Source organism: Pseudomonas sp. KK4 (assembly GCF_001984065.1).
GTDB lineage: Bacteria > Pseudomonadota > Gammaproteobacteria > Pseudomonadales > Pseudomonadaceae > Aquipseudomonas.
The window spans coordinates 1-112586 of sequence record NZ_LYVP01000006.1 but is presented as its reverse complement, the minus strand read 5'-3'; the positions used below and the strand labels follow the sequence as shown (position 1 = coordinate 112586).

At 61.4% G+C, this 112586-nt stretch carries 105 protein-coding genes, 1 other RNA gene and 2 pseudogenes (1 of these 108 running past the window's edge); 67 read left to right on the top strand and 41 right to left on the bottom strand.

Features of this window, described 5'->3' with window-relative positions; genetic code table 11:
• Positions 1-616 carry the start of an FAD-binding oxidoreductase gene (locus tag B0W55_RS04295; RefSeq protein WP_077044782.1) on the bottom strand. It extends 677 nt beyond the left edge of the window, so the window shows 616 of its 1293 coding nt (coding positions 1-616); its start codon is at positions 614-616; the stop codon falls past the left edge of the window.
• Between the two features lie 147 nt (positions 617-763).
• On the opposite strand from B0W55_RS04295, the gene B0W55_RS04290 reads away from it, so the two are divergent.
• A complete protein-coding gene (locus B0W55_RS04290; protein WP_077044781.1) occupies positions 764-1117 on the top strand; it encodes a YkgJ family cysteine cluster protein in 354 nt (117 codons plus the stop codon).
• A 7-nt stretch (positions 1118-1124) separates the two neighbouring features.
• Here B0W55_RS04290 and B0W55_RS04285 read toward each other — a convergent pair whose 3' ends face one another.
• Entirely contained in the window at positions 1125-1613 is a 489-nt protein-coding gene (locus tag B0W55_RS04285; RefSeq protein ID WP_077044780.1) for an Lrp/AsnC ligand binding domain-containing protein, read from the bottom strand.
• Between the two features lie 156 nt (positions 1614-1769).
• Between B0W55_RS04285 and dadA the strand changes: the two genes are divergently transcribed.
• The 5 genes from dadA (at position 1770) to B0W55_RS04260 (ending at position 7744) form a co-directional block, all read left to right on the top strand.
• Positions 1770-3074, top strand: a complete 1305-nt coding sequence (dadA, locus tag B0W55_RS04280; protein ID WP_077044779.1) for a D-amino acid dehydrogenase — start codon at positions 1770-1772, stop codon at positions 3072-3074.
• A 120-nt stretch (positions 3075-3194) separates the two neighbouring features.
• Positions 3195-4268, top strand: coding sequence for an alanine racemase (gene alr, locus B0W55_RS04275; RefSeq protein WP_077044778.1), 1074 nt, complete (start codon positions 3195-3197; stop codon positions 4266-4268).
• A gap of 128 nt (positions 4269-4396) precedes the next feature.
• Positions 4397-4945 carry a cupin domain-containing protein gene (locus B0W55_RS04270; RefSeq protein ID WP_008150195.1) on the top strand — a complete coding sequence of 183 codons (549 nt, stop codon included), beginning with the start codon at positions 4397-4399 and terminating at the stop codon, positions 4943-4945.
• 181 nt (positions 4946-5126) lie between these two features.
• Positions 5127-5543 (top strand): cytochrome c5 family protein, encoded by a 417-nt coding sequence (locus B0W55_RS04265; RefSeq protein WP_077044777.1) that lies wholly within the window; start codon positions 5127-5129, stop codon positions 5541-5543.
• A 278-nt stretch (positions 5544-5821) separates the two neighbouring features.
• On the top strand, positions 5822-7744 hold the full coding sequence (locus tag B0W55_RS04260; protein WP_077044776.1) for an acetyl-CoA hydrolase/transferase C-terminal domain-containing protein: 1923 nt from the start codon (positions 5822-5824) through the stop codon (positions 7742-7744).
• A gap of 129 nt (positions 7745-7873) precedes the next feature.
• Here B0W55_RS04260 and B0W55_RS04255 read toward each other — a convergent pair whose 3' ends face one another.
• Positions 7874-8446: a xanthine phosphoribosyltransferase gene (locus B0W55_RS04255; RefSeq protein ID WP_077044775.1), complete on the bottom strand. Its 573-nt coding sequence runs from the start codon at positions 8444-8446 to the stop codon at positions 7874-7876.
• Between the two features lie 57 nt (positions 8447-8503).
• Entirely contained in the window at positions 8504-10513 is a 2010-nt protein-coding gene (gene rep / locus B0W55_RS04250) for a DNA helicase Rep (RefSeq protein ID WP_077044774.1), read from the bottom strand.
• A gap of 265 nt (positions 10514-10778) precedes the next feature.
• Here rep and B0W55_RS04245 point away from each other — a divergent pair, with 265 nt between their 5' ends.
• Positions 10779-12452: a bifunctional diguanylate cyclase/phosphodiesterase gene (locus B0W55_RS04245; RefSeq protein WP_077044773.1), complete on the top strand. Its 1674-nt coding sequence runs from the start codon at positions 10779-10781 to the stop codon at positions 12450-12452.
• A 108-nt stretch (positions 12453-12560) separates the two neighbouring features.
• Here the strand turns inward: B0W55_RS04245 and B0W55_RS04240 are convergent, their stop codons facing one another.
• Entirely contained in the window at positions 12561-13955 is a 1395-nt protein-coding gene (locus B0W55_RS04240) for a NorM family multidrug efflux MATE transporter (protein ID WP_077044772.1), read from the bottom strand.
• A gap of 158 nt (positions 13956-14113) precedes the next feature.
• On the opposite strand from B0W55_RS04240, the gene B0W55_RS04235 reads away from it, so the two are divergent.
• A complete protein-coding gene (locus B0W55_RS04235) occupies positions 14114-15034 on the top strand; it encodes a LysR substrate-binding domain-containing protein (RefSeq protein WP_077044771.1) in 921 nt (306 codons plus the stop codon).
• A 184-nt stretch (positions 15035-15218) separates the two neighbouring features.
• Positions 15219-17195, top strand: coding sequence for a methyl-accepting chemotaxis protein (locus B0W55_RS04225; protein WP_077044770.1), 1977 nt, complete (start codon positions 15219-15221; stop codon positions 17193-17195).
• 211 nt (positions 17196-17406) lie between these two features.
• On the opposite strand, the gene B0W55_RS04220 is transcribed toward B0W55_RS04225, so the two are convergent.
• The 3 genes from B0W55_RS04220 to B0W55_RS04215 all read right to left on the bottom strand — a co-directional run bounded on the left by B0W55_RS04220 (position 17407) and on the right by B0W55_RS04215 (position 19751).
• Positions 17407-18900 (bottom strand): YifB family Mg chelatase-like AAA ATPase, encoded by a 1494-nt coding sequence (locus tag B0W55_RS04220; protein WP_077044769.1) that lies wholly within the window; start codon positions 18898-18900, stop codon positions 17407-17409.
• Positions 18901-19073: 173 nt separating this feature from the next.
• Positions 19074-19244 (bottom strand): hypothetical protein, encoded by a 171-nt coding sequence (locus tag B0W55_RS30715; RefSeq protein ID WP_175645464.1) that lies wholly within the window; start codon positions 19242-19244, stop codon positions 19074-19076.
• A gap of 246 nt (positions 19245-19490) precedes the next feature.
• Positions 19491-19751 (bottom strand): accessory factor UbiK family protein, encoded by a 261-nt coding sequence (locus tag B0W55_RS04215; RefSeq protein WP_077044768.1) that lies wholly within the window; start codon positions 19749-19751, stop codon positions 19491-19493.
• A 419-nt stretch (positions 19752-20170) separates the two neighbouring features.
• On the opposite strand from B0W55_RS04215, the gene glnK reads away from it, so the two are divergent.
• The 4 genes and pseudogenes from glnK (at position 20171) to sutA (ending at position 22946) form a co-directional block, all read left to right on the top strand.
• On the top strand, positions 20171-20509 hold the full coding sequence (glnK, locus tag B0W55_RS04210) for a P-II family nitrogen regulator (RefSeq protein WP_002555808.1): 339 nt from the start codon (positions 20171-20173) through the stop codon (positions 20507-20509).
• A gap of 35 nt (positions 20510-20544) precedes the next feature.
• Complete coding sequence (locus tag B0W55_RS04205; protein ID WP_077044767.1) at positions 20545-21882, top strand: ammonium transporter; 1338 nt, start codon at positions 20545-20547, stop codon at positions 21880-21882.
• Positions 21883-22096: 214 nt separating this feature from the next.
• Positions 22097-22521 (top strand): annotated as a pseudogene (locus tag B0W55_RS04200) (secondary thiamine-phosphate synthase enzyme YjbQ).
• Positions 22522-22622: 101 nt separating this feature from the next.
• Entirely contained in the window at positions 22623-22946 is a 324-nt protein-coding gene (gene sutA, locus B0W55_RS04195) for a transcriptional regulator SutA (RefSeq protein WP_077044766.1), read from the top strand.
• Positions 22947-23146: 200 nt separating this feature from the next.
• On the opposite strand, the gene B0W55_RS04190 is transcribed toward sutA, so the two are convergent.
• The 6 genes from B0W55_RS04190 to B0W55_RS04165 are packed head-to-tail and all read right to left on the bottom strand — an operon-like array spanning position 23147 to position 27754.
• The gene (locus B0W55_RS04190) at positions 23147-23851 is read right to left on the bottom strand and encodes an HAD family hydrolase (RefSeq protein WP_077044765.1); all 705 of its coding nucleotides are present in this window, start codon (positions 23849-23851) and stop codon (positions 23147-23149) included.
• Positions 23848-24747 carry a tyrosine recombinase XerC gene (gene xerC / locus B0W55_RS04185; RefSeq protein WP_077044764.1) on the bottom strand — a complete coding sequence of 300 codons (900 nt, stop codon included), beginning with the start codon at positions 24745-24747 and terminating at the stop codon, positions 23848-23850. Before xerC ends, B0W55_RS04190 begins: the two co-directional genes overlap by 4 nt.
• 2 nt (positions 24748-24749) lie before the next feature.
• Positions 24750-25475, bottom strand: a complete 726-nt coding sequence (locus B0W55_RS04180) for a DUF484 family protein (RefSeq protein WP_077044763.1) — start codon at positions 25473-25475, stop codon at positions 24750-24752.
• A 13-nt stretch (positions 25476-25488) separates the two neighbouring features.
• Entirely contained in the window at positions 25489-26319 is an 831-nt protein-coding gene (gene dapF, locus B0W55_RS04175) for a diaminopimelate epimerase (RefSeq protein ID WP_077044762.1), read from the bottom strand.
• Between the two features lie 4 nt (positions 26320-26323).
• The gene (lysA, locus tag B0W55_RS04170; RefSeq protein WP_077044761.1) at positions 26324-27571 is read right to left on the bottom strand and encodes a diaminopimelate decarboxylase; all 1248 of its coding nucleotides are present in this window, start codon (positions 27569-27571) and stop codon (positions 26324-26326) included.
• A 9-nt stretch (positions 27572-27580) separates the two neighbouring features.
• Positions 27581-27754 carry a lipoprotein gene (locus B0W55_RS04165; protein ID WP_077044760.1) on the bottom strand — a complete coding sequence of 58 codons (174 nt, stop codon included), beginning with the start codon at positions 27752-27754 and terminating at the stop codon, positions 27581-27583.
• A gap of 345 nt (positions 27755-28099) precedes the next feature.
• On the opposite strand from B0W55_RS04165, the gene cyaY reads away from it, so the two are divergent.
• The 3 genes from cyaY (at position 28100) to rnk (ending at position 29225) form a co-directional block, all read left to right on the top strand.
• Positions 28100-28432, top strand: a complete 333-nt coding sequence (gene cyaY / locus B0W55_RS04160) for an iron donor protein CyaY (RefSeq protein ID WP_077044759.1) — start codon at positions 28100-28102, stop codon at positions 28430-28432.
• Positions 28433-28436: 4 nt separating this feature from the next.
• Positions 28437-28688 (top strand): DUF1289 domain-containing protein, encoded by a 252-nt coding sequence (locus B0W55_RS04155; RefSeq protein ID WP_077044758.1) that lies wholly within the window; start codon positions 28437-28439, stop codon positions 28686-28688.
• 126 nt (positions 28689-28814) lie between these two features.
• Entirely contained in the window at positions 28815-29225 is a 411-nt protein-coding gene (gene rnk, locus B0W55_RS04150; protein ID WP_077044757.1) for a nucleoside diphosphate kinase regulator, read from the top strand.
• A gap of 7 nt (positions 29226-29232) precedes the next feature.
• Here the strand turns inward: rnk and B0W55_RS04145 are convergent, their stop codons facing one another.
• From B0W55_RS04145 to B0W55_RS04135, 3 genes are all read right to left on the bottom strand, one after another.
• Positions 29233-32076 carry a class I adenylate cyclase gene (locus B0W55_RS04145; protein ID WP_077044756.1) on the bottom strand — a complete coding sequence of 948 codons (2844 nt, stop codon included), beginning with the start codon at positions 32074-32076 and terminating at the stop codon, positions 29233-29235.
• Between the two features lie 193 nt (positions 32077-32269).
• Positions 32270-32515: a TIGR02647 family protein gene (locus tag B0W55_RS04140; protein WP_077044755.1), complete on the bottom strand. Its 246-nt coding sequence runs from the start codon at positions 32513-32515 to the stop codon at positions 32270-32272.
• A gap of 253 nt (positions 32516-32768) precedes the next feature.
• On the bottom strand, positions 32769-33053 hold the full coding sequence (locus B0W55_RS04135; protein WP_077044754.1) for a hypothetical protein: 285 nt from the start codon (positions 33051-33053) through the stop codon (positions 32769-32771).
• A 126-nt stretch (positions 33054-33179) separates the two neighbouring features.
• On the opposite strand from B0W55_RS04135, the gene B0W55_RS04130 reads away from it, so the two are divergent.
• Positions 33180-33839, top strand: coding sequence for a glutathione S-transferase family protein (locus B0W55_RS04130; protein ID WP_077044753.1), 660 nt, complete (start codon positions 33180-33182; stop codon positions 33837-33839).
• 130 nt (positions 33840-33969) lie between these two features.
• Here the strand turns inward: B0W55_RS04130 and argH are convergent, their stop codons facing one another.
• Positions 33970-35364: an argininosuccinate lyase gene (gene argH, locus B0W55_RS04125; protein WP_077044752.1), complete on the bottom strand. Its 1395-nt coding sequence runs from the start codon at positions 35362-35364 to the stop codon at positions 33970-33972.
• Positions 35365-35701: 337 nt separating this feature from the next.
• Between argH and B0W55_RS31460 the strand changes: the two are divergent.
• The 8 genes and pseudogenes from B0W55_RS31460 to B0W55_RS04090 all read left to right on the top strand — a co-directional run.
• A pseudogene (locus B0W55_RS31460) lies at positions 35702-35824 on the top strand (sensor histidine kinase); the annotation flags it as partial.
• Positions 35821-36567 (top strand): LytTR family DNA-binding domain-containing protein, encoded by a 747-nt coding sequence (locus B0W55_RS04120; protein WP_077044751.1) that lies wholly within the window; start codon positions 35821-35823, stop codon positions 36565-36567. The pseudogene B0W55_RS31460 and the gene B0W55_RS04120, both read left to right, overlap by 4 nt.
• A gap of 137 nt (positions 36568-36704) precedes the next feature.
• On the top strand, positions 36705-37646 hold the full coding sequence (gene hemC, locus B0W55_RS04115) for a hydroxymethylbilane synthase (protein ID WP_077044750.1): 942 nt from the start codon (positions 36705-36707) through the stop codon (positions 37644-37646).
• Positions 37643-38410 (top strand): uroporphyrinogen-III synthase, encoded by a 768-nt coding sequence (locus B0W55_RS04110; protein ID WP_077044749.1) that lies wholly within the window; start codon positions 37643-37645, stop codon positions 38408-38410. The genes hemC and B0W55_RS04110 overlap by 4 nt, the downstream gene beginning before the upstream one ends.
• A gap of 16 nt (positions 38411-38426) precedes the next feature.
• The gene (locus B0W55_RS04105) at positions 38427-39584 is read left to right on the top strand and encodes a uroporphyrinogen-III C-methyltransferase (protein ID WP_077044748.1); all 1158 of its coding nucleotides are present in this window, start codon (positions 38427-38429) and stop codon (positions 39582-39584) included.
• Positions 39581-40819, top strand: a complete 1239-nt coding sequence (locus B0W55_RS04100; RefSeq protein ID WP_077044747.1) for a heme biosynthesis protein HemY — start codon at positions 39581-39583, stop codon at positions 40817-40819. The genes B0W55_RS04105 and B0W55_RS04100 overlap by 4 nt, the downstream gene beginning before the upstream one ends.
• Before the next feature lie 252 nt (positions 40820-41071).
• A complete protein-coding gene (locus B0W55_RS04095) occupies positions 41072-41623 on the top strand; it encodes a disulfide bond formation protein B (protein WP_077044746.1) in 552 nt (183 codons plus the stop codon).
• Between the two features lie 173 nt (positions 41624-41796).
• Positions 41797-42255: an Rsd/AlgQ family anti-sigma factor gene (locus B0W55_RS04090; protein WP_077044745.1), complete on the top strand. Its 459-nt coding sequence runs from the start codon at positions 41797-41799 to the stop codon at positions 42253-42255.
• 59 nt (positions 42256-42314) lie between these two features.
• Here B0W55_RS04090 and B0W55_RS04085 read toward each other — a convergent pair whose 3' ends face one another.
• On the bottom strand, positions 42315-42980 hold the full coding sequence (locus B0W55_RS04085) for an FKBP-type peptidyl-prolyl cis-trans isomerase (RefSeq protein ID WP_077044744.1): 666 nt from the start codon (positions 42978-42980) through the stop codon (positions 42315-42317).
• Between the two features lie 193 nt (positions 42981-43173).
• Here B0W55_RS04085 and B0W55_RS04080 point away from each other — a divergent pair, with 193 nt between their 5' ends.
• The gene (locus B0W55_RS04080) at positions 43174-44382 is read left to right on the top strand and encodes an AlgP family protein (protein ID WP_077044743.1); all 1209 of its coding nucleotides are present in this window, start codon (positions 43174-43176) and stop codon (positions 44380-44382) included.
• On the opposite strand, the gene B0W55_RS04075 is transcribed toward B0W55_RS04080, so the two are convergent.
• Positions 44379-44843, bottom strand: coding sequence for a TIGR02444 family protein (locus B0W55_RS04075; RefSeq protein WP_077044742.1), 465 nt, complete (start codon positions 44841-44843; stop codon positions 44379-44381). The two genes, B0W55_RS04080 and B0W55_RS04075, sit on opposite strands and share 4 nt — an antisense overlap.
• Positions 44844-44893: 50 nt before the next feature.
• Here B0W55_RS04075 and B0W55_RS04070 point away from each other — a divergent pair, with 50 nt between their 5' ends.
• From B0W55_RS04070 to B0W55_RS04050, 5 genes are all read left to right on the top strand, one after another.
• Entirely contained in the window at positions 44894-46804 is a 1911-nt protein-coding gene (locus B0W55_RS04070) for an ATP-binding cassette domain-containing protein (RefSeq protein ID WP_077044741.1), read from the top strand.
• The gene (locus B0W55_RS04065; protein WP_077044740.1) at positions 46804-47385 is read left to right on the top strand and encodes a mechanosensitive ion channel family protein; all 582 of its coding nucleotides are present in this window, start codon (positions 46804-46806) and stop codon (positions 47383-47385) included. The genes B0W55_RS04070 and B0W55_RS04065 overlap by 1 nt, the downstream gene beginning before the upstream one ends.
• 190 nt (positions 47386-47575) lie before the next feature.
• A complete protein-coding gene (rhtB, locus tag B0W55_RS04060; protein ID WP_077044739.1) occupies positions 47576-48208 on the top strand; it encodes a homoserine/homoserine lactone efflux protein in 633 nt (210 codons plus the stop codon).
• A gap of 266 nt (positions 48209-48474) precedes the next feature.
• Positions 48475-50370 carry an FTR1 family protein gene (locus B0W55_RS04055; protein ID WP_077044738.1) on the top strand — a complete coding sequence of 632 codons (1896 nt, stop codon included), beginning with the start codon at positions 48475-48477 and terminating at the stop codon, positions 50368-50370.
• Positions 50371-50479: 109 nt separating this feature from the next.
• The gene (locus B0W55_RS04050) at positions 50480-50938 is read left to right on the top strand and encodes a YaiI/YqxD family protein (RefSeq protein WP_077044737.1); all 459 of its coding nucleotides are present in this window, start codon (positions 50480-50482) and stop codon (positions 50936-50938) included.
• Between the two features lie 165 nt (positions 50939-51103).
• Here the strand turns inward: B0W55_RS04050 and elbB are convergent, their stop codons facing one another.
• Complete coding sequence (gene elbB / locus B0W55_RS04045; RefSeq protein WP_077044736.1) at positions 51104-51772, bottom strand: isoprenoid biosynthesis glyoxalase ElbB; 669 nt, start codon at positions 51770-51772, stop codon at positions 51104-51106.
• Between the two features lie 115 nt (positions 51773-51887).
• On the opposite strand from elbB, the gene B0W55_RS04040 reads away from it, so the two are divergent.
• The gene (locus B0W55_RS04040) at positions 51888-53123 is read left to right on the top strand and encodes a sterol desaturase family protein (RefSeq protein ID WP_077044735.1); all 1236 of its coding nucleotides are present in this window, start codon (positions 51888-51890) and stop codon (positions 53121-53123) included.
• Here B0W55_RS04040 and B0W55_RS04035 read toward each other — a convergent pair.
• Complete coding sequence (locus tag B0W55_RS04035; RefSeq protein ID WP_077044734.1) at positions 53104-53736, bottom strand: DedA family protein; 633 nt, start codon at positions 53734-53736, stop codon at positions 53104-53106. The genes B0W55_RS04040 and B0W55_RS04035 overlap by 20 nt on opposite strands.
• Before the next feature lie 207 nt (positions 53737-53943).
• Here B0W55_RS04035 and hemB point away from each other — a divergent pair, with 207 nt between their 5' ends.
• Together hemB and ppk1 are read left to right on the top strand one after the other, a co-directional pair.
• Complete coding sequence (gene hemB / locus B0W55_RS04030; protein ID WP_077044733.1) at positions 53944-54957, top strand: porphobilinogen synthase; 1014 nt, start codon at positions 53944-53946, stop codon at positions 54955-54957.
• An 18-nt stretch (positions 54958-54975) separates the two neighbouring features.
• A complete protein-coding gene (ppk1, locus tag B0W55_RS04025; protein WP_077044732.1) occupies positions 54976-57201 on the top strand; it encodes a polyphosphate kinase 1 in 2226 nt (741 codons plus the stop codon).
• Positions 57202-57417: 216 nt separating this feature from the next.
• Here ppk1 and ppx read toward each other — a convergent pair whose 3' ends face one another.
• The 5 genes from ppx to B0W55_RS04000 all read right to left on the bottom strand — a co-directional run bounded on the left by ppx (position 57418) and on the right by B0W55_RS04000 (position 61976).
• Positions 57418-58920, bottom strand: coding sequence for an exopolyphosphatase (gene ppx / locus B0W55_RS04020; RefSeq protein ID WP_077044731.1), 1503 nt, complete (start codon positions 58918-58920; stop codon positions 57418-57420).
• Between the two features lie 208 nt (positions 58921-59128).
• On the bottom strand, positions 59129-59866 hold the full coding sequence (locus B0W55_RS04015) for an amino acid ABC transporter ATP-binding protein (RefSeq protein WP_077044730.1): 738 nt from the start codon (positions 59864-59866) through the stop codon (positions 59129-59131).
• Entirely contained in the window at positions 59853-60503 is a 651-nt protein-coding gene (locus B0W55_RS04010; protein ID WP_077044729.1) for an amino acid ABC transporter permease, read from the bottom strand. Before B0W55_RS04010 ends, B0W55_RS04015 begins: the two co-directional genes overlap by 14 nt.
• Positions 60500-61168 (bottom strand): amino acid ABC transporter permease, encoded by a 669-nt coding sequence (locus tag B0W55_RS04005; protein ID WP_077044728.1) that lies wholly within the window; start codon positions 61166-61168, stop codon positions 60500-60502. The genes B0W55_RS04010 and B0W55_RS04005 overlap by 4 nt, the downstream gene beginning before the upstream one ends.
• A 22-nt stretch (positions 61169-61190) precedes the next feature.
• Complete coding sequence (locus tag B0W55_RS04000) at positions 61191-61976, bottom strand: transporter substrate-binding domain-containing protein (RefSeq protein ID WP_077044727.1); 786 nt, start codon at positions 61974-61976, stop codon at positions 61191-61193.
• A gap of 255 nt (positions 61977-62231) precedes the next feature.
• Here B0W55_RS04000 and B0W55_RS03995 point away from each other — a divergent pair, with 255 nt between their 5' ends.
• The 6 genes from B0W55_RS03995 (at position 62232) to B0W55_RS03970 (ending at position 68455) form a co-directional block, all read left to right on the top strand.
• A complete protein-coding gene (locus tag B0W55_RS03995; protein WP_077044726.1) occupies positions 62232-62939 on the top strand; it encodes a FadR/GntR family transcriptional regulator in 708 nt (235 codons plus the stop codon).
• Between the two features lie 121 nt (positions 62940-63060).
• The gene (gene trxA, locus B0W55_RS03990) at positions 63061-63390 is read left to right on the top strand and encodes a thioredoxin TrxA (RefSeq protein ID WP_003206727.1); all 330 of its coding nucleotides are present in this window, start codon (positions 63061-63063) and stop codon (positions 63388-63390) included.
• Positions 63391-63638: 248 nt separating this feature from the next.
• The gene (gene rho / locus B0W55_RS03985; RefSeq protein ID WP_003206716.1) at positions 63639-64898 is read left to right on the top strand and encodes a transcription termination factor Rho; all 1260 of its coding nucleotides are present in this window, start codon (positions 63639-63641) and stop codon (positions 64896-64898) included.
• 141 nt (positions 64899-65039) lie between these two features.
• The gene (gene ubiD / locus B0W55_RS03980) at positions 65040-66506 is read left to right on the top strand and encodes a 4-hydroxy-3-polyprenylbenzoate decarboxylase (protein WP_077044725.1); all 1467 of its coding nucleotides are present in this window, start codon (positions 65040-65042) and stop codon (positions 66504-66506) included.
• Positions 66506-67474, top strand: a complete 969-nt coding sequence (locus B0W55_RS03975; protein WP_077044724.1) for a CDP-6-deoxy-delta-3,4-glucoseen reductase — start codon at positions 66506-66508, stop codon at positions 67472-67474. Before ubiD ends, B0W55_RS03975 begins: the two co-directional genes overlap by 1 nt.
• A gap of 312 nt (positions 67475-67786) precedes the next feature.
• Entirely contained in the window at positions 67787-68455 is a 669-nt protein-coding gene (locus B0W55_RS03970) for a gamma-glutamylcyclotransferase (protein ID WP_077044723.1), read from the top strand.
• On the opposite strand, the gene glpT is transcribed toward B0W55_RS03970, so the two are convergent.
• On the bottom strand, positions 68431-69780 hold the full coding sequence (gene glpT / locus B0W55_RS03965) for a glycerol-3-phosphate transporter (protein ID WP_077044722.1): 1350 nt from the start codon (positions 69778-69780) through the stop codon (positions 68431-68433). The genes B0W55_RS03970 and glpT overlap by 25 nt on opposite strands.
• A 364-nt stretch (positions 69781-70144) precedes the next feature.
• The gene (locus tag B0W55_RS03960) at positions 70145-71122 is read right to left on the bottom strand and encodes an NADPH:quinone oxidoreductase family protein (protein WP_077044721.1); all 978 of its coding nucleotides are present in this window, start codon (positions 71120-71122) and stop codon (positions 70145-70147) included.
• Positions 71123-71272: 150 nt separating this feature from the next.
• On the opposite strand from B0W55_RS03960, the gene B0W55_RS03955 reads away from it, so the two are divergent.
• Positions 71273-71680, top strand: coding sequence for a flagellar basal body-associated protein FliL (locus tag B0W55_RS03955; protein WP_077044720.1), 408 nt, complete (start codon positions 71273-71275; stop codon positions 71678-71680).
• A 143-nt stretch (positions 71681-71823) separates the two neighbouring features.
• On the opposite strand, the gene B0W55_RS03950 is transcribed toward B0W55_RS03955, so the two are convergent.
• A complete protein-coding gene (locus B0W55_RS03950) occupies positions 71824-72276 on the bottom strand; it encodes an EVE domain-containing protein (RefSeq protein WP_077044719.1) in 453 nt (150 codons plus the stop codon).
• A 195-nt stretch (positions 72277-72471) separates the two neighbouring features.
• On the opposite strand from B0W55_RS03950, the gene B0W55_RS30710 reads away from it, so the two are divergent.
• Positions 72472-72627, top strand: coding sequence for a hypothetical protein (locus B0W55_RS30710; RefSeq protein ID WP_008048702.1), 156 nt, complete (start codon positions 72472-72474; stop codon positions 72625-72627).
• A 24-nt stretch (positions 72628-72651) separates the two neighbouring features.
• Here the strand turns inward: B0W55_RS30710 and B0W55_RS03945 are convergent, their stop codons facing one another.
• The 4 genes from B0W55_RS03945 to B0W55_RS03930 all read right to left on the bottom strand — a co-directional run bounded on the left by B0W55_RS03945 (position 72652) and on the right by B0W55_RS03930 (position 74087).
• Positions 72652-73269, bottom strand: coding sequence for a 5-formyltetrahydrofolate cyclo-ligase (locus B0W55_RS03945; protein ID WP_077044718.1), 618 nt, complete (start codon positions 73267-73269; stop codon positions 72652-72654).
• Positions 73270-73354: 85 nt separating this feature from the next.
• Positions 73355-73533: non-coding RNA, 6S RNA (gene ssrS, locus B0W55_RS03940), on the bottom strand.
• Between the two features lie 30 nt (positions 73534-73563).
• Positions 73564-73881 carry a cell division protein ZapA gene (locus B0W55_RS03935; protein ID WP_077044717.1) on the bottom strand — a complete coding sequence of 106 codons (318 nt, stop codon included), beginning with the start codon at positions 73879-73881 and terminating at the stop codon, positions 73564-73566.
• Positions 73878-74087 (bottom strand): TIGR02449 family protein, encoded by a 210-nt coding sequence (locus tag B0W55_RS03930; RefSeq protein ID WP_007982902.1) that lies wholly within the window; start codon positions 74085-74087, stop codon positions 73878-73880. The genes B0W55_RS03935 and B0W55_RS03930 overlap by 4 nt, the downstream gene beginning before the upstream one ends.
• Positions 74088-74279: 192 nt before the next feature.
• On the opposite strand from B0W55_RS03930, the gene B0W55_RS03925 reads away from it, so the two are divergent.
• From B0W55_RS03925 to gcvP, 10 genes are all read left to right on the top strand, one after another.
• The gene (locus tag B0W55_RS03925; protein WP_077044716.1) at positions 74280-74840 is read left to right on the top strand and encodes a YecA family protein; all 561 of its coding nucleotides are present in this window, start codon (positions 74280-74282) and stop codon (positions 74838-74840) included.
• Positions 74841-74866: 26 nt separating this feature from the next.
• Complete coding sequence (gene pepP, locus B0W55_RS03920) at positions 74867-76201, top strand: Xaa-Pro aminopeptidase (protein WP_077044715.1); 1335 nt, start codon at positions 74867-74869, stop codon at positions 76199-76201.
• The gene (gene ubiH, locus B0W55_RS03915) at positions 76198-77385 is read left to right on the top strand and encodes a 2-octaprenyl-6-methoxyphenyl hydroxylase (RefSeq protein ID WP_077044714.1); all 1188 of its coding nucleotides are present in this window, start codon (positions 76198-76200) and stop codon (positions 77383-77385) included. The genes pepP and ubiH overlap by 4 nt, the downstream gene beginning before the upstream one ends.
• Positions 77378-77863 carry a DUF4442 domain-containing protein gene (locus tag B0W55_RS03910; protein ID WP_077044713.1) on the top strand — a complete coding sequence of 162 codons (486 nt, stop codon included), beginning with the start codon at positions 77378-77380 and terminating at the stop codon, positions 77861-77863. Before ubiH ends, B0W55_RS03910 begins: the two co-directional genes overlap by 8 nt.
• Before the next feature lie 9 nt (positions 77864-77872).
• On the top strand, positions 77873-79090 hold the full coding sequence (locus tag B0W55_RS03905; RefSeq protein ID WP_175645466.1) for a 2-octaprenyl-3-methyl-6-methoxy-1,4-benzoquinol hydroxylase: 1218 nt from the start codon (positions 77873-77875) through the stop codon (positions 79088-79090).
• Positions 79091-79309: 219 nt separating this feature from the next.
• Positions 79310-80314, top strand: coding sequence for an extracellular solute-binding protein (locus tag B0W55_RS03900; protein ID WP_077044711.1), 1005 nt, complete (start codon positions 79310-79312; stop codon positions 80312-80314).
• Between the two features lie 197 nt (positions 80315-80511).
• Positions 80512-82128 carry an iron ABC transporter permease gene (locus B0W55_RS03895; protein ID WP_077044710.1) on the top strand — a complete coding sequence of 539 codons (1617 nt, stop codon included), beginning with the start codon at positions 80512-80514 and terminating at the stop codon, positions 82126-82128.
• A 156-nt stretch (positions 82129-82284) separates the two neighbouring features.
• Positions 82285-83367 (top strand): glycine cleavage system aminomethyltransferase GcvT, encoded by a 1083-nt coding sequence (gcvT, locus tag B0W55_RS03890; RefSeq protein WP_077044709.1) that lies wholly within the window; start codon positions 82285-82287, stop codon positions 83365-83367.
• Positions 83368-83415: 48 nt separating this feature from the next.
• A complete protein-coding gene (gene gcvH / locus B0W55_RS03885) occupies positions 83416-83799 on the top strand; it encodes a glycine cleavage system protein GcvH (RefSeq protein WP_077044708.1) in 384 nt (127 codons plus the stop codon).
• A 253-nt stretch (positions 83800-84052) separates the two neighbouring features.
• Positions 84053-86926, top strand: a complete 2874-nt coding sequence (gcvP, locus tag B0W55_RS03880) for an aminomethyl-transferring glycine dehydrogenase (protein WP_077044707.1) — start codon at positions 84053-84055, stop codon at positions 86924-86926.
• A 165-nt stretch (positions 86927-87091) separates the two neighbouring features.
• Here the strand turns inward: gcvP and B0W55_RS03875 are convergent, their stop codons facing one another.
• From B0W55_RS03875 to B0W55_RS03865, 3 genes are all read right to left on the bottom strand, one after another.
• On the bottom strand, positions 87092-87412 hold the full coding sequence (locus B0W55_RS03875; protein WP_175645465.1) for a DUF2388 domain-containing protein: 321 nt from the start codon (positions 87410-87412) through the stop codon (positions 87092-87094).
• 61 nt (positions 87413-87473) lie between these two features.
• A complete protein-coding gene (locus B0W55_RS03870) occupies positions 87474-89258 on the bottom strand; it encodes a GspE/PulE family protein (protein ID WP_077044705.1) in 1785 nt (594 codons plus the stop codon).
• A gap of 90 nt (positions 89259-89348) precedes the next feature.
• Positions 89349-89687, bottom strand: a complete 339-nt coding sequence (locus B0W55_RS03865; protein ID WP_077044704.1) for a hypothetical protein — start codon at positions 89685-89687, stop codon at positions 89349-89351.
• A 125-nt stretch (positions 89688-89812) separates the two neighbouring features.
• Between B0W55_RS03865 and B0W55_RS03860 the strand changes: the two genes are divergently transcribed.
• A complete protein-coding gene (locus B0W55_RS03860) occupies positions 89813-90277 on the top strand; it encodes an Lrp/AsnC family transcriptional regulator (protein WP_077044703.1) in 465 nt (154 codons plus the stop codon).
• A gap of 126 nt (positions 90278-90403) precedes the next feature.
• Here the strand turns inward: B0W55_RS03860 and B0W55_RS03855 are convergent, their stop codons facing one another.
• Complete coding sequence (locus B0W55_RS03855) at positions 90404-91771, bottom strand: inorganic triphosphatase (protein ID WP_077044702.1); 1368 nt, start codon at positions 91769-91771, stop codon at positions 90404-90406.
• A gap of 156 nt (positions 91772-91927) precedes the next feature.
• Here B0W55_RS03855 and argE point away from each other — a divergent pair, with 156 nt between their 5' ends.
• Together argE and argA are read left to right on the top strand one after the other, a co-directional pair.
• Positions 91928-93085, top strand: a complete 1158-nt coding sequence (argE, locus tag B0W55_RS03850) for an acetylornithine deacetylase (protein ID WP_077044701.1) — start codon at positions 91928-91930, stop codon at positions 93083-93085.
• Positions 93086-93356: 271 nt separating this feature from the next.
• Positions 93357-94655, top strand: coding sequence for an amino-acid N-acetyltransferase (argA, locus tag B0W55_RS03845; RefSeq protein ID WP_077044700.1), 1299 nt, complete (start codon positions 93357-93359; stop codon positions 94653-94655).
• Between the two features lie 111 nt (positions 94656-94766).
• Here the strand turns inward: argA and tauA are convergent, their stop codons facing one another.
• A complete protein-coding gene (tauA, locus tag B0W55_RS03840; RefSeq protein ID WP_077044699.1) occupies positions 94767-95756 on the bottom strand; it encodes a taurine ABC transporter substrate-binding protein in 990 nt (329 codons plus the stop codon).
• 354 nt (positions 95757-96110) lie between these two features.
• Between tauA and B0W55_RS03835 the strand changes: the two genes are divergently transcribed.
• The 9 genes from B0W55_RS03835 to B0W55_RS03795 all read left to right on the top strand — a co-directional run bounded on the left by B0W55_RS03835 (position 96111) and on the right by B0W55_RS03795 (position 105212).
• A complete protein-coding gene (locus tag B0W55_RS03835; RefSeq protein WP_077044698.1) occupies positions 96111-97463 on the top strand; it encodes an OprD family outer membrane porin in 1353 nt (450 codons plus the stop codon).
• Positions 97464-97890: 427 nt separating this feature from the next.
• On the top strand, positions 97891-99243 hold the full coding sequence (locus tag B0W55_RS03830) for an OprD family porin (protein WP_077044697.1): 1353 nt from the start codon (positions 97891-97893) through the stop codon (positions 99241-99243).
• Between the two features lie 377 nt (positions 99244-99620).
• Positions 99621-100259 carry a peroxiredoxin gene (locus B0W55_RS03825; protein ID WP_077044696.1) on the top strand — a complete coding sequence of 213 codons (639 nt, stop codon included), beginning with the start codon at positions 99621-99623 and terminating at the stop codon, positions 100257-100259.
• 287 nt (positions 100260-100546) lie between these two features.
• Entirely contained in the window at positions 100547-101140 is a 594-nt protein-coding gene (gene ssuE, locus B0W55_RS03820; RefSeq protein ID WP_077044695.1) for an NADPH-dependent FMN reductase, read from the top strand.
• An 89-nt stretch (positions 101141-101229) separates the two neighbouring features.
• Positions 101230-102195 (top strand): sulfonate ABC transporter substrate-binding protein, encoded by a 966-nt coding sequence (locus B0W55_RS03815; protein ID WP_077044694.1) that lies wholly within the window; start codon positions 101230-101232, stop codon positions 102193-102195.
• Between the two features lie 25 nt (positions 102196-102220).
• On the top strand, positions 102221-103369 hold the full coding sequence (gene ssuD / locus B0W55_RS03810; protein ID WP_077044693.1) for an FMNH2-dependent alkanesulfonate monooxygenase: 1149 nt from the start codon (positions 102221-102223) through the stop codon (positions 103367-103369).
• An 8-nt stretch (positions 103370-103377) separates the two neighbouring features.
• Positions 103378-104160, top strand: coding sequence for an aliphatic sulfonate ABC transporter permease SsuC (gene ssuC / locus B0W55_RS03805; protein ID WP_056854057.1), 783 nt, complete (start codon positions 103378-103380; stop codon positions 104158-104160).
• On the top strand, positions 104157-104963 hold the full coding sequence (ssuB, locus tag B0W55_RS03800; protein ID WP_077044692.1) for an aliphatic sulfonates ABC transporter ATP-binding protein: 807 nt from the start codon (positions 104157-104159) through the stop codon (positions 104961-104963). Before ssuC ends, ssuB begins: the two co-directional genes overlap by 4 nt.
• 33 nt (positions 104964-104996) lie before the next feature.
• Positions 104997-105212: a molybdopterin-binding protein gene (locus tag B0W55_RS03795; RefSeq protein ID WP_007967989.1), complete on the top strand. Its 216-nt coding sequence runs from the start codon at positions 104997-104999 to the stop codon at positions 105210-105212.
• Between the two features lie 269 nt (positions 105213-105481).
• Here the strand turns inward: B0W55_RS03795 and B0W55_RS03790 are convergent, their stop codons facing one another.
• Together B0W55_RS03790 and B0W55_RS03785 are read right to left on the bottom strand one after the other, a co-directional pair.
• Positions 105482-106120, bottom strand: coding sequence for a TetR/AcrR family transcriptional regulator (locus tag B0W55_RS03790; protein WP_077044691.1), 639 nt, complete (start codon positions 106118-106120; stop codon positions 105482-105484).
• Positions 106121-106348: 228 nt separating this feature from the next.
• A complete protein-coding gene (locus B0W55_RS03785; protein ID WP_077044690.1) occupies positions 106349-107725 on the bottom strand; it encodes a glutamine synthetase family protein in 1377 nt (458 codons plus the stop codon).
• Positions 107726-108404: 679 nt separating this feature from the next.
• On the opposite strand from B0W55_RS03785, the gene B0W55_RS03775 reads away from it, so the two are divergent.
• From B0W55_RS03775 to B0W55_RS03765, 3 genes are all read left to right on the top strand, one after another.
• Entirely contained in the window at positions 108405-109763 is a 1359-nt protein-coding gene (locus tag B0W55_RS03775) for a glutamine synthetase family protein (RefSeq protein WP_077044688.1), read from the top strand.
• A 60-nt stretch (positions 109764-109823) separates the two neighbouring features.
• Positions 109824-111188, top strand: a complete 1365-nt coding sequence (locus B0W55_RS03770; RefSeq protein ID WP_077044687.1) for an aspartate aminotransferase family protein — start codon at positions 109824-109826, stop codon at positions 111186-111188.
• A gap of 171 nt (positions 111189-111359) precedes the next feature.
• On the top strand, positions 111360-112472 hold the full coding sequence (locus tag B0W55_RS03765; protein ID WP_077044686.1) for a polyamine ABC transporter substrate-binding protein: 1113 nt from the start codon (positions 111360-111362) through the stop codon (positions 112470-112472).
• Positions 112473-112586 lie beyond the last annotated feature (114 nt).

Below are 112586 nucleotides of genomic sequence, written 5' to 3'. Positions count from 1 at the left end.
ACAACTTCACGCCCAATTGCTGTGCGGCGGCCGCTTCGCCCAACGCCAGGTTCAGCGGATGCAAATGCCCGGAACCCATGTCGATCAAGCCACCCACATAACGATCGGACCCGACCACGGTGCGCATTTCGTGGGGTTGCAACAGGCGGGTTTCGTAGCGGTAGCCGAGGCTGCGCAGTTCTTCGGCGTCTTGGGCAAAGCCTTCGAGGTCGCGGGGCTTGTTGGCCAGGTCGCAGTAACCCCAGGTCAGGTCGCATTCGATTTGAAAACGCTCGACGCGTCGCCGGACGATTTCCACGGCTTCCAGGCCCATGAGTTTCATCTGGCGCACACCGTCGGCGCCGATCACGTTGGTGAACTGATCCAGGCCGTGGCCGACGCCGCGAATCAATTGCCCGCCATTGCGTCCGCTGGCGCCCCAGCCGATTTTCCGGGCCTCCAGCAGCACCACGCTGAGCCCGCGTTCGGCCAGTTCCAGCGCCGTGTTCAGCCCCGAGAACCCGCCGCCGACCACGCACACATCGGCCACCAGATCGCCGATGAGCGCCGGGTAGTCCGGCTGCAGCAGGCTGCTGGCGGCGTAATAGGAGGCAGCGTGCTGGGCACTGGCGTTCATGCGCATCGTCCTGATGGTTGTGTCTGGAAAATTTGACGGAGCATAAGCCCCACCTTCGCGCACGGGCAACATTGGTCGGTTGCCGCTGTCTGGATCACGGCTTTTACCGCACAATTGCGCTCTATTCCGATACCGGCCAGCCCCTCGATGAGCTGCAACAGTCAGAAAATCCGCACATTGCGTCAGCAGATCCCCTCGTTCGAGTGTGTGCCCGGCTGCCACGACTGCTGTGGCCCGGTCACCACGTCACCCGAAGAAATGTCGCGCCTGCCGCGCAAGACCCGGGCCGAGCAGGAGGCGGCGATGGACGAGTACAGCTGTGTGCACCTGGGGCCCGGTGGCTGCACGGTGTATGACGAGCGGCCGCTGATCTGTCGGTTGTTCGGCACCACCAAAACGCTGCCGTGCCCCAACGGGCGCGGGCCGGTGGAGCTGATTCACCCGCGGGTCGAAAAGCAGATTTTCGAGTACATGGCCGCGAATCGGCAGGTGCTGGTTTAAAAGACCGTCAATCCGGAATCGGCAGGCTCAAGCTCTCCTTCACTTCTTCCATCACGATGTAACTCTTGGATTCGCGCACATGGGGCAGCTTGAGCAGGATGTCCCCCAACAGCTTGCGATACGAAGCCATCTCCGAAATCCGCGCCTTCACCAGGTAGTCGAAATCCCCTGACACCAGATGGCACTCCAGCACATGGGGCAATTTCAGTACCGCGCGTCGGAACTCTTCGAAAGTATCGCCGGACTTGTAGTCCAGGCTGATCTCGACGAACACCAGCAGGCTACCCTTGAGGTGTTGCGGGTTGAGCCGTGCGTTGTAGCCCATGATGATTCCTTCGCGCTCCAGGCGCCGGACCCGCTCGGTGCAGGGCGTGGTCGACAACCCGACCTTTTCCCCAAGCTCCGTGAATGAGATGCGCCCGTCCGCTTGCAGGATCCGCAAGATGGCGCGGTCGATCTTGTCCAGCTCACGTTTGGTTTGAGTGTTGGTTCGCATAGGGGATGCGCCTCCGTAAAAAGGGTTTTTGCCGAGAATTGTCGCCAAATATAGGCGCTTATATAGTGAAAATCACTGGTCATTCTTTTTTACACTGCGCACATCTGAAGCTCTGAACAACAAACGTCAGCGGTTCGCCGCGATGAGGGAATGAAAATGCGCGTCATGGTCTTGGGTAGCGGCGTCATCGGTACCACCAGTGCTTATTATCTGGCCCGTGCCGGGTTTGAAGTGGTGGTGGTCGACCGGCAGCCAGCTGCTGCCATGGAGACCAGTTTCGCCAACGCGGGCCAAGTGTCGCCGGGCTACGCCTCGCCGTGGGCTGCACCGGGCGTGCCGCTCAAAGCCATCAAGTGGCTGTTGCAGCGCCACGCACCGCTGGCCATCAAGGCCACGGGCGACATCGACCAGTACCTGTGGATGGCGCAGATGCTGCGCAACTGCACCGCCAGCCGTTACGCGGTGAACAAGGAGCGCATGGTGCGCCTGTCCGAGTACAGCCGTGACTGCCTCGACGAACTGCGCGCGGAAACCGGCATTGCCTACGAAGGCCGTAGCCTCGGTACTACTCAACTGTTCCGCACCCAGGCTCAGCTCGACGGCGCCGCGAAAGACATCGCCGTGCTGAAAGAATCCGGCGTGCCATTCGAACTGCTCGACCGCGAAGGCATTGCCCGCGTCGAGCCGGCCCTGGCCAGCGTCACCGATATCCTCTCCGGTGCCCTGCGCCTGCCGAACGACCAGACTGGCGACTGCCAGATGTTCACCACCAAGCTCGCAGAAATGGCCGCGCAACTGGGCGTGCAATTCCGTTTCGGTCAGGACATTCAGCGCCTGGACTTCGCCGGTGATCGCATCAACGGCGTGTGGATCGACGGCAAGCTGGAAACCGCTGACCGCTACGTCCTGGCGCTGGGCAGCTACTCACCGCAATTGCTCAAGCCGCTGGGCATCAAGGCGCCGGTGTATCCGCTCAAGGGTTACTCGATGACCGTGCCGATCACCAACCCGGCAATGGCCCCGACCTCGACCATTCTCGACGAGACCTACAAGGTCGCGATCACCCGTTTCGACAACCGCATCCGCGTCGGCGGCATGGCGGAGATCGCCGGTTTTGACCTGTCGCTCAACCCGCGCCGGCGCGAAACCCTGGAGATGATCGTCAACGACCTTTATCCTCAGGGCGGCAATCTGGCCGAGGCCAGTTTCTGGACCGGCCTGCGTCCGACCACGCCCGATGGCACGCCGATTGTGGGTGCCACGCCGTTCAAGAACCTGTTCCTGAACACCGGTCACGGCACGCTCGGCTGGACCATGGCCTGTGGTTCGGGTCGTCTGCTGGCGGACCTGATGGCCAAGAGAAAGCCGCAGATCAGCGCCGAAGGCCTGGATATTTCCCGTTACGGCAACAAGCGTCAGGAGTCCGCAAAACATGTCAGTCCAGCCCCCGCTCACCAATGACGGCATGAGTGTTCGGCCATAGTCGCTTAGCTACAGATCCCTCTCCCGGCGCTATTGGCGGTTCACGCCGTCAGCCAGCGCCGGTTTTTCTTCCAAACGACCGACCAGAAGTCTGCCGCCATGCGCCCTGCCCGTGCCCTGATCGACCTTCAAGCCCTGCGTCACAACTACCAAGTCGCCCGTGAAGTCACCGGTGCCCGTGCCCTCGCCGTGATCAAGGCCGATGCCTATGGGCATGGCGCGGTGCGTTGCGCCCAGGCGCTCGAGGCTGAAGCGGATGGCTTTGCCGTGGCCTGCATTGAAGAAGCCTTGGAACTGCGCGCCGCCGGCATACGCGCACCGGTGTTGCTGCTGGAGGGCTTTTTCGAAGCCGATGAGCTGTCGCTGATCGTCGAGCATGATTTCTGGTGCGTGGTGCATTCGCTGTGGCAGCTGGAAGCCATTGAGAGAGCGGCGCTGAGCCAACCGATCACGGTCTGGCTCAAGCTCGATTCGGGCATGCACCGGGTCGGCCTGCATCCGAAGGATTACCAGGCGGGCTACCAGCGGCTGCTGGCCAGCGGTAACGTCGCAAAAATCGTGCTGATGAGCCACTTCGCCCGTGCCGATGAATTGCACAGCCAGGCCAGTGCCGAGCAGGTCGCGGTGTTCGAGGCGGCGCGTCAGGGCTTGTCCGCCGAGGTCAGCCTGCGCAATTCGCCGGCGGTGCTGGGCTGGCCGCAGATCCCGAGCGATTGGGTCCGTCCCGGCATCATGCTCTACGGCGCTACGCCCTTCGAAGAAGCCAATGCCGTGGCCTCGCGCCTGCAACCGGTGATGACCCTGGAATCGAAAGTGATCAGCGTGCGTGAACTGCCGGCCGGCGAGCCGATCGGTTACGGCGCCAAATTCATCACCCCCAAACCGATGCGCGTTGGCGTGGTGGCCATGGGGTACGCCGATGGCTATCCGCGCCTGGCACCGACCGGCACGCCGGTGCTGGTGGCCGGGCAACGCAGCCAACTGATCGGCCGGGTGTCGATGGACATGCTGTGCGTGGACCTGACCGATATCCCGCAGGCCGGTCTGGGTTCGACCGTCGAGTTGTGGGGCAAAAACATCCTTGCCAGCGATGTGGCCATCGCGGCCGGTACCATTCCTTACCAGATATTCTGCAACCTGCGTCGCGTGCCAATGCTCTATTCCGGGGCCTGACGCCAGGCACCCCGGACCGAAAGTCGCCTTGCTGACCAGGATTCAGGTCCAAGTGTTGTAAATACTGAACGCTGTCGCCATGATAACGATCAATATTCCAACAACCTGAATCCTTGGAGGCGCAAGCTTTGGACGTCGGTGAACGACTGCAATCGATCCGTAAGCTCAAAGGTCTTTCCCAGCGTGAGCTCGCCAAACGCGCGGGCGTCACCAACAGCACCATTTCGATGATCGAAAAGAACAGTGTCAGCCCCTCGATCAGTTCGCTGAGGAAAGTGCTGGGCGGGATTCCCATGTCCATGGTCGAGTTCTTTTCCGAAGAAATCCTGCAGGAAAAACCGACCCAGATCGTCTACAAGGCCAACGAGCTGATCGACATTTCCGATGGCGCAGTGACCATGAAACTGGTCGGCCGGGCTCACCCGAGCCGGGCTATCGCATTCCTCAACGAAATTTACCCGCCAGGCGCCGACACCGGTGACGAGATGCTCACCCACGAAGGCGAAGAAACCGGGATCCTGCTCGAAGGACGTCTGGAGTTGGTGGTCGGGCTTGAAACTTTTGTGCTCGAAGCTGGCGATAGCTACTACTTTGAAAGTACCAAGCCGCATCGTTTCCGTAATCCGTTCGATGCGCCGGCGCGACTAATCAGCGCAGCTACACCCGCGAATTTTTAAAGAGAGAGGCGCCCTGCCAGTGTGGCCGAGGCACCGAGCTGTTTTTCCGTTGCGCAACAAGACCCCTCTGACTTTGGGGTTGTTTCAGTGTCGCGGGCTAACCGCTATACTTGCGCCCGCCTGCGAACCGTGGCCGCAGGCGTGACTAGCCACCATTGAGGGTGAACGCGTGAACCTAATTATGAAAATGCTGGCCGCACCAGCAACCGTATTGGCCCTCTGGGCTGTCAGCGCTCAAGCTGCGACCACCGACGATATCGCCAAGCGCCTTGAGCCAGTCGGCCAGGTCTGCGTTCAGGGTAAAGAGTGCAAAGGCATGGAAGTGGCCGCTTCTGCCGGCGGTGGTGGCGGTGCCAAGACCCCTGACGAAGTCATTGCAAAACATTGCAACGCTTGCCACGGCACCGGCCTGCTGGGTGCACCGAAAATCGGTGATGCCGCGGCCTGGAAAGACCGTGCCGACCACCAGGGCGGCCTCGACGGCATCCTGGCCAAAGCCATTACCGGTATCAACTCGATGCCGCCAAAAGGCACCTGCGCCGACTGCTCCGATGAAGAACTCAAAGGCGCGATCCAGAAGATGTCCGGCCTGAAATAAGCCCCGTATCTTCGCGCTGAAAAGCCGCTTTCGAGCGGCTTTTTCGTGCCCGCCGTTTCGATAACACCGCCGCCCCCTGTAGGAGCGAGCATGCTCGCGATGTCCTCACAGACGCCGCGGGGTGTCAGGCGCCCAGCGTCATCGTTGACGACCATCGCGAGCATGCTCGCTCCTACAGGGGAGGTGTATGGTTCGAATGCTTTGACAGGCTGTTCAATGCAGCAAAGACCCGGCAAGCTCGGTCCAACCCCACATCATGGAATGGCAGGGAGAATCGGATGGTGCAGTTGTGTTCTATCGAGCAATCGGTCGATGAAGTGTTGGCGCGGTTGCCGGCGCATATCCACATGGGCCTGCCTCTGGGTTTGGGCAAACCCAATCACTTCGTCAATGCGTTGTATCAGCGGGTTGCGCAATTGCCCAAGCGGCGGCTGACGATCTACACCGCGCTTTGCCTGGGGCGCCCTGCCTTGGGCGATGGATTGCAGAAGCGTTTCCTCGAGCCCTTCTGCGAGCGGGTTTTCGGCGACTATCCTGAGCTGGATTTCCTGGCTGAACTCAAGCGCGACAGCCTGCCTCCCAATATCCACGTTCAGCAATTCTTCATGCAGCCCGGCAGCCTGCTTCACAGCGAAGCGGCGCAGCAGGATTACGTGAGCAGCAACTACAGCCACGCCGCCCGGGACATCAACGCCGCCGGTTTGAACCTGGTGGCGCAACTGGTTGCCAGCCACGCTGACCACCCCGACCGCCTGAGCCTCAGTTGCAACCCGGACATCACCCTCGACCTGCTGCCCATGATCGGCAGGCGCCGGGAAGCCGGGGAGACGATCCTCATGGTCGGCCAGGTACACAGCGACCTGCCCTACATGCCTGGCGATGCCGAGGTTGGCATCGACACCTTCGATTTGCTGATCGACGAAAAGGACAACACCACACTGTTCTCCACGCCAAACATGCCAGTGGGCTTTCAAGATCATTTCATCGGCCTGCACGCCAGTACGTTGGTGCGCGATGGCGGTACCTTGCAGATCGGCATCGGCGCCATGGGCGATGCGCTGACGGCGGCCTTGCTGGCGCGCCAGGCGGACAACGCTGGCTACAAGGCGCTGCTGGCGGATGTGAACCTCAGCCCGTGGGCGCAACTGATCGATCGGGAAGGCGGTCTCGACCCCTTCGCCAAGGGCTTGTACGGTTGCAGCGAAATGTTCGTCAACGGCCTGCTGGTGCTGGCCGATGCCGGTATCGTGCGGCGCAAGGTGTACCCGGACGTGCAGACTCAACAGCAGGCGAATGACGGCACGTTGGATGAAGCCGCGCAGAACGATGGCCTCTCGGTGCACGGTGGTTTCTTCCTCGGGCCGCGCAGCTTCTACGAGCGCCTGCGCGAGTTGCCGCAAAGCAAGCGGCTCGAATTCAACATGACCCGCATCAGCTACATCAACGAGCTGTATGGCCAGGAAGAACTCAAGCGCTTGCAGCGTATCGATGCGCGCTTCATAAACACCGTATTCACCATGACCCTGCTCGGCGCCGGCGTGGCCGATCAGTTGGAAAACGGGCGGGTGCTCAGCGGTGTCGGTGGCCAATACAACTTCGTCGCCCAAGGCCATGCGCTGCACGATGCTCGTTCGATTCTGCTATTGCGCAGTTGGCGCGAGGCAGGCGGGGAGGTCAGTTCCAACATCGTCTGGGAGTACGGCCACTGCACCATCCCACGGCACTTGCGGGACGTCGTGGTCACCGAATACGGCATTGCCGATTTGCGTGGCAAGACCGACGCGGCAGTGATCGAGGCGCTGCTCAATATCAGCGACTCACGCTTTCAGACAGGGTTGATCGAGCAGGCGCAGAAGGCCGGCAAACTCCCCAAGGATTTCCGCCTCGATCCGCGTTTCACCGACAACAGCCCGCAGCGTTTGCAGGCAATCCAGGCCAACCATGCGCATTTGTTCCCGGAGTATCCGCTGGGTTGTGATTTCACCGAGGTGGAAAAGGATTTGTTGCGGGCGCTGAACTGGTTGAAGAGCAAGTTCAAGCTGAGCGAGATTCTTGAGTTGGGCAAGGCGGCGCTGGATGCGCCATCACCTGAGACCTTCCCCGAGCATTTGCAGCGAATGCAGCTGAGCGAGCCGGATGGCCTGAAAGAAGATTTATATCAGCGGCTGCTGCTCACAGGCCTCAAGGCCACCACGCAATAAAGGCTGGCGCAGATCAAATGTGGGAGCGGGCTTGCTCGCGAAAACGGTGTGTCAGTCAACGAAAATGTTGACGGATGAATCGCTTTCGCGAGCAAGCCCGCTCCCACATTGGGTACGAGGTGGGTCGGCTTATTCGATGAAAGTCACGACGCCATCTTTGAGCGACTTCACCCGAGCCAGCGACTCCACGCGATAACCCTGTGCATCCAGCTCTGCACGGCCGCCCTGGAACGACTTCTCGATCACGATACCCAGGCCCGCCACGGTGGCGCCGGCCTGCTTGATGATCGAGATCAGCGCCTGGGACGCCTTACCGTTGGCCAGGAAGTCATCGATGATCAGCACGCGGTCGCTGCTGGTCAGGTGGCGCGGAGAAATCGCCACGGTGCTTTCGGTCTGCTTGGTAAACGAGTACACGGTCGCCGACAACAGGTTTTCGGTCAGGGTCAGGGACTGGTGCTTGCGGGCGAAAATCACCGGCACGCCCAGGTTCAGGCCGGTCATGATCGCCGGCGCAATGCCCGAGGCTTCAATGGTGACGATCTTGGTGATGCCCGAATCCTTGAACAGCGTGGCGAATTCGTCGCCGATCAGCTTCATCAGGGCCGGGTCGATCTGGTGGTTCAGAAAGGCGTCGACTTTCAGGACCTGGTCGGAAAGCACGATGCCTTGTTCACGAATTTTCTGGTGCAGTGCTTCCATGAAGCTGTCCTCTGTTGGCGCCTTGTGCGCCGAAGGTGTAAGTAAAAGTGGTCAATTCTAGCGCTTTAACATCGCGCGTATATCCGCCAATGCGTTATTGCCGCGAACGGCTTTCACTTCAGTCGGCGTGTCGTCGTTGCCTTCCCAGGCCAGGTCGTCCGGTGGCAGCTCATCGAGAAAGCGGCTGGGCGCGCAGTCGATGATCTCGCCGTACTGCTTGCGCTTGGCGGCGAAAGTGAAGGCCAGGGTCTGACGGGCGCGGGTGATGCCCACGTAGGCCAGGCGCCGTTCTTCTTCGATGGTGTCGGCCTCGATGCTGGAGCGGTGCGGGAGGATTTCCTCTTCCATGCCCATGATGAACACGTAAGGGAATTCCAGGCCCTTGGAGGCGTGCAGGGTCATCATTTGCACGCCTTCGGCGCCGTCTTCCTCTTCCTGCTGACGCTCGAGCATGTCGCGCAGCACCAGTTTGCCGATGGCGTCCTCGACGGTCATTTCACCGTCTTCGTCTTTTTCCAGGGTGTTCTTCAAGGCCTCGATCAGGAACCAGACGTTACCCATGCGGTAGTCGGCGGCCTTGTCGCTGGAGCTGTTGGTGCGCAGCCAGTTCTCGTAGTCGATGTCCATGACCATGCTGCGCAGGGCCGCGATCGGGTCTTCGCCGGCGCACTGCTCGCGCACCTTGTCCATGAAGCGTTTGAAGCGCGACAGGCGATCGGTGAAACGACTGTCCAGGTGCTCGCCCAGGCCGATTTCGTCGGTGGCGGCGTACATCGAGATCTTGCGTTCGGTGGCGTAGTTGCCCAGTTTCTCCAGCGTCGTCGAGCCGATTTCCCGGCGCGGCACGTTGATCACCCGCAGGAAGGCGTTGTCGTCGTCCGGGTTCACGATCAGGCGGAAGTAGGCCATCAGGTCCTTCACTTCCTGACGGCCGAAGAAGCTGTTGCCGCCGGACAGGCGATATGGCACCTGGTGATGCTGCAGTTTCAGCTCGATCAGCTTGGCCTGGTAGTTGCCGCGATAGAGGATCGCGAAATCGCTGTAGGGCCGGTCGGTGCGCAAATGCAGGCTGAGGATTTCCATGGCCACGCGCTCGGCTTCGGCGTCTTCGTTGCGGCAGCGGATCACACGGATCTCGTCGCCGTGGCCCATCTCACTCCACAACTGCTTTTCGAATTCGTGGGGATTGTTGGAGATCAGCACGTTGGCGCAGCGCAGGATGCGGCTGGTGGAGCGATAGTTCTGCTCCAGCATCACCACTTTCAACGACGGGTAGTCGTCCTTGAGCAGCATCAGGTTTTCCGGCCGCGCGCCGCGCCAGGCGTAGATCGACTGGTCGTCGTCGCCCACCACGGTGAACTGGTTGCGCTTGCCGATGAGCATTTTCACCAGCAGGTACTGGCTGGCGTTGGTGTCCTGGTATTCATCCACCAGCAGATAGCGCACCTTGTTCTGCCACTTTTCCAGGATGTCGGCGTGTTCTTCGAACAGCTTCACCGGCAGCAGGATCAGGTCGTCGAAGTCCACCGCGTTGAACGCCTTGAGCGTGCGCTGGTAGTGGGTATAGACGATGGCGGCGGTCTGTTCCTTGGGGTTGCGCGCGTTTTCCAGGGCCTGTGCTGGCAGGATCAGGTCGTTTTTCCAGGCGCCGATCATGTTCTTGATCTCGTCGACGCCATCGTCGCCCGAGTATTCCTTCTGCATGATGTCGGTCATCAGGGCCTTGACGTCGGTTTCGTCGAAGATCGAGAAGCCCGGTTTGTAACCCAGTCGCGCGTGCTCCTTGCGGATGATGTTCAGGCCCAGGTTGTGGAAAGTGCACACCGTCAGGCCACGGCCTTCGCCGGCGCGCAACAGGGTCCCGACCCGTTCTTTCATCTCGCGTGCGGCCTTGTTGGTGAAGGTCATGGCGACGATGTACTGGGCGCGGATGCCGCAGTTCTGGATCAGGTGTGCGATCTTGCGGGTGATCACGCTGGTCTTGCCGGAGCCAGCACCGGCGAGCACCAAAAGAGGGCCGCCGACGTAGCTCACGGCTTCTTGCTGCCGGGGATTGAGTCGGGACATAGGTAAATTCAGGAGTCAGTCACGAAATGGGCCGGCATTTTAACAGGCTCTGAGAATTGTGCTGCTCTGTCCGACTTGTGACGCACAACGCGATCTCTAATTGCCGGTTTTGTTACTTTCACGCAGGATGCGCAACGAATTACCGGCTAATGTTCGTAATTCCGGATACAAAGGCCTCGTTTGATAACTGATGTCATTTGGTCATTGCTTATCAGCACGGCATAATGCCCGTCGCCTACATCTTTGCAGAGTCTAGGGAGCTAGCTTGTCTACGCCTGTCGAACCCTTGCGTTTGCTGCTACTGGCCGAAGAGCCAGCGTGGGCAGCGTTGTTGCGCGAGTGTCTGGCTCCGATGGGGAGCTCGACCGTGCTCATCAGCGCTCCGAGTTGGGAGTCGGTCAGCAGTCTGTTCGATGACAACCGCAGCGCGGTGTTGTTGACGATCCCGGCCCTTCAGCCTGCGCCGGGCCGTTGCTGCCTGCCGACGGTGCTGCTGCTCGAACATGAGCCGCAGCTCCCGCCCGACGGTGTGAGCGACTGGCTGGTACGCGACCACCTCGACGCCGGCATGCTGCGTCGCTGCCTGCGCCATGTGCGCGAGCGCGGCGTGCTGGAAACCACTCTGCAACGCCTGGCCGAACAGGACCCGCTGACCGGAATCGCCAATCGCCAGGGCTTCCAGACCTTACTGACCGCACGCCTGGCGGAAAACGACGGGCGTGGCCTGGCCTTGGGTCATCTCGATCTCGACAACTTCCGTTACGCCAACGACGCCCTCGGCCATCAGGCCGGCGACCGGCTGATCCTGCAGGTGGTGGCGCGGCTCAAGAGCCAGCTCGAGGCTGGCGATCAACTGGCCCGCCTGGGCAGCGACGAATTCGCCTTGCTCATCGACACCCGCCGCGCACCGCAGCGCGCCGAGTGGATGGCCGAACGCATCACCGAAGCGCTGGCCGAGCCCTATTGGGTCGATGGCGAGAGCCTGCTGATCGGCTCCAGCCTGGGCATCGCCCACGCTCGCGCCCAGGCCGGCGCCGACCCGCTGATGTGGCATGCCCACATCGCCATGCAGCAGGCCAAGAGCACCCAGGGCTGTACCTTCCACATCTTCAACGAACGCATCAACCGCAACGCGCGCAGCATCGCCGACCTCGAAACCGAGCTGCGCCGGGCGCTGCGCCGTGATGAGCTGGAGCTGCACTACCAGCCACGGTTGAACCTTGAGGACGGCCAGATCGTCGGCCTCGAAGCTCTGGTGCGCTGGCGTCATGCCGAGCGTGGCCTGCTGCCGCCGAGCGAGTTCGTGCCCCTGGCCGAACAGAGCGGCCTGATCGTGCCGCTGGGCTACTGGGTGATTTCCCGGGCCCTGCGCGACATGCAGGCGCTGTTGGAGCTGGGCTTGCCGCCATTGCACATGGCGATCAACCTGTCGTTCCGACAGTTCCAGGACAGCCAACTGCTGTCGACCCTGAGTCGGCTGATTGCCGAACGCGGGGTCGAGGCGCAATGGCTGGAATTCGAACTGACCGAAACCGCAGTCATGCGCCGCAGCGATCTGGTCAAGCAGACCATGGATGCCTTGGGGCGCCTGGGCGTGCGCTTTTCCCTCGACGATTTCGGCACCGGTTTCTCATCCTTCGTGCACCTCAACAGCCTGCCGATCACCTTGCTGAAAATCGACAAGAGTTTTGTCGGCGGCATGGAGCAGCGCGAAGAGAACCGCAAGCTGGTTCACGCGATGATCAACCTGGCGCACAACCTCAATCTGGAAGTGGTGGCTGAAGGTGTGGAAACACCGGAGCAACTGGATTTGTTGCGCGGGTTCGATTGCGATCAGGTGCAGGGGTACCTGATCAGCAAGCCGCTGGCGCTGGCGGATCTGGTGGAGTACCTGACCTTCGACGGCAATCAGCAGCCAGCGCTGGAAGTGGTGGTCTGAACGCGGACGAAATGTGGGAGGGGGCTTGCTCGCGAATGCGGTGTGTCAGTCAACACTGATTTGCCTGACAGACCGCATTCGCGAGCAAGCCCGCTCCCACAATAGATATCACTGCGCCCGAACGGCGTCGTAATGCCGCGGCGCCGGCTCCCGCCGAATCATCCGCTTCATCTTCCCCTCGAACGCCAGCGTCAGGCTTACCGCCGCACAGGCCAACCCCAGCGCCAAACCCCACCAGACACCCGTCGGCCCCCACTGCAAGTGGAACGCCATCCACCAGGCCGCCGGTGCGCCAATCAGCCAATAGCAGCCAAGCCCCACCAGGAACGTAGTCTTGGCGTCCTTGAGCCCGCGAATGCAGCCCATGGCGATGGTTTGCGTGCCGTCGAACAGCTCGAACCAGGCCGCTACCGCGAGCAGGCTCACGGCCAGTTGGATGACGTCGCCAAAGGCCGGGTCGTTGTGGTCCAGGAACAGGCCGATCAACTGATTCGGCAACAGCCAGAACACCATCGCAAAACACAGCATGGCCACCGCGCCGAAGGCGATGCCGACCCGTCCGGCCAAACGCGCATCCAGCAGTTGCCCGGCGCCATAGTGCTGGCCGATGCGCATGGTGATCGCATAGGAAATCCCCGCCGGTACCATGAACGCCACCGAGACGATCTGCAGGGCGATCTGATGCGCCGCCAGTTGCGTACTGCCCATGGTGCCCATGCACAGCGCTGCAAACGCAAACAGCCCGACCTCCACGGCGTAGGTGCCACCGATCGGCAGGCCCAGGCGCCACAGCTCTTTCAGGTATTGCCGGTTGAGCTGGAACAACCCCTGACGCAGCGGGTAGGCGTTGTAAGCCGAGTGCCGGCGAATGTGCCACGCCAGGGCCAGCGCCATCAGGTTGGCGACGATCGCGGTGACCAGGCCGATGCCCATCAGGCCCAGTTTGGGCAGGCCGAACATCCCGGTAATCAGCGCGTAATTGAGCAGGAAGTTGGCCACCGTGCCGCCCAGGCTGATGACCATCACCGGCGTCGCCCGGCCGATGGCGCTGGTGAAGCCGCGCAAGGCCATGAAACTCAGGTAGCCGGGCAGGGCGAACGGCAGGAACACCAGGAACTGTCCGGCTGCCTGCACGTTGCTCTCGGTCTGGCCGAACAGCAGCAACACCGGCTTGAGGTTCCACAGCAGCAACCCACCGCCCAGCGCCATCAGCCACGCCAGCCACACCCCGGCCTGGGTCAGTCGGGTGGCGCCGAGGATATCGCCAGCGCCCTGACGGATCGCCACCAGCGTGCCCACCGCGGCGATCACACCGATGCAGAAAATCGACACGAACGAGTAGCTCGCTGCGCCTAGCCCACCGCCGGCCAGCGCCTCTGGGCTCAGGCGCGCCATCATCAAGGTGTCGGTGAGGACCATCAGCATGTGCGCCAGCTGCGAGGCAATCAACGGCCCCGACAGCCGCAAAATGGCCCAGAGTTCAGTACGTGCCGGATGCTGCATGGTCATCACGCTCGACGGTCAATATGAATGGGAAAGTGTTGATTCTCGGCGCTCTGCGGGGTTTGCACAAAGGGATAAAAAGGATGGGTGGCATGAGTCAAACTCATGCAAGGAAATTTCTGATAGGGTGATTGAATTCCGCGGTAGGAGCTTTCCCGATGTCACGTCGTCTTCCTCCCTTGTATGCCCTGCGCGCATTCGAAGCGGCCGCGCGGCACAGCTCGTTCACCCGTGCTGCCGAAGAGCTGTCCATCACCCAAAGTGCGGTCAGCCGGCATATTCGCACCCTCGAAGAGCATTTTGCCTGTCGCTTGTTTCACCGCAGTGGGCGCAACCTGCAACTGACCGAATCGGCCCGTTTGCTGCTGCCGGGCATCCGTGAGGGCTTCACTGCTTTGGAGCGGGCCTGCAACACCCTGCGCGCCGAAGACGACATCCTGCGCATGAAAGCCCCGTCGACGCTGACCATGCGCTGGTTGCTGGCGCGCCTGAGTCGCTTCCGTCATTTGCAGCCGGGCAACGAAGTGCAATTGACCAGCGCCTGGATGGACGTCGACTCGGTCGACTTCAACGATGAGCCGTTTGACTGTGCGGTGTTGCTCAGCAACGGCCATTTCCCACCGGACTGGGAGGCGAGTTACCTGTTCCCCGAAGAGTTGATCCCCGTAGGCGCGCCCAACTTGCCGAGCGCTCAACCCTGGGATGCCAAGCGCCTGGCCAACACCGAGTTGCTGCACCCGACGCCAGACCGGCGCGACTGGCGCAATTGGTTGGAGCGCATGGGACTGGCTGATCAGGTGTCGCTCAGGGGCGGGCAGGTGTTCGACACCCTGGAGCTGGGCATGATCGCCGCTGCACGGGGTTACGGTGTGTCCATGGGTGACCTGTTGATGGTGGCCGAAGACGTCGCCCAGGGACGTTTGAGCCTGCCTTGGCCGACGGCGGTGGCCAGCGGCGAGAAGTATTACCTGGTGTGGCCGAAAACCCGTCCGGGCGGTGAGCGCATGCGCCGCCTCAGCGACTTTCTGCAGGGGGAAGTGAGGGCCATGGAATTGCCGGATGTCGTGCATTTGAGCTGAATCGATGAAGCCGCTGCAATGGCGGCCTCAAGCCTTATCCCGGTTGGGGACTCAAGTATTCCCGCCAGCCGCCGAAAATCTTGGCGTGGGACCTTCGTGCAGGTTTCACGCTACTCCCATTATTAGAAATTTTGCTGAGTGAGCTCGAGATCAGGATGATCCGGCTGCTCGGCCAGGAGCTGTCATGTCTCAACCTCGTGCCCGGATCGCTTCACAGCTTGGTCTTGCGCTCGCCGTGATACTGGCGATTGTCATCACCGGCAGTACCTTGTTCGCCTTGCGCTCGCTGGACACCGCCAACCTCGCCACCCGCGAAGAGCACCTGGCCAGTGAAGCCCGGTTGCTGGCCGATCAGTTGAGCACCTTTCACGGCACCTTGCGTGAAAGCACCCAGCGCCTGGCGGGGCTGTTCGAAAAGCGATTCAGCGCAGGCCTGACCGTGCACCCGGATGAGCCGGTGACCGTGGCGGGCACCCAGACGCCTGGCTTGCAGCTGGGCAGCGAAGTGCTGAACAACAACTTCAAGGAAGTGGACGAGTTCAAGCAAATGACCGCGGGCGTGGCCACAGTGTTCGTGCGCAGCGGCGAAGACTTTATTCGCATCAGCACCAACGTCACCAAGCAGGACGGCAGCCGCGCCATCGGCACGGTGCTCGATCATGCGAACCCGGCCTATGCCCGTTTGATGTCGGGGCAGAGTTTCGTTGGACGGTCTCTGCTGTTCGAGCGCTTCTACATGTCGCAGTACACCCCGGTGCGTGATAGCAGCGGTAAGGTGTTTGCGGTGTTGTACGTAGGGTTCGATTACACCGACGCGCAGAAAGCCCAATTCGAAAACCTCAAGCGTTTCCGTATCGGCCAGACCGGTTCCCTGGCGCTGCTGGATGAGCAGAACAAATGGCTGGTGCCGATTGCCGGTGTAGAGGCGTTGGATCAAGCCGTCCCGGAAATTGTCGAGCTGGCGAAAACGCCCGGCAAGGGCGATTTCTGGAGCGACACGTCCGAAGAATTCTATAGCGTGGCCGTGCCATTCGAAGGTGGCCCGTGGTCGGTGGTGGCGAGCATGCCCAAAGCCGAAATCAGCGCCGTCACCTGGAGCGTCGGTATTCAATTGGCCATCGGCAGTTTGCTGGCGATGTTGCTGGCCGTCGGTTCGGCAGTGTGGCTGTTGCGCAGCAAACTGGCGCCGCTGGGGGATCTGGTGCGTCAGGCCGAAGCCTTGGGCGCTGGTGATTTGAGCGTGCGCTTGAACGTGTCCAGCAACGACGAAATCGGTCAGTTGGGCCGCGCCTTCAACCAGATGAGCCAGGCGCTGTCGACCATGGTCGAGCACATCCGCAATGCCTCGCTGGAGGTCAACAGCCGTGCCCAGGCCTTGTCCGGTCTGTCCGGTGGCGCCTATGAGGGGATGGAGCAGCAGTCGGGGGAAATCACCAGCATGGCCGGGGCCGTGGAAGAGTTCAGCGCCACCTCGTTGAACATCGCCGACAACATGGGCAACACCCAGCGCCTGGCCCAGGAAAACGCCCAGCAGACACAAATCGGCCGCACGTCCATGGACGAAGCGTCGTCGTCGCTGGAGCAGATCGCCGGTGCCTTGAACAGCACCGCGACGGTGATCAACACCCTGGGTCAGCGCTCTCAGGAAATCGGCGGCATTGTCGGGGTGATTACCTCGATCGCCGAGCAAACCAACCTGCTGGCGCTCAATGCCGCCATCGAAGCGGCCCGGGCCGGCGAGCAGGGCCGTGGTTTTGCCGTGGTGGCCGATGAGGTGCGCAACCTGGCGTCTCGTACCCGCGAAGCCACCGACGAAATTTCCAGCATGATCCAAAGCATTCAGCAGGAGACCGGCAACGCTATCAGCACCATGGAGCAGGGCAATGTGCTGATGCAGGAAGGCCTGTCGCGCAACGCAAACGTTGCCGCGGCATTGGCGCGGATCGACGAGCAGAGCCGTTCGGCGGGTCAGCAGTTTGCCGCGATTACCACGGCGACTCAGGAACAGAGCAGCACGGCGACCTTGCTCAGCAGCAATCTGCAAAGTATTGCGTTGGCCAATAGCGAGCAGCGTGAAGTGGTGTCCAACCTGGCGATTACGGCTAAAGAGCTGGAGAAGCTGGCGGCGGATTTGCGGGCCGAGGTTGATCGGTTTCGTTGAGGTGCCGCGCAAATAGCCTTCGCGAGCAAGCCCGCTCCCACATTGGAATGCGTTCCCCTGTAGTAGCGAGCTTGCTCGCGATGAACGCCGGAACACCGCGGGGTATCAGGTTTCCCGCATCATCGTTGACTCCCACATTTGGAGCGGCGTACGGCACAAAACCTGTGGGAGCGGGCTTGCTCGCGAATGGGTCGACTCGGTTCCAGCACGTTCACTGCGTCGCCGGCCGATACTGCAATGCCTCCGCCAAATGCTCCCGGGTAATGCCATCAGCCTGTTCAAGGTCTGCCAAGGTGCGCGCAACCTTGAGTAATCGATGGGCCGACCTCAACGACAGGGTCAATCGCTCGCACGCCGTTTCCAGCCAATGCTCATCGGCGGTGGCTAACTTGCAGTGTCGCCGCAGTCCCGGCAGATCCAGAAAAGCGTTGGCGCAGCCCTGGCGCTTTTGCTGACGCTCGCGAGCTTCAGCGACCAGGGCTGCGGCACTGGCGCTGTCTTCTCCGGGTTTTGTCGCCGGGTTAAGCGCGGTGGCTTCCCGGGCTACAGTCAGGTGCAAGTCGATGCGATCCAGCAGCGGTCCTGACAGCTTGTTTCTATAGCGCTGGACCATGTCCGGCGTGCAAGAGCAGCGACCAGTGGGCTCGCCAAGATATCCACAGGGGCACGGATTCATCGCCGCTACCAACTGGAAACGCGCCGGGAATCGCACGCGATCCTTCGCCCGCGAAATCACGATGTACCCGGACTCCAGTGGTTCCCTGAGCACCTCCAATACCTTGCGATCAAATTCCGGGAGCTCGTCCAGAAACAGCACGCCGTGGTGGGCCAGGGTTATCTCACCCGGTTGTGGTTTCGAGCCGCCGCCTACCAGCGCGGGCCCCGAAGCCGAGTGATGGGGCTGGCGAAACGGCCGCTGTGGCCAGTGGCTCAGTGGCGCACAACTGGCGACCGATTGAATCGCCGCCACCTCCAGCGCTTCACTCTCGGCCAGCGGCGGCAACAAACCCGGCAGGCGGCTCGCCAACAACGTCTTGCCCGTTCCCGGCGGCCCGCTGAGCAGCAGATTGTGCGCGCCTGCCGCCGCGATCAGCAGTGCGCGTTTGGCCGCCAACTGACCCTGCACTTCGTTCAGGTCCGGGTAGGGTTTGCTGGCGTGCATCAACCCATCGGACACATAGGGCTCAACGGGCGTGTGTCCATTCAAGTGGGCCACTGCCTGTAGCAGATGATCCACCGCGATCACCTTCAGCCCTGACGCCAGGCACGCCTCTTCAGCGTTCGCCCGCGGCACCATCAACCAGCGCCCGGCCTTGCGCGCTGCGAGAGCCGCCGGCAACACACCCCGCACGGCGCGCACCGCACCTGACAGCGCCAGTTCACCCAGACACTCCATGTCATCGAGCGTCAGGGTCGGCACCTGCACGCTGGCCGACAGAATTCCCAACGCAATCGCCAGATCGAACCGCCCGCCATCCTTGGGCAAATCCGCCGGCGCCAGATTCAAGGTGATCCGCCGCGCCGGAAACTGCAGCCCCGAATTGATGATCGCACTGCGCACCCGATCCTTACTCTCCTTCACCGCCGCTTCGGGCAGGCCGACCATGGTCAGCGAAGGCAAACCATTGGCCAGATGGACTTCAACAGTGACAGCGGGTGCATCCACGCCAATCTGGGCGCGGCTGTGGACGATGGAGAGGGACATGGTCGTTCCTTGAGTTGTACGGGGGCCGCTTCCTGCGGGTTTTTGAAGGGTAGACGGGAGAGGAGGATTTCGCGTGGCGGGAGGGATCGTGAATTTTCGCGAGATGTTGCAAGTTCAACATCAGACACGCGGACAGAAAAAACCGCCATCGCGGCGGTTATCAGCAGGCAGTTTCAGGCTCTTCTACCAGCAAGCAGCCCCGCCGGTTCAAGGTCTTTGCCGTGAGACGCCGCGACATCTAGAAATCTTTGTTGATTGGATGAAATGTTGCCGCCTAGCCGAAGCGCCTCAGCATGATATTGAACGAGGAGTAGCAATTTGGCTTTTCGTTTTTTTTGAGTCATGGAAACCTCCTGTGGCTGGGAATAACAAGACGAAAAGCGTAAAGAAAAGGCTGAGGGCCGATAAATTAGGCTTGAGAACCGCACTTTGTAGGACCGTGCTGATAAAGCTGAAGGAGTTCGGTGAAAGAGCATGGAGTGTCTTGCCGGATGTTATCGATCCACCTGAACACCACGCCCGGGTTCTGACTAAATCTGCAATCGACCTTCAATCGCGAACAAGCCTGCTCCCACAAGGATTAGCGGTGTTTACTCGGCTGGTGGAGTCAGCTTCGCTTCCATCTGCGCCACTTTGGCCTCAAGTGCCTCCAGCCGCGCCCGGGTACGAGCCAGTACGACCATCTGGCTATCGAACTCTTCCCGGCTGACCAGATCGAGTTTGCTGAAGGCGCTCTGCAGCAGGGCCTTGAACTGGCTTTCGATTTCGGCTTTTGGCAAAGGAGTGTCGCCGCTGAAGAGGCGGGAAGCGGTGCCGGTCAGGGCGTCGAGGAAGTCTTTGGGCGCGAGCATGGCAAATGTCCTGGAAACAATGGCCGGCAGTGTATCACGCAGCGTCTATAGTCATTTTCGCGGGCAAGGGATGCACGCTTTTCGCGCATGCGGATGGACGGCATCGCACCGTTGTTGTGCGTAACCTGTCGAGAGTTTTGACGAAGTCGCCGGTATCTGCGGGCAAAGGCTTGAAAACAGTGAAGTTTGTGGAGATGGCAAGCTTTCTGCTTAGTCCCTCGTGACCCATGCACTGATGCAGTCGCTGTGACGAATGCAGTGCGCCACGCGGAACACGGGGAGTGTTTTGCAAGGAGCGGTTAGCTGGCGTCGGACGGGCAGGTAAGGCCGACGATGCGTTACAAAGCCAGGCACTGCGCTTAGACTTGAGACGGGTTTGTTTTCCTGGGGCAAGTCCACCAATTCGGGAGAGAGTTTTCATGAAGCTAGTCACTGCCATCATCAAGCCGTTCAAGTTGGACGACGTGCGCGAGTCGCTGTCCGAGATCGGCGTGCAGGGCATTACCGTCACTGAAGTCAAAGGCTTCGGCCGGCAGAAGGGTCACACCGAGCTGTACCGCGGCGCGGAGTACGTGGTCGATTTCCTGCCCAAGGTGAAGATTGATGTCGCCATTGACGACAAGGATCTCGACCGGGTTATCGAAGCGATAACCAAGGCCGCCAACACCGGCAAGATCGGTGACGGCAAGATCTTCGTGGTCAATCTGGAACAGGCGATTCGCATCCGTACCGGCGAAACCGATACCGACGCAATCTAAGCCGCCACAAACCCAACGCCCCAGGAGAAAACAATATGACTCTGCGTAAATTCGCAGGGCTAGGAGCCCTGTTGTCCCTCGTAATGCCCAGCCTGGCCATGGCGGCAGACGAAGTGGCGGCCCCAGTCCTCAATTCCGGCGACACCGCCTGGATGCTGACCTCGACAGCTCTCGTGCTGTTCATGACCATTCCCGGCCTTGCGCTGTTCTACGGCGGCATGGTTCGGTCGAAAAACATTCTTTCCGTGATGATGCAGTGCTTCGCCATTACCGGCCTGATCAGCGTCCTGTGGGTCATTTATGGCTACAGCATCGCGTTCGACACCACCGGCATGGAGCAGGGCGTCGTCAACTTCAATTCGTTCTTCGGTGGCATGGGCAAGGCCTTCCTCGCCGGTGTCACGCCAGCCAGCCTGACCGGCCCGGCGGCGCTGTTCCCTGAAGCAGTGTTCATCACCTTCCAGATGACCTTCGCCATCATCACCCCGGCGCTGATCGTCGGTGCCTTCGCCGAGCGCATGAAGTTCTCCGCGATGCTGATCTTCATGGGCGTCTGGTTCACCCTGGTTTACGCACCGATTGCGCACATGGTCTGGTCCGGTAACGGCGGCCTGTTGTGGGACTGGGGTGTACTGGACTTCGCTGGCGGCACCGTGGTGCACATCAACGCCGGTATCGCCGGTCTGGTAGCGTGCATCGTGCTCGGCAAGCGCAAAGGCTTCCCGACCACCCCGATGGCTCCACACAACCTCGGCTACACCCTGATGGGCGCGGCGATGCTGTGGGTCGGCTGGTTCGGCTTCAACGCCGGCTCCGCTGCAGCCGCCAACGGCACCGCCGGCATGGCGATGCTGGTGACCCAGATCGCTACCGCCGCTGCTGCACTGGGCTGGATGTTCGCTGAGTGGATCACCCACGGCAAACCTAGCGCACTGGGCATCGCTTCGGGTGTAGTTGCCGGTCTGGTCGCGATTACTCCGGCCGCCGGTACCGTGGGCCCGATGGGCGCACTGGTGATCGGCCTGGCGGCGGGCGTGGTGTGCTTCTTCTGCGCCACCACCCTCAAACGCAAACTTGGCTATGACGACTCCCTGGATGCCTTCGGCGTGCACGGTATCGGCGGTATCCTCGGCGCGATCCTGACCGGTGTGTTCGCTGCACCGTCCCTGGGTGGCTTCGGCACCGTGACCGACATCGCCGCACAAGTGTGGATCCAGTGCAAAGGCGTGGGCTTCACGGTGATCTACACCGCGATCGTCACCTACATCATTCTCAAGGTGCTCGATGCTGTGATGGGTCTGCGCGTCACTGAAGAAGAAGAGGCTGTCGGTATCGATCTGGCGCTTCACAACGAACGCGGCTACAACTTGTAAGCGCGCGCATGTAAAAACTTGCCCGGCTTGCCGGGCATTTTTTTGCCTGCGATTTGTCATTGAAGGGTGGCTGAAAGGTTTTTTCTGACCGCTTTTTGAACGTTTACGAGGGCGGTTCTGGCACGGTCGATGGCTGACGCGATCGAAGCAATATTAGGGCCTTTGTTTTTTCCCAGAGCGCGCTAGAATGCGCCCCGAACGTGCGGAGAACTGTATGTGGCAACAGACTCTGATTACCCTGCGGGCCAGGCCCCGGGGCTTTCATCTGGTAACGGACGAGTTACTCGCTGGCCTGCCTGAACTCAAGGGTGTCGGGTCGGTCTGTTGCATTTGTGGCTGCAGCATACCTCGGCGTCGTTGACCATCAACGAGAACGCCGATCCGGCGGTACGTCGCGACTTCGAACGATTTTTCAATCGTCTGATCCCACAAGGAACAGACGGCTATGAGCATAACGACGAAGGCCTGGACGACCTCCCGGCGCACTTCAAGGCCAGCGTGCTTGGCTGTCAGCTCAGTCTGCCGATTTCGGCAGGGCGGTTGGCGTTAGGGACCTGGCAAGGCGTTTATCTGGGCGAGCACCGTGATCATGGCGGTGCCCGTAAAGTCCTCGCCACCTTGCACGGTGAAGGGGCATAACCGCTGGTCAGCAGCGGCTGTTGATTTTTTTCCGGCAGCCTTCGACAGAGGGCAAAGCTGGGCTATAACTAATCTGCTTTTCGCAAGTCATGAGGTAGAACATGAGCGACGATGATCTGGAAAACGACGACCTCGAAGTAGGCGACGACGACGAAACCGAAGAAGGTCTGGAAGCAGCGGCCGAAGACGTCGCTGAAGACGACGGCGGCGATGCACCCGTCGTGACCGCCAAAGGCAAGGCCAAGGCTGCGGTATCAGTCGATGAGCTGCCGAGTGTCGAAGCCAAGAACAAGGAGCGCGACGCCCTGGCCAAAGCCATGGAAGAGTTCCTGGCCCGTGGCGGCAAGGTGCAGGAAGTGGAGGCCAATGTGGTCGCCGATCCGCCCAAGAAGCCTGACAACAAGTACGGCAGCCGGCCTATCTGAGCCTGTTTCGCGCTTGCCGAAAAAGCCCGCCGTCGCTGCGGGCTTTTTCATGCCTGAATCAAAACGCTCGGATTCGGCATGATCCATTGTGGGAGCGGGCTTGCTCGCGAAAGGGGCGTGCCAGTGACCACTGATGTCGGCTGACCCACCGCTTTCGCGAGCAAGCCCGCTCCCACATTGGATGTGTGTACGATCCGGAGTCAGTGTCCGGCGTTCCACATCGCCAGCAACGCCGGCAATTCGGTCAGGCTACGGATCTCTGCATCCGGCAAGCGGTCTGCCTCCCAGGCCTTGCCCGCCGGGTTGAACCAGATCGCGCGCAATCCTGCTTGCTGGGCGCCAGCAATGTCATCGCCCGGGTGGTCGCCGATATGCACCGCCTTCTCGGGCGTCGCACCGCCGCGCTGCAAGGCCTCATGGAACAGCCGCGCATCGGGCTTGGCGATGCCGATATCTTCGGCGCACAGCGCAAACTTGAAGTAGTCCGCCAGCCCCAGGCGACGTACATCGGCGTTGCCGTTGGTGACCACACCCAAGGCGTAGTGGTTGGCCAGTACTTCCAGGGTCGGTTGCACTTCCGGGAAGATCTCCAGTTGATGCCGGGCATGCAGGAATACCTCGAAACTCTGGTCGGCCAGGTCCGCGGCTTCTGCATGAGGGTAGCCGGCTTCTTCCAGGGCCTGGAACAGGACGCGCCGGCGCAGGGCGCTGATGCGGTGCTTGAGGTTCGGCTCGATGCTCAGGATGCGTTCGCGAATCGCCCACAGGTGCTCCACCGGCACCGCGCCCAGGTTCGGCGCGTGCTCGGTCAGCCAGGCACGCAATACGGCTTCGGCGCTGACAATCACTGGGGCGGTGTCCCACAGCGTGTCATCAAGGTCGAAGGTGATCAGTTGGATCGTCATGAATCGTCGCCTTTAATGCGTTTGGCCCGTGGATGGGCGCTGTCGTAGACCGTGGCCAGGTGCTGGAAGTCCAGGTGGGTATAGATCTGCGTGGTCTTGATGTCGGAGTGGCCAAGCAGTTCCTGCACCGCTCGCAGGTCCTGGGAGGACTCGAGCAAATGACTGGCGAACGAGTGCCGCAGCATGTGCGGGTGCAGGTTCTGTCCCAATTCACGCTCGCCGGCTGTCTTGACCCGTACCTGAATGGCCCGAGGACCCAGGCGTCGGCCTTGCTGGCTGACAAATACCGCATCGTCCACCGGGTTGGTCATGGCCCGCAAGGGCAGCCACAACTCCAGCGCCTCGCGCGCCTTCTTGCCCACCGGCAACAAGCGGGTTTTGCTGCCCTTGCCGAGCACCTGGACCATACCGTCGGCCAGATCGAGCTGATCGAGGTTCAGCCCGGTCAGCTCGGACAGGCGCAATCCGGACGAGTAAAACAGCTCCAGAATCGCCTGATCGCGCCGGGCCAGAAAATCATCCTCGACCCCGCCTTCGAGCAGTTGCAGCGCGCGGTCGGTATCCAGGGTTTTCGGCAACCGGCGTTCGCCCTTGGGCGGCGCCAGGCCATTGGCCGGGTCGTGATCGCACAGGCCTTCGCGATTCAGGTAGTGATAGAGCCCACGGACGGCCGACAGCAATCGCGCAAGGCTGCGGGAGGATTGGCCTTGGGAGTGCAGCCGGGCGATCAGGCTGCGCAGCCGTTGGATATCCAGCGCCGCCCAACTGCCGATACCCTGCTTGACGCACCAGCCCAGGACTTTATCGAGATCGCGACGGTAGGCCGACAGCGTGTGCGGCGACACCTGCCGCTCACTGCGCAGGTGTTCGCAGTAAGCGTCCAGTTGCCGTTCCATGTTCAGCGTACCGAACGCAGGGAGCTGTTGATCCGTGGCAGCACGCGGCCCATGACTTCGGCGATGTAGCTCAGGAACAGCGTGCCCACAGAACTTTTGTAGTGTTGCGGGTCACGGCTGGCGATGGCCAGGATGCCATGGATGCCCTGGTGGGAGATGGCAACCACCGCGGTGGAGCCAATCTGCTTGCGCTGTTCTTCGCCGAACAGGAAGTCCAGTTCATGCTCGCGCAGGCTGCCGCTGACACTTTTGTCTTCCTGCAGCAGGCCGCCGATAGCCACTTGCGCCTCGGCGTGGGTGACCCAGCGGCCGACCGGTGTGGGGTTGTCGCCCAGCAGAATGAGGCTGACGAAGGGCACCTGGAAATCCTGGCGCAGGCTGTCTTCGACGCACATCACCACGTCTTCCAGGGTGCTGGTGTCCATCAGCGCGAGAATCAGGCGGCGGGTCTTGTCGAAGAGACGGTCGTTGTCGCGGGCCACGTCCATCAAGTGCGAGAGGCGATGACGCAGCTCGATGTTGCGGTCACGCAGGATGGTCATCTGCCGCTCGACCAGCGACACGGTGTCGCCGCGTCGATGGGGAATGCGCATGGCCGGCAGCAGTTCTTCGTGCTCGACGAAAAAATCCGGATGAGCCTCCAGGTACGCGGCAACGGCCGCCGCCTCCAGGCTTTCGGACGCTGATTCGTCGGGCTGTCGGGCGGGTACCTGTGGCTTATCGGTCATGGCTTTGGCTCACTCAAAGACGCACTTGTCCTTCGTATACGCGTACTGCCGGGCCGGTCATCATGACCGGTTGGCCAGGGCCTGCCCATTCAATGGACAGACGCCCGCCAGGCAGGTCGATCAATAGCGGCGAATCCATCCACCCCTGGCTGATCGCGGCCACCGCGGCGGCACAGGCGCCGGTGCCGCAGGCCTGGGTTTCCCCGGCACCGCGTTCCCAGACGCGCAACTGCGCGCGATTGCGGTCGATGACCTGGATGAAGCCGACATTGACCCGCGCCGGGAAGCGCGGGTGATGTTCGATTTTCGGCCCCAGGTCATGCACCGGTGCATTGTTGATATCGCTGACCCGCAGCACCGCATGGGGGTTGCCCATGGACACCGCCGCCAAATCGACCGCTTTGCCGTCGACGTCGACCTGATAGCTAAGGGCCTGCTCCGTTGCCTGGAACGGAATGTCCGCCGGCACCAGGCGCGGTGCGCCCATGTTGACGCCGATCTGGCCGTCGTTGCGAACATCCAGCTCAATGATGCCGCTTTTGGTTTCGACGCGGATCTGACGCTTGGCGGTCAGACGCTTGTCGAGCACAAAACGGGCGAAACAGCGGGCACCGTTGCCGCACTGTTCCACTTCAGAGCCGTCGGAGTTGAAGATCCGATAGCGGAAATCCACATCCGGGTTGCTCGGTGCTTCGACGATCAGCAACTGGTCGAAACCGATGCCGGTGTGCCGATCGCCCCACAGCTTGGCGTGCTTGGGCAAAATGTGCGCGTGCTGGCTGACCAGGTCGAGGACCATGAAGTCGTTGCCCAGGCCGTGCATTTTGGTAAAACGCAGCAGCATGGTTTTACTCCGGCAGCAGGCTTTCGCCAGCGAACAACTCGGCTACCGTCTCGCGGCGACGTACTTCAAATGCCTGATCACCGTCCACCAACACTTCGGCGGCGCGGCCGCGGGTGTTGTAGTTGGAACTCATGACAAACCCGTAGGCGCCGGCCGAATGCACGGCCAGCAGATCACCTTCCTCCAGCGCCAGCTCACGCTCCTTGGCCAGGAAGTCGCCGGTTTCGCAGATCGGCCCGACGATGTCGTAGGTGCGCGCGGCGGTATCGCGCGGGCGCACGGCGGTGACGTCCATCCAGGCCTGGTACAGCGCCGGGCGGATCAGGTCGTTCATGGCCGCATCGACGATGGCGAAGTCTTTGTGTTCGGTGTGCTTGAGGTATTCAACCTGAGTCAGCAGCACGCCGGCGTTGGCCACGATAAAGCGGCCCGGTTCGAACACCAGCGCCAGGTCACGGCCATCGAGACGCTCGCGCACAGCCTTGATGTAGTCGCCGGCCAGTGGCGGCTCCTCATCGCAATAACGTACGCCCAGGCCGCCGCCGAGGTCGATGTGACGCAGGTAGATGCCGCAGTCGCCGAGGCGGTCGACCAGGCCCAGCAGGCGGTCGAGGGCATCGATGAACGGCGCCAGGGTGGTCAGTTGCGAACCGATGTGGCAGTCGACGCCGACCACTTCCAGGTTCGGCAATTGCGCGGCGCGCACGTACACGTCTTCGGCGTCGGCGATGGCGATGCCGAACTTGTTCTCTTTGAGACCGGTGGAAATGTACGGGTGGGTGCCGGCATCGACGTCCGGGTTCACGCGCAGGGAGATCGGCGCGCGAACGCCCAGCTCGGCGGCGACCACTTGCAGGCGCTCCAGCTCATCGGTGGATTCGACGTTGAAGCAGTGCACGCCGACTTCCAGGGCGCGACGCATGTCGTCGCGGGTCTTGCCGACACCGGAGAACACGATCTTGTCGGCGCTGCCGCCAGCGGCCAGTACGCGTTCCAGCTCGCCACGGGAAACGATGTCGAAACCGGCGCCCAGACGCGCCAGGACATTCAGTACACCCAGGTTGGAGTTGGCCTTGACCGCAAAGCACACCAGGTGCGGCATGCCGTTCAGGGCATTGGCATAAGCCAGGTATTGGGCTTCGATGTGGGCACGGGAATAAACGTAGGTCGGTGTACCAAAGCGATCGGCGATAGCAGACAGGGCAACACCTTCCGCGAACAGTTCACCGTCACGGTAGTTAAAAGCGTCCATGGTGATCCCTTATTGGTAGACGTCGTGCTTGTGAGCCTTCGACGGCTGCTTCTGCGAGGACTTGGCCTGCTCGGCCGGGTCCTGGTCTTCGTCGGGCAGGTACAGCGGGCCTTTCTGGCCGCAGGCCGTCACGAGACAGGCAACCGCGAGGAGCGCGGCAAGGGAAGAGATCAGGCGCTTCATGGCGAAATCCTTGAAAATGCATTAATTGCGCCGGAGTATACCGGCCACCCGGCAGCTTGCCTATGCGAGCGGCCGCCCGTCCGGCGGGCCTTGCCGGATACCGACAGGACACGTGCGATCCAATGTGGGAGCGGGCTTGTGTGGCGAGGGAGCTTGCTCGCGCTCGGCTGCGCAGCAGACGCAAGGCGCTTGGGGACCGCTTCGCGGCCCAGCGCGAGCATGCTCCCTCGCCACAGGCTCGCTTCCACAGAGACAGGCTCCTGGTCGTTATCCTTTGCAATCGACGGGACTCGGTCGTATCTTGCGGCGCTTGAGCCTGATCAGACATTTTTTGAGGTTGCCGTAATGAGTTTGTCCGAAGCGCGTTTCCACGATCTGGTCGATGCCACCCAGCAAACCCTGGAAGACATCTTTGATGACAGCGACCTGGATATCGATCTGGAGAGCTCGGCTGGTGTGCTGACCGTCAAGTTCGAAAACGGCACTCAGTTGATCTTCAGCCGCCAGGAGCCGTTGCGGCAGTTGTGGCTGGCGGCGGTGTCCGGTGGCTTCCACTTCGACTACGACGAAGAGAGCGAGCGCTGGATGTGCGACAAGAGCGAAGAGCAGTTGGGCGAGATGCTCGAGCGCATCGTCAAGCAACAGGCCGGTGCCGAATTCGATTTCGAAGGCCTGTAACACCGTGACCCAGCCAGCCCCCGTCCGCCCGCCCAAGCCGCTCTACAGCAATGTCAGCCCGGCGGTGCCATCGCCGTGCAGCGGTGTGTGCCGCTTGGACGAGCAAAAGGTCTGCCGCGGATGTTTTCGCCATGTCGAAGACATTCGCGAGTGGCGCTCGGCCGATGATGAACGGCGGCGGCTGATCTGTGCCAGCGCCGCCAAGCGCAAATCCCTCGCACCAGAGGTTCCAGGCCAAGGGCACGATTTGCCCTGACTTGTATATTTTTTGAGCTGTGATAGTGTCCGGCTACGCCTCAACCCATCGAGGCTTGTGAAAACCCCGCCTTTTTCTGGCGGGGTTTTGCTTTTTTCGTGCAGAAGAAAGGAGTCTGCCCTGATCATGACCGCACCTTCCATCACCCTTACCCGTCTGGACGTTCAGCGTCTGGAGCGTCTGATCGACAGCCTGGATGAAACCCTGCCGGGCGTTATTGCGCTGCAAACCGAATTGGACCGCGCCGACACGCTGGTCGGCCACGATGAAGTGCCCGCCGATGTCGTGACCATGAATTCCCGTGTTCACTGCCGTGAAGAGAGCAGCGGCAAGGACTATCACCTGACCCTGGTCTACCCCAAGGATGCCAACGCCGATGAAGGCAAGGTCTCGATCCTGGCGCCGGTGGGCAGCGCACTGCTGGGCTTGAAAGTCGGCCAGCACATCGACTGGCCGGCACCCGGCGGCAAGACCCTGAAACTGACCCTGCTCGAAGTGGAATCGCAACCGGCCAACGGTGGCGATTTCCCTCAGTAACGATCGCTCAGACCTGATCGAGCGCCTCGTTCAGTGCGCGCTCCAGGTCCGCCTTGTAGCGCAGATACAAATTGGTTGAACCCTGACCATCACCCAGCAGGCCCGACAGGTCCAGGTCGGTGATGTAGCAGCGGTAACGCTGGCTCTCGCGGCGCTGATCGACGATTTCCCGGGCGACCACCTTGAACAGCTGGTCGCCATGCTCGAGCTCTGAAAACTCCCGCTGATTGCAATACAAGGTGACCTGCACTTCCCCCGGTGCGGCTTTGCCGACGATTGCCTGCACGTCATAGAACGGCTTGTTGACCGGCGTATGCGGCGCCGGCCGGGCGTCGACGCGGCGCGCGCGCCCGGTGCCGGAAGGCAGGATCTGGTAATACAGGATGTCCAGGTTTTTGGGGTGCGCCGCCTCCATGGGCAGCAAAGCATCACGTCGATACTGGATCGATTGCAGGAACCGTTGCAGCGGCACCAGCAGGCTCTGCTCGTCATGCCACGGCAGTCGCTGCTGCCACAAGGCATTGAATTCGTCGAGCACGTACAGGTCGGCCTGGTCTTCGTTGATCCGATAAAACACCTGGATGCCGTCCGGCTGGCCCATGGGCAGCAGCAGCGCCAGGTCGTGGTCCTCCAGCGCCATTGGGTCCAGGTGCAGCGGGCTGTAACTGGCCAGCTCCTCGCTCAGGTAATCGACCAGCGCCGGCAAGGTGTCCAGCGCCACATGATTGACCTGGCCCGGCACCAGCTCCAGCACGTGGTAATGCTGCTGGACCTGAATCAGGTAGCGGTGGTTGAGCGTGCTCAGCAACAGGTTTTGCGCCGTGTCGAGGATATCTTCGACCCGTTGCGCGATGAACTGCGCGCGGTTGTGGCAGAAGCAGCGCACACGCAACTTCGGTTGCCGGACGCCTGCGGGCAGATTGTTGAGGTAATCGCGCAGGCAGTCGAGCAGGGCATGGGGGCCGTCGAAGCGATTGACCAGCACTTCGTTCCAGCTGTTGAGCGTGACCTGGTCCAGGGTCAGCACCAGGTTTTCCCGGACGCCCGCATAACTCAGCGAATCGGTGCGCTCGGTGGTCATCAGGATGTTCAGGTCACGGTGGTGCTTGAGCGGGTCGACGCCGATGTTCACCAGAATCAGCACGTCACTGGGCACGCTGGCGCGCAGTAGCGGCTCTTCGTTGACGGTCGGCAGTGGCAGGGGGATGGTTTGTTGCAGGCTGCCGAGCAGGTTGAACAGCTCGAACTCGCTCAGGTCGCTGCCGCCAGGATGCAAGGCCAGGCGAGTGCTGCTGTCGATCACCCCGTTGCGGTGACACCAGGTCAGCAGCTCGAGCAGATGGCGGCTGCGCTTGATCGGCGCGAAGTGCTCCCACTCAAGAGCGGTCAGGCTGCCGTTGTACAGGCCCCACTGGGATTGTCCCGGTTCCTTCTTGTTCGGGGCGTGCACCAGGGTCAGGGTGTCTTCGGCCAGATCCGGGGCGATGCCCGGGTTGATGAACTCGACCTTGTCCGCCTTGCGCTCGAAAGCGGCATACAGGCGCCGGCCCAGCACGCTGAGATCGCGTTTGTTGATCAGGCTGACGGTCTGTTCGGTGCGGGCGAACTGGGTCAGGAAGCGATAGCTGTAATTGAGTTCGTTGACCAGCGCCCGGCGCTCAGAGCTGACCTGGCGGACTTTCCATTGGCTGCGGCTGTCGAGCAGTGTCAGCTGCCGTTGATCCCAGTGCCACTCATGAGCCAGGCGCTCGAGCAGCGAGCGCTGCCAGCTCTGGGTGCGGCTGTTGCCGGTGAGTTTGCGGTTGACCTTGAGGTACAGCGCGCGCCTTACCAACTCCAGCCGTTCCGGCTCGTTGCGGGCGATGAGGTATTCCTCGATGCGCCGGTAAACCACCACGTAGGGGTCCAGTTCATCGAGGTCGAGCTGGTTGGCGAACACCGCTTGTTTGAAGCGCAGGCTCAGACACTGGACCCGCGGATGTTCGCTGGCATACACCTCGGTCAACAGCAGCTTGAGCACCGATTTGTACGGTGATTCGATGCCCTTGAACAACTGCCACAGCCCGGCACCGACAAACTCGCCGGGGGGAATGAATGCCAGGTGCCCCAGGTCGAGGGTCTCGTCGGCGCGAATGAAGCGCTTGGAGATCAGTGTATGGGTGTAACGGTCGTAGCTGGCCTCTTCATAGACCGGTACCAGCCACCAGATCGGCGTGCGCCCGGCCAGCCAGATCGCCGTGCGATAGAACTCGTCGAGCAGCAGATAGTGTTGGGTGGTGCCGCAATTTTCCGAACTGAGCTGATTGTCGCGCTCACCGCGCACGAAACGGGCCGGGTCGATCAGGAAGAAATGCGCCTCGGCGCCCTGGCTGGCGGCCCAGGTTTCGAGCAACTGACATTTCTTGCGCAGCTCGCCCAGTTCACTCTCGCTCAAGTCCGAGGCGTGGCACACCCACACGTCCATATCGCTTTGATCGGCCTGGGCCAATGTGCCGAGGCTGCCCATCAGGAACAGACCGTGGATCGGGCGCGGTGGATTACTGCCGTGGCGCGGCTTGTAGGAGAACGAACGGGTCAGGCGCTGGGCTTCGGCCAGGACGTTGGCCTCGGGTTCGAAATTCGACAATCCGGCCGGCGTGCTGCCCGATACATAGCCTGGCAACAGCGGATGATTGACGTGGAAAAACAGCGGCAGCAGGCTCAGCACGCTTTGCTGGCGGGTCGACAGACCCTCCATGGCACGCGCCATGCGGCCCTCGTTGAGCTTGAGGAAACGGGCGCGCAGTTGGCTGAGAACCTTGCGGTCGATTCCCTCGTCCAGATCGGGGCGGATTTCGTGGGTGCGGATCATGTCAGCTCAAACCGGCTCGCAGGGCTCGGGTGTGGAGGCTCTCGGGTACGCGCAGTTTAGCGCCTTGGCCAGGAGACATTTAAGCTGAATTTGGTTTTTTGGCGTCAGATTTATAACGTTTTGAAGGGCGCTACCTGCCGGGTCGGCCCGCGGAAATCCCGATCAGGGCTTTCCGTGGGCGAGACGGTGCAATTCAGGCTGTTTCCCGGACGCTCAGGATGGTCAGAACGGTTTGTATGCTTTGCGCGGCATCACGTCCCAGGCTGGTCAGGTAACCGCCATCGGGTTGGTCGATCAGTTCTTTTTCGTACAGGCGTTGGGCGGCGGCAATGGCTTTGGGGGCAGCGGTCTGATGAATTTTCAGGCCTTCCTGGGAACTGTCCAGGGTGAAGAGTGCGAGGATTTCCAGTTCGGCAACCAACTCAGGGGTAAGCGACATAAGGACTCCAGACTTTCTAGGAATTGGACGACAGCGCCCCTAAGGTGAACCCGCCGGTGCGGCATGTCCAGTGCTCGCGGCAGGGTTTTTTTGTCATGGCGAAGATTTGGGGTGAGGGGATTTATCCCCGCTGGGGCGCGAAGCGGCCCTCAGTGACCTTTCAGCCAGACAGAGTTGTCCGGATTTGCGACTGCTTGGCAGCCGAGCGGGGATAAATCCCCTCACCACAGATGTGTTACGGCCAGCCGGGGGGTCAATTCCTTTGTGGTGGCAGCTCGGGCAGCGCCCGCAATGCCGCTTCGTACCATTCGGTGTCGAACGCGCGGTCTTCTTCGAGGATTGCGTCGATTTCTACCGCCAGAACGTGGGCCATCAGGTTCAGGATGTCCTCGCGCTCATAACCCACCAGGGTCAGCTTGTTGAAGGTGGCCTTGGCCGCGGGCGGATTATCGCTTTCGATCTGGTTTTCGATGGCCTGGATCAGGGTACTTTCGGCGAACTCTTCTTCGTCGTTGTCGATATCGGTTGGCTCGCTCATGGCAGGCTCCTCTGGAAATGACGGCCAGTTTACCCGCATTCAGGGCCGTGATGCTGCTGGCAAGAACGCACTTGGCGTTCTATAACAGGGCACTGCCAACCCCCTGCACGGCCTGGAGGCTTTGTAATGCTCAAGCTTTATGGATTTTCGGTCAGCAACTACTACAACATGGTGAAGCTGGCGTTGCTGGAAAAAGGACTGCCGTTCGAAGAAGTGCCGTTTTACGGCGGTCAGACCCCCGATGCGCTGGCCGTCAGCCCGCGTGGCAAGGTGCCGGTGCTGGGTGTCGAACAGGGTTTCATCAATGAAACCAGCGTGATTCTGGAATACATCGAGCAAAGCCAACAAGGCAAGCCGCTGCTGCCCGTTGAACCATTCGAGCGGGCCCAGGTGCTGGCGCTGGCCAGGGAGATCGAGCTGTACATCGAACTGCCTGCGCGTGCGTGTTACTCGGAGGCGTTCTTTGGCATGACGCTGCCAGAGGCGATCAAGGAAAAGACCCGGGCGGAGTTGCTGCTGGGGATTGCGTCGCTGGCTCGACACGGGAAATTTGGCCCCTATGTGGCAGGCGACAGTCTGAGCGTGGCGGATCTGTATTTCCTGTACAGCGTGCCGCTGGCCTGCGGCGTGGCGAAGAAGCTGTTCGATATCGACCTGTTGGCGCAGTTGCCGGCGGCCAAGGCGTTGCTGGAACGCCTGGAACAGAACCCGAACGTGCAGCGCATTGCTGCGGACAAGGACGCGGCGATGCCGGCGTTCATGGCGATGATCGCGTCCAAGAAGTAAGTTCCTGTAGCGGTTTCAAGAGCGTATTCGCGAGCAAGCCCGCTCCCACACCGGACCGTGGTGTTCACAAAATTTGTGTCCACCAGCAATCTAATGTGGGAGCGGGCTTGCTCGCGAAGCTTCTGTGCTTTTAGCGGCTGGCGATCAACGCCTGACCGCGCGCAACGGCCGCTTTGACCTGCGCCGGCGCAGTACCGCCGATGTGATCACGGGCATTGACCGAACCTTCCAGGGTCAGCACGGCAAACACGTCCTGCTCGATCTGGTCGCTGAACTTGCGCAGCTCTTCCAGGCTCATTTCTGCCAGGTCCTTGCCGCTTTCCACCCCGTACTTCACGGCATGGCCAACGATTTCGTGACAATCACGGAATGGCAGGCCACGGCGCACCAGATAGTCCGCCAGGTCGGTGGCGGTGGAGAAACCGCGCAGCGCCGCTTCGCGCATCATCGCGTGCTTGGGCTTGATCGCCGGGATCATGTCGGCAAAGGCCCGCAGCGAATCGCGCAGGGTGTCTGCGGCGTCGAACAGCGGTTCCTTGTCTTCCTGGTTGTCCTTGTTGTAGGCCAGTGGCTGGCCCTTCATCAGGGTCAGCAGGCCCATCAGCGCGCCGAACACGCGGCCGGTCTTGCCACGCACCAGCTCTGGCACATCCGGGTTTTTCTTTTGCGGCATGATCGAGCTGCCGGTGCAGAAACGGTCCGGCAGATCGATGAACTGGAACTGCGCGCTGGTCCACAGCACCAGCTCTTCGGAGAAGCGCGACAAGTGCATCATCGCGATGCTCGCGGCCGAGCAGAATTCGATAGCGAAGTCACGATCGGACACGTTGTCCAGCGAGTTGCCGCCCACGGCCTCGAAGCCCAGCAATTGCGCCGTGTATTCGCGGTCGATCGGGTAGGTGGTGCCCGCCAGCGCGGCGCTGCCCAGGGGCATGCGGTTGGTGCGCTTGCGGCAGTCGACCAGGCGTTCGTAGTCGCGGCTGAGCATTTCGAACCAGGCCAGCATGTGATGCCCGAAGGTCACCGGCTGCGCGGTCTGTAGGTGGGTGAAGCCCGGCATGATGCTGCCGGCTTCGCGCTCGGCCTGCTCCAGCAGGCCTTTTTGCAGGCGGGTGATTTCACTCAGGATCAGGTCGATTTCGTCACGCAGCCACAGGCGGATATCGGTGGCCACCTGGTCGTTTCGGCTGCGGCCGGTGTGCAGCTTTTTACCGGTCACGCCGATGCGATCGGTCAGGCGCGCCTCGATGTTCATGTGCACGTCTTCGAGGTCTACGCGCCAGTCGAACTGGCCGGCCTCGATTTCACCCTGGATGGTGTTCAACCCGTCGATGATGCTGTCGCGCTCGGCATCGGTCAGCACGCCGACCTTGGCCAGCATCGTGGCGTGGGCGATCGAACCCATGATGTCGTGGCGATACAGGCGCTGGTCGAAGGTGACGGAGGCGGTGAAGCGGGCGACGAAGGCGTCGACGGGTTCACTGAAGCGGCCGCCCCAGGACTGATTGGTCTTGTCAGTGCTCATGAATTCGCTCGTATCGGCTGAAGAAAAGTGACGTTGAAAGCTGCGGCGGATAATAACAGGGTTGCCAGGGCTGTCGCAGACGCTGGTCGACTGGTTTTTCGGGGGCGCCAGCCCTGCCCGGAATACGTCCCGGGCAATTTGCACAACGATATTTTTCAATTGAGCAATAACGTCCCGGCAACCGTCTACAGTTGGACAGTAGGACCAGCGCACTTACCGGTGCAGACGCTGACTATAAGAAGAGGGGGTGTTCATATTGCGTATCAGCAAACCCTGTGGCGATCTGTCGCCAATGCGGGCCTGGGCCGCCAATTACCCGGCACTTGAAAATTTAGCCGCCGGACCAGCGGCACTTTTTGACGCTCGCGCTAGTCTTAGCGTGGATCGCGGTGACGGACGTCACTTCACCTGTCTACGCTATCCTTGTGCGAGACTCACGCAGGAATCCAGCGCAATATGAATGTCCTGATCGTTGATGACGACCCCCTTGCCCGCGAGCGCCTGAGCCGAATGGTTGGCGAACTCGAGGGATACAGTGTCCTGGAGCCCAGCGCCACGAATGGCGAAGAAGCGTTGGCACTGATCGACAGTCACAAGCCGGATATCGTGCTGCTCGATATCCGCATGCCGGGCCTCGATGGCCTGCAAGTGGCCGCGCGATTGTGCGAACGTGAAACCCCGCCCGCCGTGGTGTTTTGCACAGGCCCCGATGAATTTGCCGTGGAAGCCTTACAGGCCAGCGCCGTAGGCTATCTGGTGAAACCTGTGAGAACTGAACAATTACATGACTCGTTGAAAAAAGCCGAACGTCCCAACCGTGTTCAACTGTCGGCCCTGACTCGTCCGGCCGCGGAAAGTGGCAGCGGCCCTCGCAGCCATATCAGCGCCCGTACCCGCAAAGGGATCGAGTTGATCCCGCTGGATCAGGTGGTCTACTTCATTGCCGACCACAAATACGTGACCCTGCGTCATGAAGCGGGTGAAGTGCTGCTCGACGAGCCGCTCAAGGCCCTTGAAGACGAATTCGGCGACCGTTTTGTACGCATCCACCGCAACGCACTGGTGGCTCGCGATCGGATCGAACGCTTGCAGCGTACGCCTCTGGGGCATTTCCAACTGTTCCTCAAGGGCTTGAACGGCGATGCCCTGATCGTCAGTCGGCGCCATGTGGCCGGCGTGCGGAAAATGATGCAACAGCTTTGAATCGCGGGCCGCAGCGCATATTCCACCCGATTTCCGGACTTGCGGGGCCAGGGAGGCCGAGTAGTTTCTGATACAAGTCAAAGTGGATTTGGCTGAGCTGTTATTATCCGTCGTATCTATTCAGTACGGATTGATCCATGTCCTCTCGCCAAATCCGCATCGCCACCCGTAAAAGCGCTCTTGCCCTGTGGCAGGCCGAATACGTCAAAGCCCGTCTGGAAGAGGCCCATCCAGGCCTGCTCGTGACCCTGGTTCCGATGGTCAGTCGCGGCGACAAGCTGCTGGACTCGCCGCTGTCGAAAATCGGCGGCAAGGGCCTGTTCGTCAAGGAACTGGAAACCGCACTGCTGGAAAACGAAGCCGACATCGCCGTGCACTCCATGAAAGACGTGCCGATGGACTTCCCGCAAGGCCTGGGCCTGTTCTGCATTTGCGAGCGCGAAGACCCGCGAGACGCCTTTGTCTCCAATACCTATGCCAGCCTCGATGCGTTGCCCCCGGGCAGCATCGTCGGCACCTCGAGCCTGCGTCGCCAGGCCCAACTGTTGACCCGTCGCCCGGACCTGGAAATCCGCTTCCTGCGCGGCAACGTCAACACGCGCCTGGCCAAGCTCGATGCCGGCGAGTACGACGCCATCATCCTCGCGTCCGCCGGTTTGATCCGCCTGGGTTTCGAAGATCGCATCACCTCGGCCATCAGTGTCGATGACAGTCTGCCGGCCGGTGGTCAGGGCGCAGTGGGCATCGAATGTCGCAGCGCCGACAGTGAGATTCACGCGTTGCTGGCGCCACTGCATCACCAGGACACCGCGATTCGCGTGACGGCCGAACGCGCCCTCAACAAACACCTCAATGGCGGTTGCCAGGTGCCGATCGCCTGCTACGCCGTACTTGAAGGCGAGCAGGTCTGGTTGCGTGGTCTGGTGGGCGAGCCCAGCGGTGGATTGCTGCTCAGTGCCCAGGCACGCGCGCCACGCGGCGATGCCGAAGCCTTGGGTGTACGCGTGGCCGAAGACTTGTTGAGCCAGGGCGCCGCGGACATCCTAAAAGCGGTGTATGGCGAGGCAGGTCACGAGTGACTGGCTGGCGCCTGCTGCTGACGCGTCCGGCGGATGAATCGGCGGCGCTGGGCAGCGTCCTGGCAGAGCAGGGGATTTTCAGCAGCAGCCTGCCGCTTTTGGACATCGTGCCGATCCCGGTCTCTGACACAATGCGCGAGGCGATCCAGAAGCTGGATCGCTACTGCGCGGTGATCGTGGTCAGCAAACCTGCGGCGCGACTCGGTGTCCAGTTGCTTGAGCGGTTTTGCCCGAGAGTACCCGAGGTCAAATGCTTCAGCGTCGGTGCGGCCACCGCGCAGATTCTTGAAGAGCATGGTCTGGATGTGAGCTTTCCGAAGGAAGGCGACGACAGCGAAGCCTTGCTTGAATTGGGGCGCTTGCGCCAGGCGATTGCCCGGCCGGATCCGCGGGTATTGATACTGCGTGGCGAAGGCGGGCGCGAGCTGCTGGCGCAGGGTTTGCGCGAGCGAGGTGCTCGCGTCGATTATCTGCAATTGTACCGCCGTGAGCTGCCGCACTACCCGCCGGGAGCGCTGCCTGAACGGATCCAGGCGGAACGCCTGAATGCACTGGTGGTCAGCAGTGGACAGGGTTTTGAACACCTGCGGCAGTTGGCTGGCAATGACTGGCCGCGATTGGCGCAGTTGTCGTTGTTTGTACCAAGCCCCAGGGTCGCCGAGCTGGCACGTGCCGCCGGCGCCCAAACAGTTGTGGATTGTCGTGGCGCCAGTGCCGCGGCTTTGCTGACGGCGTTACGGGAGCATCCCGTGCCCGTTCTCTAATGCAAAGGATGGATACGTGAGCGAAACAGCCTTGCCTAAAGATGACGTCCGGCCTGTGCCTGAAGCGCCGGTTGATACCCCTTTCAACGAAACACTGCCCCCTGTTGTGCCGCAGCGTCGGGGCAATGGCCTGGCCATCGTCGCGCTGTTGTTGGGCGCTGCCGGTATTGCGGTGGGCGGCTGGGGGGTGTGGCAGGTGCGCCACCTGCAGACGACCAATCAGCAGCAGTTGAGTCAGGTGCAGGCGTTGGGCGATGAAACGCAAAGCCTGAAACTCAACGCGCAACGCATGAGCGCGCGTCTGGAGCAATTGCCCGGCGCCGACGTATTGGAAGAGCGCAGCCGGCTGGTGATTCAGCTGCAGGGCGATCAGCAGCGGCTCAATCAACGTCTGGAAACCGTCCTGGGCGCCAGCCGCAAGGACTGGCGCCTGGCCGAGGCCGAGCACCTGCTGCGCCTGGCCAGCCTGCGTCTGTCCGCTTTGCAGGACATCAGCAGCGCGCAGGCGCTGGTGCAGGGCGCCGACGATATTCTTCGAGAGCAAAACGATCCGGGCGCCTTCGCCGCGCGGGAACAGGTGGCCAAGACCCTGGTGGCCTTGCGCAGCACCGATCAGCCGGACCGCACCGGTCTGTTCCTGCGCCTGGGGGCGTTGCGCGAGCAGGTAGTAGGCCTGACCGAGCTGGCCCCTGAATACAAGGATCGTGGTGAGTCTCTGCTTGGCCTGACCGCCGACGGTGACGGCGCCAGTCGCTGGGCGCAATGGTGGGATCAGATCTCGCACTACATTCGCATCGATTTCAATGCCGACAAGAACGTCCGTCCGTTGCTCGCCGGGCAGAGCCTGAGCCAGGTGCGTCTGGCGCTGAGCCTGACCCTGGAGCAGGCGCAATGGGCCGCGCTCAACGGCCAGGCGGCGGTCTACAGCCAGGCGCTGGACGAGGCCCGTGATGTGCTCAAGGGCAATTTCAACCCGGACAACCCGCAGAGCAAAGTGATGCTTGAACAGTTGGCCGAACTGAGCAAGCAGCCGGTGACCGTGGTGACGCCTGACCTGACCGGCACGCTGAGTGCGGTGCAGGGGTATCTTGAGCGGCGCAACGTCAACGCAGAAGATTCGATCAAGCCATTGCCCAAGCCTGCTGCAAGTACTGCGCAGGAGGCTACGCCATGAAGCGCCTGTATGTGATCGTGTTTCTGGTCATCGCCGCCGCGGCGGCGTTGGGGCTGGCGATTGCCGAGCATTCCGGTTACGTGCTGATCGCCTACAGGAGCTTCCGTTTCGAATCGAGCCTGTGGGCGACGCTGGCGTTGGTGGCCGTGCTGTGGCTGGTGATCTGGGGCATCAAGGCGCTGGTCTTGCTGGTCATGACCTCCGCTGGCGTGGTCAATCCCATGTCGCGGCGCAATCGCAGTCGACGGGTGCAGGTCGCCATCGAACACGGTCAACTGGATCTGGCGGAAGGGCGTTGGTCCAGTGCGCAACGGCACTTGTCTCGGGCCGCCGAAGCCGAGCGCCAGCCACTGCTCTATTACCTCGGAGCCGCCCGAGCCGCCAATGAACAAGGCCATTACGAAGAGAGCGACAACCTGCTGGAGCGTGCGCTGGAGCGCCAGCCCCAGGCCGAGTTGGCGATTGCCTTGAATCACGCACAATTGCAAACCGATCGCGGGGACACCGACGGTGCCCTGGCGACACTGCAAGCGATGCACGAGCGTCACCCGCATAACGCCCAGACCTTGCGCCAGTTGCAACGTCTGCATCAGCAGCGTGGCGACTGGTCCGCGGTGATTAAGCTGTTGCCGGAACTGCGCAAAGACAAGGTCCTGCCCGCGGCAGAACTGGCGGAGCTGGAGCGTCGTGCATGGGGCAATAACCTGTCTCTGGCGGCGCAGCGGGAAGCGGACGGGACCGTCGGTTTGCAATCGCTCAATGGCGCCTGGCAGCAACTGACGTCGGCCCAGCGCCAGGAGCCGCAACTGGTGCTCGCCTATGCCGAGCAACTGCGACAGCTGGGGGCGCAAGCCGAGGCCGAAGAAGTCTTGCGCACGGCGCTCAAACGCAACTACGACAGTCACCTGGCACGTCTCTATGGCCTGGTGCGCGGCAGTGATCCGGCGCGTCAGTTGCAGCTGGCCGAGGGTTGGCTCAAGGATCACCCTGCCGATTCAAGCTTGTTGCTGACCCTGGGGCGGCTTTGCCTGCAGAGCAGCCTGTGGGGCAAGGCGCGCGACTATCTGGAAAGCAGCCTGCGAATTCAGCGCAACCCCGAAGCCTGCGCGGAACTGGCGCGGTTGCTGGCGCAAATGGGTGATACAGAGCGCAGCAACCAGTTGTTTCAGGAAGGCCTGGGCTTGCTGGATGAACGCTTGCTGGCAGCGCCGCTGCCGGTACCGGCTCACGCTTGATGGCGGCGGCAAAGGTGTGGCGAGGGGCTTGTTCCCGTGGGGTCGCGTAGCGGCCCCAGCTCCACATAATTGTCGGATTTTTTTCCGTCCGATAGCGTTCTTTGAATAGTCCTACAAAGGGCTACGCCGAATCCTCCAACACGTGTCGGGAATTCTCTACGGCCTTGCTGAATAGTCCGTATTCGCTTGTCTTGAAACGTCAGAATGCTTTCCTCTACCGTAGCCGTCGTTCTCAACTGTTACGGAAAACTCATGTCTGCGGCCTGCACACGCTCCTTGTTTTTCACGGTCTTCGTTGCGGGCGCCCTGGTCTTGGGCGTGTCCTACTACCTGCAATATTCCATCGGCCTGAGCCCTTGTGGATTGTGCCTGTTGCAGCGTGTCTGCCTTGCAATGCTGACGGGCATCTGCCTGATAGCCGCAGTCCACGGCCCCGGTCCCCTCGGCGCTTCCCTTTATTGGCTGGCCGGTCTTCTGTGCAGTGTGGCGGGCACGGTCACCGCGTGGCGACAGGTGCTGTTGCAGAATGATCCGCTGCATCAGCTATCAGTCTGCGGGTCCGATCTGCCCGGACTGTTTGCCAGTGCGTCCTGGGTCTGCGTCGTGCAACAGATCTTCAACGGGTCTTTCGATTGCCCACAGCGCTCCTGGACGCTGCTCGACCTGAGCATCCCTGAGTGGAGTCTGCTGTTCTTCGTCGCGATGTTGATACTCGGTGTTTATCAGTTGTTGCGTCTTGTCTGGGCCGCGGTACGACGACCGCTCGGCGGCGATTCGGCGCCTCACGCACTGGCGCGCGATTAAACACTTGTATGAACTTTATCGCCTGCGTACCTTGAAGCCACAGTCGTGCGGGCATAATCTGGCCCGCACGTGTCATTGGAATTATGTTGCTCGATGACGCTCTGCCCGAACGCCCATTACAAGAGGCGCACACGGGCACAGAGCAGCTGACCCACAAGGGAAGAGAGATCACCATGCTCGAAAGTTGTCAGAATGCTCAGGAACGCTGGGGTGGAGTGCACCTGCTGATCGATCGCTGGTTGCAGGAGCGTCGAGAACTGATCGGCGCCTATGATGCGCTCGGCGCCAAGCCTGAAGCGCTCGGTGAAAACCGCAAGCCTTTGCAGGAATTCTGCGGCGTGCTGGTCGATTACGTCTCTGCCGGCCACTTCGAGATCTACGAACAACTGACAGGGGAGGCCAAGGCCTTCAACGACAAGCGTGGTCTGGAACTGGCCGAGACGATCTACCCGCGAATCGATGTCATCACCGAGAAACTCCTCGCGTTCAACGACCTGTGTGATGAGGGCAAATGCGTCGCAGAGAAGTTCAAGGAACTCGGCGGCCTGTTGCACGAACGCTTCGAACTGGAAGACTGCCTGATCGAAGTGCTGCACACCGCGCACAAGGCCGAAGACTCGGTCCAGGCTTGAAGCCCTTCCTGCAAGACCTTTGAACGGTGCGCCTCGGCGCACCGTTTTCATTTGTGCGGTCAGCTGGTGGCGCCGCGCAACTCCACTTCGAACACCAGGGGCGTGTACGGCGCGATCAGGTCACCTGCACCGTCGGCGCCATAGGCTTGCGCCGATGGAATCACCAGCCGCCATTTCGCACCGACCGGCATCTGCTGCAACGCACTGCGCCAGCCACTGATCACACTGTCGAGACTGAACCACTGCGGCTGATTGTTCTGGTCGAATACGGTGCCGTCAGGCAGGCGACCGATGTAAACCACCTGCACTTTTCCATTGGGTCCGGCTTTGGCGCCGTTGCCCGGTGTCAGCTCCGTCAGCAGTATTCCGTCCGCCAGTTCGCGCACGCCGGGTTTGGCTTTTTCATCGGCAAGAAAACGTTGCTCGTGCTCCAACGCCAGTTCGTTTTGCGGCGCGGGTGTCTGCATGGCGACGCGGGCTTCGTGTTCGGCAAGAATCTGTTCGATCTGCTCATCCTTCAACGCCAGTGGCTTGCCTTGATAGGCCTGCTGCAAGCCTTCGACCAGTGCCTTGAGTTGCAGGTCGGGAACCTCCTGACGCAGGCGTTCGCCCAGGCTTGCACCGAGGCTGTAAGCGAGATCGTGAGCGTCATTTTCCTGGTTTTTTTCCGCGGCCTGGGCCACGGAAAAAATCACGCACAGCGATAAAAAAAGGTAGCGCGACATGGGCACCCTCCGACCTGAGATGCGAGCGATTATGCCAGTGTGAATGTGCTTAACGGTGAACTGCTTTTGCGCAACTGCAGAAGTTTTTCACCGCTTTGCAACAGGACGCTTTCGATAGTGTCAACATGCCCTAGCGGCGGTTGCAGCAGAGGTCTAGTATGAGCCGCAACTCACTTCAGCCAGGAGGTAAACCATGTCGGCCACCAAGAAGCCAGTAAACACTCCGTTGCACCTGCTCCAACAACTGTCGGGCAGCTTGCTCGAGCACTTAGAAACTGCTTGTTCAGAAGCCTTGGCTGATGCTGAAAAACTGCTCGCCAAACTGGAAAAACAGCGCGGCAAAGCTCAAGAGAAATTGCACAAATCCCGCACCAAATTGCAGGACGCTGCAGCGGCCGGCAAAGCCAAGGCACAAGCCAAGGCGAAGGATGGCGTGAAGGAACTCGAAGACCTGCTCGACGCCCTCAAGGAACGTCAGTCGGACACTCGTGGCTACATCCTGCAACTCAAGCGCGACGCTCAGGAAAGCCTGAAACTGGCCCAGGGTGTTGGTCGCGTGCAAGAGGCTGTCGGCAAGGCACTGTCCCTGCGTTCGGCCAAGGCGGCTGCGGCCCCTGCCAGGAAAGTCGCTGCCAAACCGGTTGCCGCAAAAGCACCGGCCAAGACCGCAGCAAAACCTGCCGCTAAACCTGCTGCGAAAACCGCTGCTGCCAAACCCGCAGCGAAAAAACCAGTCGCTGCCAGCGCTGCAAAACCAGCTGCCAAAACTGCAACTGCCAAGCCTGCCGCCAAGCCAGTGGCTGCCAAAACCACCGCCGCTAAACCTGCTGCAAGAACGGCTGCTGCCAAACCTGCTGCAGCGAAAACCACAGCGGCAAAACCCGCTGCCAAACCTGCCGCAAAACCAGCGGCTAAAACCGCAGCCGCGAAGCCGGCCGCCAAGCCAGCTGCGAAACCAGTTGCAGCTAAAACCGCTGCCAAGCCAGCCGCAAGACCTGCCGCAAAACCTGCCGCAAAACCAGCGGCCAAAACCGCTGCTGCAAAACCTGCTGCGGCCAAGCCAGCGGCCAAACCAGCTGCCGCTAAACCAGCAGCCGCTGCCAAACCTGCCGCCGCCAAACCAGCAACCGCTGCCAAGCCAGCTGCCGCTAAACCAGCAGCCAAACCGGCCGCAGCCAAACCGGCTGCAAAACCAGCCGCCAAGCCTGCCGCCAAACCAGCCGTGAAAAAGCCGGCCGCTGCTGCCAAGCCGACCCCGGCGCCTGCCGCCAAGCCAGCAAGCCCGGCGCCAACCGCTTCGGCCGCCCCTGCGCCGGCAGCCCCTGCCTCGACGGCCACCACCAGTGCGCCAACGCCAGTGGCACCGTCGAGCACCAGCAACACCCCAACCAGCGCCTCCTAAGTGCCGGTTGCCGCGACGCGCAGCTGATGCAGCGCGTCGCGGTTCAGGTGTGCGGCGCCCGCCGCTACCCCTTCGAGCCAGGCCGATGTCTCGGTCGTCCCATCTTGCGGCCAGCGTTCTGCCGATCGCTCCAGGCGCAACAACAGATGTTTTTCCGCTTCCGTTTCCAGTGACTTCACTTGGCTGCGTAATTCATTGAGCCCGGCATCCAAGCTGGCGGCGGCTTTCCATTGCTGGCGCAAGGCCCGCAGCGGTTGCACGACATCCGTATCCCAAGGCCCTGCCGTCACTCGCAGCGACTGCAAGCGCTGTTCGGTGCAGGCAACGCCACGCGCCTCCAGCCATAACCCGCACAGCAGCAGGCACACGTTCACACCCGCTGACTGCAACTGCAGGCACGCGGGTTCAGCGCCGCGACGGATGTAGGTTTCAACGGAAAAGCTCCACAGGTCAGAGGACATAGTGCTACTCGCGCCAGTTGCGAGCGAAGCTGGTAGACTCCGCCGCCATTATGATTCGACTTCAGAACCTGACTTTACAGCGTGGCCCGCAACGTCTGCTAGAAGACGCCGAGCTGACCCTGCACGCCGGCCAGAAAGCCGGCCTGATCGGTGCCAACGGCGCCGGCAAATCGAGCCTGTTCGCCTTGCTTCGCTGCGAACTGCACCCGGATTCGGGTGATTGCTTCCTGCCGGCCGACTGGCGTATCGCCCACATGCGCCAGGAGGTCGATACCCTTGATCGCCTGGCGGTCGACTACGTGCTCGATGGCGACCTTCGCCTGCGCCAGGTGCAACGTGACCTGGCGGCAGCCGAAGCGGCCCATGACGGTGCCGCACAGGCCCGCCTGCACTCCGAGCTCGACAGTGCCGACGGTTACACCGCCGACGCCCGGGCCCGCAAGCTGCTGGCAGGCCTTGGCTTCACCAACGAGCAGATGGACCGCCCGGTGGGGGATTTCTCCGGCGGCTGGCGGATGCGTCTGAACCTGGCCCAGGCCCTGATGTGCCCCTCGGACCTGTTGCTGCTCGACGAACCGACCAACCACCTGGACCTCGACGCCATCATCTGGCTCGAAGAGTGGCTCAAGAGCTATCCAGGCACCCTGATGCTGATCTCCCACGACCGGGACTTCCTCGATGCCGTGGTCGATCACGTGGCCCACGTCGATCAACGCAAGATCACCCTGTACCGCGGTGGCTACAGCGCCTTCGAGCGTGCCCGTGCCGAACGCCTGGCCCAGCAACAGCAGGCCTACGAGAAGCAGCAGGCGCAGCGTGCGCACATGGAAAGCTACATCGCACGCTTCAAGGCCCAGGCCACCAAGGCCCGTCAGGCCCAGAGCCGGATCAAGGCGCTGGAGCGGATGGAAGAGCTGACCGCTGCCCACGTCGATTCGCCGTTCGACTTCGTCTTCCGCGAATCGCAGAAAATTTCCAGCCCGCTGATCGACCTGTCCGATGCCCGCCTGGGCTACGGCGACAAGACCGTGCTGGAGAAGGTCAAGCTGCAACTGACCCCGGGTGCGCGGATCGGTTTGCTTGGCCCCAACGGCGCGGGCAAGTCGACCCTGATCAAGAACCTGGCCGGCGAACTGTCGCCCCTGGCCGGTCGCTTGACCCGCGGCGAGAACACCGTCGTCGGCTACTTCGCCCAGCATCAGCTTGATTCCCTGGACGCCAAGGCCAGCCCGTTGCTGCACCTGCAGCGTCTGGCCCCGACCGAGCGCGAGCAGACCCTGCGCGATTTCCTCGGCGGCTTCGACTTCCGTGGCGCGCGAATCGACGAGCCGGTGCTGAACTTCTCCGGTGGCGAGAAGGCGCGCCTGGCCCTGGCCTTGATCGCCTGGGACCGGCCGAACCTGTTACTGCTCGACGAACCGACCAACCACTTGGACCTGGAAATGCGCCTGGCGCTGACCATGGCCCTGCAGGAATTCAGTGGCGCGGTACTGGTGGTCTCCCACGATCGTCACCTGCTCAAGAGCACCACCGATAACTTCTACCTGGTGGCGGACGGGAAGGTCGAAGAGTTCGACGGCGACCTGGAGGACTACACCCGCTGGCTGGTGGAATATCGTCAGCGCAATGCGCCGGTGAGCACCACTGCGGTCAACCCGGACAAGACCGACAAGAAGGCCCAGCGTCAGGCCGCCGCTGCACTGCGTCAGCAACTGGCACCGCACAAGCGCGAGGCTGACAAGCTTGAAGCCGAGTTGGGCAAGCTGCACGAGAAGCTGGCGAAAATCGATGTCAGCCTGGGCGACAGCGACATCTACGAGCCAATGCGCAAGAACGAATTGCGCGATCTGCTGGCCGAGCAGGCCAAGCTGAAGGTGCGTGAAGCGGAGCTGGAAGAGGCCTGGATGGAAGCTCTGGAACTGCTCGAAAGCATGCAGGCGGAGCTGGAGTCGCTGTCCTGATGGATGCGTTCAAGCTGCCGCTGCCGGCAATGTGGATTGAGCCGATCTGGCTCGGTGTGCAAATTCTGCTGATCCTGTTGGCGGGTTACATCGCCCAGCGGTTCGTGGCCAAGGGCCTGACCCGACTGGGTGAGCGCTACCCCTTCCCACCGCAATTGCTGATGCCGCTGCGTGGCGGTTTGCGCTGGCTGATCATGGGCAGCGCGCTGATTTTCGTGCTCGAGCGCCTCGGGGTGTCGGCCACCGTACTGTGGACGGCGCTTTCCGGTTTTGTCGCGGTCGCAGCGGTGGCGTTTTTCGCCATGTGGAGTGTGCTCTCCAATCTGCTGTGCGCGATCCTGATCTTCACCGTGGGCCCGTTCCGGATCGGTGACGTGGTCGAGTTGGTGGACACCACCGACAAGCCCGGGGTCAAGGGGCGAGTGGTGGCGATCAATCTGCTGTACACCACGCTGATCGAGGCGCAGGAACTGGGCACGGGCAGTGCCATGGTGCAGGTGCCCAACAGCCTGTTCTTCCAGCGGTCGGTGCGGCGTTGGCGGGGCAGCGATGCATTCCCTTCGAGCGGTTTTGAAAAGTAAGGTTTCTGTTGCCTGATCCATGGCTTTCGCGAGCAAGCCCGACCCCCACAGTGGATCGAGTGCACATGGGGGAGCGGGCTTGCTCGCGAAGGGGCCCTAAAGTTGTAACATCCCGCAAAAAAATCAATGGTCATCCGCCCAAAGCCGCATTAGCTTAGACAGTTGTCACGATTCTGAGTCGAGGTGTGCAATGGAGCTTCAAACATGGCTGGCGTTTTTTGCCGCCTGCTGGGTGATCAGCCTGTCTCCCGGTGCCGGCGCCATTGCGTCGATGTCCAGCGGTCTGCAATACGGTTTCTGGCGTGGCTACTGGAACGCCCTGGGCCTGCAATTGGGCCTGGCGGTGCAGATTGCCATTGTCGGCGCCGGTGTCGGCGCGATTCTCACCGCGTCGGCCACCGCGTTCTATGCGATCAAATGGTTCGGTGTGGCCTACCTGGTGTACCTGGCGATCAAGCAATGGCGCGCGTTGCCCAGCGACATGAGCGATGACGCAGCCATCCGCCCGATCGGCAAACCGATGGCGCTGGTGTTCCGTGGCTTTCTGGTGAACATCAGCAACCCCAAAGCCTTGGTGTTCATGCTGGCGGTGTTGCCGCAGTTCATCGACCCGCACGCGCCGCTGCTGATCCAGTACCTGATCATTGGCGTGACCATGGTCTGCGTCGATCTGATCGTCATGGCCGGTTACACCGGGCTGGCGTCCAAGGTGCTGCGCCTGTTGCGCACACCCAAGCAGCAGAAACGCATGAACCGCACCTTTGCCGGGCTGTTCATTGGTGCGGCGGCGTTCATGGCGACCCTGCGCAAAGCGGCGGTCTGAACCCGCGCGCTCAAGCGCGACGGTGCGGCGATCCGACAGGCTCACTGGCCACAAAAGCCGGGTGCAAAAAAAAGGCGGCCTGTTCAGGTCGCCTTTTTCATATGGCGTGTCCCGTCCTGAATAAGGTTTACCCTTTCTGACCTCACACCAAGAGGATGAATCACTGGCATGCGTCGGGGATTGCGGGATTCAGCACAACAAAGCTTGAGTGAAAGTGATTGGGAGTGAACAATATATTACTTCGTGTTTCCAATTGAGATTCATTCATGATTGCCCCCTCCCGTTTCCTGGCCTGGCTGATCGCGCCGGTGTTCGCCCTATGCAGTTTCAATCTGCTGGCCGACACGGTGGAAGGCGCGCCGCAAGCCCTGCACCTGCTCGACTACATCGGCGCGGACTACCCGCACGCGGTGCAGGACGGTGCGGTCGTCAATGATGCTGAGTACCGCGAGCAGCTGGAATTCGTCCAGGCGCTGCAAGGCTTGGTCAGTGCGATGCCGGCCAAGCCTGAAAAGACTGGGCTGGAGCAGGGAGTCAGTGCGCTGCGCAGCGCGATAGCCGACCGTCAAAGCGGTGCGCAAGTGGCCCGTCAAGCGCGGCAACTGGGGGCGAAACTGGCCGTGGCCTATGAAGTCAGCCAGGCGCCGATCATCACCCCCGACCCGACCCGTGGGGCGCCGCTGTACGCGCAGCACTGTTCGGTGTGCCACGGCGATAGCGGTGCCGGGGATGGCCCGGCCGGTGTCGGCCTGACGCCACCACCGGCCAATCTGCGCGATCACGCACGCCTGGATCACCTGAGCCTCTACGCGATCTACAACACGGTTGGCCTGGGGGTCGAAGGCACAGACATGCCAGCTTTCGCCGATCAACTGGACGACCGTCAGCGCTGGGACCTGGCCACCTACATCGCCACCTTCAGCGCCGACCCGGCGGCCGCCAGCGGCGACAAGGTCTACAACATTGCCGACCTGGCCCGTCAGACACCCGCCGAAGTGCAGGCCGCCGACGGTCCGCAGGCTGCCGCGACCTTCCGCGCACAACGGGCGCAACCGCCGCAGGTCAAGCGTGGCCCGGCGCAGTTGCTCGACTATACCGCCGCCACGCTGGACAAGAGCGTCGCGGCCTACCGTGCCGGCGACCACGATCAGGCCTATGACCTGTCGGTAGCGGCGTACCTGGAAGGTTTCGAACTGGTCGAAAGCTCCCTGGACAACGTCGACGCCAACGTGCGCAAGGACACGGAAAAGTCGCTGATGGCGTACCGTCAGTCGCTGCAGGATGGTTTGCCGGTGGAGCAGGTCGAGCAGCGCCTGGACGCGGCCAAGGTTAAATTGAAAACCTCGGCTGGCCTGCTGGGCAGCGATGGCTTGAGCTGGTCGCTGAGCTACATCTCCGGCCTGTTGATTTTGCTGCGTGAAGGCCTGGAAGCGATTCTGGTGCTGGCGGCGATCCTGGCGTTCCTGCGCAACACCGGCCAGCAATCGGCGGTGCGCAGCGTCAACATCGGCTGGGGCCTGGCGCTGCTCGCCGGTCTGGGGACCTGGGCGGTGGCAGCCTATGCCATCGACGTCAGTGGTTCGCAGCGTGAGTTGCTGGAAGGCGCGACAGCGTTGTTCGCCAGTGTCATGGTGCTGTGGCTCGGTGTGTGGATGCACGACCGTCGCCATGCCGCCGCCTGGCAGGATTACATCAAGAGCAGCCTGGTGGGCGGCGGCGGGCGCTTTGGTTTTGCGGTTCTGGCGTTCTTCTCGGTGTACCGCGAGCTGTTCGAAGTGATTCTGTTCTACGAAACCCTGTGGTTGCAGGCAGGTCCTGCTGGCCACGACGCGGTGCTGGCCGGCGGTGCGACGGCGCTGGTGCTGTTGGTGGGGCTGGCCTGGGTGATCCTGCGCGGCTCGGCGAAGTTGCCGCTGACGCTGTTCTTCAGCATCAACGCCGGTCTGCTCTGCGCGTTGTCGGTGGTGTTCGCCGGCCATGGCGTGAAGGCGCTGCAGGAGGCGGGGATCTTCGGCACGCGACCGGTGGCGTTCTTCGACTTCGAATGGCTGGGGATTCATGCCGATGCCTATTCGCTGACTGCCCAGGCGGTGGCGATCGTTGCGATTGTCGTGCTGTATGGCCGCAGCTGGGTGGCGGAGAAGCGGCGGGTGACGGCTTAACGGCATTCGCTGCGCTCACCTTTCGCGGGCAAGCCTCGCGCCTGACAGGTTTAGCGTTAACCTGTAGGCGCGAGGCTTGCCCGCGATGCTTTTAACGGAGGAAAAAACGATGCGCGTATGGATCGATGCCGACGCCTGCCCGCGGGCGGCCAAGGACCTGGTGGTGAAGTTCGCCCTCAAGCGCCAGTTTGAAGTGGGCATGGTCGCCGGTCAGCCGCAGAGCAAGCCGGCGCTGACTCTGGTGAAGCTGATCGTGGTGCCCAGCGGTCCGGACGCGGCGGACGATTACCTGGTCGAGCACGCGGTGCCGGGTGAGCTGGTGATCTGCAGCGACGTGCCGCTGGCGGACCGTCTGGTGAAGAAGGGCGTGGCGGCGCTGGACCCGCGGGGCAAGGAGTTCGACGCGCAGAACATGGGCGACCGACTGGCGGTGCGCAACCTGTTCACCGACTTGCGCGAGCAAGGGCAGATCAGTGGTGGCCCGGCGCCGTTTGGCGAGCGCGAGAAGCAGGCGTTTGCCAATGCGCTGGACCGGATCCTGACCCGACTGATCCGCAAACCTGCCTGACAACGTACCTGTGGCGAGGGAGCTTGCTCCCGCTGGGTTGCAAAGCAACCCCAAACCCCTACCTGTTGGTGGTTTACCGAGAAATGTGGCGACGAGTCTTGCGACTGCTGCGCAGTCGAACGGGAGCAAGCGCCCTCGCCACGGGTAATCAGTCGCCCAAGGGCGTCAGGCGTCGTTTTCGTGCGTCAACTCGAGCACGCGGTCGACCAGTTTGTTGATGCCCGACGCCGCCTCGCTGATGCTCTGGGCCAACATGTAGGCCGGGGTGCTCACCAGTTTGCGCGCCTTGTCTTCGACGATCTCGCTCACCGCACACTCTTTGTGGGTGGCGCCCATCTTGTTCAAGGCCGCTGAGGTTTCGGCGTCGTTGCCGATGGTGCAGGTCACGCCCGGGCCATAGATCTTCGCCGCCAGGGCCGGCGAAATGCAGATCAGCCCCACGGGTTTGCCGGCTTCGGCGAAGGCTTCGGTCAAGGCCAGGACCTCCGGTTGCACGCTGCAAGCGGTGCCTTCAACGGCGAAGTTGGACAGGTTCTTGGCCGAGCCGAAACCGCCGGGAATGATCAGCGCATCGAAATCCTCGACGTCTGCTTCGCGCAGGTCCTTGACCTCGCCCCGGGCAATGCGCGCCGACTCCACCAGTACATTGCGCGACTCGGGCATTTCTTCGCCGGTCAGGTGATTGATCACATGTAGCTGCGCAATGTTCGGCGCGAAGCACTGCACCTGCGCGCCACGCTGGTCCAGGCGCAGCAGGGTTATCACGCTCTCGTAGATCTCGGCGCCGTCGTATACGCCACAACCGGAAAGGATCACTGCAACTTTTTTGCTCATGGGCTTTTCTCCAGATTCATGGCGTTAAATGTCCACTAATTTGTCACTCGTTGCCATAGGGTTAATTCGCGGCTACACCTAGCATCTGTCCTCAAAATTCCGATCAGGACGCGTCATGGACTTCATTTTGTATGCGGTGCCGTTTTTCTTTGTGCTGATCGCCATCGAACTGTTGGCCGACCGCTGGCGCGGGGTCAGCCATTATCGGGTGGCGGATGCGATCAACAGCATCAGCACCGGCGTGCTCTCGACCACCACCGGCCTGCTGACCAAGGGTGTAGGGCTGCTGACCTATGCCTTTGCCCTCAAGCACCTGGCGCTGTTGGAGCTTTCGGCGGACAGCGTCTGGGTCTGGGTTTTCGCCTTTGTCTTTTATGATTTTTGCTACTACTGGCTGCACCGCATGGGCCACGAACGCAACATCCTCTGGGCCGCCCATTCGGTGCATCACCAGAGTGAGGACTACAACCTCTCCACGGCCTTGCGCCAGACCAGTACCGGGTTTGTGTTGAGCTGGATCTTCTACCTGCCCATGGCCGTCGTCGGCGTGCCGCTGCCGGTGTTTGTCAGCGTGGCTGCGCTGAACCTGCTGTACCAGTTCTGGGTGCACACCCGGCACATTCCCAAGCTCGGCTGGTACGAGTGGTTCTTTGTCACGCCTTCCAATCATCGGGCCCACCATGCACAGAACGCTCTCTACATGGATCGCAACTATGGCGGGGTGTTCATTATTTGGGACCGTCTATTCGGCTCCTTCCAGGAAGAAGACGACAACGAGCCGGTGATTTTCGGCGTGACCACGCCGCTGGCGAGCTGGAACCCGATCTGGGCGAATGTGCAGTTCTACGCGCAGTTGTGGGCGGATGCGCGACGTGCCCAAAGCACCTGGGACAAGCTGCGGATCTGGTTCATGCGCACCGGTTGGCGCCCGGCGGATGTGGCGGCGAAGTACCCGCTCAACAAGCCGGACCTGAGCCAGTTCCGCAAATTCGAGGTGCCGTTGGATGGGCGTCAGCAGGTGTACGTCCTGCTGCAATTTTGCGTGTACATCGCGCTGGGCAGCTACCTGATGAACTTCGAACCGCAGTTGACGACCGCGGCACTGGTGCTCGGCTGGGGTGCAGTGGCGCTGGGCTTGTTCGTGCTGGGCGTGGCCCTGGAGAATCGCCCGTGGGCGTTGAAGCTGGAGTTGTTGCGGCTGGCATCGAATGTGCCGCTGGTCTGGCTGGCGCCGGTGGCAGGGCTGTGGCCGGCCAGCGCGGTGGGCTGGGTCGGCCTGCTCAGCTACAGCTTGCTCAGCGGTATCGGGCTCTACTGCTGCACAAGCCGTTTCACTCGGTGGGCGTCTTAGGCTCGTCGATGCTGGCCCGCTTGGCCTTCAGGGCTTGCTCGTCGGCATAGACCTGTTTGGCCAGGCGGGCATTCTTGAAGCGCCGACGCAGCCACAGGCCCACGCCCAGGATCAGCAGCGCACCCAGCACCCACAGCTCGTACTTCTTGATGCTGCCCAGCATGCCTTCCAGGACTGCACCGAAGTGATAGGCCGCCGCGGCCAGCGCCGTGGCCCAGATCGCCGCGCCAATCCCGTTGAGCAATAGGTAACGGCCCGGTGGATAGCCCGACAGGCCGATCGCCACCGGCATCACCGTGCGCAGGCCGTAGACGAAGCGGAAGCTCAGCACCCAGATGTCCGGATGCTTGCGAATGTGTTCCAGCGCCCGGTCACCCATCAACTGCCAGCGGGGCTTGCGTGCCAGCAACTTGCGCCCATGCTTGCGGCCCAGGAAGTACCACAGCTGATCGCCGGCATAACTGCCGCAGAACGCCACGACCACCACCAGGTTGATGTCCATGTATCCACGGAACGCGAGGAAGCCTGCGAGCACCAGGATGGTTTCGCCTTCGAAGAATGTGCCAAGGAACAGGGCAAAGTAGCCGAAGTCATGCAGAAATTGTTGGAGCATTGTCTGGGTGCTGGCGAAATGAACGCGCAGCCTAACCCTTCGCACACATTCAGGAAAGTGTCCAAATGTGTCTCGACGTGAACATTTCCTACAACGACAATGGAATGCGGCTACACGTCGCAGGGTGCACACAACTGTAATACGTTCGTCATAATGGGCACTTATAACTGTCACGCTCGCCCGTCTGCGCGGGCTCAGGAGTCTGCCGTGAGCTTTACCCCCGCCAACCGTCTGTTTCCCGCAACCCGCCTGCGCCGCAACCGCCGTGACGATTTCTCGCGTCGACTGGTCCGTGAAAATGTACTGACCGTCGATGACCTGATCCTGCCGGTGTTCGTGCTGGACGGTGAAAACCGTCGCGAAGCGGTGGCCTCGATGCCGGGCGTCGAACGCCTGACCATCGATCTGTTGCTCGAAGAGGCGGCCAAGTGGGTGGCGCTGGGTATTCCGGCGCTGGCGCTGTTCCCGGTCACCCCTTCGCAGCTCAAGTCCCTGGACGCCGAGGAGGCCTGGAACCCTGAAGGCATCGCCCAGCGTGCCACCCGCGCCCTGCGCGCGCAGTTCCCGGAGCTGGGGGTGATCACTGACGTCGCCCTGGACCCGTTCACCACCCATGGTCAGGACGGCATCCTCGACGAAGACGGCTATGTGCAGAACGACATCACCGTCGACGCACTGGTCAGGCAGGCCCTGTCCCACGCCGAAGCCGGCGCGCAGGTCGTAGCGCCATCGGACATGATGGACGGTCGCATCCAGGCGATCCGCGAGGCCCTCGAAGTGGCCGGGCATGTCAATGTGCGGATCATGGCCTATTCGGCGAAGTACGCCAGCGCCTATTACGGCCCGTTCCGCGATGCGGTGGGCTCGGCGCTGAACCTGGGCAAGGCCAACAAGGCTTCCTATCAGATGGACCCTGCCAACAGCAACGAGGCCCTGCATGAAGTGGCGGCTGACTTGTCAGAAGGCGCGGACATGGTCATGGTCAAGCCAGGCATGCCGTATCTGGACATCCTCTGCCGGGTCAAGGAAGAATTCAAAGTGCCGACATTTGTCTATCAAGTCAGCGGCGAATACGCCATGCACATGGCGGCGATCCAGAATGGCTGGTTGAGCGAAGGGGTTATCCTCGAATCCCTGACCGCTTTTAAACGTGCAGGCGCTGATGGCATCCTCACTTACTTTGCCGTTCGCGCAGCTCAATTGTTACGAGAGCAGAAATAGCCCTCCCAGGAACATTCGATGAATACCGAAGGACTCACTGAAGTTGCCGTACAAGACGCTCAACCCGTGGTGGAGCAGATCGCCGAAACCCCGCCGGAGCTGGAGCCTGCTCCGCCCGCGGCGGTGACCGAACCCGCTGCGGCGGCGCCGGCAGCGATCGCCATTCCCGGCCTGGATGACAGCAGCCTGTACATCCATCGTGAGCTGTCCCAACTGCAATTCAATATCCGCGTGCTGGAACAGGCGCTGGACGAGTCCTATCCGCTGCTGGAGCGGCTGAAGTTCCTGCTGATTTTCTCCAGCAACCTGGACGAATTCTTCGAGATTCGCGTCGCCGGCCTCAAGAAGCAGATCACCTTCGCCCGCGAACAGGCGGGCGCCGACGGCCTGCAACCGCATCAGGCGCTGGCCCGCATCAGCGAGCTGGTACACGGTCACGTCGACCGCCAGTACGCGATCCTCAACGACATCCTGTTGCCGGAGCTGGAAAAACATCAGGTCCGCTTCATCCGTCGCCGTCACTGGACCACCAAGCTGAAAACCTGGGTCCGTCGCTATTTCCGCGACGAAATCGCGCCGATCATCACCCCGATCGGTCTGGACCCGACGCACCCGTTCCCGCTGCTGGTCAACAAGAGCCTGAACTTCATCGTCGAACTCGAGGGCATCGACGCCTTCGGTCGCGACTCCGGTCTGGCGATCATCCCGGCGCCGCGCCTGTTGCCGCGGATCATCAAGGTGCCGGAAGAGGTCGGCGGCTCCGGCGACAATTACGTGTTCCTGTCGTCGATGATCCACGCCCACGCCGATGACCTTTTCCAGGGCATGAAGGTCAAGGGCTGCTACCAGTTCCGCCTGACCCGAAACGCCGACCTGGCGCTGGATTCCGAAGACGTCGAAGACTTGGCCCGTGCCCTGCGCGGTGAGTTGTTCTCCCGTCGCTACGGTGACGCGGTCCGTCTGGAAGTGGCCGATACCTGCCCCAAACACCTGTCCGACTACCTGCTCAAACAGTTCAACCTGAGCGAGTCCGAGCTGTATCAGGTCAACGGTCCGGTGAACCTCACGCGCCTGTTCAGCATTACCGGGCTCGACAGCCAGCGCGAGCTGCAGTACCTGCCGTTTACCCCGCAAATTCCGAAACTGCTGCAAAACAGCGAGAACATCTTCAGCGTGATCAGCAAGCAGGACATCCTGCTGCTGCACCCGTTCGAGTCGTTCACCCCGGTGGTCGACCTGCTGCGCCAGGCTGCCAAGGACCCGCATGTGCTGGCGGTGCGCCAGACCCTGTACCGCTCGGGCGCCAACTCGGAAATCGTCGACGCGCTGGTGGATGCGGCGCGTAACGGCAAGGAAGTCACGGCGGTGATCGAATTGCGTGCGCGGTTCGACGAAGAGTCCAACCTGCAGCTGGCCAGCCGTCTGCAAGCGGCCGGCGCGGTAGTGATCTACGGCGTGGTCGGCTTCAAGACTCACGCCAAGATGATGCTGATCCTGCGCCGCGAAGCCGGTGAGATCGTGCGTTACGCGCACCTGGGCACGGGTAACTACCACGCCGGCAACGCCCGTCTGTACACCGACTACAGCCTGCTGACCTCCGACGATGCCCTGTGCGAAGACGTCGGCAAACTGTTCAGCCAGTTGATCGGCATGGGCAAGACACTGCGCATGAAGAAGCTGTTGCATGCGCCGTTCACCCTGAAGAAGGGCATGCTCGACATGATTGCTCGCGAGACCCAGTTCGCCCTGGATGGCAAGCCGGCACACATCATCGCCAAGTTCAACTCGCTGACCGATCCGAAGATCATCCGCGCGTTGTACAAGGCCAGCCAGTCGGGCGTGCGCATCGACCTGGTGGTGCGCGGCATGTGCTGCCTGCGACCTGGCATCGCCGGGGTGTCCCACAACATCCACGTGCGCTCGATCATCGGCCGCTTCCTGGAGCACACCCGGGTCTTCTACTTCCTCAACGGCGGCGAAGAGCAGATGTTCCTCTCCAGTGCCGACTGGATGGAGCGCAACCTCGACAAGCGTGTCGAGACTTGCTTCCCGGTGGAGGGCAAGAAGCTGATCATGCGGGTCAAGAAGGAGCTGGAACTGTACTTGACCGACAACACCCACAGCTGGAGTCTGCAGTCGGACGGCCGTTACATCCGCAACACACCGACCGGCAACCAGAACCCGCGCAGCGCCCAGGCGACGTTGCTGGAGCGGCTGGGCAGTCCGATTTTGGCGGTGCGTTAACGCAGGCATTGGCCTACAAAAAAGGGCGATCCGGTTGGATCGCCCTTTTTTATTGCGTTTGTCCCGTGAATGGCCTGCGGCAGACAGCTTGTGGAGCGGTGGCTTTTGTGGCGAGGGAGCTTGCTCCCGTCGGCCTGCGCAGCAGGCCTTCTTTTGGGGCCGCTTCGCCGCCCAGCGGGAGCAAGCTCCCTCGCCACAAAGCCTCTCGCCAAGTGTTCAGCGCACGCTCAGGACAATATCGACCCGCGTCAGCCATTGCGCTTCGATCTCGAAGTCGGCCTGGGTCAGTTGGTTGTCGTCCAGCCAGTGGTCCGGGAACACCACTTCCAGGCTGTTGCCCTGGGCGTTCAGTTCCACCTGGGGCATTTGCTGGGTGCCGCGGATGTGATGGAACAGGATCGCGAAGCGCAGCAATACGCACAGGCGAATCAGCTTGATGCCGTCATCGCCGAAGTCGGCAAACTTGTCCTTGGGAATGTTGCGGCGGTGACCGCGCACCAGCAAGGCCAGCATCAACTGGTCTTCGCGGGAGAAACCGGCGAGGTCCGAGTGCTCGATCAGGTAGGCGCCGTGCTTGTGGTACTGATAGTGGGCGATGTCCAGGCCCACTTCATGGACCTTGGCCGCCCAGCCCAGCAATTCGCGCCAGACGCCGTCTTCCAGGTCCCAGTCCTTGGCCACTTGATCGAAGGCATGCAGGGCCTTGCGCTCAACGCGCGCCGCCTGTTCCAGGTCGACGTGGTAGCGCTCCATCAGCGAGGTCAGGGTGCGTTCGCGCACGTCCTCGTGATGATGGCGACCCAGCAGGTCATAGAGCACGCCTTCACGCAGCGCACCTTCGCAGTGATCCATGCGTTGCAGCTCGAGGGCATCGAAGATCGCTTCGAGAATCGCCAGGCCGGCCGGGAAAATCGCTCGGCGGTCGGGCTTGATGCCTTCGAAATCGATTTTTTCGACATCACCAAGCTTGATCAGCTTGCGCTTGAGCCACGCCAGGCCTTCGGCGTTGACTTCGCCTGCACCATGCCCGCCAGCCTTCAGCGCCAGGCCGATGGCGCGGATGGTGCCCGAGGAGCCGATGGCTTCATCCCAGGTCAGGCGGTGCAGGGCGTGTTCGATGCTCATGATCTCCAGCCGCGCCGCGGTGTATGCCTGGGCATAGCGGGCCGGGGTGATCTTGCCGTCCTTGAAATAGCGCTGGGTGAAGCTCACGCAGCCCATCTGCAGGCTTTCGCGCAGCAGCGGCTCGAAGCGCTGGCCGATGATGAATTCGGTGCTGCCGCCGCCGATGTCTGCCACCAGGCGCTTGCCGGGGGTGTCGGCGAGGGTGTGGGACACGCCCAGGTAGATCAGACGCGCTTCTTCACGGCCGGAGATGACTTCCACCGGATGGCCGAGAATGTCTTCGGCGCGATGGATGAATTCGGCACGGTTGCGCGCTTCACGCAGGGCGTTGGTGCCGACGATGCGCACGGCGCCCAGTGGCATACCGTTGATCAGTTGGGCGAAGCGCTTGAGGCAATCGAGCCCGCGCTGCATGGATTCTTCGCTCAGCCGACGTTCTTCGTCGATGCCGGCGGCCAACTGAACCTTTTCCCCGAGACGTTCGAGAATACGGATTTCGCCGTTCTGGGCCTTGGCCACGACCATGTGAAAGCTGTTGGAGCCCAGGTCGATCGCGGCGATCAGGGACAGATTCTTGGCTTGGGATTGCGGCATGGTCAGGGGGTCTCGGTCGATAACCCTGACATCGTGCCACGATCAACGGCTGGCGCCAACGCGCAGTGTTCAAAGCCTTGACTCAGCGCAGTTCCAGGCACTGACCGCTGCGCGGTCAATCGCTGGCAGGCCAGCTCCCACATTGGAATGCGTCCCCCTGTGGGAGCTAGCCTGCCAGCGATGAGGGCATTGAGACGCCAAGGTTCTTTCAGGCTGTCGCTTCAACCGTGCCGATGAAATTGGCCAGCTCCGCCGTCCGCGGATTGGCGAACAACACCTTCGGATCGCCCACCTCATGCACCAGCCCCTGATGCATGAACACCAGCTTGTCCCCAACCTCCCGGGCAAAGCGCATTTCGTGGGTGACCATGATCAGCGTCATCCCATCCTTGGCCAGTTGCCGAACCACGCTCAGCACTTCATTGACCAGCTCCGGGTCCAGGGCCGAGGTGATTTCGTCACACAGCAACACCTTGGGCGACATCGCCAAGGCGCGGGCGATCGCCACCCGCTGTTGCTGCCCACCGGAGAGTCGATCCGGGAAGGCATCGAATTTCTCCCCCAGGCCCACGCGCTCCAGCATCTCCCGCGCCAGCTCCGCGGCCCGGGCCTTGGGAACTTTCTGTACCACCTGCGGCGCGAGCATCACGTTCTCGCCCACTGTCAGGTGCGGGAACAGGTTGAATTGCTGGAACACCATGCCGACTTTCTGCCGCAGGCTGCGCAGGTCGGCGCGGGCGGCGTCGAGGTATTCGCCATCGACTTCGATCACGCCATCGTTGATCGACTCCAGGCCGTTGAGCGTGCGCAGCAAGGTCGACTTGCCCGAGCCGCTGCGCCCGATGATCGCCACCACCTGGCCTTGCTCAACGCTCAGGTCGATGCCTTTGAGCACATGGTGATCGCCGTAGTATTTATGCAGGGCGGAAATTCTAAGCAGAGGCATGCAGTCTCCTTTCCAGGTAGCGCGCACTGAGGGACAAGGGGTAGCAGAGCAGGAAATAGCCCAGGGCCACGAGGCCATAGACCATGAAGGGTTCGAAGGTCGCGTTGGCGAGCATGCCGCCGGTCTTGGTCAGTTCGGTAAAGCCGATGATCGAGGTCACGGCGGTGCCTTTGACCACTTGCACCGAGAAGCCCACGGTCGGCGCCACGGCGATGCGCAAGGCCTGCGGCAGGATCACGTAGCGCAGTTGCTCCAGCGGGTTGAGCGCCAGGCTCGACGACGCTTCCCACTGGCCGTTGGGGATCGACTCGACGCAACCGCGCCAGATCTCCGCCAGATAAGCGCTGGTAAACAGCGTCAGGGCAATCGCCGCCGCCATCCACGGCGAAATTTCCACCCCGGCCAACGCCACGCCGAAGAACACCAGAAACAGCTGCATCAGCAGCGGCGTGCCCTGGAACAGCTCGATGTAGGTGCGCGCGAAGCTGCGCGGCAGGGATTTTTTCGAGATGCGCATGATCAGGATCAGCAAACCGATCACACCGCCGCCAATGAACGCCACCAACGACAGCGCCAGTGTCCATTGCAGGCCGGTGAGCAGGTTGCGCACGACATCCCAGAAAGTGAAATCACTCATCGCGCGCTCCTTGCTATGTATCGGTGGCCGATCCAGTTCAGCAACTGGCGGATCAGCAACGCCATGCACAGGTAGATCAGCGTGGTCAGGGCGTAGGTTTCAAAGGCGCGGAAGTTGCGCGACTGGATGAAGTTGGCGGCGAAGCTCAGTTCCTCGGTGGCAATCTGCGAACACACCGCCGAGCCAAGCATGACAATGATGATCTGGCTGCTCAGCGCCGGCCAGACCTTGCCCAGTGCCGGCAGCAGGATCACGTGGCGGAAGGCTTCGAAGCGCGTCATCGCCAAGGCCGCGGCGGCTTCCAATTGGCCCTTGGGGATCGCCTGGATGCCGGCACGGATGATTTCCGTGGAGTAGGCGCCAAGGTTGATCACCATCGCCAGCACCGCCGCCTGCCATTCGGAGATCTGCACCCCCAGTGACGGCAACCCGAAGAAAATGAAGAACAACTGCACCAGGAACGGCGTGTTGCGGATCAACTCGACGTAGACGCCGAAGATCGCCGAGAACGGGCGAATGTTCCACGCCCGCACCAGCGCCCCGACAATGCCAACGCCTACGCCGAGCACCGCGCCGATGGCCGTCAGCTCCAGGGTGAACAACGCACCGCGCAGCAGCAGATCGGTGTTTTGCACCACCGGCAGGAAATCGAACTGATAAGCCATAAAGGGTCTCCTGCGTGCCGAATCAGAGATCGGCCGGCAGCGGTTCTTTGAGCCAGGTCAGGGCGTTTTTCTCCAGCGCGCCGTCGCCCTTGGCGGTCACTAGGATCTGATTGACCTTGTCCAGCAGCGCCGGCTCGTTCTTGTTCACGCCCACATAGACCGGGGAATCCTTGAGTTTCACTTTCAGTGCCGGCACGCGTTTCGGGCTCTTCTCACTGATGGCGACCATCACCACGTTGCCGCTGGCGATCAGGTCGACCTGACCGGCCAGGTACGCGGCGATGGTCGAGTTGTTGTCTTCGAAGCGCTTGATGGTCACGCCTTCGGGGGCGACCTTGGTCAGCTCGATGTCTTCGATGGCGCCGCGGGTGACGCTGATGGTCTTGCCCTTGAGGTCGTCCAGGCCTTTGATATCGGCTTCTGGCGGGCCGAACACGGCCAGGTAGAACGGCGCATAGGCCCGGGAGAAGTCGATGACTTTTTCCCGCTCTGGGTTTTTGCCGAGGCTGGAGATCACCAGATCGACCTTGCCGGTGGTGAGGAACGGGATGCGGTTGGTGCTGTTGACCGGTGTCAGTTCGAGTTTGACCTTGAGCTGGTCGGCCAGCAGTTTCGCCGTGTCGATGTCCAGGCCGCGCGGCTTCATGTCCGGGCCGACCGAGCCGAAGGGCGGGAAGTCCTGAGGCACGGCCACCTTGAGGACGCCGCGCTTGACCACATCCTCCAGGCCGTCGGCGTGGGCGGGAGCCTGGCTCAGCATCAGGCTGGCAAACAGGGCGGCGAGGAGGGCGCTGTAACGCTGGGTCATGGCAAATCTCCGAATCGGCTGGGAATGATTTCTGCGATTGGACAGAGCACGGGGCATGCCAACAGGGGGCATTCGGCCGCCAGCCCACGGATTTGCAGGGGATGGTAGGTCTTACTGGTCTGAACAGTCAGGGGCGGTTTCGCACCTCGATAGCGCATCCGGGAAAATCGTCGAACCCCCGTGGGGCACGACTTGCCGGACGCCGTGAATAGCTTTACAACTGGGCGCACATTGGCCTGGTTCGTCTGGAAAACCATGAACTCGATCTCTCGCGCCGTACCTGAAGTAGCGCTGCAAGCCATCCGCAAACTGATCAATGAGCAGGGTTTCGGGGCGGGTGATGCCTTGCCTTCGCAACGGGACCTGGCCCTGCAACTGGGGGTCAGTCGGGCGTCGTTGCGCGAGGCGTTGTCCTCGCTCAGTGCGCTGGGCGTCATCAGCATCCAGCCGGGCAAGGGCGTGTTCGTGCAGGCGCCGGTGGACTTGCCACGCAACGACGCCGCGCCGGCTTGGCCGTTCGCGGCGCAGGCATCGCCTCTGGACATCTTTCAGTTGCGCTATGCCCTGGAGGGTTTCGCCGCGGGGTTGGCCGCCGTGACCCTGAGCACTGATGAGCTCGATCTGCTTGAAGACAATGTCGCGGCGATGCGCAACGAATTGAAGGCCGGCGATTTCGAGGCGGCGGCGCGGCTGGACTTCGAATTTCACCGGCGCATTCTGCTGGCCAGCGGCAATCAGGCGATGCTGAGCATCCTCACCGCCAGTGCCGACATCTTTCTGGAGAGCCAGAAGCTACCGTTCATCCGGGCGGAACGGGCCATGGAAACCTGGCAGGAGCACCGCAAGATCCTTCGCGCACTGGCTCGCCGAAGCTCTGGCGCGGCCCAGAAGGCCATGCACGAACACGTGCGCAATGCGGCGTTGCGCACCGGGATCGCCTTCGTCGCCCCCGCCATGGCGTGACCTGGGCTATACACATACTCATGAAACACCATAGCGAGACTCAATCATCTGCACCTTCCTGAACGAGGGAAGGGCAGCTATGATGGGCCACGTTTTTTTGCTTACAACCCTGGAGAATTCCATGAGCAGCGATCTTATCAAACACGTTAGCGACGCTAGCTTCGAGGCTGACGTACTCAAGGCTGAAGGCGCTGTACTGGTCGATTACTGGGCTGAATGGTGCGGCCCTTGCAAAATGATCGCTCCTGTTCTGGACGAGATTGCCGAGACCTACAAAGGCAAGCTGACCGTTGCCAAGCTGAACATCGACGAAAACCAGGAAACCCCGGCCAAGCACGGCGTGCGCGGTATCCCGACCCTGATGCTGTTCAAGAACGGCAACGTGGAAGCGACCAAGGTCGGCGCACTGTCGAAGTCGCAACTGGCCGCTTTCCTCGACGCCAACATCTAAGCGTCGTTGTAGCCTGTCTGAAAAAGGCCCCGCAAATCGCGGGGCTTTTTTCGTTGTTGAGGGCTAGACGCTCCCAAACTCAGGTGTTACATTCGGCCCCGCGCTGGTTTCTCCAGTGCCCCCTGCTAGCCGTCGCCGACGCTCTCCTTTTCGAATAAGTACGCGATCCTGTCGCCTTCTCCGCGGCGCGGCCTCATTAAGCCAAAAGCTTAATTTCCCCCCTCCATAAATGATTACGTCATTCCTATATGAATCTGACTGAACTCAAGCAAAAGCCGATTACCGAACTGCTCGAATTGGCCGAACAGATGGGCATAGAAAATATGGCCCGTTCGCGCAAGCAGGACGTGATTTTCTCCCTGCTGAAAAAGCACGCGAAAAGCGGCGAGGAAATCTCCGGTGATGGCGTGCTGGAGATTCTCCAGGACGGCTTCGGCTTCCTCCGCTCTGCAGACGCCTCCTATCTGGCCGGCCCGGACGATATCTACGTCTCGCCGAGCCAGATCCGTCGCTTCAACTTGCGCACCGGTGACACCATCGTTGGCAAGATCCGCCCTCCAAAGGAAGGCGAGCGTTATTTCGCGCTGCTCAAGGTCGACACCATCAACTTCGACCGTCCGGAAAACGCGAAAAACAAGATTCTCTTCGAGAACCTGACACCGCTGTTCCCGACCGTGCGCATGAAGATGGAAGCCGGCAACGGTTCCACCGAAGACTTGACCGGTCGCGTGATCGACCTGTGCGCCCCGATCGGCAAAGGCCAGCGCGGTCTGATCGTTGCTCCGCCGAAAGCGGGCAAGACGATCATGCTGCAGAACATCGCCGCGAACATCGCACGTAACAATCCTGAAGTTCACCTGATCGTGCTGCTGATCGACGAACGTCCGGAAGAAGTGACCGAAATGCAGCGCACCGTGCGCGGCGAAGTGGTTGCTTCGACGTTCGACGAGCCGCCAACCCGTCACGTGCAGGTTGCCGAAATGGTGATCGAGAAGGCCAAGCGCCTGGTCGAGCACAAAAAGGACGTGGTGATCCTGCTCGACTCCATCACCCGTCTGGCTCGCGCCTACAACACCGTGATCCCGAGCTCCGGCAAGGTATTGACCGGTGGTGTCGATGCCCACGCCCTGGAGAAACCGAAGCGTTTCTTCGGCGCCGCGCGCAACATCGAAGAAGGCGGCTCGCTGACCATCATCGCCACCGCGCTGGTTGAAACCGGCTCGAAGATGGACGAAGTGATCTACGAGGAATTCAAAGGCACCGGCAACATGGAGCTGCCTCTGGATCGCCGTATCGCGGAAAAACGCGTCTTCCCGGCCATCAACATCAACCGTTCCGGTACTCGCCGCGAAGAGTTGCTGACCGCCGACGACGAGTTGCAGCGCATGTGGATCCTGCGCAAGCTGCTGCACCCGATGGATGAAGTGGCTGCCATCGAGTTCCTGGTCGACAAGTTGAAAACGACCAAGACCAACGATGAGTTCTTCCTGTCGATGAAGCGCAAGTAAGTCGATGGACCAGCAAAAGCCGGGGAAACCCGGCTTTTTGCTATCTGAATGTTGATCAACAGGCAGTTCGTGGTTCTGAAGCGTCAGGTTCGGCGCTAAACTGCCTGCCCCCGAACGCCACGGCCAACACGAGGCTCACGCATGCAGTATCGCGACTTGCGCGACTTTATCAGCGGGCTGGAAAAGCGCGGTGAACTCAAGCGCATCCAGGTTCCGGTGTCCCCAGTGCTCGAAATGACCGAGGTCTGCGACCGCACCTTGCGCGCCAAGGGCCCGGCCCTGCTTTTCGAAAAACCTGTCGGTTTCGACATTCCCGTACTCGGCAACCTGTTCGGCACCCCCGAGCGCGTCGCCCTGGGCATGGGCGCCGAAGCGGTCAGCGAACTGCGGGAAATCGGCAAGCTGCTGGCGTTCCTCAAGGAGCCCGAGCCGCCGAAGGGGCTGAAAGACGCCTGGTCCAAGCTGCCGATCTTCCGCAAGATCATCTCGATGGCGCCCAAGGTCGTCAAAGACGCGATCTGCCAGGAAGTGGTCATCGAAGGCGATGACGTCGACCTCGGCAAGTTGCCGGTGCAGACCTGCTGGCCGGGGGACGTCGCCCCGCTGATCACCTGGGGCCTGACCGTCACCAAGGGGCCGAACAAGGATCGTCAGAACCTCGGCATCTACCGTCAGCAGGTGATCGGCCGCAACAAGGTCATCATGCGCTGGCTGAGCCACCGTGGCGGCGCACTGGATTATCGCGAGTGGTGCGAGAAGCATCCTGGCCAGCCGTTCCCGGTTTCCGTGGCGCTGGGCGCCGATCCGGCGACCATCCTCGGCGCCGTCACTCCGGTACCGGACACCCTCTCCGAATACGCTTTCGCCGGCCTGCTGCGCGGCAACCGCACCGAACTGGTGAAATGCCGGGGCAACGATCTGCAAGTGCCGGCGACCGCCGAAATCATCCTCGAAGGCGTGATTCATCCGGGCGAAATGGCCGATGAGGGCCCGTACGGCGACCACACCGGCTATTACAACGAAGTCGACAGCTTCCCTGTATTCACCGTCGAGCGCATCACCCACCGCATCAAACCGATTTACCACAGCACCTACACCGGGCGTCCGCCGGATGAACCGGCGATCCTCGGCGTGGCGCTGAACGAAGTGTTCGTGCCGATCCTGCAGAAGCAGTTCCCGGAGATCACCGATTTCTACCTGCCGCCGGAAGGTTGTTCCTACCGCATGGCCGTGGTGACCATGAAGAAGTCGTACCCGGGCCACGCCAAGCGGGTAATGCTCGGTGTCTGGTCGTTTTTGCGACAGTTCATGTACACCAAGTTCGTTATCGTCACCGACGACGATATCAACGCGCGGGACTGGAACGACGTGATCTGGGCCATTACCACGCGCATGGACCCCAAGCGCGATACGGTGATGATCGAAAACACGCCAATCGACTACCTCGACTTCGCCTCGCCAGTGTCCGGCCTGGGTTCGAAGATGGGCCTCGACGCCACCCACAAGTGGCCAGGGGAGACCACGCGTGAATGGGGTCGGGTGATCGTCAAGGACGATGCCGTGACCCAGCGGATCGATGCCATCTGGAATCAGTTAGGAATAGATTGATGCGTGTAACCCTGCAGCCCTCCGGAGCAGTGCTGGACCTTCAGCCCGGCGAGCGGATTCTCGATGGCGCACGCCGCCTGGGCTATGAATGCCCGCAAAGCTGTCGCAACGGCAATTGCCACGTGTGTGCAGCGCTGCTGGTCGAAGGCCGGGTCGAACAGGCTGGCCTCGTGCGTGATCATGGCGAGTTCTACACTTGCATTGCAGAGCCGCTGGAAGACTGCATCGTGCTGTGGGATGGCGTGCTCGCGCTGGGAGAGTTGCCCGTGCGCAGTCTGTCGTGTCAGATCACCAGTTGCACCGAGGTCGGCGGTGATACCTGGCGCGTTCGACTGCGGGCACCGGCCGGCAAGCCACCGCGCTATCACGCTGGCCAGTACCTGATGATTCATCGGGACAGCGGTGAAAAATCGTCGTTTTCCCTGGCGTCGGCCCCTTCGGGCGGGCGGGATCTGGAAATCCACGTGCTGGCGCGCGAAGCCAGTGCACAAAACCTCATCAAGCAGCTGTTGCGCGACACCATGGTGCGCATCGACATGCCTTTTGGCGACGCGCACCTGGCCGAGTTGCCGGACGGTCCGTTGGTGCTGATCGCCGCAGGCACCGGTATGGGCCAGATCCATGGCCTGATCGAACACTGCCGTGCCGAGGGTTTCAAACATCCGGTGCATCTGTACTGGGGGGTGCGTCGACCGGAAGACTTCTATGAAGTCGAGCATTGGGATGAATGGCTGAAACTGCCGAACCTGTTTTTGCACAAAGTGGTCAGCGATCACGGCGGCTGGCAGGGGCGTTGCGGCATGCTGCATGAAGCGGTGTGCGAGGATTTCCCCGATCTCAAGTCCCTGCACGTCTACGCCAGCGGCTCGCCGGCGATGGTCTATGGCACTCTGGACGCGTTGGTTGAAGCCGGCATGGACGCGCACCAGATGCGCGCCGACGTCTTTGCCTATGCGCCACGCTCCTGAAAGCACCCTCTCCCTGTAGGAGCGAGCATGCTCGCGATGGACTCAAGGCCACCGCGGGCAGCCTGAATGCCCACGTTATCGTTAGCGACCATCGCGAGCATGCTCGCACCTACAGGTGTGTTATAACTCCATATATAGCCGATCGGTATTTATAAAATCATATAAATACCGGTAGGTTATATTCCAGTGGGGCAATTAATTAAGAAATGTGCCATGGCACTTAAATTGCCTTAAAACATATGTGCCTTATTGTTACAGCGGTGCGTTCTATTAAGTAATTCTTCACCCGCGGGGAGCTGAACGCTATTCGCCATGAGCGCCATTGAATCTTCAATTTTGAACCTGGCTTATCCTCCACGGCTCGATCTGGGGCCGCAGCTCACTCACGAACAATTACTCAGCTCGATGCAATCGACCATGGCGCGTCACAAGGGCGGGCCGGTGTGGTTGTTTGCCTATGGCTCCCTGATCTGGCGGCCGGAATGCACGGCGGTCGAACGGGTTCGCGGTCGTGTGCATGGCTACCATCGCGGCTTGTACCTGTGGTCCCACGAACACCGTGGCACGCCGGAAATGCCCGGGCTGGTGTTCGGTCTGGATCGCGGCGGCTCTTGCAGCGGTTTCGCCTATCGGTTGCCGGACGAGCAACTTGAAGCGTCGCTGTATGCGCTGTGGAAACGCGAGATGCCATTTCCGTCCTACCGCCCGCACTGGCTCAACTGCCGGCTTGAAGACGGCACTCAGGTTCAGGCGTTGGGGTTCGTTCTGGAGCGGCACTTGCCCAGCTATGCCGGCAATCTGCCGGATCACGTTCTGAGCCACGTATTCGAAAACGCTTGCGGGCGTTATGGCACGACGCGCGACTATGTCGAGCAGACGGCCCACGCCCTGCGTAGCCACGCCATGCCAGACCGGAATCTGGAGGCGCGGCTCAAGCGCTGCCAATCAAAGGATGATCAGGCGATTGCTTCGCGGCTCTGACTGGCCACTTGCTTGTGCCACAGGGTTGGCGCAAGGAAGGCCATCGCCAGCAGGCAGGCCCCGATCAGCAGGACGAAACCGCCGTCCCAACCGAAATGGTCCACGGTGTAGCCCATCGCTGCACTGGCTGCGACCGAACCCCCCAGGTAGCCGAACAGTCCAGTGAAGCCTGCAGCGGTGCCGGCCGCTTTCTTCGGCGCCAGCTCCAGCGCCTGCAAGCCGATCAGCATCACCGGGCCGTAGATCAGGAAGCCGATGGACACCAGCGCGATCATGTCGACCGTCGGGTTGCCGGCCGGATTGAGCCAGTACACCAGCGTTGCAACGGTCACCAGGGCCATGAACACCATGCCGGTCAGGCCACGGTTGCCACGGAAAATCTTGTCGGACATCCAGCCGCACAGCAGCGTGCCCGGAATACCCGCCCACTCGTAGAAGAAATACGCCCAGGACGTCTTGTCCACAGTGAAGCCCTTGGCTTCTTTCAGGTAAGTCGGTGCCCAGTCCAGCACGCCGTAACGCAGCAGGTACACGAAGACGTTGGCCATGGCGATGTACCAGAGCATCTTGTTGCGCAGCACGTACTTGACGAAGATTTCCTTGGCGCTGAATTCCTGCTCATGGCTGGCGTCGTAGCCTTCCGGATAGTCATTCTTGTACTTCTCGATCGGCGGCAGGCCGACCGATTGCGGGGTGTCGCGCATCACGATGAAGGCGAACACCGCGACCGCCATGGCCACCGCCGCCGGCACATAGAAAGCCGCATGCCAGTCGTTGAACAGACCCATGCCGATCAAAAACAGCGGGCCGATCAAACCGCCACCGACGTTGTGCGCCACGTTCCACAGCGACACCACGCCACCGCGCTCCTTCTGCGACCACCAGTGCACCATGGTCCGCCCACTCGGCGGCCAACCCATGCCCTGCGCCCAGCCATTGATAAACAGCAAGACGAACATGATGGTTACGCTGGACGTCGCCCAATGCGCAAATCCGAAAATGAACATCACCGCCGCCGAGACCAGCAGCCCGAACGGCAGGAAAAAGCGTGGATTGGAACGGTCCGACACGATGCCCATCAGGAACTTGGACAAGCCATAGGCAATGGCAATCGCCGACAACGCCACACCCAGCTCACCGCGGGTGTAACCCTCTTCGATCAGATACGGCATGGCCAGGGAAAAGTTCTTGCGCAGCAGGTAGTAGCCGGCGTAACCGATGAAGATACCGGCGAAGATCTGCCAGCGCAGGCGTCGGTAAGTGCTGTCTATTTTTTCCTCAGGCAAGGGCGCCTGATGTGCGGCAGGGCGAAAGAAAGCAAACATTCAAGAGCTCCAAATTTCTTGTTTTGACTGCGGATGCGAATATTACAGTTTCGTTACCGAAAATAGCACGGGTTCTCATTCGCCAAATAGCGGAAATGTTGGAAGTCGAGCGTTCCTTTACGAACATGTCGTACGGACAAAGTGAAGGCGGGTGTAGGAAGAGTCGCACCATTGCCAGGCGTGGCCGTTCAAGTGCGAAGGGAGTCGTTATGAGGGGGGTGTGTGTAGTGTTGCTATTGGTTTACTGGCCGAGGCGCTCAGGGGTGCGATCAGCCGCCGCTCTTCCCGGTAATTGAAGGTGTTGCACGAGGACAGTTCGTTGGGCCTGGGCGTCATTGTTTGAAGCCCAGACCCATCGGCAGCCTCAGCGAACCTGCACCACCACCTTGCCAACCGCCTTGCGCTGGCCCAGATCGTTAATGGCTTGTGCGGCATTACCCAGGGAATACACCTGCGACACCAGTGGCTTCAACTTGCCTTCGGCAAACCAGCCGAACAGTTGCTGGAAGTTCGCCGCGTTGTCCTGTGGCTGGCGCTGGGCGAACGAGCCCCAGAATACGCCGAGCACCGCCGCGCCTTTGAGCAGGGCGAGGTTCACCGGCAGTTCGGGGATGCGGCCGCTGGCGAAGCCGACCACCAGCAGACGGCCGTTCCAGGCGATGGCACGGATGGCCTGGTCGAACAGGTCACCACCTACCGGGTCGTAGATCACGTCGGCGCCCTGGCCGTCGGTCAGGCGCTTGATTTCGTCCTTGAGGCTGGTTTCGCTGTAGTTGATCAGATCATCGGCGCCGGCCGCCTTGGCCACGGCGAGTTTTTCCGCACTGCTGGCGGCGGCGATGACCCGGGCACCCATGGCCTTGCCGATTTCCACGGCCGCCAGGCCGACACCCCCGGAAGCGCCGAGTACCAGCAGGGTTTCACCGGGTTGCAGGTTGGCGCGTTGCTTGAGGGCGTGCATCGAGGTGCCGTAGGTCATGCTGAAGGCGGCGGCGGTGTTGAAGTCCATGGAAGGCGGGATCGGCAGCACGTTGTAGCCCGGCACGGCAACCTGTTCGGCAAAGCTGCCCCAGCCGGTCAAGGCCATGACCCGGTCGCCGACCTTCAGATGTCCAACCTTTTCACCCACCGCGCTGACCACGCCGGCCGCTTCACCGCCCGGGGAAAACGGGAAGGGCGGCTTGAACTGGTACTTGCCCTCGATGATCAGCGTGTCCGGGAAATTGACCCCGGCGGCGTGCACGTCCAGCAGGATTTCGTTCTTCTTCGCCACAGGGCTGGCGACTTCTTCCAGCACCAGCGATTCGGCAGGGCCGAAGGCTTTGCACAGCACGGCTTTCATCAGGGCTATTCCTTTGGGAGTGATGGCCGATAAGTGTAGGTGTGTGAGTCGACGGGTCAACGAGCATGCCCGGCCCTGATAGTCAGCCATAAGCTTGTGCTTGAGCGGCGGGTCGTTATGCTAGGCCGCAAACCGGATAAGGAGCGAATTGTGAAAGCGTGGATTGTGATGATGCTGGCCCTGTCACTGCCTGTGGCAGCGATGGCCGAAGAAGCCAAAGAAGAGGCGGCGCCGAAGGTTAACTACATCACCCTGAGCCCGCCGTTCGTGGGTAACTACGGGCTGGATGGCACCGCCAAGCTCAAGGTGTACAAGGCCGACATTGCGCTGCGGGTGACCGGTGACGAAGCGACCAAAGCGGTCAAGGCCAACGAGCCGCTGATCCGCAATCAGCTGGTGGCGCTGTTTGCCCAGCAGACCACCGAGACGATGAACAACGTCGAGGCCAAGGAGAAGCTGCGTCAGGAAGCGCTGAAGCAGACCCAGCAGATCATGAATGATGAAACCGGCAAGCCGGTGGTCGAGGATCTGTTGTTCAACAACCTCATCATTCAATAAGACATTCGTTGTCCGTGCGGGCCTCTTCGCGAGCAAGCCCGCTCCCAACTTGGTCCGGCGCCGGATGCAAAATCAGCATTCACCGCAGATCGAATGTGGGAGCGGGCTTGCTCGCGAAGGCATTCTGAATATCGCCCAAACCCTTAAGGCTTGAGCGCAATCACCGCCGCCCACTGCTCAGCTGTCACCGGCATCACCGACAACCTCGACCCCTTCTGCACCAACGGCATCTCCGACAGCGCAGCCTGCTGTTTCAGGTAATCCAGCTTCAACACCCGGGAAAACGTCTCGGCATGCGCCACATCGATCGCGCTCCAGGCGTTTTTCTCGGCGGTGGCCTTTGGATCGTAGTAGTGGCTCTCGGGCTCCAGTGCCGTCGGGTCCGGATACGCGGCTTCGACGATCTTGCCGATCCCGGCGATACCCGGCTCCGGGCAGCTGGAATGATAGAAAAAGAACTCGTCCCCCACCGCCATGGCCCGCAGAAAATTGCGCGCCTGGTAGTTGCGAACCCCGTCCCAGCGCGCTCTGCCGAGCTTTTCCAGACCTTTGATCGACAGTTCATCGGGCTCGGATTTCATCAGCCAATAGGCCATGGTTTGGCTCCTTGCGAGGTGTGTGGCCAGGTTGTCCGGCAATTTTATGACAAACCGACAGTCGGTTGACGCCAGCATTTGCGTGCAGGTTCACGTTGTCGCAAAATGCCGGCCTTTAAAGCTTGACGCTGCTGCACGGCCTACATATGGAAACCGCTGCTGTCATCGTATAGATATGCCTTTGGGGGGCAGTCGATGAAACGCAAACCGGATTTACTATGGATTTTGGTTATTTTGTTCGGCCTCGGCGTCGTGACCACCGGCTATGCCCAAAGCCTGTGGGCGAACAAGACCGATGCGCCCGTCGAAGTCGCCCAACTGCAACAACAGTCGACAGCCTTCAAGCGCTGATCGTGCGTTGCCGACGCCTCTGATCTACAGGGGCGTCTGGCCTGCGAAATACCAGGCCTTGTCCGTGACCGTTCCCTTAAGCGGAACATCCCAGCTCGCCTGATCCAGCCGCTGCACCTTCTGACATTCATGAGCCAGCCCGAGCAGCGTCGGTTTGCGCCAGTCCTTGCGGCGCGCCAGGTACGACAGGCTGCGATCATAGAAACCGCCGCCCATCCCCAGCCTTCCGCCGACATCATCAAACCCCACCAGCGGCAGCAGCACCAGGTCCAGCGCCCAGACTTTGCGTTGACGGGCAAGATTGTGCCGCGGTTCCAGAATCCGAAAGCGATTGGGCTTGAGCTTTTCCCCGGGGCGGATGCGCTGGAACACCATTTTGGTTCGCGGCCATGCGCTGAGCACCGGCAGATAAGTCGCCTTGCCCCGGCGCTGAGCGGCGCGCAGCAGCAGGCGCGGATCGATTTCGCCGTCGGTAGGTAAATAGAGGGAAATGTGCTTTGCGCGGCGGAACAGCGGTTGCTGGGCCAATTGTCTGTATAGCCCGCGCGCGGCCTGGCGCTGCTGACTGGCGGTCAGTGCGCGGCGGGCCTTGCGCAGCATGCGTCGAAGTTGCGGGCGGGGAAGCAGCGCAGGTTCGGTCATGGATTCGGCTTCAGCAGGATGGATACGTAAGGAGTACCCATAAAAAAGCCGATGCCGGTGTTCAAACCGGCATCGGACTGGAATCAGGCTCCCCGAATGTGCCGCTGTCGACTTAGCCCTTGAACCCGAAAGTTCAAGGTGGAAGATGCAGTAGGCTTTAAGGCTTTCCGTCTAGCGGACATGCACACCAGCCCAACGTGCAACCTCCAGGGTATAGCAAATCGGCTCAGGGACATCGCCAACTGGCAAGCACCCCAGGGAGTGAAGGGAGTATACCCCAAGCGGTGGCGCGAATCAGCCTTTGGTGACGTCCGGATCGGTGGCCAGCACCAGATCGACACGATCGAGCAGGTCGCGCACCTGCTCGCGGGTCGAGCCGCTGGCCTGGATATCCGGGCGTTCGGCCTTGTGCAACAGGTCGTGGGTAATGTTCAGCGCGGCCATCACGGCGATGCGATCGGCGCCGATGACTTTGCCGCTGCTGCGGATTTCACGCATCTTGCCGTCCAGGTAACGGGCGGCGCTCACCAGGTTGCTGCGTTCTTCCTGGGGGCAGATGATCGAATACTCTTTGTCGAGGATCTGCACGGTGACGCTATTGCTTGAACTCATGAGTCTTGCTCCAGGGCCTTGAGGCGCGAAATCATCGATTCGACCTTACGCCGGGCGATTTCGTTTTTTTCAATGAGGTGAGCGCGTTCCTCGCGCCAGGTCTTTTCCTGAGCTAGTAAGAGTCCATTCTGGCTCTTAAGTTGCTCGACTCGGGTAATCAACAGTTCGAGTCTGGCCATCAGCGCTTGCAGGTCGGTGTCTTCCATTGTCTTCACTGTCTGATGGGGGCGAACTGTAGGAGCGAGCTTGCTCGCGATGAACCTGAGAACGCCGCGGGGTCTGCGGGACCCAGCGTTATCGTTGACGACCATCGCGAGCAAGCTCGCTCCTACAGAGGAGTCGATGTAGGATACAAGGCCTTCATTCTAGACATAGCGCCGTCTGGCGCCTAGCTGCCCATGCCCATTCAGAATTCTCCGTACCAAGCCTTCGCCACCCTGCTGACTTCCAGCGGTCACTCCGTTTCGCCTGCCGAATTGCACGGCCTGCTGCTCGGCCGCAGTTGCGCCGGCGCCGGCTTCGATGCCGAAGGCTGGCTGATCGACGCCGCCGAGCTGCTGGAAAGCGAGCCGCAGGACAACATTCGCGCGGCCCTGATCGGCCTGCAGGAAATGGTCAAGGGCGAGCTCACTGGCGAAGACGTCACCGTCGTGCTGTTGCTGCCAACCGACGACGCGCCACTGGCAGACCGCGCTGCGGCACTGGGCGAGTGGTGCCAGGGTTTCCTCAGCGGTTTCGGCCTGAACTGCCGTGACAGCAGTATGCTGAGCACCGAAGCCACCGAAGTGTTGCAGGACCTGGCGGCCATCTCCCAGGTGCAAGACGCCCTGGAAGAGTCCGAAGACGGCGAGACCGACTACATGGAAGTCATGGAATACCTGCGCGTCGCACCGCTGTTGCTGTTCTCCGAAACCCGCAAAGCGGACCAACCGGCGGCTGCCAAACCGTCGCTGCACTGATCAACGCCAGGGAACGCCATCTGCCCATGATTCATATCCCGAAATCGGAATACAGCCGTCGCCGCAGGGCGCTGATGGCGCAGATGGAACCCAACAGCATCGCCATCCTGCCCGCTGCGGCGGTAGCGATCCGCAATCGTGATGTCGAGCACGTCTACCGCCAGGACAGCGATTTCCAGTACCTGAGCGGTTTTCCCGAGCCCCAGGCGGTCCTGGTCCTGATCCCGGGCCGCCAGCACGGCGAATACATTCTGTTCTGCCGCGAACGCAACCCTGAGCGCGAGTTATGGGACGGCTTGCGCGCCGGGCAGGAAGGCGCGATTCGCGACTTCGGCGCCGACGATGCATTCCCGATCACTGACATCGACGACATCCTGCCGGGCCTCATCGAAGGCCGCGACCGGGTGTATTCGGCCATGGGCAGCAACCCGGAATTCGACCGCCACCTGATGGAGTGGATCAACGTGATCCGCTCCAAGGCCAACCTCGGCGCCCAGCCGCCGAACGAATACGTTGCCCTGGATCACCTGTTGCACGACATGCGCCTGTATAAATCGGCGGCGGAAGTGAAGGTGATGCGCGAGGCGGCGCGGATTTCCGCCCAGGCCCACGTGCGTGCGATGCAGGCCAGCCGTGTCGGGCTGCATGAATTCAGCCTGGAAGCCGAACTCGATTACGAGTTTCGCAAGGGCGGGGCGAAGATGCCGGCCTACGGCTCGATCGTCGCGGCGGGGCGCAACAGCTGCATCCTGCATTACCAGCAGAATGACGCCGTGCTCAAGGACGGCGACCTGGTATTGATCGACGCCGGTTGCGAGATCGATTGCTACGCCAGCGACATCACCCGCACCTGGCCGGTCAACGGCAAGTATTCGCCAGAGCAGAAGGCGATCTACGAACTGGTGCTGGCGGCTCAGGAAGCGGCCTTTGCCGAAATCGCGCCAAACAAGCACTGGAATCAGGCCCACGAAGCTACGGTCCGGGTCATCACCACCGGCCTGGTGGAGCTGGGTTTGCTGCAGGGCAACGTCGACGAACTGATCGCCAGCGAAGCCTACAAAGCGTTCTACATGCACCGTGCCGGACACTGGCTGGGCATGGATGTGCATGACGTTGGCGAGTACAGGGTCGGCGGCGAATGGCGCGTGCTGGAGGTCGGCATGGCGCTGACGGTGGAGCCGGGCATCTACATCGCCCCGGACAACCAGAGCGTGGCGAAGAAATGGCGCGGCATTGGCGTGCGCATCGAGGACGATGTGGTCGTCACCAAAAGCGGCTGTGAAATATTGACCAAAGGCGTACCGAAAACGGTGGCCGAGATCGAGGCCCTGATGGCGCAAGCACGGACACAAGCGGCATGAGTCGATTCAATCTGGCAATCATCGGTGGCGGTCTGGTGGGCGCGAGCCTGGCGATGGCGTTGCAGGCCGGGGCGAAATCCCGTGGCTGGAAGATCGTGCTGATCGAGCCCTTCGCGCCGGGCGAAACCTACCAGCCCAGCTACGACGCCCGCTCTACAGCCTTGTCCTTTGGCGCCCGGCAGATCTATCAACGCCTGGGCGTTTGGCAGGAAATCTCCCGTCGCGCCGAGCCGATCAAGCAGATTCACGTGTCCGACCGCGGGCGTTTTTCCACGGCGCGCCTGTCGGCGATGGAAGAGGGCGTCCCGGCCCTGGGTTACGTGGTGGAAAACGCCTGGCTCGGCCAATGCCTGTGGCAGGGCCTGGACAAGGACGTGATTCACTGGCGTTGCCCGGCCGAAGTCACGCGCATGGAGCCGCTCACCGATGGCTATCGGCTGACGCTCAATGACGAAACCACGCTCGATTGTGATCTTGCAGTGCTCGCCGATGGCGGCCGTTCCGGGCTGCGCGAGCAACTGGGCATCGGGGTCAGGAAGCGTCCGTACAACCAGAGTGCGCTGATCGCCAATATCACAACCAGTGAAGCCCACAACGGCATGGCATTCGAGCGATTCACCGACGATGGCCCCATGGCGTTGCTGCCCTTGCCGGACAACCGTTGCGCCCTGGTCTGGACGCGATTGGGGATGGACGCGCAACGTTTGGCAACCCTCGATGAACGTAGTTTTCTCAGCGAATTGCAGGGTGTATTCGGTTATCGACTGGGCACCTTGAAACAAGTCGGCGCGCGACATCTGTACCCGCTGTCGCTGGTGGAGGCCGAAGAGCAGGTGCGACCGCATCTGGCGATTCTCGGCAACGCCGCCCACAGCCTGCATCCGATTGCCGGACAGGGGTTCAACCTGTCCCTGCGCGATGCCCAGGCCCTGGCCGATGCGCTGCTGTCCAGCGAAAAACCGCTGGGGGACTTCGCCACGCTGCAAGCCTACCGCGAACGCCAGCGACTGGATCAGAACCTCACCGTGGGCTTCTCCGATCAGGTCACGCGCCTGTTTGGCAGCACGCAGCCTCTGGTTTCCGTAGGGCGCAACCTTGGCCTGCTCGGTCTTGACCTGTTGCCGCCGGCCAAGCGCTGGTTCGCCCGGCAAGCCATGGGTTTGGGTACGCGTCCCGATGTTTGAGTGGCTGATCAGGCGATTTGGCAAGGCGCGGCTGATGCGCGGGTTCATGAGCCTTTACCCGCCGTACCTCGGCGCCGGGGTTCGGGTTCGGCACATCAGCGATGATTTTCGCGATGTCCAGGTGTCCATGGGCCTGGGCTGGTACAACCGCAATTACGTCGGGACCCAGTTCGGCGGTAGCCTGTACTCGATGGTCGACCCGTTTTTCATGCTGATGCTGATGGAGAACCTCGGGCACAAGTACATCGTCTGGGACAAGGCGGCCGACATCGACTTCATCGCGCCGGGCAAAGGCCCGGTGTTTGCCCGCTTCAACATCGACGACACCCTGCTCGATGAAATCCGCCGGCAGACGGCGGATGGTCAGAAATACCTGCCGCAACTGCAGGTCGATATTCACGACGGCGCTGGCAACCTGGTGGCGCGTGTCGGAAAAACCCTTTACGTGCGGCTCAAGCCGCAAGCGAGACAGGCTTAAAGCATGGAAATGCGCGCAGATCTGCTGATTGTCGGGGCCGGAATGGTCGGCAGCGCCCTGGCGCTGGCGCTGCAGGACAGCGGGCTGGAAGTCCTGCTGCTGGACGGCAGCCCCCTGAGCGTCAAACCCTTTGACGGGCAGGCGCCATTCGAGCCCAGGGTGAGCGCGCTGTCCATCGCCAGCCAGCGGATTCTCCAGCGCCTGGGCGTCTGGGAGGGCATTACCGGTCGCCGCAGCAGCCCATACAGCGACATGCAGGTCTGGGACGGCAGCGGCACCGGGCAGATCCATTTTTCGGCAGCCAGCGTGCATGCCGAGGTGTTGGGCCATATCGTCGAAAACCGCGTGGTTCAGGACGCCTTGCTCGATCGTTTGCACGATTGTGACCTCGGTCTGCTGGCCAATGCGCGCCTGGAGCAGATGCGCCGCTCCGGCGACGACTGGTTGCTGACCCTGGCCGATGGCCGCACCTTGCGTGCGCCGCTGGTGATCGCCGCCGATGGCGCCAACTCGGCGGTGCGGCGTCTGACCGGCATGGCGACGCGGGAATGGGATTACCTGCACCACGCCATCGTCACCAGCGTGCGCTGCTCAAAGCCTCATCAAATGACTGCGTGGCAGCGCTTTACCGATAACGGCCCGCTGGCGTTTCTGCCGTTGGAAAGGGACGGGCAGCAGGATTGGTGCTCGATCGTCTGGTCGACCACGCCGTCTGAAGCCGAGCACCTGATGGCGCTGGACGATGAGGGTTTCTGCAAGGCGCTGGAACGGGCGTTCGAGGGCCAACTGGGCAACGTGCTCAACGCCGACCCGCGCCTGTGCGTACCCTTGCGTCAACGCCACGCCAAGCGTTACGTGGCCGAGGGCCTGGCGCTGATCGGCGACGCCGCGCACACCATTCACCCGCTGGCCGGGCAGGGCGTGAACCTGGGGTTCCTCGATGCTGCGGTGTTGGCCGAAGTTCTGTTGCAGGCTGCCGCCCGGGGCGAGCGCCTGGCGGATGTGAAGGTGCTCAGCCGTTACGAGCGTCGACGCATGCCCCATAACCTGGCGCTGATGGCGGCGATGGAGGGATTCGAGCGCTTGTTCCAGGCCAATCCGTTGCCGGTACGCTGGCTGCGTAATGCCGGGTTGAAGCTGGTTGACCAGATGCCCGAAGCCAAGGCGCTGTTCGTGCGCGAGGCGCTGGGGCTGACCGGGGAATTGCCGGCGCTGGCCAAGGCCTGAAGCTTCGCTGGGGCTGATGGCCTCTTCGCGAGCAAGCCCGCTCCCACCTTGGAATGCGTTCAAAAGGTGGGAGCGGGCTTGCTCGCGAAGACGTCGGCACATTTGCCATCAATTTCCGCCCATGCAACATCTGGTAACGCCTCCACACAGTGTTCGATTGAGATGGCAAATGTGAGTCCTTATCATTTGGCCTCATTTTTCAATCGAGAGATCGTTCCCATGTTGGCACCCAAGCGTCTACTGACTGCACTGGCCCTGACCCTGATCGGCAGCACCGCCGCCCAGGCCGCCGACGAAGTGGTGGTCTACTCCTCGCGTATCGACGAACTGATCAAGCCCGTCTTCGATGCCTACACCGCCAAGACCGGCGTCAAGGTCAAGTTCATCACCGACAAGGAAGCGCCGCTGATGCAGCGCATCAAGGCCGAAGGCGAGAACGCCACCGCCGACCTGCTGCTCACGGTGGACGCCGGTAACCTCTGGCAAGCCGAGCAGATGGGCATTCTGCAACCGTTCACCTCGAAAACCATCGACGCCAACATCCCCCTGCAATATCGCGCCGCTTCCCACGCCTGGACCGGCCTGAGCCTGCGGGCGCGAACCATTGCCTACTCCACCGATCGGGTGAAGCCGGGCGAACTGACCACCTACGAAGCACTGGCCGACAAAAGCTGGGAAGGTCGCCTGTGCCTGCGCACGGCGAAGAAAGTCTATAACCAGTCCCTGACCGCCACCATGATCGAAGTCCACGGCGCCGAGAAGACCGAGCAAATCCTCAAGGGCTGGGTCAGCAACCTGTCCACCGATGTGTTCTCCGACGACGTCGCGGTGCTCGAGGCCATCAATGCCGGCCAGTGCGATGTCGGCATCGTCAACACCTACTACTACGGTCGCTTGCACAAGCAAAAGCCTGACCTGCCGGTGAAGCTGTTCTGGCCAAACCAGGCGGATCGTGGCGTACACGTCAACCTGTCGGGCATCGGCCTGACCAAACACGCCCCGCACCCGGAGGCGGCCAAGGCCCTGGTGGAGTGGATGACCACCCCTGAAGCACAAAAGATCTTTGCTGACGTCAACCAGGAATTCCCGGCCAACCCCGCCGTGAAGCCATCAGCGGAAGTGGCCGCCTGGGGCCAGTTCGTGGCCGATACCTTGCCGGTGGAAGTCGCCGGCAAGCGCCAGGCCGAGGCGATTCGCATGATGGATCGCGCTGGCTGGAACTGAACTGCGGCTGAGGCTTCCCTGTGGCGAGGGAGCTTGCTCCCGTTGGGCTGCGAAGCGGCCCTGATCGCCCGGCGCCGTCATCTGGGCGCCCCGATTACCTTCGCGACTGCTGCGCAGCCGAACGGGAGCAAGCTCCCTCGCCACAGTTTAAAGCCGACCCGGACCTGCGTCGGCTTCACTTTTTTTAGAGAATTCCCTTGGCCCACCCCGCCCAGCGCCGCTGGTATCCCTTGGTCTTCGCCATCGCTGCGCTGGTCATTCTGCCCCTGAGCGTCTTGCTGCTGTCCTGGCAAACCATCGATCAACAGATCTGGTCCCACCTGTGGGCCACGCAGATGCCGCGTCTGCTGGGCAACACTTTGACCCTGGTGCTCGGTGTCGGCATCGGCGTGACCGTCATCGGCGTGAGCCTGGCCTGGCTCACCAGCCTCTGCGAATTCCCCGGCAGGCGCTGGCTGGATTGGGCGTTGATGCTGCCATTTGCCATTCCCGCCTACGTGCTGGCCTTCGTCTTCGTCGGCCTGCTGGATTTCGCCGGTCCCGTGCAAACCCTGCTGCGCGAATGGTTCGGCACAGGGCTGCGCATGCCCCGCGTGCGCTCCACCGGCGGGGTGATTCTGGTTCTGGTGCTGGTGTTCTATCCCTACGTCTACCTGCTGGCACGCACCGCGTTCCTGGCCCAGGGCAAAGGCCTGATGGAAGCCGCGCGGGTGCTGGGGCAGTCGCCGTGGCAGGCGTTCTGGCGGGTGGCGATGCCCATGGCGCGGCCCGCCATCGGCGCGGGCGTGGCGTTGGCGTTGATGGAAACCCTGGCGGATTTCGGCGCGGTGTCGGTGTTCAATTTCGATACCTTCACCACGGCGATCTACAAGACCTGGTACGGGTTCTTCAGCCTGTCCACCGCCGCACAACTGGCCAGCCTGCTGCTGTTGGTGGTGATGGTGGTCCTGTACGGCGAGCACCGCGCGCGGGGGGGCAATCGGGCGAGCAACGAACGGCCGCGAGTCAAGGCGCTGTACCACCTGCATGGCTTCAAGGCGTTGTTGGCCACCGGGTGGTGCGTTCTGGTGTTCGCCTGTGCTTTCGTCATTCCGATGCTGCAATTGCTGGCGTGGTTCTGGCAGCGTGGGCGTTTCGATCTGGATGAGCGTTACACCAGCCTGATCGTCCACACCCTTTACCTGGGCGCCATGGCCGCGCTGATCACCGTCAGCGTTGCCCTCGTGCTGGCGTTCGCCCGGCGGCTGGCACCGACCCGTGGCATCCGCGCCGGGGTCGGCCTGTCGAACATGGGCTACGCCTTGCCCGGTTCGGTGCTGGCGGTGTCGATTATGCTGGCGTTCAGTTACCTGGACCGCGAATGGGTCATCCCGATGTCCGCCTGGCTCGGTGGCGCCGGCAAGCCCTTGCTGCTGGGCAGTCTGTCGGCGTTGTTGCTGGCCTATCTGGTGCGCTTTGTCGCCGTGGCGTACGGACCGCTGGAAAGCAGCCTGGCGCGTATACGGCCCTCTTTGCCCGAAGCGGCACGTAGCCTCGGGGTCAGTGGGCCGCGACTGTTTTTCAAAGTGTATCTGCCGTTGTTGCTGCCCGGATCGTTGAGCGCCGCGTTGCTGGTGTTCGTCGATGTGCTCAAGGAAATGCCCGCGACCCTGCTGATGCGGCCGTTTGGCTGGGACACGCTGGCGGTTCGGGTATTCGAAATGACCAGCGAGGGCGAGTGGGCGAGGGCGTCCTTGCCGGCGCTGAGCCTGGTTCTGGTGGGATTGCTGCCGGTCATCGGATTGATCCGACGTTCAGCGCATCGAAACAGCTAGGTGTCAGTCCTACACCTTGCGGCTACAATGCGCGGCATTCGGTGCGGATCGTCTGACAGACAAGGTAGTAGAAATCGGCTGTAAGCCTTTTATTTCAGGGCTTTCAATCGATAGCGCACTCGCCCGCACCTTCGCCACGCCCGGAAGGAGAAACCCATGGGACAGCGTACGCCTCTGTATGACCTTCATCTCGCCCTCGGCGCGAAGATGGTCGATTTTGGCGGTTGGGATATGCCTCTGCATTACGGCTCGCAAGTCGAGGAACACCATGCGGTGCGCCGCGATTGCGGTGTATTCGATGTATCCCACATGACCGTGATCGACGTCGATGGCCCCCAGGCCAGGGAGTGGCTCCAGCATTTGCTGGCCAACGACGTCGAACGCCTGCACAGCGCCGGCCGCGCCTTGTACAGCGCCATGCTCAACGAGCGCGGCGGCATCGTCGATGACATGATCGTCTATCGCCTGGACGACGGTTATCGTCTGGTGGTCAATGCCTCCACCCGCGACCAGGACCTGGCGTGGATGCACGCCCATCTTGATGGTTTCGACGTGCGCATGAACGAGCGCTCCGAACTGGCGATGCTCGCCATCCAAGGGCCCCACGCTCGGCACAAGGTCGCCGAACTGGTGACCCAGTGCCGAGGCAACCTGATTCAACTGCTCAAACCCTTCGAAGGCCACCCCGACGGCGACTGGTTCATCGCGCGCACCGGTTACACCGGCGAAGACGGCCTGGAAATCATCCTGCCCGCCGATCAGGCGCCTGGTTTCTTCAATGATCTGGTGGGGGCGGGCATTTCCCCCATCGGTCTTGGCGCGCGCGACACCCTGCGTGTCGAAGCAGGCATGAACCTCTACGGCCAGGACATTCATCAAGACGTCTCACCGCTGGCTTCCAACATGGCCTGGAGCATCGCCTGGGAACCGGCCACCCGCCCGTTCATCGGGCGCCCGGCGCTGGAAGCCGAGCGCAGTGGTGGCGTACAGCACAAACTGGTCGGTCTGGTCCTTGAGGAGCGCGGGGTTTTACGCGCCCATCAAGTGGTTCGTATCGCCGATGTTGGCGAAGGTGAGATCACCAGTGGTAGTTTCTCTCCTACGCTTAGCAAGTCGATTGCACTGGCGCGCGTGCCGATGGCCACAGCCGACCGCGCGGAAGTGGAAATCCGTGGCAAGTGGTACCCGGTCCGAGTGGTCAAGCCGACCTTCGTTCGCCATGGCAAAACCTTGATCTAACCTTTTCTGGCGGCAATGACCGCTGACAATTTCCTGAGGACACAGAACATGAGCGATATCCCTGCCGACCTGCGTTTTGCCGAAAGTCACGAATGGGCACGTTTGGAAGCCGACGGCACCGTTACCGTGGGCATTAGCGATCACGCGCAGGAAGCGCTGGGTGACGTGGTATTCGTCGAATTGACCGAAGTGGGTAAAACCTTCGCCGCCGGCGACCAGTCCGGTGTGGTGGAATCGGTTAAAGCGGCGTCCGACATCTATTCGCCGGTGGCCGGTGAAGTGATCGCGATCAACGAAGACCTGGGTGCTTCGCCGGAACTGCTGAACTCCGACCCGTACGGCTCGTGGATCTTCAAGCTCAAGCCAAGCAACACCGCTGACCTGGACAAGCTGCTCGATGCCGCTGCCTACAAGGCTGCCATCGGCGAATAAGCCCCAAGCGTCACCCCAAAGCCCCGACCCGTCGGGGCTTTTTCATGCCTGCGCAAAAACCCCTTACCCTGTAGGAGCGAGCCTGCTGGCGATGAACCCGAGAGTAGCTCGGGGGTGTCAGGCTCCCAGCGTTATCGTTGACGACCATCGCGAGCGAGCTCGCTCCTACAGGGGTTCGTGTGTGATACCGGCTGCTATGCTGGTTTGACCGTGTTGCATCGACGCTGAGCGCCAGTCAAGAGAGAGCCCCGTCATGTCCCAGTTGCCGTCCCTGAGTCAGTTACGCGACCCCAATGCCTTTCTCCGCCGTCACCTGGGGCCCGATGCCGCCGAGCAGCAGGCCATGCTCGACAGCCTTGGCCTGGGCAGCCGGGTCGAACTGATCGAACAGACGGTGCCGCCGGGCATTCGCCTCAACCGCGCACTCGACCTGCCGCCGGCGCTCGATGAAGAAGCGGCGCTGGCAAAGCTGCGAGGCTACGCCGAGCAGAACCAGGTCTGGACCAGCCTGATCGGCATGGGCTATCACGGTACGCTCACCCCCGGTGTGATTCTGCGCAACGTGCTGGAAAATCCCGGTTGGTACACCGCCTACACGCCCTATCAACCGGAAATCGCCCAAGGCCGGCTCGAAGCACTGCTCAATTTCCAGCAATTGACCATCGACCTCACAGGCCTGGAACTGGCCAACGCCTCGCTGCTGGATGAGGCAACGGCGGCCGCCGAAGCCATGGCCCTGGCCAAACGGGTCGCCAAGTCGAAAAGCAATCTGTTCTTCGTCGATGAAAACTGCCATCCGCAAACCATTTCCGTGGTGCAGACCCGCGCCGAGGGTTTCGGCTACGAGCTGATCATCGACGCTGTGGATAACTTGAAACAGCACCAGGTGTTCGGCGCACTGCTGCAGTATCCCGACACCCACGGCGAGATCCGCGACCTGCGCCCGCTGATCGATCACCTGCATGCCCAGCAAGCCCTGGCGTGTGTCGCCACTGACTTGCTGAGCCTGCTGTTGCTGACGCCGCCGGGGGAGCTGGGCGCCGACGTGGTGTTCGGCTCGTCCCAGCGCTTCGGCGTGCCCATGGGCTACGGCGGCCCCCACGCGGCGTTTTTCGCCAGCCGCGACGAGTTCAAGCGTGCAATCCCCGGAAGGATCATCGGCGTGTCGAAGGACGCCCGTGGCAACGTCGCCTTGCGCATGGCCCTGCAAACCCGCGAGCAACATATCCGGCGGGAAAAGGCCAACTCGAACATCTGCACCGCACAAGTGCTGCTGGCCAACATCGCCAGTTTCTATGCGGTCTATCACGGCCCGGAAGGTCTCAAACGCATCGCCCAACGCGTGCACCGACTGACCTGCATCCTCGCCGCCGGGCTTGAGCGCAAAGGCATCACGCGCCTGAACCGGCACTTCTTCGATACCCTGACCCTGGAGGTCGGCGGCACCCAGACCGCGATTATCGAAAGCGCCCAGGCCGCGCAGATCAATCTACGGATTCTGGGTCGCGGACGACTGGGGTTGAGCCTCGACGAAACCTGCGACGAAGCTACCGTGGCCAAGTTGTTCGATGTGTTTCTGGGCGCCGATCATGGGCTCAACGTCGATGAACTGGATGCCGAAACCCTGGTTGATGGCATTCCCACTGTGCTGGCACGCACTTCGCCCTACCTGCGTCATCCGGTGTTCAGCTCCCATCACAGCGAAACCGAAATGCTGCGTTACCTCAAGCAGCTGGAAAACAAGGACCTGGCGCTCAACCAATCAATGATCCCGCTGGGCTCGTGCACCATGAAGCTCAACGCTACCGCCGAGATGATCCCGATCACCTGGCCGCAGTTCGCCAACCTGCACCCCTTTGCACCGAGAGAACAGGCAGCCGGCTATACAGCCATGATCGAAGAGTTGGAGCGGTGGCTCTGCGCGATCACCGGTTTCGACGCGATCTGCATGCAGCCCAACTCCGGTGCCCAGGGCGAGTACGCGGGGTTGCTGGCGATCCGCAAATACCACGAAAGCCGCCAGCAGGGTGGGCGTGACATCTGCCTGATTCCATCGTCGGCCCACGGCACCAACCCGGCCTCGGCGCAGATGGCCGGGATGCGCGTAGTGATCGTCGAGTGTGACGAGGCGGGCAACGTCGATCTGGACGACCTCAAGGACAAGGCCGCGCAGGCCGGCGACAAACTCTCGTGCCTGATGGCGACTTATCCCTCTACCCATGGTGTGTACGAGGAGGGCATCAGCGAGATCTGCGAAGTTATCCACAGTCATGGCGGCCAGGTGTACATGGACGGCGCCAACCTCAATGCCCAGGTGGGCCTTGCCCGGCCGGCGGACATCGGTGCCGATGTGTCGCACATGAACCTGCACAAGACCTTCTGCATTCCCCATGGCGGCGGTGGGCCGGGCATGGGGCCGATTGGCGTGCGCGCGCACCTGGCGCCGTTCGTGGCCAACCACCCGGTGGTGCCGATCGACGGGCCGCTGTCGCACAATGGTGCCGTCAGCGCCGCGCCCTGGGGCAGCGCCAGCATCCTGCCGATCAGTTGGATGTACATCGCCATGATGGGCCCGCAACTGGCGGACGCCAGCGAAGTGGCGATCCTCGCTGCGAATTACCTGGCGCGGCATTTGTCCGGGGCGTTTGCGGTGCTCTATACCGGGCGCAACGAACGGGTGGCCCACGAATGCATTCTCGATCTGCGTCCCCTTAAAGCCCTGACCGGCATCACCGAGGAAGATGTCGCCAAGCGCCTGATGGACTACGGCTTCCATGCGCCGACCATGTCCTTTCCAGTGCCGGGAACCCTGATGGTCGAACCCACCGAAAGTGAATCGAAGGCCGAGCTCGACCGGTTCATCGGCGCGATGCTGAGCATCCGCGCGGAGATCACCGAAGTGCAGAATGGCAACTGGCCGGCCGAGGACAACCCCCTCAAGCGTGCGCCTCACACGCTGGCGGACATTACCGGGATCTGGGAGCGGCCCTACAGCATCGAACAAGCGGTGACGCCGGATGCCCACACCCGGGCGCACAAATATTGGCCGGCGGTGAATCGGGTGGACAACGTCTACGGCGATCGGAACCTGTTTTGCGCCTGTGTGCCGGTGGATGACTACCGCTGAGCTGGCGGATGACTCAAACCCAATGTGGGAGCGGGCTTGCTCGCGAAGGCGGTGGTCCAGATACAGGGATGTCGACTGACACGCCCTCTTCGCGAGCAAGCCCGCACATTGTTTTTGTGCAAAAAAATGCCGCTCGGGTGAGCGGCATTTTCATGTCTGGAATGCTTATTCCGAAGCCACGGCATTCTTCGCCAGAATGGCATTGGCCAATTCCATGTCCGTGGCCTGCAAACCCGGATTGTCGGCGCGGACCTTCTGCATGGCGGCCTCCAGGTACGGGCCACGGATGCCGCCGTCACTGGCGACGAAGCTGCCGGCGTCGTCCTGGGCGGCGACGATCAGCTTGTGATCCTTGAAGGTCAGGTAGGTCGAACCGGTGGTGGCACCGGAGGAAATGACGTTACGCCAAAAACTGTCAGCCATCGCCGAACCGACTGGCAGGGACAACAGGGCGATGGTGGCGACAGCAAGTTTGAAACGCATGATGGGTGACTCCACTGGATGAACTACGGCCTTGGATAGTGTTTTCCCCAATCGAGTTCCGTGACTACTTCTGCTCACTCTGGGGTGTCACCCGCAGGACCTCTTCGACGGTGGTCAGGCCGGCCGCCACCTTCTGCGCCCCGGACAGTCGCAGGCTGCGCATGCCCTCCTTGAAGGCCTGACGTCGTACCGCCAGCAGGTCGGTGTCCGGGTTGATCAAGGCTTTCACGCCGTCGGTCAGCTGCATGATTTCGTACACCCCGGCGCGGCCGTGATAACCGGTGTCGCGGCATTCCAGGCAACCGATGGCCCGTTGGGCATTGCCGGGCAGCGGCGCCTGCCAGGGGCGGGTGAGGGTTTGCCAGTCTTCTTCGCCCAGCGTTTGCGGGGCCTTGCAGTGGGGGCACAGGGTGCGCACCAGACGCTGGGCCATCACTCCCAGCACTGTGGCCTTGATCAGGTAGTGCGGCACGCCCAGTTCCAGCAGACGGCTGATGGCGCTGGGTGCATCGTTGGTGTGCAGTGTCGAGAGCACCAGGTGACCGGTGAGGGCGGCCTGGATCGCCATTTCGGCGGTTTCCAGGTCGCGTATCTCGCCGATCATGATGATGTCCGGGTCCTGCCGCATCAACGCGCGCACCCCTGAGGCGAAGGTCAGGTCGATGTTGTGCTGGACCTGCATCTGGTTGAACGCCGGCTCGACCATCTCGATCGGGTCTTCGATGGTGCAGAGGTTCACTTCCGGCGTCGCCAGTTTCTTCAGCGTGGTGTACAGCGTGGTGGTCTTGCCGGAACCGGTCGGCCCGGTCACCAGGATGATGCCGTTGGGCTGGCGGGTCATGTCCTGCCAGCGCCGCAGGTCATCGGTGGAGAACCCCAACTGGTCGAAATCCTTGAGCAGCACCTCGGGGTCGAAAATCCGCATGACCATTTTTTCGCCAAACGCGGTAGGCAGGGTCGACAGCCGCAGCTCCACTTCGCCGCCGTCCGGGGTCTTGGTCTTGACCCGGCCGTCCTGGGGTTTGCGTTTTTCGGCGACGTTCATCCGCCCCAGGCTTTTCAGGCGACTGACGATGGCCATGGTCACCTGCGGCGGGAATTGATAGACGTTGTGCAACACGCCGTCGATGCGAAACCGCACCGTGCCCTGTTCGCGCCGGGGTTCGATGTGGATATCGCTGGCTCGCTGCTGGAAGGCGTACTGGAACAGCCAGTCGACGATGTTGACGATGTGCGCATCGTTGGCGTCGGGCTCCTGATCGCTGGCGCCCAGGTTGAGCAACTGTTCGAAGTTGCCCAGGGTGTTGACCTGCTGATCGCCGTTATTGGCGCCGGTGACTGATTTGGCCAGGCGGAAAAACTCCACGCTGAAGCGCTGGATGTCCACCGGGTTGGCCACCACGCGCTTGATCGGCAGCTTCAGTACGTGGGTCAGGTCGGCTTCCCAAGCGTTGACGTAGGGCTGGGCGCTGGCCACGGTCACGGCGTCGCGGTCGATGGACACCGCGAGTATCTTGTGGCGCTGGGCGAAGGCGTAGGACATCAGCGGTGTCACCGCCGCGACGTTGATCTTCAGCGGGTCGATGCGCAGGTAGGGCTGGCCTGCCTGCTGGGACAGCCACAGGGTCAGATTTTCCAGGTCATGGTGTTTGCCGGGACGACTGAGGTCGTCGAGCTGTTGGCTGGCAATGAATTCCAGCGGGTGCATCTGGCCCTGGGTGGCATTGCGGCGACGGGCATTGAGCGCGTAGTCGGCCGAGTCCTGGCTGATGTAGCCCTGAGTGACCAGTTCGCGCAGCACCTCGTTGAGATCCAGCCAGCGGTCCTGAGTGGCGAGTTGAACGGACATGCGGGCTCCTTTTGAACGACAGTGCGCAAAGGATAGTCGCGGGGCCGCCGACCGTTGGGCCACTACCCGACGAAGCCGTATCGATTTCTTTCAGCCCGCCGCCTGGGCCGCCTCACGCCACGCCGTGTCGGCGGCTAGCAGGTCAACCGAGCACACGCTGATCAGGTTACGCAGTTTTTCCGCGATCACTTGGGCGCGATGCCAGCTCAGTCCGTCGATGACTATTTCGATGCGCAGGCTGTCGTCCTGGCGCTGCGCATTCACCTGTTCCGGCGTCAGGCACTGCAAGGCGAACAGGTTGAGCACCCGGCACAGCAGGTCGGGCTCGGCTTCGGCCAGCAGTTGATAGCGCACGCGGCAATGGACGTTGCCCGCGCTCCAGACATCGGCGCGGGTGGGCGGGGTGTTCACGGCTTCCAGGTGGGGCATGGTGGTTCTCCAAATTCGTTGGAGAAGTTTTACATTCAGCGTGGGGTATTTCTTATCTAAAATGGGCGCCATGCCGAGTCTCGCAAATCAATTGATTCGTTAAACCATCAAATAAGGGTTTATTTATGCAAAGCGAGCTGGATGTTTACGACCGCAGGATCCTGGCACTGCTGCAGGAAGACGCTTCGCTCTCCAGCGCGCAGATCGCCGAACAGGTAGGGCTGTCGCAATCGCCCTGCTGGCGGCGGATTCAGCGGATGAAGGAAGAGGGGATCATTCGCGCCCAGGTGACCTTGCTCGACCGCAAGAAAATCGGCCTGAACACGCAGATCTTTGCCCAGGTGAAACTCAACGCCCACGGGCGTTCGAACTTCACGGAATTCACCGAGGCGATTCGTGGTTTTCCGGAAGTGCTGGAGTGTTATGTGCTGATGGGCGCGGTGGATTTCATGCTGCGGATTGTCGCGGCAGACATCGAAGCGTATGAGCGCTTCTTCTTTGAGAAGCTGTCGCTGGTGCCGGGGATTCAGGAGGTCAATTCGGTGGTGGCGTTGTCGCAGATCAAGTCCACCACCAGTTTGCCGGTTTAAGGCTTTGCGGTGGACGGGCTGGCCTCTTCGCGAGCAAGCCCGCTCCCACACTGGATCTTCAGTGAACACATCACTTGTGAGCGTCAGGGATCAAATGTGGGAGCGGGCTTGCTCGCGAAGGCGTCCTTAAATACGCAGCAGCATCTTCCACGCCCGATTCTGATACACCGCAATCGCCTGCTGCTTGCGCGCATCCAGGGCTTCGTCGGTGATCGGTTCGTTGGCCAGTTGCGCCAGTTTGTTCAGTTCTCCGTACAGGCGATCCATTTCCGGGATGTCCAGCACGTTGCGTGCGTGGTGCAGCCAGGCCTGGATGCGTTCGATGCGCGGCAGTTGCTCGGCCAGGTCTTCCGGCTGTTGCTGGTAGCGTTGCAGTTGCAGCGAGGTGGCCTCTTCACCCAGCAGGCGCGGCAACCAGCTGCCCAGTTGTGCAGCGCCCTGGCGATTGCCGCGGGTGTTGCGGTCGGCGGTCCAGGTGCGGGCCAGCAACCAGCGCGAAGTGTTCAGCGAGAACAGGCCCCAGCGCGGATCTTCCAGCTCTTCGAGGAACTGTTCCGGCGCCGCCTTGCGCACGTCTTCGTCATCGACACCGGCCTGCACCAGCGGACGCCAGTCTTCGAGCAGGGCATCCAGCGAGGCGCGCAGGTCGTGGGTCGACTGGCGCGGCGCGGCCTGGCCGAGGCTGCTGACCAGTGCCCGCAGTTCGGCGAGGTTCTCCACCCAGTCCTGCAGCAGGCGCCAGTGGCCATTGAAGCGATACTGCTCGGCCAGGCGCTGGCTGCTGCCCAGCAAGTGCCAGCAGAGCGCGGCGAAGGCGTCGTCCAGCGGGGTTTCGGCGGTCAATTGCGGTGCCGGCAGGCTCAGCGAGTAGCTGTTGGCGTCGTACAGGCGATAGCCGCGCTCAGCCTTGCTGATGTCGCAGGGCATCAGGGCCAGGGTCGCGGCCAGTTCGGCGGCCAGTTCCAGCAGTGCGGCCGGTTCGCCTTCGCGCAGCTCCAGCTCCAGCTCGCAGATTTCTTCTTTCTGCTTGCCGACCACCACGTGGCCCAGGTCCAGGGCGGCTTCGATGACCACTTTGGCCTTGCCGCGGCCCCAGGCGATTTCAGCGCGCTCGCGGACGAAGTCGGTGGTGAAGATCGGCTTCAGGGTTTTCTTGTCCAGATCCGCCAATGCTTCAGGCCAGCATTCGCCGTCGAGTTTCTTCACGTCGAGCTTGGCTTTGGGCAGGTTCCAGTCGTACTCGTTACGCTCGGACAGGCCGGCGACGCTCTGGCCACGGGTCTTGAGGGTCTGGATCACGTCGTCGCCGTCCTTGCGCAGGCGCAGGGCGACCTTGGCGCGGGCCAGGTCACGCTCGGGCGTGTCGAAGTACTGGTTCATCAACTCACGGCGTTCCCAGCCACTTTTGTTGCGTTTTTTCAGTAACGGGTGCTCGCGCAGGGCGGCGAGGGTTTCGCGGCTGACGCGGAGTTTGATTTCGGTTTCTTTCTGCATGGCCGGAAAATCCAGGATCGGGAGCGCAGCCGGGGGAATGTGTGGCTGCCAAGGTCGTGCAGTGTACAGGACTCACCGGCGCTTCGCGCCGCGACGGTTTATTCCTGTCGCAGGATGGCTCTATGATGGACTTCAATTCGGGAGTTGGAGTCAGCGATGCCTTTGCCGTCCATGAAAGATCAGTTCGCTGCGCTGATCGCTGCACCGTCCGTCAGTTGCACCCAGGCGAGCCTCGATCAATCCAATCGTCCGGTGATCGACCTGCTGGCGACGTGGCTCGGCGACCTGGGTTTCGCCTGCGATATCCAGCAGGTCAGCCCCGGCAAATTCAACCTGCTGGCCACGTTCGGCTCCGGTCCCGGCGGCCTGGTGCTGGCCGGCCACAGCGACACCGTGCCGTTCGATGGCGCGCTGTGGCAGACCGATCCGCTGAAACTCACGGAAGTCGATGGCCGCTGGGTGGGCCTGGGCAGTTGCGACATGAAGGGTTTTTTCGCCCTGGCCATCGAAGCGCTCAAACCTTTGCTCGATCAGCCGTTCAAGCAACCGCTGCTGATCCTCGCCACCTGCGATGAAGAAAGCTCCATGTCCGGCGCCCGGGCGCTGGCCCAGGCGGGGCGACCGCTGGGGCGGGCGGCGGTGATCGGCGAGCCGACCGGGCTCAAGCCGATCCGCATGCACAAGGGCATCATGATGGAACGCATCGACATTCTCGGGCAAAGCGGCCACTCCTCGGACCCACGCCTGGGGCACAGCGCCCTGGAAGCCATGCACGATGCCATTGGCGAACTGCGCGGCCTGCGTCTGCTGTGGCAGCGTGAATTCCAGAATCCGCAGTTCGGGGTGCCGACACCGACGATGAATTTCGGCTGCATCCATGGCGGCGACAATCCCAACCGCATCTGCGGCCAGTGTTCCCTGGAGTTCGACCTGCGACCGCTGCCGGGCATGGACCCCAAGGCGCTGCGCGCCGAGATCCTGCAGCGGCTCAAGCCCGTGGCCGAGCGGCATCAGGTCAAGATCGACTACGCCCCGCTGTTCCCTGAAGTGCCACCGTTCGAGCAGGCCGAGGATGCGGAACTGGTGCGAATCGCCGAAAAGCTCACCGGCCACCGGGCCGAATCAGTGGCGTTCGGCACCGAAGCACCTTATCTTCAGCGTCTTGGCTGCGAGACACTGGTGCTCGGCCCTGGCGACATCGCCTGCGCCCACCAGCCGGGGGAATTCCTCGAAATGTCACGTTTGCAGCCTACGGTGCATCTATTACGTCAGTTGATTGAACATTACTGCCTGACCCCTGCGAAGGGTGTCTGATGCAATGCCATCAATGTGGGAGCGGGCTTGCTCGCGAACAGGGCGTGTCAGTCGACACAGGTGTCACTGATTCAGCGCCTTCGCGAGCAAGCCCGTTCCCACATTGGGTGTGTGCATTGCCGGACAGGCTGTATAAATTGCTGTTGCCCCAACCCGTATCCATGAGGAGAGCGCGCGTGTCGCCAAGCCTGTTCCGACGATAACCATCAGCCCGCTGTGCGTTTTCTGTTCGCCCTTTTTATCGGCTGCTATTTATTACAGGCCCAGGTTCATGCCCGAATACGTCAATTGGCTTCGTCACGCTTCGCCCTACATCAACGCTCACCGCGATTGCACCTTTGTCGTCATGCTGCCCGGCGACGGCGTTGAGCATTCCAACTTCGGCAATATTGTCCACGACCTGGTGCTGCTGCACAGCCTCGGTGTGCGGCTGGTGCTGGTTCATGGTTCGCGCCCGCAAATCGAAGCGCGCCTGGCTGCCCGTGGCCTGACCCCGCATTATCACCACGGCATGCGCATCACCGATGCCGCGACCCTGGAGTGCGTGATCGATGCCGTCGGCCAGTTGCGCATCGCCATCGAAGCTCGCCTGTCCATGGACATGGCCTCCTCGCCGATGCAGGGCTCGCGCCTGCGGGTGGCCAGCGGCAACCTGGTGACCGCGCGGCCGATCGGCGTGCTCGAAGGCGTCGACTATCACCACACCGGCGAAGTGCGCCGGGTGGACCGCAAGGGCATCAATCGCTTGCTCGACGAGCGCTCCATCGTGCTGCTGTCGCCTTTGGGTTACTCGCCGACCGGTGAAATCTTCAACCTCGCCTGTGAAGACGTCGCGACCCGCGCGGCCATCGACCTGGGTGCGGACAAGCTGCTGCTGTTCGGCGAAGAGAAGGGCTTGATCGATGAGCACGGGCGTCTGGTTCGTGAGTTGCGCCCGCAACAGGTGCCGGCGCACCTGCAGCGTCTGGGCAGCAATTATCAGGCGGAACTGTTGGATGCCGCGGCCGAAGCCTGCCGTGGCGGCGTGGCCCGCAGCCATATCGTCAGCTACGCCGAGGACGGCGCGCTGCTGACTGAGCTGTTCACCCGTGACGGTGGCGGCACCCTGGTGGCCCAGGAGCAATTCGAGGTGGTGCGTGAAGCCGCCATCGAAGACGTGGGTGGTTTGCTGGACCTGATCAGCCCGCTGGAAGAGCAGGGGATTCTGGTGCGGCGTTCCCGTGAAGTGCTGGAACGTGAGATCGAGCAGTTCAGCGTGGTCGAGCGTGAGGGGATGATCATCGCCTGTGCGGCGCTGTATCAGATTGCCGATTCGGACGCCGGTGAGCTGGCGTGCCTGGCGGTGAACCCGGAATACCGTCATGGCGGTCGCGGGGATGAATTGCTCGAGCGCATCGAAGACCGCGCCCGGGCTCAGGGCCTGAAGACCTTGTTCGTCCTCACCACCCGCACTGCCCACTGGTTCCGTGAACGCGGCTTTGAGCCGAGCAGTGTTGATCGCCTGCCCTCGGCGCGGGCGTCGCTGTACAACTATCAGCGCAACTCGAAGATCTTCGAAAAAGCCCTTTGATCTCGCTGCCCTTGTAGGAGCGAGGCTTGCCCGCGATGCAGACGACTCGATTGATCGGTTGTCCTTGATGACGCCTTCGCGGGCAAGCCTCGCTTCTACAGGGGGGCGGTTTTATTCGGTGACGAATTTGGCGCTCACATACGGCGAATAATCCGGCAGCACCGTCTCGACCTTCCCCTGTTCCTTCAAAAACTTCGCCGTCTCGCCAATCGCCTTGGCCGTGCCGCCGTCCAGCAGGGCGGTGGTCTGTTGTGCCTTGGCGTCCGGGAACGCGGAGCCGGCCAGCAACTCCGGCACGTCTGCGGCGTTGGCACCGGTCAATTTGGCGATTTTCTGCACCGGTACCGAGTCTGCGGTCCAGCTGTCTTTATGCGCCGCATAGTCGGCGAACGATTCCAGAGTGACCTTGGCGAACTTGGCCACCACCTCCGGGTGCTTCTCGGCGTAATCCTTGCGCGCCACCCAGACTTCGAAGGTCGGCGCGCCCCATTGGCCGACCTGCGCGGCGTCGGTCAGGGTCTTGCCGGTCTTGCGAATTTCCCCCAACGCGGGCGACCAGACGAACGCGCCATCAATGTCCCCTCGCTTCCACGCAGCGGCGATTTCCGCCGGTTGCAGGTTCACCACTTTGACTTTCGACGCATCCAGACCCCAGTGCTTGAGCGCACCGAGCAGGCTGTAGTGAGACGTGGACACGAATGGCGTGGCGATGGTCTTGCCGATCAGGTCCTGCGGTTTGTCGATACCACTGCCATTGCGTACCACCAGCGCTTCGGCGGCATTGATCTGCGCGGAAACGATGAAGGCAACGATCGGCAGGTTGCGCGATGCGGCCGCTGCCAGAGGGCTGGACCCCAGGTTGCCGATCTGCACATCCCCGGACGCAATGGCGGTGACCACTTCCGGGCCACTGTTGAAGCGCCGCCAGTCGATTTTCTCGCCAATGGTTTTTTCGTAGACGCCGTCGGCCTGAGGAACTTTGCTCGGATCGATGCCGGTCTGGTAGCCGACGGTGAGGTTTGCCGCGTGAGCTGAAAGAGAAACTAATAGCGACACACAAACTGTAACAATTGGTCTGGATAGTGCGCGTTTGGTCGTCATGGCATTGGCCTTTTCGATAGGTTTTGTTTCGGAATTGCTACCAAAACTAAACGATCTAAAAAAAGGCTAACAAATACCATTTTGGAATTAGCTTATGGACAGGCGGCTCTATCCTGAGGCGTGAGCCAGATTCCAAAACGGTATGGGAAAAGAATTAATTTATTCTTTTCAGGTTTGTGACAAACACATGAACCTGCAGGGACCAAAAAATCGGGTGTTAGACTATGGTCGTAGACACACAAAGTTACGATTGACTTGTGAGTCACCGTCCGGCGCTAATCGCGCATCTTAGGATTCCAGGCAATTCGACCCGGAACCAGGACTACAAGAATTAGAGACGAGAGGAGCTTAACAATGAACAAGTCCACCTTGGCCCTGGCTGTGGCCGTAGGGGTTTTGGCGCAGCAGGCAGGCGCCGCGGGTTTCATCGAAGACAGCAAGGCATCGGTTAGTTCGCGTACTTATTATTTCGACTCCGATAAGCGTGAAGGCTCTACCAGTACCGCGCCTAGCAACGCCGGTAACCGGCAGCGGGAGGCCGCCGAGGGCCTGAAGTTCGATTACCAGTCGGGCTTCACCCAAGGTGTCGTCGGTTTCGGTATCGACGCCCAGGCGCTGGTGGGTATCCACCTGGACGGCGGCCGTGGCCACCACCCGGACAACAACTCTTTCACGCCTAGCGATTCCGATGGTTCGGCAGAGAGTGAGTGGAGCCGTCTGGCGGGTAACGTCAAGGCACGTTTCTCCAAGACCGAGGCTCACCTGGGTGGCGCACTGCAGCCAAACATGCCGATCCTGATCGCGAACGACAGCCGCGTGCTGCCACAAACCTTCGAGGGTGGCACCATCTCCTCGAAGGAAATCGACAACGTCACCTTCAACGTGGGTCAACTGGAGCACGCGACCGGTCGCGCTTCCAGCAACAGCACTGGCCTGTCCGTGGCAGGCGCTACTGAAGACAGCAACAAGTTCCGTTACGCCGGTGCTGACTGGAAGGTCACCAAAGACCTGACGCTGCAGTACTACTATGCGAACCTGGAAGACTTCTACAAGCAGAACTTCCTGGGCCTGGTGCACGTTCTGCCGATCGCGCCAAACCAGACGTTCAAGACTGATATCCGTTATTTCGACAGCAGTTCCGACGGCAAGAACGGCGACCCAGGCTACCGTTTCAACAACAACAACGGCTATGCCAAGCACTTGGGCGAGATCGATAACAAGACCTGGAGCGCCACCTTCACCTACACCCTGGGTGGCAGCGCATTCCTGCTCGGTCATCAGCGTGTCAGCGATGACGGCGGCTTCGTATTCCTGAACCAGGGCAACGTTGTCGATGGTCGCGGTCGTAACGAAGGTGCCGGCGGCGCCAGCTTCTACTCGTTCACCGATGCCACCGTGGGCAGCTTTATCCGTGCCGGTGAAAACACCACCTACGGCCAGTACTCCTACGATTTCGCTTCGCTGGGCGTTCCAGGCCTGAAGGCGTCGATCGCTTACCTGGACGGCCGTGACATCAAGGCTACCAGCGGTGTCGGCAAGGACCTGAACGAGCACGAGACTGACGCGCGTATCGACTACGTGATTCAGACCGGCCCGCTCAAAGGCTTCGGTACCACTCTGCGTCACGGTACCTACGGTGGCAACACCAGCACCCCGGATGAAGACCAGACGCGTCTGATCTTCAACTACACCTACAGCTTCCTGTAAGTCGTAGCCGAAAAAGCCTCGTCCCCAAAGGGACGGGGCTTTTTTATGCGCCGCTTTTCATATTCCATAAAGATCGCTTCTGATTATTTTTTATTCTTTTTAGATTTCCCTACAAACCCCTACAGTAGCGCCACCTGACCAACAGGCCCCTTCGCTACACGTTCACTCTCCGATCACCACGACTACAGGAATCGGTTTCAACGCCGATACGTCATTCCTGTTGGCGGAGTTGTGCTTATCGATATTCCATTTCGATATCAAAAATCATGAAGTGATTCTTTTTGGATTTATGAACAGGTATGCTGCGCGCCCCCAAATGACGGAGCGCGGATTTCAGCGCGGGGCCTGTGGCGCGAGCCACGGCGAATCAAGGATCCAGGGCAATCGACCCGGGACCAAAAAAGCTGGAAACGATAGGAGCGAAACAATGAACAAGTCCACCTTGGCCATGGCTGTGGCCGTTGGGGTTTTGGCGCAGCAGGCAGGCGCCGCCGGTTTCATCGAAGACAGCAAGGCCACTCTGGGTCTGCGTAACTTCTACATCAACACCGATAACCGCGATGGCACCGCCAGCCCAAGCCGCAACGAAGAGTGGGGCCAAGGCTTCGATCTGCGCTTCACTTCCGGTTATACCCAAGGCACCGTCGGCTTTGGTATCGACGCCATCGGCCTGCTGGGTGTGCGTCTGGATTCGGGCGGCGGCACCAACGGCAACGTTGCGGCCAATGGCACCCCGGGTACCGGTTACGGCGGCACGGTTTTCCCGAGCAAGTCCAACGGCGAAGCGGTTGATAACTTCTCCAGCCTGGGCCTGACCGCCAAGGCCAAGATTTCCCAGACTGAGCTGAAGCTGGGCACCCTGCAGCCAAAACTGCCGGTCATCGTGACCAACGACGGTCGCCTGCTGCCGCAGACCTGGGAAGGTGGCCAGATCACTTCCGGCGACATCAAGGACCTGACCCTGGTCGGTGGCCAGATCGAGCACGTCAAGGGCCGCAACTCCAGCAACAATGAGCAGATGTCCATCAACGGTGCTTCTCCACGCACCATCAACAGCAACAAGTTCATCTACGCCGGTGGCGACTACAAGCTCACCAAAGACCTGACTGCCCAGTACTACTACGGCAATCTGGAAAATTTCTACAAACAGCACTTCCTGGGGCTGGTTCATAACTGGGCCATCGGCCCGGGCGTGTTGAAGTCCGACCTGCGCTATTTCAACAGCTCCGATGACGGTGCCAACGGTCACGACCCGTTGTACTACAGCACCGGCAACTACAACGCGCCCAACGGCAAGGGCAAGGTTGACAACAACCTGTACAGCGGCCTGTTCCTGTACTCCGTTGCCGGTCACACCTTCGGTGGCGGTTACCAGGTCAGCAACGGCAGCAGCGATTTCCCGTGGCTGAACCAGGGCGACGGTTCGTCGAACTACACCATCACCGACATGCAGATCCAGAAGTTCGGCCGTGCCGGCGAGAAAACCTGGCAGGCGCGCTACGCCTATGACTTCGCCAAACTGGGCGTACCTGGCCTGACGGCCGGTGTGATCTACCTCAAGGGCGATGACATCGATACCGTCAACGCTGCCGGACGCCAGGCCGCCAATGGCGCTTCGGAATGGGAGCGCGACCTGACCGTGGGTTACGTGGTTCAGTCCGGCGCGTTGAAGAACCTGGGGTTCATGTGGAAAAACGCCACCTGGCGCACCGACCTGCCGAGCACTCGCTCCCAGGACGAAAACCGCCTGATCGTCAGCTACTCGATCCCGCTGTTGTAATCGTGTGGGAGCGGGCCTGCTCGCGAAGGCGGTGTGTCATTCAGCCCATCGGTGGCTGACTTGACGCCATCGCCAGCATGCTCGCTCCTACAGTAAAGCGGCGAAAAAAAGCCCCGCCCGGTAGTTCTCCGAGCGGGGCTTTTGCGTTTTCAAGGCGGGCTCACCCCCGTAAACCCGCTTTGAAATTCCCTCTTTTGCAGCAACTCAAAGGCCTTCTCGAACCTTGGTGCCGATGTTCGTCGCGATGACTGGCATCGTCCAGTGAACAGATGTTTAATATTTCTTTTAGGTCTAAATAAATCGATATTTATTCTTTTTAATAGATAAAAAACACAGGCACAGTTGGGCTCAACAACGAACTCAAAAGGAGCAGCACCATAGGTATCAGACTCGGCGACATCGCCCCCGATTTCGAACAGGATTCCAGCGCCGGCACCATCCGTTTCCACCAGTGGCTGGGCGATAGCTGGGGCGTGCTGTTTTCTCACCCTGCCGACTTCACCCCGGTGTGCACCACGGAGTTGGGCTTCACGGCCAAGCTCAAGGATGAATTCGCCAAGCGTGGAGTCAAGGCCATCGCGCTGTCCGTGGACCCGGTGGATTCCCATCACCGCTGGATCGAGGACATCAACGAAACCCAGGGCACCGTCGTCAACTTCCCGATCCTCGACGATGCCGACCGCAAGGTCTCGGACCTCTACGACCTGATCCACCCCAACGCCAACGACACCCTGACCGTGCGTTCGCTGTTCGTGATCGACCCGAACAAAAAGGTCCGGCTGACCATCACCTACCCGGCCAGCACCGGTCGCAATTTCAATGAAATCCTGCGGGTGATCGACTCGCTGCAACTGACCGACAACTACAAGGTGGCCACCCCGGCGAACTGGCAGGACGGTGACGAAGTGGTGATCGTGCCCTCGCTCAAGGACGAAGAGGAAATCAAACAGCGCTTTCCCAAGGGCTATCGTGCGGTCAAGCCCTACCTGCGCCTGACGCCGCAGCCGAACAGGTAATCACCCTACAGGTAATGCGCGGTCCAATGTGGGAGCGGGCTTGCTCGCGAAGATGGCATGGCAGACACAGCAGCATTCAGATTGAACAGTCCTCACAAAGCAGGGGATTTCAGGCCGTTTCGACGGCCTTTTTTTATGCCTGATGAACAATATTTTGCATATCTCCAGAACGAATAACCAAATGAATAAATATGATTTATGGATATATAAATCACCTGTTAAGGTCACCTCCATCAAGGCGAGATCGCAAACCGCGAATCGCTGACACCGTGCAAGGAATCGTCTGAATGTTGGTTGTCTCACTCGGTGGCAGTCCCAGCCCGCGCTCCCGTTCCGGGGTGCTGCTGGAGCGCTCCCAACGTTGGTTGCAAGGGCAGGGCGTGGAGGTGGTGAGTTACCAGGTACGGGATTTCCCGGCCGAAGACTTGCTGCATGCGCGCTTCGACAGCCCCAAGGTGCTCGACCTGCTGCAACAGATTGAAAACGCCGATGGCCTGCTGATCGCGACCCCGGTGTACAAGGCTTCGTTTTCCGGCGCGTTGAAAACCGTGCTGGACCTGCTGCCCGAGCGGGCATTGGCGCACAAGGTCGTGCTGCCGATGGCCACCGGCGGCAGCATCGCCCACATGCTGGCGGTGGATTACGCGCTCAAGCCCGTGCTGTCGGCGCTCAAGGCCGAGGAATTGCTGCAGGGCATTTTCGCGGTGGACAGTCAGATCGCTTACGGCGAAGGCAGTGCGGCAGCGCAACTGGCGCCGGAACTGGAACAACGATTGAACGAGTCGCTGGAATTGTTTTTCGGCGCCATGGCGCGACGACCCAAGCCGCTCGACCCGCAACTGTTGAATGACCGTTTGTTGAGTGCTCGCTGGAGCATTTAAGCCCTACCAACAATTGATGTACTGGCCTTACTCGCCCGCCAACGGGCAAGCAGGTGCAGCCAAAACCCAACTGCAAATAGGAGAGCGCCATGCGCCCTGTCATTTTGCGTCGTGGTCTGGTCGCTCTGTTTGCTGCGGCTGTCACCTTCGGCGCCATTACTCAAGCTCAAGCTGAAACCTTGCGTATCGGCTATCAGAAATACGGCACCCTGGTGCTGCTCAAAGCCAAAGGCACCCTCGAAAAACGCCTCGCCGCCCAAGGCGTCGACGTGCAATGGACTGAATTCCCCGGCGGCCCGCAACTGCTCGAAGGCCTGAACGTCGGCTCCATCGACTTCGGCGTGACCGGCGAAACCCCGCCCGTCTTCGCCCAAGCCGCGGGCGCCGATCTGCTCTACGTCGCCTACGAACCGCCAGCGCCGCACAGCGAAGCGATCCTGGTGCCGAAAGACTCGCCGATCAAATCGGTGGCCGAGCTCAAGGGCAAGAAAATCGTCCTGAACAAAGGCTCCAACGTGCACTACCTGCTGGTGCGTGCACTGGAAGACGCCGGCCTTAAATACACCGATATCCAGACTGTATTCCTGCCGCCGGCCGATGCCCGCGCCGCGTTCGAACGTGGCAGCGTCGATGCCTGGGTGATCTGGGACCCGTACCAGGCTGCCGCCGAGCAGCAACTGCAGGCACGCACCCTGCGTGACGGCCAGGGCATCGTCGACAACCACCAGTTCTACCTGGCAACCAAGCCTTACGCGCAAAAAAATCCTGAGGTGATCAAGACCCTGGTGGAAGAAGTGCGCGCGGTCGGCGAGTGGTCCAAGGCCAACCCGCAAGACGTGACCCAACAGGTATCGCCACTGCTCGGCCTGCCGACGGACATCACCCTGACCTCGGTGAAACGCCAAGGCTACGGCGCACTGTTCCTCACCCCGGACGTGGTCGCCGCGCAGCAGAAAATCGCCGACAGCTTCTACCAGCTCAAGCTGATTCCCAAGCCGCTGAGCATCAAAGACGTGATCTGGACGCCACCGGCGGCCGTTGCCAAAGCACAGTAATTCGAATCCCTAAGGAGACCACTCCATGAGCCTCAATATCTTCTGGTTCCTGCCTACCCACGGCGACGGCCATTATCTTGGCACCGCCGAAGGCGCTCGCGCCGTCGATCACGGTTACCTGCAACAGGTCGCGCAAGCGGCGGATCGTCTGGGCTTCGGCGGGGTGCTGATCCCCACCGGCCGCTCCTGCGAAGACTCGTGGCTGGTGGCGGCGTCGCTGATTCCGGTGACCCAGCGTCTGAAGTTCCTCGTCGCCCTGCGCCCCGGGATCATTTCCCCGACGGTGGCAGCGCGTCAGGCCGCGACCCTGGATCGTTTGTCCGGCGGCCGTGCGCTGTTCAACCTGGTTACCGGTGGCGATCCGGAAGAATTGGCCGGTGACGGTCTGTTTCTCACTCACGAAGAGCGCTACCAGGCGTCGGTGGAATTCACCCGTATCTGGCGTCGCGTGCTGGAAGGCGAAACCGTCGATTACGACGGTCAGCACATCAGCGTGAAGGGCGCCAAGCTGCTCTATCCGCCGATCCAGCAACCGCGTCCGCCGCTGTACTTCGGTGGTTCGTCGGAAGCGGCGCAGGACCTGGCGGCCGAGCAAGTGGAGATGGTCCTGACCTGGGGCGAACCACCGGCCGCGGTGGCCGAGAAGATTGCACAGGTTCGCGCCAAGGCCGCCAAGCTCGGGCGCACCGTGCGCTTCGGCATTCGTCTGCATGTGATCGTGCGTGAAACCAACGCCGAAGCCTGGCAAGCGGCGGATCGCCTGATCTCGCACCTGGACGACGACACCATCGCCCGCGCCCAGGCCTCCCTGGCGCGCTTCGACTCGGTCGGGCAGCAACGCATGGCGGCGCTGCACGGCGGCAGCAAAGACAATCTGGAAGTCAGCCCCAACCTGTGGGCCGGTGTCGGCCTGGTGCGTGGCGGTGCCGGTACGGCGCTGGTGGGCGATGGTCCGACCGTGGCCGCTCGCGTCAAGGAATACGCGGACCTGGGCATCGATACCTTCATCTTCTCCGGTTATCCACACCTGGAAGAGTCGTATCGCGTGGCAGAACTGCTGTTCCCGCATCTGGACATCGAACGTCCCGAGTTGCCGAAAAGCGCCGGTTACGTCAGCCCGTTCGGTGAGATGGTGGCCAACGACATTCTTCCCAAAGCCGCGTCCCAGAGCTGAGGCGCGCCATGAAGAAAATCATCCACAGCCTGGCGCCCTGGGCGTTGCCGGTGTTGCTGCTGGCGGTGTGGCAGTTGTCGGTGTCGGCGGGCTGGTTGTCGACACGGATTCTGCCGGCCCCCATCGCGGTGATCGAAGCCGGCGTGAGCCTGGTGCGCAGCGGCGAGATCTGGACGCACCTGGCCATCAGCGGTTGGCGTGCCGCACTGGGCTTCGCCATCGGCGGTGGCATCGGCTTGACCCTGGGCTTTATCACCGGCCTGTCGAAGTGGGGTGAACGCCTGCTCGACAGCTCGGTGCAAATGATCCGTAACGTGCCGCACCTGGCGCTGATTCCGTTGGTGATCCTGTGGTTCGGTATCGACGAGTCGGCGAAGATTTTCCTGGTGGCGCTGGGTACGTTGTTCCCGATCTACCTCAACACCTATCACGGCATCCGCAACGTCGACCCGGCGCTGGTGGAGATGTCCCGCAGCTACGGCCTGTCCGGTTTCAGTCTGTTTCGCCAGGTGATCCTGCCCGGTGCCTTGCCGTCGATTCTGGTGGGTGTGCGCTTCGCCCTGGGCTTCATGTGGCTGACGCTGATCGTCGCCGAAACCATTTCCGCCAGCTCCGGCATCGGCTACCTGGCGATGAATGCCCGGGAGTTCTTGCAGACCGACGTGGTGGTGCTGGCGATCCTGATGTACGCGGTGCTCGGCAAACTGGCCGACCTCGCGGCCCGTGGCCTCGAGCGTGTGTGGCTGCGCTGGCATCCGGCCTATCAGGTCGTCAAGGGAGGTGCCGCATGACTGCTCAACAACCTCCACGCCTGCTGCGCGGGATTCCGCTGGCGGTGCGCAAGCTGCAAAAAACCTTTGGTTCGCGGCAGGTACTGCGCGAGATCGACCTGCACATTCCGGCCGGTCAATTCGTCGCGGTGGTCGGTCGCAGTGGCTGCGGTAAAAGCACGCTGCTGCGCTTGCTGGCCGGTCTCGATCAGCCTACGGGTGGCGAGTTGCTGGCCGGTTCCGCGCCGCTGAGCCAGGCCCGGGAAGATACCCGGTTGATGTTCCAGGAAGCACGCCTGCTGCCGTGGAAAAAGATCATCGACAACGTCGGCCTGGGGCTCAAGGGCGACTGGCGACCCAAGGCATTGGAAGCCCTGGATGCGGTGGGACTGGCCGATCGCGCCAACGAGTGGCCGGCAGCACTGTCCGGTGGGCAGAAGCAACGTGTGGCCCTGGCTCGGGCGTTGATTCATCAACCGCGCCTGCTGTTGCTCGACGAACCGCTGGGCGCCCTTGATGCCCTGACCCGTATCGAAATGCAGCAATTGATCGAGCGACTCTGGCAGCAGCACGGCTTCACCGTATTGCTGGTGACCCACGACGTCAGTGAAGCGGTGGCGATTGCCGATCGGGTGATCCTGATCGAAGACGGCGAGGTCGGCCTCGACCTGCAGGTGGAGCTGCCACGCCCTCGGGTCCGCGGCTCCCATCGGCTGGCGGCGCTGGAAACCGAAGTCCTCAACCGCGTGCTGTCACTGCCCGGCCAACCGCCGGATCCGGAACCTGTTTCACCATTGCCTACGCAGTTGCGTTGGGCTCAATAACTCAAGGCTTATCCAACGACAGGAATCACCATCATGACTATCAAGGCCATCAACGTACGCAACCAGTTCAAAGGCTCCATCAAGGAAATCGTCCTGGGCGATGTGCTCTCGGAAATCGACGTACAGACCGCGTCCGGCATCGTCACCTCGGTCATCACCACCCGCTCGGTGAAAGAGCTGGAACTGGCGGTGGGCAGCGAAGTGATCGCGTTCGTGAAATCCACCGAGGTGTCGATCGCCAAGTTGTGATCGGATGCGGTACACCCGACCCCGGAGGGTTTGAGCCCTTCGGGGTTTTTTGTGGGTGAGTCAGTGAATTTGGCGTCGCGGCCTTCGCGAGCAAGCCCGCTCCCACAGGGAAGCGCATTCCAACTGTGGGAGCCTTTCAGGGTTTTTTGTGGGTGAGTCAGTGAGTTTGGCGTCGCGGCCTTCGCGAGCAAGCCCGCTCCCACAGGGAAAGGCATTCCAACTGTGGGAGCGGGCTTGCTCGCGAAGAGGCCTGTTAGCCAGCGAAGATCTCAGGTTGCAACAGTGCGCTTGGGCAAATAGGGCGGCAGGTACAACCCCAGATACGCATCGAACACCCGCATCCCTTCTTCAGCCATGCGCGCAGTAATCTGCCCATGCTGCTGCACCGAACGCGCATACACGCGGTCCCCCAGTTCCATGGCCAGGGCAAACACGTCCACATCCGTCGGCAGCTTCGGCAGTTCGAAGTGGTGATCGAAGAGTTTGTGCATCAGGTCGCCCAGTTCGATGTCGTGCTGGCGGTCGGCCTGGGTGACTTCGGTCAGGCCATGCTGGGCGAGGATCAGTTGGCGGGCGGCGGCGTCCTGGTCGTAGATGTCGAGCATCCGCTGTTCCACCAGCCGTGACAGGTCACGCCAGTTGCCGAGCGCGTCGTGGTCGATGGGCGCTTGCAGGCAGGCGCGGAAGGCGGCGTGGACGTCGGCGGTGAGGGCTTCGAGCAGGGCCGGAACGCTGGCGAAGAAGTGGTAGACCGAGGAGGGCGGGATCTGCGCGCGTTCGGCGACGCTGTAGATCGACAGGCTGGCCACGCCCTCGGCGGCCAGCAGCGTGCGGGCGGCATCGAGTATCGAATCGATCCGGGCCTGGCTGCGGGCGCGGGGTTTTCGGGGAGTGGCGGTGCGCGTCATTGGAGTCTCCTGCGGGGCAGGGGGCATTGTACGAGCAGGGTTGTGTGTTGTCTGCCGGGACGCCTTCGCGAGCAAGCCCGCTCCCACACTGAACCGGTGTGAAACACAAAATTTGCGCATACAGGAGATCCCTGTGGGAGCGGGCTTGCTCGCGAACCGCCGCAGGCGGCCATAAAAAAACGCCGCTGGCTGATAAGGCCGGCGGCGTTTTTTTACATCGGCAACCGCTTACACGGTATGCAGGTACCAGTTGTACTCGAGGTCGGAGATGGAGTGTTCGAACTCCTCCAGCTCGCTCTCTTTGCACGCGACGAAGATATCGATGTATTTCGGATCGATGTACTTGGCCATGACTTCGCTGTCGTCCAGCTCACGCAGTGCGTCGCGCAGGTTGTTCGGCAGGCTTTGCTCGTTCTGCTCGTAGCTGTTGCCTTCCACCGGCGCGCCCGGTTCGATCTTGTTGGTCAGACCGTGATGCACACCGGCCAGAACAGACGCCATCAACAGGTAAGGGTTGGCGTCGGCGCCGGCAACGCGGTGCTCGATACGTACTGCATCGGAAGAACCGGTCGGTACGCGGATCGCCACGGTACGGTTGTCAAGGCCCCAGCACGGCGAGTTCGGCACGTAGAACTGCGCGCCGAAACGACGGTACGAGTTGACGTTCGGGCAGAGGAAAGCCATCTGCGCGGGTAGGGTCTCGAGCACACCGCCGATCGCGTGACGCAGCGCGGCGTTCTGCTCGGGATCCTCACTGGCAAAAATATTCTTGCCGTCTTTGTCGAGAATCGAGATATGGACGTGCAAGCCATTGCCCGCCTGGCCCGGGTAAGGCTTGGCCATGAAGGTGGTGTCCATTTCATGGTCGTAGGCGATGTTCTTGATCAGGCGCTTGAGCAGGACCGCGTAGTCGCAGGCCTTGATCGGGTCGGCCACGTGGTGCAGGTTCACTTCGAACTGCGCCGGGGCACTTTCCTTGACGATGGCGTCGGCCGGGATGCCTTGCTCTTTGGCGCCTTCGAGGATGTCCTGCAGACAGTCGACGTATTCGTCGAGGTCGTCGATCAGGTAGACCTGTGTCGAATGCGGGCGTTTACCGGAGATGGGCGAGCGAGGCGGTTGCGGACGACCGTTCACGTTCTCCTGGTCGATCAGGTAGAACTCCAGTTCGAACGCGGCGCAGATGGTCAGGCCCAGCTCATCGAACTTGGTCACGACCTGGCGCAACACTTCACGCGGGTCAGCGAAGAAAGGATCGCCTTCGAGTTCGTGCATGGTCATCAACAGTTGCGCGGTAGGGCGCTTCTGCCATGGCTCGTTGCACAGGGTATCGGGGATTGGATAGCAGATTCGGTCAGCATCACCGATGTCCAGGCCCAGGCCGGTGCTTTCCACCGTAGAGCCATTGATATCCAGAGCAAATAGAGAGGCCGGCAGGTTGATGCCTTTCTCGTAAACCTTGTGGAGGCTGGTGCGTTCGATGCGCTTGCCGCGCACCACACCATTCATATCCGCAATCAGAAGGTCAACGTACAGAACCTCAGGATGTTCCTTAAGGAACGCGTTCGCTTCGTTGAGCTGAACGGCACGCGGGGGTACCGACATGATGCAACACCTTTGTTGTTAAAAATATCAATCATTGATCTTTTCGGTTTCCAGTCAACCCGAACGGCTTGCCGAAGTCAAGCTGGGCCTTTTTTGCCCCTAAAAAGGGCTCGCATGGCTTTTTTGAGGCACTTTGGGGCGTTTTTATGGCCTTCGACGCTTTGACGTCCGCAGGCTTGAGCGGGCCGTGTTGTATTTTTTACGGGGGTGTTGTGTAAAAAAATGAACAAGGCTAAGCTCCAATCATACCCATAACAGCAATAATACCGGGGTGCTTCATGTCTCGCCTGCCGTTAATCGGCGTCACCGACTGCTCAAGGCAGAACGGTCTGCATGCTTATCACATCAGTGGCGACATCTTTTTCCGCGCCGGGAGCCCAAAGGCTTCCTGCCTGCCGGTATGGCGTGCCCCGCGGGCGGCTCGACCCTCCCCGTCCGTTATTCTGGACGGCCGAGATGGCACACCCATTACGGTTACTCCATTCAATATAGAACCGATTCACAATAGCGGCTCGGCCATCGCGCAGGGTCCCGCTCTGGATTCTGCACGCCTTGCGTCTGCCGGGCCGTGCGCAAAAAACACGATAGCCTGTGCCAGACTCGCATTTCAACGCGACGCCGATGCGTCAAACATTGCCTGTCGCGCAAGCGCCGGGAAACTCAAAGCCTAGAGGCATTTATGAGTAACAACCTCGACCAGCTCACCGATTGGTTGAAAAACCACAAGATCACAGAAGTCGAATGCATGATTGGCGACCTGACCGGCATCACCCGGGGCAAGATTTCGCCGACCAACAAGTTCATCGCCGAAAAGGGCATGCGTCTGCCCGAGAGTGTGCTGTTGCAGACCGTGACCGGCGACTACGTCGAAGACGACATCTATTACCAACTGCTCGACCCGGCCGACATCGACATGATCTGCCGTCCCGATCAGAACGCGGTGTATCTGGTGCCATGGGCCATCGAGCCCACCGCCCAAGTGATCCACGACACCTACGACAAGCAGGGCAACCCGATCGAGCTGTCGCCGCGCAACGTGCTCAAGAAAGTTCTCAAACTCTATGCCGACAAGGGCTGGCAGCCGATCGTGGCGCCGGAAATGGAGTTCTACCTGACCAAGCGCAGCGATGACCCGGACTATCCGTTGCAACCGCCGATCGGCCGTTCCGGGCGCCCGGAAATCGGTCGCCAGTCGTTCTCCATCGAGGCGGCGAACGAATTCGACCCGCTGTTCGAAGACGTCTACGACTGGTGCGAACTGCAGGAGCTGGACCTCGACACGCTGATCCACGAAGACGGCACGGCGCAGATGGAAATCAACTTCCGTCACGGCGATGCCTTGTCCCTGGCCGACCAGATCCTGGTGTTCAAGCGCACCATGCGTGAGGCGGCGCTCAAGCACAACGTGGCCGCGACCTTCATGGCCAAGCCCATGACCGGCGAGCCGGGCAGTGCCATGCACTTGCACCAGAGCATCATCGACAAGGAGACCGGCAAGAACATCTTCTCCAATGATGACGGGACCATGAGCCAGCTGTTCCTGAATCACATCGGTGGCTTGCAGAAACTGATCCCCGAGTTGTTGCCGCTGTTCGCGCCCAACGTCAACTCGTTCCGCCGCTTCCTGCCCGATACCTCGGCACCGGTGAACGTGGAGTGGGGCGAAGAAAACCGCACCGTGGGCCTGCGGGTGCCGGATGCCGGGCCGCAGAACCGTCGGGTGGAAAACCGCCTGCCGGGCGCCGATGCCAACCCTTACCTGGCGATCGCCGCGAGCCTGCTCTGCGGTTACATCGGCATGGTCGAAGGCCTGAATCCGAGCGCGCCGGTGGTGGGCCGTGGCTACGAACGCCGCAACCTGCGCCTGCCGCTGACCATCGAAGATGCACTGGAACGCATGGAAAACAGCGCGACCATCGAAAAATATCTGGGCAAGAACTTCATCACCGGCTATGTCGCGGTCAAGCGGGCCGAGCATGAAAACTTCAAGCGCGTGATCAGCTCGTGGGAACGGGAATTCCTGCTATTCGCCGTCTGATGCGCCGGGCGCCGCGGTTATCGAGCGGCGCCTCACACTGATTCATTTAGGAGATTTGTAATGACCAGCAACAACCCGCAAACCCGTGAATGGCAGACCCTGAGCAACGATCACCACCTGGCTCCGTTCAGTGATTTCAAGCAGCTCAAAGAGAAAGGCCCGCGGATCATCACCAACGCCAAGGGCGTCTACTTGTGGGACAGCGAGGGCAACCAGATCCTCGACGGCATGGCCGGTCTGTGGTGCGTGGCCATCGGCTACGGTCGCGATGAACTGGCCGATGCCGCCAGCAAACAGATGCGCGAGCTGCCTTATTACAACCTGTTCTTCCAGACCGCTCACCCACCCGTACTGGAACTGGCCAAGGCCATCGCCGACATCGCGCCAGACGGCATGAACCACGTGTTCTTCACCGGTTCTGGCTCTGAAGGCAACGACACCATGCTGCGCATGGTCCGTCACTACTGGGCGATCAAGGGCCAGCCGAACAAGAAAGTCATCATCAGCCGCAAGAACGGCTATCACGGTTCCACCGTGGCCGGCGCGAGCCTGGGCGGCATGACCTACATGCACGAGCAGGGCGACTTGCCGATCCCGGGTATCGTCCACATCGCCCAGCCGTACTGGTTCGCCGAAGGCGGCGAGATGACCCCTGAGGAATTCGGCATCTGGGCCGCCAATCAGTTGGAAGAGAAGATTCTGGAAGTGGGCGTCGACAACGTCGGTGCCTTTATTGCCGAGCCGATCCAGGGTGCCGGCGGCGTGATCATTCCGCCTGCGACCTACTGGCCGCGCATCAAGGAAATCCTCGCCAAGTACGACATCCTGTTCGTGGCTGACGAAGTGATCTGTGGTTTCGGCCGCACCGGCGAGTGGTTCGGCAGTGATTTCTACGACCTCAAGCCCGACATGATGACCATCGCCAAAGGCCTGACCTCCGGCTACATCCCGATGGGTGGCCTGATCGTGCGCGACGAAGTGGTTGCCGTGCTCAACGAAGGCGGCGATTTCAACCACGGCTTCACCTACTCCGGTCACCCGGTGGCGGCGGCCGTGGCCCTGGAAAACATCCGCATCATGCGTGACGAGAAAATTGTCGAGCGCGTAAAAGCGGAAACGGCACCGTATTTGCAGAAACGTCTGCGTGAGCTGAACGATCACCCGCTGGTGGGCGAAGTTCGTGGGGTGGGTCTGTTGGGGGCCATCGAACTGGTTCAGGACAAGGCCACGCGCAAGCGCTACGAAGGCAAGGGCGTCGGCATGATTTGCCGGCAGTTCTGCTTCGATAACGGGCTGATCATGCGTGCGGTGGGCGACACCATGATCATCGCGCCACCGCTGGTGATCACGCCGGCGGAAATCGATGAGTTGGTGACCAAGGCGCGCAAGTGCCTGGACCTGACCCTCAGTGCATTGCAGGGCTAAGTGCTAGGCTCTTGGCGCGAGTATGAAACTTTCGCCCGGGGCAGCCATAAAGGGCGGCCTTTCCTTGAAAGACCGCCTCGGATCTTGCCAGACTAGCCGCGGTTCCAGTTGTCCGGGTTCGGCCGCTGAACAAAGTGGTTCAAAAAAGAAAAAAATTTGGAGCATTAACGCATGAAGGCATTAGGAAAAAAGCTTGCTGGCAAGACACTCCTCGCCATGTCCCTGATGGGCATTATGGCGGGTGCGGTTCAGGCGGACGACAAGGTGTTGCACGTCTATAACTGGTCCGACTACATCGCTCCGGACACCATCAAGAAGTTTGAAGACGAGTCGGGCATCAAGGTGGTCTACGACGTCTTCGACAGCAACGAAACCCTGGAAGCCAAGTTGCTGGCAGGCAAGTCCGGCTACGACATCGTGGTCCCGTCGAACAACTTCCTGGCCAAGCAGATCAAGGCTGGCGTTTACCAGAAGCTGGACAAGTCCAAGCTGCCGAACTGGAAAAACCTGAACACCGACCTGCTCAAGGCGGTATCGGTCAGCGACCCGGGCAACGAACACGCCTTCCCGTACATGTGGGGCTCGATCGGCATCGGCTTCAACCCGGAGAAGGTCAAGGCTGCGCTGGGTGCCGACGCCCCGGTGGATTCCTGGGACCTGATCTTCAAGCCTGAAAACGCCGCCAAGCTGAAGTCTTGCGGTATCAGCCTGCTGGATTCGCCAACCGAGATGATTCCGGTGGCATTGCACTACCTGGGCCTGCCAACCGACAGCCAGAAGAAAGAAGACATCGACAAGGCTGAAGCGCTGATCATGAAGGTCCGTCCTTCGATCGCCTACTTCCACTCCTCCAAGTACATCTCCGACCTGGCCAACGGCAACATCTGCGTGGCCGTGGGTTACTCGGGTGACATCTATCAGGCCAAATCCCGCGCTGCAGAAGCCGGTGGCAAGGTGAAAGTCAGCTACAACATTCCGAAAGAAGGTGCCGGCAGCTTCTACGACATGGTCGCCATCCCTAAAGATGCCGAAAACGTCGAAGGCGCCTACAAGTTCATGACCTTCCTGCAGAAGCCGGAAATCATGGCCGAAATCACCAACGCCGTACGCTTCCCGAACGGTAACGCCGCTGCCACGCCACTGGTTGATAAAGACATCACCAGCGACCCGGGCGTCTACCCACCGGCGGACGTGCTGGCCAAGCTGTACGCGATTGCCGACTTGCCAGCCGCGACCCAGCGTTTGCTGACCCGCAGCTGGACCAAAATCAAATCCGGCAAGTAAGTCACACCCCCTGTAGGAGCGAGCTCGCTCGCGATGAACCCGAGAACACCGCGGGGTGTCAGGCACCCCGCGTCATCGTTGACGACCATCGCGAGCGAGCTCGCTCCTACAGGG

What these genes read in the sequence shown, in the direction of transcription:
- B0W55_RS04055 (WP_077044738.1), top strand. Translation starts at nt 48,475, where the DNA reads ATGATTGCCCCCTCCCGTTTCCTGGCCTGGCTGATCGCGCCGGTGTTC.
- ssuD (WP_077044693.1), top strand. Translation starts at nt 102,221, where the DNA reads ATGAGCCTCAATATCTTCTGGTTCCTGCCTACCCACGGCGACGGCCAT.
- B0W55_RS04065 (WP_077044740.1), top strand. Translation starts at nt 46,804, where the DNA reads ATGGATGCGTTCAAGCTGCCGCTGCCGGCAATGTGGATTGAGCCGATC.
- B0W55_RS03910 (WP_077044713.1), top strand. Translation starts at nt 77,378, where the DNA reads ATGTTTGAGTGGCTGATCAGGCGATTTGGCAAGGCGCGGCTGATGCGC.
- B0W55_RS04015 (WP_077044730.1), bottom strand. Translation starts at nt 59,866, where the DNA reads ATGCCTCTGCTTAGAATTTCCGCCCTGCATAAATACTACGGCGATCAC.
- tauA (WP_077044699.1), bottom strand. Translation starts at nt 95,756, where the DNA reads ATGACGACCAAACGCGCACTATCCAGACCAATTGTTACAGTTTGTGTG.
- B0W55_RS04130 (WP_077044753.1), top strand. Translation starts at nt 33,180, where the DNA reads ATGCTCAAGCTTTATGGATTTTCGGTCAGCAACTACTACAACATGGTG.
- B0W55_RS04010 (WP_077044729.1), bottom strand. Translation starts at nt 60,503, where the DNA reads ATGAGTGATTTCACTTTCTGGGATGTCGTGCGCAACCTGCTCACCGGC.
- B0W55_RS03925 (WP_077044716.1), top strand. Translation starts at nt 74,280, where the DNA reads ATGCCCATTCAGAATTCTCCGTACCAAGCCTTCGCCACCCTGCTGACT.
- B0W55_RS03790 (WP_077044691.1), bottom strand. Translation starts at nt 106,120, where the DNA reads ATGACGCGCACCGCCACTCCCCGAAAACCCCGCGCCCGCAGCCAGGCC.
- B0W55_RS03950 (WP_077044719.1), bottom strand. Translation starts at nt 72,276, where the DNA reads ATGGCCTATTGGCTGATGAAATCCGAGCCCGATGAACTGTCGATCAAA.
- B0W55_RS03775 (WP_077044688.1), top strand. Translation starts at nt 108,405, where the DNA reads ATGAGTAACAACCTCGACCAGCTCACCGATTGGTTGAAAAACCACAAG.
- xerC (WP_077044764.1), bottom strand. Translation starts at nt 24,747, where the DNA reads ATGGAACGGCAACTGGACGCTTACTGCGAACACCTGCGCAGTGAGCGG.
- rhtB (WP_077044739.1), top strand. Translation starts at nt 47,576, where the DNA reads ATGGAGCTTCAAACATGGCTGGCGTTTTTTGCCGCCTGCTGGGTGATC.
- B0W55_RS03770 (WP_077044687.1), top strand. Translation starts at nt 109,824, where the DNA reads ATGACCAGCAACAACCCGCAAACCCGTGAATGGCAGACCCTGAGCAAC.
- B0W55_RS03905 (WP_175645466.1), top strand. Translation starts at nt 77,873, where the DNA reads ATGCGCGCAGATCTGCTGATTGTCGGGGCCGGAATGGTCGGCAGCGCC.
- ppx (WP_077044731.1), bottom strand. Translation starts at nt 58,920, where the DNA reads ATGCCGCAATCCCAAGCCAAGAATCTGTCCCTGATCGCCGCGATCGAC.
- argE (WP_077044701.1), top strand. Translation starts at nt 91,928, where the DNA reads ATGCCTTTGCCGTCCATGAAAGATCAGTTCGCTGCGCTGATCGCTGCA.
- B0W55_RS03960 (WP_077044721.1), bottom strand. Translation starts at nt 71,122, where the DNA reads ATGAAAGCCGTGCTGTGCAAAGCCTTCGGCCCTGCCGAATCGCTGGTG.
- hemC (WP_077044750.1), top strand. Translation starts at nt 36,705, where the DNA reads ATGTCCTCTCGCCAAATCCGCATCGCCACCCGTAAAAGCGCTCTTGCC.
- B0W55_RS04135 (WP_077044754.1), bottom strand. Translation starts at nt 33,053, where the DNA reads ATGAGCGAGCCAACCGATATCGACAACGACGAAGAAGAGTTCGCCGAA.
- dapF (WP_077044762.1), bottom strand. Translation starts at nt 26,319, where the DNA reads ATGCTGCTGCGTTTTACCAAAATGCACGGCCTGGGCAACGACTTCATG.
- B0W55_RS04225 (WP_077044770.1), top strand. Translation starts at nt 15,219, where the DNA reads ATGTCTCAACCTCGTGCCCGGATCGCTTCACAGCTTGGTCTTGCGCTC.
- cyaY (WP_077044759.1), top strand. Translation starts at nt 28,100, where the DNA reads ATGAGTTTGTCCGAAGCGCGTTTCCACGATCTGGTCGATGCCACCCAG.
- B0W55_RS04285 (WP_077044780.1), bottom strand. Translation starts at nt 1,613, where the DNA reads ATGCGAACCAACACTCAAACCAAACGTGAGCTGGACAAGATCGACCGC.
- B0W55_RS04085 (WP_077044744.1), bottom strand. Translation starts at nt 42,980, where the DNA reads ATGTCGCGCTACCTTTTTTTATCGCTGTGCGTGATTTTTTCCGTGGCC.
- B0W55_RS04255 (WP_077044775.1), bottom strand. Translation starts at nt 8,446, where the DNA reads ATGGAAGCACTGCACCAGAAAATTCGTGAACAAGGCATCGTGCTTTCC.
- B0W55_RS30715 (WP_175645464.1), bottom strand. Translation starts at nt 19,244, where the DNA reads ATGACTCAAAAAAAACGAAAAGCCAAATTGCTACTCCTCGTTCAATAT.
- B0W55_RS03860 (WP_077044703.1), top strand. Translation starts at nt 89,813, where the DNA reads ATGCAAAGCGAGCTGGATGTTTACGACCGCAGGATCCTGGCACTGCTG.
- B0W55_RS03830 (WP_077044697.1), top strand. Translation starts at nt 97,891, where the DNA reads ATGAACAAGTCCACCTTGGCCATGGCTGTGGCCGTTGGGGTTTTGGCG.
- gcvP (WP_077044707.1), top strand. Translation starts at nt 84,053, where the DNA reads ATGTCCCAGTTGCCGTCCCTGAGTCAGTTACGCGACCCCAATGCCTTT.
- B0W55_RS04000 (WP_077044727.1), bottom strand. Translation starts at nt 61,976, where the DNA reads ATGACCCAGCGTTACAGCGCCCTCCTCGCCGCCCTGTTTGCCAGCCTG.
- ubiD (WP_077044725.1), top strand. Translation starts at nt 65,040, where the DNA reads ATGCAGTATCGCGACTTGCGCGACTTTATCAGCGGGCTGGAAAAGCGC.
- B0W55_RS04050 (WP_077044737.1), top strand. Translation starts at nt 50,480, where the DNA reads ATGCGCGTATGGATCGATGCCGACGCCTGCCCGCGGGCGGCCAAGGAC.
- lysA (WP_077044761.1), bottom strand. Translation starts at nt 27,571, where the DNA reads ATGGACGCTTTTAACTACCGTGACGGTGAACTGTTCGCGGAAGGTGTT.
- pepP (WP_077044715.1), top strand. Translation starts at nt 74,867, where the DNA reads ATGATTCATATCCCGAAATCGGAATACAGCCGTCGCCGCAGGGCGCTG.
- elbB (WP_077044736.1), bottom strand. Translation starts at nt 51,772, where the DNA reads ATGAGCAAAAAAGTTGCAGTGATCCTTTCCGGTTGTGGCGTATACGAC.
- gcvH (WP_077044708.1), top strand. Translation starts at nt 83,416, where the DNA reads ATGAGCGATATCCCTGCCGACCTGCGTTTTGCCGAAAGTCACGAATGG.
- B0W55_RS04100 (WP_077044747.1), top strand. Translation starts at nt 39,581, where the DNA reads ATGAAGCGCCTGTATGTGATCGTGTTTCTGGTCATCGCCGCCGCGGCG.
- B0W55_RS04220 (WP_077044769.1), bottom strand. Translation starts at nt 18,900, where the DNA reads ATGTCCCTCTCCATCGTCCACAGCCGCGCCCAGATTGGCGTGGATGCA.
- argA (WP_077044700.1), top strand. Translation starts at nt 93,357, where the DNA reads ATGCCCGAATACGTCAATTGGCTTCGTCACGCTTCGCCCTACATCAAC.
- B0W55_RS03870 (WP_077044705.1), bottom strand. Translation starts at nt 89,258, where the DNA reads ATGTCCGTTCAACTCGCCACTCAGGACCGCTGGCTGGATCTCAACGAG.
- B0W55_RS03970 (WP_077044723.1), top strand. Translation starts at nt 67,787, where the DNA reads ATGAGCGCCATTGAATCTTCAATTTTGAACCTGGCTTATCCTCCACGG.
- B0W55_RS03765 (WP_077044686.1), top strand. Translation starts at nt 111,360, where the DNA reads ATGAAGGCATTAGGAAAAAAGCTTGCTGGCAAGACACTCCTCGCCATG.
- B0W55_RS04070 (WP_077044741.1), top strand. Translation starts at nt 44,894, where the DNA reads ATGATTCGACTTCAGAACCTGACTTTACAGCGTGGCCCGCAACGTCTG.
- B0W55_RS04090 (WP_077044745.1), top strand. Translation starts at nt 41,797, where the DNA reads ATGCTCGAAAGTTGTCAGAATGCTCAGGAACGCTGGGGTGGAGTGCAC.
- B0W55_RS04035 (WP_077044734.1), bottom strand. Translation starts at nt 53,736, where the DNA reads ATGCTCCAACAATTTCTGCATGACTTCGGCTACTTTGCCCTGTTCCTT.
- B0W55_RS03945 (WP_077044718.1), bottom strand. Translation starts at nt 73,269, where the DNA reads ATGACCGAACCTGCGCTGCTTCCCCGCCCGCAACTTCGACGCATGCTG.
- rho (WP_003206716.1), top strand. Translation starts at nt 63,639, where the DNA reads ATGAATCTGACTGAACTCAAGCAAAAGCCGATTACCGAACTGCTCGAA.
- B0W55_RS03935 (WP_077044717.1), bottom strand. Translation starts at nt 73,881, where the DNA reads ATGAGTTCAAGCAATAGCGTCACCGTGCAGATCCTCGACAAAGAGTAT.
- B0W55_RS04265 (WP_077044777.1), top strand. Translation starts at nt 5,127, where the DNA reads ATGAAAATGCTGGCCGCACCAGCAACCGTATTGGCCCTCTGGGCTGTC.
- B0W55_RS04120 (WP_077044751.1), top strand. Translation starts at nt 35,821, where the DNA reads ATGAATGTCCTGATCGTTGATGACGACCCCCTTGCCCGCGAGCGCCTG.
- B0W55_RS03795 (WP_007967989.1), top strand. Translation starts at nt 104,997, where the DNA reads ATGACTATCAAGGCCATCAACGTACGCAACCAGTTCAAAGGCTCCATC.
- trxA (WP_003206727.1), top strand. Translation starts at nt 63,061, where the DNA reads ATGAGCAGCGATCTTATCAAACACGTTAGCGACGCTAGCTTCGAGGCT.
- sutA (WP_077044766.1), top strand. Translation starts at nt 22,623, where the DNA reads ATGAGCGACGATGATCTGGAAAACGACGACCTCGAAGTAGGCGACGAC.
- B0W55_RS03900 (WP_077044711.1), top strand. Translation starts at nt 79,310, where the DNA reads ATGTTGGCACCCAAGCGTCTACTGACTGCACTGGCCCTGACCCTGATC.
- B0W55_RS04140 (WP_077044755.1), bottom strand. Translation starts at nt 32,515, where the DNA reads ATGTCGCTTACCCCTGAGTTGGTTGCCGAACTGGAAATCCTCGCACTC.
- B0W55_RS04235 (WP_077044771.1), top strand. Translation starts at nt 14,114, where the DNA reads ATGTCACGTCGTCTTCCTCCCTTGTATGCCCTGCGCGCATTCGAAGCG.
- ubiH (WP_077044714.1), top strand. Translation starts at nt 76,198, where the DNA reads ATGAGTCGATTCAATCTGGCAATCATCGGTGGCGGTCTGGTGGGCGCG.
- B0W55_RS03975 (WP_077044724.1), top strand. Translation starts at nt 66,506, where the DNA reads ATGCGTGTAACCCTGCAGCCCTCCGGAGCAGTGCTGGACCTTCAGCCC.
- gcvT (WP_077044709.1), top strand. Translation starts at nt 82,285, where the DNA reads ATGGGACAGCGTACGCCTCTGTATGACCTTCATCTCGCCCTCGGCGCG.
- B0W55_RS04290 (WP_077044781.1), top strand. Translation starts at nt 764, where the DNA reads ATGAGCTGCAACAGTCAGAAAATCCGCACATTGCGTCAGCAGATCCCC.
- rep (WP_077044774.1), bottom strand. Translation starts at nt 10,513, where the DNA reads ATGTCCCGACTCAATCCCCGGCAGCAAGAAGCCGTGAGCTACGTCGGC.
- B0W55_RS04190 (WP_077044765.1), bottom strand. Translation starts at nt 23,851, where the DNA reads ATGACGATCCAACTGATCACCTTCGACCTTGATGACACGCTGTGGGAC.
- B0W55_RS03815 (WP_077044694.1), top strand. Translation starts at nt 101,230, where the DNA reads ATGCGCCCTGTCATTTTGCGTCGTGGTCTGGTCGCTCTGTTTGCTGCG.
- B0W55_RS04205 (WP_077044767.1), top strand. Translation starts at nt 20,545, where the DNA reads ATGACTCTGCGTAAATTCGCAGGGCTAGGAGCCCTGTTGTCCCTCGTA.
- B0W55_RS04080 (WP_077044743.1), top strand. Translation starts at nt 43,174, where the DNA reads ATGTCGGCCACCAAGAAGCCAGTAAACACTCCGTTGCACCTGCTCCAA.
- B0W55_RS04240 (WP_077044772.1), bottom strand. Translation starts at nt 13,955, where the DNA reads ATGCAGCATCCGGCACGTACTGAACTCTGGGCCATTTTGCGGCTGTCG.
- glnK (WP_002555808.1), top strand. Translation starts at nt 20,171, where the DNA reads ATGAAGCTAGTCACTGCCATCATCAAGCCGTTCAAGTTGGACGACGTG.
- B0W55_RS04040 (WP_077044735.1), top strand. Translation starts at nt 51,888, where the DNA reads ATGGACTTCATTTTGTATGCGGTGCCGTTTTTCTTTGTGCTGATCGCC.
- B0W55_RS30710 (WP_008048702.1), top strand. Translation starts at nt 72,472, where the DNA reads ATGAAACGCAAACCGGATTTACTATGGATTTTGGTTATTTTGTTCGGC.
- B0W55_RS04095 (WP_077044746.1), top strand. Translation starts at nt 41,072, where the DNA reads ATGTCTGCGGCCTGCACACGCTCCTTGTTTTTCACGGTCTTCGTTGCG.
- ssuC (WP_056854057.1), top strand. Translation starts at nt 103,378, where the DNA reads ATGAAGAAAATCATCCACAGCCTGGCGCCCTGGGCGTTGCCGGTGTTG.
- ssuB (WP_077044692.1), top strand. Translation starts at nt 104,157, where the DNA reads ATGACTGCTCAACAACCTCCACGCCTGCTGCGCGGGATTCCGCTGGCG.
- rnk (WP_077044757.1), top strand. Translation starts at nt 28,815, where the DNA reads ATGACCGCACCTTCCATCACCCTTACCCGTCTGGACGTTCAGCGTCTG.
- ssuE (WP_077044695.1), top strand. Translation starts at nt 100,547, where the DNA reads ATGTTGGTTGTCTCACTCGGTGGCAGTCCCAGCCCGCGCTCCCGTTCC.
- B0W55_RS03930 (WP_007982902.1), bottom strand. Translation starts at nt 74,087, where the DNA reads ATGGAAGACACCGACCTGCAAGCGCTGATGGCCAGACTCGAACTGTTG.
- alr (WP_077044778.1), top strand. Translation starts at nt 3,195, where the DNA reads ATGCGCCCTGCCCGTGCCCTGATCGACCTTCAAGCCCTGCGTCACAAC.
- glpT (WP_077044722.1), bottom strand. Translation starts at nt 69,780, where the DNA reads ATGTTTGCTTTCTTTCGCCCTGCCGCACATCAGGCGCCCTTGCCTGAG.
- B0W55_RS04165 (WP_077044760.1), bottom strand. Translation starts at nt 27,754, where the DNA reads ATGAAGCGCCTGATCTCTTCCCTTGCCGCGCTCCTCGCGGTTGCCTGT.
- B0W55_RS03995 (WP_077044726.1), top strand. Translation starts at nt 62,232, where the DNA reads ATGAACTCGATCTCTCGCGCCGTACCTGAAGTAGCGCTGCAAGCCATC.
- B0W55_RS04005 (WP_077044728.1), bottom strand. Translation starts at nt 61,168, where the DNA reads ATGGCTTATCAGTTCGATTTCCTGCCGGTGGTGCAAAACACCGATCTG.
- B0W55_RS04180 (WP_077044763.1), bottom strand. Translation starts at nt 25,475, where the DNA reads ATGACCGATAAGCCACAGGTACCCGCCCGACAGCCCGACGAATCAGCG.
- B0W55_RS03785 (WP_077044690.1), bottom strand. Translation starts at nt 107,725, where the DNA reads ATGTCGGTACCCCCGCGTGCCGTTCAGCTCAACGAAGCGAACGCGTTC.
- B0W55_RS03835 (WP_077044698.1), top strand. Translation starts at nt 96,111, where the DNA reads ATGAACAAGTCCACCTTGGCCCTGGCTGTGGCCGTAGGGGTTTTGGCG.
- argH (WP_077044752.1), bottom strand. Translation starts at nt 35,364, where the DNA reads ATGAGCACTGACAAGACCAATCAGTCCTGGGGCGGCCGCTTCAGTGAA.
- dadA (WP_077044779.1), top strand. Translation starts at nt 1,770, where the DNA reads ATGCGCGTCATGGTCTTGGGTAGCGGCGTCATCGGTACCACCAGTGCT.
- B0W55_RS04145 (WP_077044756.1), bottom strand. Translation starts at nt 32,076, where the DNA reads ATGATCCGCACCCACGAAATCCGCCCCGATCTGGACGAGGGAATCGAC.
- B0W55_RS03855 (WP_077044702.1), bottom strand. Translation starts at nt 91,771, where the DNA reads ATGCAGAAAGAAACCGAAATCAAACTCCGCGTCAGCCGCGAAACCCTC.
- B0W55_RS04075 (WP_077044742.1), bottom strand. Translation starts at nt 44,843, where the DNA reads ATGTCCTCTGACCTGTGGAGCTTTTCCGTTGAAACCTACATCCGTCGC.
- B0W55_RS04260 (WP_077044776.1), top strand. Translation starts at nt 5,822, where the DNA reads ATGGTGCAGTTGTGTTCTATCGAGCAATCGGTCGATGAAGTGTTGGCG.
- B0W55_RS04215 (WP_077044768.1), bottom strand. Translation starts at nt 19,751, where the DNA reads ATGCTCGCGCCCAAAGACTTCCTCGACGCCCTGACCGGCACCGCTTCC.
- ppk1 (WP_077044732.1), top strand. Translation starts at nt 54,976, where the DNA reads ATGAATACCGAAGGACTCACTGAAGTTGCCGTACAAGACGCTCAACCC.
- B0W55_RS03865 (WP_077044704.1), bottom strand. Translation starts at nt 89,687, where the DNA reads ATGCCCCACCTGGAAGCCGTGAACACCCCGCCCACCCGCGCCGATGTC.